Genomic DNA, 115,343 nt, shown 5'->3' on the forward strand with positions numbered 1-115,343 from the left:
AAGGATCTTAACTAGATTTATCTTAAAAATTACAAATTATAATAGAATGCTAATCATTTTTCAATAGAACTAAAATTTTCCTCTGGCACTATTAATGCCAACTTGTTATATCCTTATAAAATATACGTTTATCCCCATCAAATTAACGGGATAAAGGTAGTTTTCAATATGTTTTATCAATTTTTATCAACCTAAATTAATTGCATAAAAAAAGATGCTAAAATTTAGCACATCTTAATTTTTAATAAAATCTCATTATTGTTTAGCAATTTTTAAATATTAAGGTTAACACTCAAATTTAAGAAGTAAAATCGAATTTTTAAATGATAATTATCATTATTGTAAAATCAAAGGTTTGCAGGTAAGGTCTTTAGCCTTTGTGATTATTAGTAACTCCTCAACTAATTATTATCTAGATATTCTTTAGAGTAGGTTTTAATTAAATTTAGAAAAATTAAAACATTCCAATATTGTTAATTTTTTTTATTAAATAATATTATGTGTAGGATTGCTATAATTCGGATCTGAAAAATATACGATTGTATTTGTTGCCATATCGAAATAGGGTAGAGCTCCATCATATCTTCTTTCCATATTTTGGATTAAACAATATCTATTTTTTTTAAATAAGGTTTTAAGTTCTTGAAAATCTTTTTTAGTTACAGGTTTATTTTCTTCTGGTTGAAATGCTTTTACTATTTCTTTTAGTCCATCAGCTAATAGGGTTCCAGTTGCAGCATTCCCAACACCAGCAAAACTCATTTCATCTACTTTTAACTTTGAAGGTTTTGATATTGTTTCAGTTGCAACTGATTTATCACTTGATACTCTATTTTTATGATAGTTGTATTTTTTTCTGCATTTTGATGAACAAAATTTCTGACGACCTCTTTTAGTTGGTTCATATTCCTTTTCACACAAATGACATATATAATTTCCTGTTTCCATAGTTTTTATTTTAACGTCTAATTAGACGTTAATTAGACGTGTAAATTCAATTTTTAGCTATTTTTTAATAAATATTCGTTTGCTTTTCTTTCTAAATCATCTTTAGTAGTTCCTTTTCCTTTTTCCATCCACTCAATAATTTCTGATTTTTTGAATTGCAGTTTTGCTCCATTTTTATAGAAAGGTATCTTTCCTTTATGTTTTAAATCGTAAATAGTTGCAGCGGCGTAATTTGTCAATTCAGCTACTTCTTTAACATTTAAAAATAAATCTTCAATATTATTATTGTTACTAATTTTTATTTTTTCACCTTTTGAAGGTGGATAAATTTTCCTATGTAATTTTTCAAAAAGAGGTAAAGTTTCCAAATTTGTGTGATAATCTATCAGTTCAAATTTCGTAAAATTATTTAGCTGAAACATCAAATTATAAAGATCATAATTATTTTTTAAAATTCTGGACGTTTCTTTTATAGCATCAAGTTCGGCTATTTTAGATATAATTTCAATTAAATTATAAGTAGAATTATTTTCAAAACCAGCAATAAATGGTTTAATACTATATTCTATTATATTGTTAATTTGATCGTCCTCATAAATTGAATGTCTGTTGTTAAATAAAACCATTACTTCAAGATATGGATCATCCATAAAGTAGTTCAGTTTTGAAGTTAATAACTCATTAGAAATAGTTAATAAGGAATTGCTAGTATAATTGAATGTTTGGTTTAGTTGTTTTGCTAAAATCAACTGGTCTTTAAAAAACACTTCTCTTTCTTGGAAGATTTTATCGTATGTTTTGGTATAATTAATCTGATAATCCATGTAGATCTAAATTTATTCTATTTGCGGCTTCAATTTTAGTTTTGTCTATAACTTTTGCATAAATCTGAGTTGTAGCTACATTTTTATGGCCTAATAATTTGGAAACAGTATAAATGTCCGTACTATTAGCTAGTTGCAGCGTTGCATAGCTATGTCTAAAATTGTGAAAACTTATTTTTTTATGTATTCCGGCATCTTGCACCCATTTTTTAACGGTTTTTGCTACTTCATAATATTTTAGTGAAGTAAATATTTTTCCACTGGTTGTCAATTCTTTTTTTAAAATACTTATGGCAATATCGGAAATAGGTTGATTTTGAATATTTCCTGTCTTTTGTTCTTTTAGTTGAATATAATGTCCTTGATGTTTGTCTACAAAAATCATTTCCCAAGTCAAATTATAAATTTCTACAAATCTCAACCCTGTCAATGCCGAAAATAATGCAGCTCTTTTTATTTGTGGCTTTTTTATATCAGTATTCCATAATTTTTCCAACTCTTTCTCTGTTAAATACTCTCTAAATGTTTGTTCTTGTTTTATGTAGTCAGCATGTTGAGCAAGGTCAATTGAAATAATTTGTTCTTTATAAGCTCTCTTTAAAATATTTATGAAATGTTTGTAATAGGATGCAGCCGTATTTTGAGCTAATTTTCTTTTTGAAGATTTTATAGTATTTGTAGTTAGTAAAAATTCACGATATTTTTTAACCATTTCTATGGAAAGGTTTCTAGAGCTGATAGTTTTTCCAACAAATTTTTTAAAATATTGAAAGGAAGCATTCCAGTTTAGGTAATTATTGGTGCCTTTGTTAAAATACTCCAACACAATTTTTTCGTAGTACTCAACAAAATTAATATTGATGTCCACATTTTCTTTAAACCCAAATTCTCTATTTCTAATTTGAACCAGTCTTTTTGCTCTAATTAATTGTGCAAACTCTACGGTAGTTTTGTTATGTTCTTTATCTATTAGTGAAGTTGGTTTGTCAAAAACGGTTAATTTTAAAAATTCTCTTCTGGTTTCTTTTCCAGTTTTAGGACTAATAATAGGAGGAAAGTAGTCTAAATACAAACTTGATTTACCATTCGCTATTTTTTTATGTCGTAAGGTTACATTAGCCATATCGTTATTATAAATTTTCTGGGTTTCCTAGTAACTTTTTTATATCAGTTTTAAGAACATATGTATAACTTCCAATTTGGACTTTATCTACTAAATGATTGATTAAAAGTGAATAAAGACCTTTTTCACTAATGCCATATAAATTTATTATTTCACCAATATAATAATAATTATTTATATTAAAATTAGCTTTTATGTTTTCAACTTGATCCGGTATATAAGTTTTTGAATGGCTTTTAATCATATCTTCTATATCCGATCTATGAATAATAATTCTTGCACCTATTTTTAATACTTTTAACTTTTGATCTTTGATAAGTCTGTAAATTGTAGATCTACTTAAACCTAAAAGTTCACAAGTTTCTTTAATAGATAAGTGCGCTTTGTTATTTAATAAATATTGTTGTTTATATATGCTCTCTTTGATAGCTTTTTCGTTTTGTTGACTTTCTGATATTTCCCCTTTTTTTATGCGTATTTTATAATGTTTTTTATTGCAATCTGGACTACAATATTTTGTAGTAAGTCTATGAGCAACAAACTCCTTGCCACAGTAGATACAATTTTTAGAAATTTTCATAATTTTTTATTTTAGAGATTTTATGTTGTTTTTACTCATTAATTATGAAGAAATTGTGTTTCAGGATGTGTTCTGTATTCTGATTTTTAAGAAAGTCATCTTGTTTGCTCAAATGTCATAATGTTTCTGGATGTGTCATTACTTCATAACCCTATTTCTCCTTTGTTGAAAACCTCAAATGAGGTACAATAAAGGTACATTTTTAATCAAAACGGTACATAAATTTACAAAATTGAAAATTTCAAAACCGTAAAAAAAGTGTTGATAACTATGGGCTTTTGGGTAGTTTTTTATGTAAAATTATGGAAATTATTTGCCGATACAGAAATTAGCGAAAATATTACCTAATAAATCTTCAGTAGTAACTTCTCCGGTAATTTCACCTAAATAATGTAATGCTTGACGAATATCAATAGCAAAAAGATCGGTACTAATATTTAAATCAATACCTTTTTGAACTTCTTTTATGGAGTTATACGCATTATTTAAGGCTTCAAAATGGCGAGAATTACTAACAATAGTTTCGTTATTACTTAAAGCACCTTTATTGGCTAATTGAGTAAGGGTAGTGGTTAACTCATGAATACCAGTTTTTTCTTTGGCTGAAAGTATAATTAGGTTTTCAAATTGTGATTTTAATTTTTGAATTTCTTCATTTGAAAGCAAATCTGCCTTATTTACAATGGTCAGTATTTTTTTTGTAGGATATTTTTCTTCTAATTCGGAAATTTTTCCTTGAAGTAATTCAATTTTAGAAGCATCAATTAAATGCAATACTAATTGTGCCTTTTCAATATTTTCGTATGTTTTTTTAATTCCAATGCTTTCAACAAAATCTTTGGTATGCCTAATTCCGGCAGTATCAATAAAACGATATGCAACACCTTCAATATTTATTTCGTCTTCAATTGCATCTCTTGTTGTTCCTGCAATATGGCTTACAATAGCTTTCTCTTCATTTAAAAGTGCATTTAATAAGGTAGATTTTCCAACGTTTGGTTCTCCAACAATAGCAACCGGAATACCATTTTTTAATACATTTCCTAAAGCAAAAGAATCAATCAATCGTTTTAAAACGACACTTATTTTTTCAATCAAATTTTTAAATTCGGTTCTGTCTGCAAATTCAACATCTTCTTCAGCAAAATCTAATTCTAATTCAATTAAACTAGCAAAATTCAATAACTGCTGACGTAAATTTTCAATTTCTGTACTAAACCCACCTCGCATTTGTTGCAATGCAACTTGGTGCGATGCTGCAGAATTTGATGCAATTAAATCTGCGACAGCTTCAGCCTGACTTAAATCCATTCTTCCGTTTAAAAAAGCACGCAATGTAAATTCTCCAGCATTTGCATTTCTTACACCATTTTTAATAAAAAGTTGTAAAATTTCTTGTTGAATATACACGGAACCATGGCAGTTTATTTCAACAACATTTTCACCAGTATAGGAATGTGGATTTTTAAATATAGAAATTAAAACTTCATCTATAATTCGCTCATTTTCAACAATATTACCTAAATGAATTGTATGAGATTTTACTTTAGTTAAATCTTTATTTCCAAATTTAGACTTGAAATGTTTATTTACAATTTCAATAGCATTTTTCCCTGACAGTCGTATAACCGCAATTGCTCCAACACCTGCTGAAGTTGCCAATGCAATTATAGTATCGTTGTTTATCTTATTCATTGCTGCAAAAATAAGGATTTTTTTAATGTGAAATTAGATAGCTGAAAACAGAAGAAGTAGTTTTTAAATACAAAAAACCAATGTCAACTTTTAGGTGCAAACTTTTAACTTTCAACTTCTATTGATTATCTTTGCATTTCGTTTAAAAAATATAAACTAAGATGAAAATATCATACAATTGGTTAAAACAGTTTTTAAAGGTTGATTGGGAGGCTAAAAAAACAGGAGAATTGTTAACCGATTTAGGACTAGAAGTTGAAGGAATTGAAACGGTAGAATCTATAAAAGGAAGCTTGGAAGGAATTGTAATTGGGAAGGTTTTAACTTGTGTACAACATCCAAACGCTGATAGATTAAAAGTAACTACTGTTGATTTAGGAAATGGAGAACCAGTTCAAATTGTTTGTGGAGCTCCAAATGTAGCTGCTGGGCAAACAGTGCCTGTTGCAACTATTGGAACTACATTGTATGATGATAAAAGTGAAGGTTTTAAAATAAAAAAAGGTAAAATTAGAGGTGAAGAAAGTCATGGTATGATTTGCGCCGAAGATGAACTTGGATTGGGAAGCAGTCACGATGGTATTATGGTATTGGATGAAACTTTAAAAGCAGGAACTCCTGCAGCAAAAGTTTTTAATATTGAAAAAGATGAGGTTTTTGAAATTGGCTTAACACCCAACCGTGCCGATGCAATGAGTCATTATGGTACTGCTAGAGATCTACGTGCAGGACTTATTCAAAATGATATTTCTTTAGAATTAATTTCGCCTTCAGTAACCGATTTTCATGTGGATGATAGAAGCTTAAGGTTTGAAGTGGTAGTTGATGATGTTGAAAAAGCACCTAGATATGCTGGGGTTACCATATCGGATATTACTGTTAAAGATTCTCCAGAATGGATTCAAAACAGGTTAAAAGCAATAGGTTTAAAACCTATAAATAATATTGTTGATGTTACTAATTATGTGTTACATGAATTAGGTCAGCCTTTACATGCCTTTGACGCTTCAAAAGTAAAAGGAAATAAAGTTATTGTAAAAACATTACCAACCGGAACTAAGTTTACAACACTTGATGAAGTTGAACGTGAATTACATGAAGAGGATTTAATGATTTGTAATGGTAATGAGGAGCCAATGTGTATTGCCGGTGTTTTTGGCGGTTTAACTTCTGGTGTAACAGAAAATACAACTTCAATATTTTTAGAAAGTGCTTATTTTAATCCAGTTGCGGTTCGTAAAACGGCAAAAAGGCACGCTTTAAATACAGATGCTTCCTTTAGATTTGAAAGAGGAATTGATCCAAATATTACTGAATACGCGTTAAAAAGAGCTGTACTTTTAATATTAGAAGTAGCTGGAGGTAAAGTTTCTTCCGAAGTAATTGACAATTATCCAACAAAAATTGAAGCTAATCAGGTGTTTTTGAGTTTTGAAAAAATGGACCGATTAATTGGAGCTGAAATTCCTAGAGAAACTGTTAAAAACATTTTAGCATCGTTAGATATTAAGTTTAATAGTGTAACCGACGGCGGAATTGGATTAACAATTCCTGCTTATAGAGTTGATGTAACAAGAGAAGCTGATGTAATTGAAGAAATTTTACGAGTATATGGTTTTAATAATGTTGAGTTTTCTCATAAATTAAATACGTCTATTTCTTTTTCAGAATTTAATGATGTAAAAATTGAAAACATTCTTTCTAACCAATTGGTTTCACAAGGTTTTAATGAAACAATGGCAAATTCTTTAACAAAAGCTAGTTATGTTTCATTAACAGATATGTTGAGTGAAGAAAATAATGTAGCCATGTTAAACCCTTTAAGTAACGATTTGGGAGTAATGCGCCAGTCGTTGTTATTCAGTGGGTTAGAATCTGTTATTTATAATATTAACAGAAAGAATAATGCGTTAAAATTCTTTGAATTTGGAAAAACGTATCATAAGTTTGAAAGTGGATATTCAGAACAAAAACATTTAACTTTATTTGTATCAGGAAACAGAACAAAAGAGCGTTGGAATGTTACTCAAAAAAAATCAGATTTCTTTTATTTGAAAGGAGTAGCAGTTGCATTATTACAACGTTTAGGAATTAAAAAACTAAAAACAACTCCAACTAAAAACGATGTATTTTCGGAAGGAATTACATTGAGTTTAGGGAAAATTAAATTGGTTGATTTGGGTGTTATTAAACGCTCAATTAATAAAGAGTTTGGTATAAAACAAGAAGTTTTGTTTGCTGATTTTAATTGGGAAAATTTACTTAAAGTTGGTGGAAAGACTTCAATTAATGTTTCTAATTTACCAAAATTCCCAGCTGTTAAAAGAGATTTTGCATTGTTATTAGATAGTGAAGTAACATTTAATGAGATATATAATTTAGCTTTTCAGGCTGAGAAAAACTTATTAAAAGAAGTTGATTTATTTGATGTATATGAAGGTGAAAAATTAGAAGAAGGGAAAAAATCTTATGCAGTTAGTTTCTTGTTGCAAGATGAGAACAAAACTTTAGAAGAAAAGCAAATTGATAAAATAATGCAAAAATTGCAACAAACATTTGAAAAGAATGTAGGCGCTACATTGCGTTAATTTTAAAAAACAATTTAAAAGCCTTTAGATATTAATCTAAAGGCTTTTTTTTGGTACACTTGGTTTGTTGCAACGTAATTTTTTTTTTGCGGACTTGTAAAGTCTTCGAAAGGCTCAGACTGGTAAAAGAGTTGTGATTAATTATTCAAACACCCAAGTTACACTGAACTTGTTGAAGTGTTTTTAACTTCTTATATTTTATAATACATAAATCATAACTTTTTTATAATTTTGCACAAACATAATTCTATGTACAAAAGTGTTATCCGCCCATTATTTTTTCTTTTTGATCCAGAAAAAATTCATCATTTTACATTTTCATTAATTAAAATACTTTCAAAAATTCCTGGGATTCCATTTATTTTCAGAAGTTTATTTCAAATAAATGATAAAAAACTGGAGCGTAATTTATTTGGATTAACATTTAAAAATCCAGTTGGTTTAGCTGCAGGATTCGATAAAAATGCAGTTTTATACAATGAATTGGCCAATTTTGGTTTTGGTTTTATTGAAATTGGTACAGTAACTCCAAAAGCTCAGGAAGGAAATCCTAAAAAACGTATTTTTCGCTTAAAATCGGATAAGGGTTTAATAAATAGAATGGGGTTTAACAATGGAGGTTTAGAAGTTGCAATTGAAAAATTGAAAAAGAATAAAGGAAAAGTTATTATTGGCGGGAATATTGGTAAAAATACCGATACAATGCCTGAAAATTATACAAAGGATTATTTAGCGTGTTTTGTTGCATTGCATCCTTATGTAGATTATTTTGTGCTAAATGTAAGTTGTCCTAATGTTGGAAGTCACGCAAAATTAACAGATAAAGATTATTTGATTGAATTAATTACTGCAGTTCAAAATTCAAATAAAACATTTTCTAAACAAAAGCCAATTTTATTAAAAATTGCACCGGATTTAAACAATATTCAATTAGATGAAGTTATTGAAATAGTTGCTGAAACAAAAATTGATGGTGTAATTGCTTCAAATACTTCGGTTAACAGAGAAGGTTTAATTGCTTCAAAAGAGCAATTAGAGGCAATAGGAAACGGAGGTTTAAGCGGTAAACCTATTAGTGATAGAAGTACAAAGGTGATTAAATATTTGGCAGAAAAATCCAATAAATCTTTTCCAATAATTGGAGTTGGAGGAATACATACTGCAGCAGATGCACTGGAAAAAATGAAAGCTGGAGCAGATTTAGTGCAAATTTACACAGGCTTTATTTATGAAGGTCCTGCATTGGTTAAAAAAATAAATAAGGCTGTATTAAAACAATTAAGTTAATCAAGTTGTAATTCCATAACAAAATCGTCCATAACGTAACCATTTCCAATATCCATTATTTTTTCTTCAGTAATTTTAAAGTTTAATTTTTGATACCATTTTATAGAATTAGTATTGTATTTATTTACGGTTAGCCAAATAGTTTTAATATTTCTTTCATGCGCTAAATTTTTAGTAAAATCAATTAATTGTTTACCAAATCCAGCACCTCTAGCGTTTTGATCAATATAAATTTTACTTATCATCATTTTTTTTGTTGCATTATCTGAAAGTAAACATAAATATCCAATAGCTTTTTTGTTATCAGAAATTAAAAAATATTCGTAACCATTTTTTATTTGTGAACTTATAGCATTAAAATTTTGAAATTTTTCAAGCATAAAATCTACCTGATTTTGACCAATTATTGGGACATAGTGGGCATTCCAAATTTTATAAGCCAATTTTTCAACAGTTTTTATTTCAGTATTTTCAGATACTTTTTGAATCATGATTTAATTATAGATAATTGGTGTTTTTAGTAAAATTAATTTTTCTAAATTTAAATAAATATTACAAGAATTTTAGTATTAAATATTTTAATTCTTCAATTAAAATGAAGCTATTATATTCCTAATTCTATTTGTATATTTGAAGCTATATGAATAAGGTAAAACTCATAGAATGCCCGCGTGATGCAATGCAAGGAATAAAATCGCATTTTATTCCTACAAAAGCTAAGGCACAATATATAAATGCATTATTAAGAGTGGGTTTTGATACTATTGATTTTGGCAGTTTTGTATCTCCAAAAGCAATTCCTCAAATGAGAGATACTGCAGACGTACTTTCTAAATTAGATCTTACAAAAACTGAAAGTAAATTATTGGCAATTGTTGCTAATATTCGTGGTGCGGAAGATGCTTCAAAATTTGAAGAAATTGATTATTTAGGTTATCCTTTTTCTATTTCAGAAAACTTTCAAATGCGAAATACGGGTAAAACTATTTCCGAATCGATTAACATATTAAATGAAATTTTAAATATTTCAGCTAAAACGAATAAAGAAGTGGTTGCTTATTTATCAATGGGTTTCGGTAATCCTTATGGAGATCCTTGGAATGTAGAAATTGTTGCAGCATGGACAGAGAAATTGGCTAAAATGGGTGTTAAAATTTTATCATTATCTGATACTATTGGCAGTTCAACACCCGAAATTATTAAATACCTTTTTTCAAATTTAATTCCCATTTACTCTACTATTGAATTTGGTGCACATTTACATACCACACCAACAACTTGGTTCGAAAAAGTAGATGCAGCATACAAAGCTGGTTGTAATCGTTTTGATGGTGCAATTAAGGGTTATGGTGGTTGCCCTATGGCAAAGGATGAACTTACGGGAAATATGCCAACGGAAAAACTCATTACTTATTTTAATCAACAAAAAGCTTCAACAAATATTAATGCTATGAGTTTTGAAAGCGCATATAATGAAGCATTAAAAGTATTTGAGCAATTTTAATTATCACATTTTCAGCTTAATAATTTTGTACTTTTTTAAAAATTATGACATATGTCATACTATTTATAATTATTCTAAATAAGGCTTTGTTATGTAACGGTAGTTACATACATTTGCAGTGTTATTTAAAACAAGTCTAAATAAAAATAAGTTAAAAAATGAGAAATTTAAAATTACTATTTGTAGCAATATTAGTGAGTAGTATTGGATATTCACAGGGAAATTCAGGTGATACATATCAAAATTCAGCAAGCAGAATATTAAGTACTAACTTAGGAAAATCGATTACAATTGGTGGATATGGCCAAATTGATTATAACGAACCAGATGGTTCGAAAGCAGGGAATATTGATGTTCATAGATTAGTGATATTATTTGGTTATAATTTTAATGAAAAAGTAAGTTTTTTAACTGAAATAGAATACGAACATGTAAAAGAAGTGTATGTTGAACAGGCATTTGTAAAATATAAAGCAAACGAAAATTTAAATGTTTTAGCAGGATTAATGTTGGTACCAATGGGTATTATTAATGAATTTCACGAACCAACAACTTATTATGGTGTGGAACGTCCAAACGTAGATAAATATATAGTTCCAACTACTTGGAGAGAATTAGGAGTTGGTATTTCAGGTAATATTGATAATGCATCTTTAAAATATCAGGCTTATTTGTTTAATGGATTTAAATCTTTTGCTGGAGGAGAAGGAGTTTTAAGAGGTTCTGACGGATTAAGAAAAGGACGTCAAAAAGGTGCAGAATCTGTAGTTAATTCACCTAATTTCTCTGCAAAATTAGATTATTACGGAATATTAGGTCTTCGTTTGGGAGTTTCTGGTTATTTTGGTAAAACTCAAACAGATGATAGTTCTATTTCAGCTAGTACGGTTGGTGTTTCTATGATTGGTTTAGATGCACGTTATAAATTCAATAACCTGGAATTAAGAGGGCAATATATTACAACTAGTTTATCTGGTACGGAAGAGTATAATGCTTTAACAGGAAAGGACTTAGGTTCAAAAATGAATGGTTTATATGGTGAGATAGCCTATAATTTTGATTTAAAAGGAGTAGAAAAATTAACACCTTTTTTACGATATGAAAAACACAATACACAAGCAGAAACTCAGGGGAATTTAGAAGCAAATGATGCCTATGATCGTAACGAGTTGATTTTTGGATTTAACTATAAAGTAGCAGAAGGAGCGGCTTTTAAAATAGATTATCAATTAATGAATAATGCAGTTTCAGGAAGTGATACTTCTAAGCAATTTAATGCAGGTGTTGCAATTTGGTTTTAAAAATTAGTATTGAAAAGAGGCTCAAATTATTTAATAGCCATAAATTTTTACAGAGCCTCTTTAAATATTAAAAAATTAAGTAATATTACATTTTCAAAATATGAAGCAAGTAACATTTATTTTAATTATAGTTTTTATTTTTTCAAGTTTCACCGTTTCAAAAAGAGTAGAAGCATTGATAACTAAAGAAATTAAAACAGTTTTTGAAGTTGAAACTTTTCAAAAGGAAATAATTACAATTCCTTTTGAAATAAATGAATCACTTCCAATAAAAATTACTGATTCAAACTTTTTTAAAATTAATGATGAAAATAATTTGTTGGGATATTATTATTACGGACAAGCTTATGGAAAAGCAGATTATTTTGATTTTATTGTGATTTTTGACAAAAATCTTATCGTATCAAAAGTCAAAATCTTAGTATATAGGGAAGATCACGGAGGAGAAGTTGGAAGTAAACGATGGTTAAAACAGTTTAGAGGTAAAACAGCGAATCAAGAATTAACGTATCAAAAAGATATTGCAGCTATTTCAGGAGCAACAATTTCTGCAAAATCAATGACAAATGAAGTAAATAAATTGCTAAAAACAATTAATATTTTATATAACAAACAATTATTATAATGCAAATTCACGGCCTAATACATCATTTTCCAAAAGAAATAAAACTAATTATAGTTGCGTTTATTATTGTACTAAGTATTGGTTTTTATGGTGGATTGAGTTTTGTAAGAAATACAACTTCAATGAGTTCTTCAGGAATTGAAACTCATTATTTAGGAAATGAAGAAGATGAGAATGCCGAAATTATGAAATTTAAAAAAAGTGAAGGAGAGCTATTAACAGTTGTACACAACCATATACTTTCATTATCTGTAATATTTTTTTTAATCGCCATAATATTAGCAACAACTTCAATCAATAAAAAGCTAAAATATTTTTTAATGATTGAACCATTTTTTTCAATAATTTTAACCTTTGGAGGTATCTATTTGTTATGGAAAGGTGTTACTTGGTTTAAATATATTGTAATTCTGTCAGGGTTTTTTATGACTTTTAGTTTTGTAGCTGCTACAATTTCAATTCTTTACCAAATATTATTTTATCAAAAAGTTAAGAAATAAATAAATTCGGCTTATTAAATTAAAAAGTGTAAATTTGCTCGCAATTAATTTCTAAGTTGATTGCATTATGATTTCAGACTCATCAAAATTTGTAGGTGAAGGTTTAACCTACGACGACGTATTACTAATTCCCGCATTTTCAGAGATATTACCACGCGAAGTTAGTATTCAAACAAAATTTTCAAAAAACATTACTTTAAATGTTCCAATTGTTTCAGCTGCAATGGATACAGTTACTGAATCGGAAATGGCTATTGCTATGGCACGTGAAGGAGGAATAGGTGTGTTGCATAAAAATATGACTATTGAAAAACAAGCTATTGAAGTAAAGAAAGTGAAACGTTCAGAGTCTGGAATGATTTTAGAACCAGTTACTATTACTAAAGATGAAACAGTTTCTACAGCTAAAAGCATAATGCGAGAATATGGTATTGGTGGAATCCCTGTTATAAATGAAAAAGGAATTTTAATAGGAATTGTAACCAATAGAGATTTGCGTTTTGAAGGAAATAACGAGCGTAAAATTGAAGAAGTAATGACTTCAAAAGATTTAGTAACAGTATCAGAAGGAACATCTTTAAAACAGGCTGAATTAATATTACAAAGTAATAAAATTGAAAAATTACCCGTAGTTGATAAAAATTACAAGTTGGTTGGATTAATTACATTTAGAGATATAATTAAAGTAAGTGAAAATCCGAATGCTAATAAAGATACGTATGGACGGTTAAGAGTTGCAGCTGCAATTGGTGTAACTAGTGATGCAGTTGAAAGAGCTGAAGCACTTATTAATGCCGGAGTAGACGCTTTAATTATTGATACAGCTCATGGACATACAAAAGGAGTTGTTACTGTTTTAAAAGAAGTAAAAAGTAAATTTCCTGGTACCGATGTTATTGTTGGAAATATTGCAACTGGTGATGCTGCAAAATATTTAGTGGAAGCAGGCGCTGATGCTGTTAAAGTTGGAATTGGCCCAGGGTCAATTTGTACTACACGTGTTGTTGCAGGTGTTGGTTTTCCTCAATTAACTGCTATTATAGATGTGGCAAATGCAATAAAAGGAACTGGTGTACCAGTAATTGCAGATGGTGGTATTAGATATACTGGAGATATTCCAAAAGCAATTGCTGCCGGAGCAGATACTGTTATGTTAGGTTCACTATTGGCTGGAACAAAAGAATCTCCAGGAGAAACTATTATTTTTGAAGGTAGAAAATTTAAATCTTATAGAGGAATGGGCTCTGTTGAGGCAATGAAACATGGTTCGAAAGATCGTTATTTTCAAGATGTTGAAGATGATATTAAAAAATTAGTTCCTGAAGGAATTGTGGGTAGAGTTCCTTATAAAGGTGAATTAAACGAAACAATGGTTCAGTTTATTGGTGGTTTACGTGCCGGTATGGGGTATTGTGGTGCTAAAGATATTCCAACTCAAAAAGAAGCTAAATTTGTTAAAATAACATCAGCTGGAATGAGAGAAAGTCATCCGCATGATGTTACAATAACTAAAGAAGCCCCTAACTATTCAAGATAAATAAAGATTATAATTATTTTTAAAAAAAAACCGAAGTTAGCTTCGGTTTTTTTATACTTTGAGAATTTTGTTATATTCATTTTTCTGTAAGTTTAAGCCTGTCAAAGATATTTTATTTAGTTTATTAAAAGTTATAAATATACACTTCGACAAGCGTAGTATAACAATGATTAAATAAATGAAATTTTCTTCATTTTCTACTTCTTAAAAAAAGAGTCCAATACTATTCTTAAAAAAATAAAATAATTTTATTTTTTTCCTTTTTAATGTAAATTAGCAAAGGATTGTTAATTATTATGAAAATTATTTTAGAAACAAAGCGCTTATATTTAAGAGAATTTATTCCTTCAGATGGTTTTCATTTTTATCATTTAAATAATAATCCAGAGGTTATAAAATATACAGGGAATTCAGCATTTTGCTCATTAAAAGAAGCAACTGATTTTATTATTAATTATCCGGATTATAAAGCACATGGATTTGGTCGTTGGGCAGTTTGCTTAAAAGAAACTGACGCGTTTTTGGGTTGGTGTGGCCTAAAACTTGAAACTGCTATTAACGAAATTGATTTGGGATTTCGATTTTACCAAAATGAATGGGGTAAAGGGTATGCAACTGAAGCCGCTGAAGCTTCTGTAAAATATGGATTTTCTAAACTTAATATAAACGAAATTTTTGGCAGAGCCTATTTAGAAAATAAAGCATCAATAAAGGTGTTAAAAAAGTGTAATTTTAAGTTTGTAAAAAAAATTAATTATGATGCTAACCCAGCAGTATTATATTCAATAAAAAATGATAGAAGTTAAAAAAATAAAACCAACTGAAACCTATAATGTAAGGTTAGAAGTTTTAAGAAAAAATATCCCTTTACCTTATGAATTTAAAGGTGATTTTGATGAAAATACTTTTCATATTGGAGCATTTAAAAACAATAAATTAATTGCTGTTTCTAGTTATATGAAAGCTGAAAATGAAAATTTTAAAGGTACGCAATACCAATTAAGAGGTATGGCAACTTTAGAAAAATTTCAAGGTTTTGGTGCAGGAAAATTAATGATGCAGAAAGCATTTGAAATTTTAAATGAATTAAACATCGATTGTTTATGGTGCAATGCACGTGTAATTGCCGTAAATTTTTACGAAAAGCAAGGTTTACAAACTTTTGGAGAAAAATTTGATATTAAATTTGTTGGAGATCATTATGTAATGTTTAAATACTTAAAATAATTATGCCAAAAGTTTTACTATGTTGTTTCATTTTAATGTTGAGCATTGCTGGTTTTTCTCAAAACCAATACAGTTTAAACGCTTTAACCGGTAAAGGAGATTTGGCTTTAGTAGGAGAAAAATTTAAATTACAAAAAGAAGTTTTTGAAGCATTTAATAAAATGAAAGAAGCCGCCATAAAAGATGGTGTTAATATAAAAATTGTATCGGCTTATAGAAGTTTTAAACGCCAAAAAAATATATGGAATAGCAAGTATGATAAATATATTTCTCAAGGACTTCCCCCAAAATTAGCTCTAGAAAAAATAATTGAGTACTCTACATTACCGGGCTCATCTCGTCATCATTGGGGTACGGATATTGATATTATGGATGGTTTGGTTAAAACTCCAAAACAGGTTTTAATTGAAAGTAATTATATTAAAGGTGGAGTTTTTAGAAGATTAAAAATTTGGATGGATGCTAACTCCGAAAAATTTGGATTTTATTTGGTATATACTAATAATAAAAGCAGAAAAGGATTTAAATATGAACCTTGGCATTATAGCTATAAACCATTGTCTAAAAAGATGCTAAATGAATTTAAAACAATAAATTTTAATAAGTTATATGCTACTTTAAATTTAAAAGGAAAAAAATTTATTACTAAAGATTTTCTGGATAAATATTATAAACAAAATGTTTTAGATATTAACCCAAGCCTAGAATATTAAGGTTTCATTATATTTATTTCAAAAATAATAGTAAATTTGAATTTATAAATAATTAATAATCAGTTTTTAAAAGAATATTTTAGTACTTCATCTTATCCCAATTAATTTTTTTAATGAAAAAACAAGTTATTTTATTATTAATTATTTTGCTTGCATTTATAGGCAATTCACAAAATATTGAAAGCGGAAATAACTTAATTGAACCACCAATTGAAGTCTCAATTGATACTTTTAAAATATCCAAAACAATAAAAATTGCAAAAGATTATTACAAGAATAATAAATTAGATTCATCCTATTATCATTATAATACAGCTTTAGAAAAGGCAATCAGCATTAATTCTAAACCTCAAATTGCTGAGTGTTTATATTGGATTGCGGTATATTTTGAATTGACAAATAAATACCAACAAGCAATAAGTTATTATTTAAAAGCATCAGTTGCCTATGAAGAATTAAATAATATTGAAAAGCTGGCAATTATAGAAAATTATATTGGCTATAATTATTTTATATTAAACCTAGATGATAAAGCAATTGAATATTACTTTAAATCCTTAAAATCATATAATAGTATTTCTGATGATGATGGTGTTGCCTTAAATTACATTGATATTGGAAATTTATACTATAATCAGGAGAATTACACCTTTGCCAAAAGGTATTTTGAAGATGCCTTAGCAATTTATTTAGAATTAGACGATAAATCTGGAATTGCCGTGTGTTATACAAACCTTGCCAATGTAATTTCGGATTTAGGAAATATTCCTGAAGGAATTGAATATTTTTTTAAATCTATAGAGATTGAAGAAGAATTAAATGATGAAGCAGGAATTGCTGTTAATTATAATAATATTGGGGATAATTATTTAAAGCAAGGAGATTATGAAAAAGCAGATAATTATTTTACTAAATCTTTAAAAATTGCTAAAAAAGTAGAAGATAAAGGTCTAATGGCTATTTTATATTTAAATTATTCTGAACTAAATAATAAACTAAATGCATATAATAAAGCTGTTTTTTATGGAAAACAAAGCTTAAATATTTCAAGAAAAATTGGGGATTTAGATATTGAATTAGAGGCGCTAAAAAATATATCATTAGCATATGAAAAATTAGGGAGCACTGCAAAAGCTTTATCTTTTATAAAAAAGCACGAAACATTAAATGATAGCTTAATAAAAATAGACAGAAATAAAAAAGTACAATTATTTAATGCACTTAACGAATTAGAGAAATCTAACTTTACAATTGATGAGCTTTCAACAAAAAGTAAAATTGCCCAGTTAAAATACGAAAACGAAAAGAAAATATCATATGTTCTTATTATAGCAATGTTAGTTTTTGCTGTTTTAATAGTTATACTAATATACCAGCAGACGTCAATTAAAAAGGCATATAATTTATTAGAATTTAAAAATCATCAGATCAAGAGAATGAATGATGAAATTCGAATTCAAACAGATAATTTAAAAAAACTAAATAATACAAAAGATAAATTTTTTTCAATTATTGCACATGACTTAAAAAATCCATTTAATTCTATAAAAGGGTTTACCGAATTACTTATAGAAAATATGGGTAATTATGATGAAGAAAAGCGGTTAAAATTTCTTAAAATTATTAAGGGATCAACATCAAAGGCATCTAGTTTATTAAATAACTTATTAATTTGGGCAAATTCTCAATCAGGTAATTTAAATTTTAACCCAAAACGAATTGAAATTGTTAAACAAGTTTCTGATGTTATTTCTTTGTTGGAAATACAAGCTATAAATAAAGAAATCAAAATTTATAATAATGTGCATCATAATTTGTATGTAAATGCTGATGAAAACATGTTAAATACAATATTAAGAAACTTAATATCTAATGCTATAAAATTTTGTAATCAACAAGGTTCAATTAATATTATTTCAACGTTTGACGCTAATTTCATTGAAATTTCAATTAAAGATAATGGAGTTGGAATGTCTAAAGAAACTATAGATAATTTATTTGATATAGAAAATAAAACTTCTCGTATAGGAACTGCTAATGAACAAGGTTCTGGTTTAGGATTGTTTTTATGTAAAGAATTTGTTGAAAAACATGGAGGAAAAATATGGGTAGAATCAATTGTAAATGAAGGTAGTATATTTAAATTTACAATACCAATAATTAATGCAATTGAAGAATTTGAAAATGATTAATTTTTAATGAGATTATTTTAATTTTTTCTGTTCTTTTTTTTTCATTACTTTTTCTACAACTTCAAATATTTGCATTTTTAAATATTTGTATTTACTTATAAAAGTATTTATTTCCAAAGCTAAATTATTGTGAGTTGCTAAATAATTTTTATTACTAGTTACACAGTTTTGATCAATTAAATCGGAAAGTATTTTTTCATGTTCTAAAATAACTTCTTTAAGTTCAATGCCGTCTGCTTTTTTGCTAAAAAGTTGTTTTGTAAATTCCTCAATTCTATCATATAAACCTGCATCTAAATAATCTATATATTTTGAACTAAGTAAATGTTCTAAAAATCGAATTTCAAAATTTATAAAGTCAATTTCGGAAAGCCATATTTTAGAATCGTTATGCAATTCTTCAATACTTTTAACTCTTCCTCGCCAGTCTTTTTTTATTTTTGTTTTCATTCTTCTATATTTAAATTTGACTTATTTAACAAAATTAATGTGTTGAAAACAAGATTAAAATGATGCTAATCATTTTACAGTTAAAAACATGTGTTTGTTATTTTTATGAAATTAACAAGCCTCTTAAATATTCGTAAATATTATTTTTAAGATTTATATATGTTTGTTTATAATCTGAAATTTCTTCAGCTAAATCCTCAAATGCAGCTAAATTAAAATTAGTTTTAAGCTGTTTATTTTGAGATGTTATATTTTCAATAATTTTTATTCTATGATTTTCAAAAGTGTCTAAATCTTTAATAAACAGCTGAATATGTTCAAATAAATTGGGTATGTTAGTTTTAAAAGGATACTCTTTTAAAAGCTGTTTTAAAAAAGTAATTTCAACTTTAATAAAATTGAAATAATGTAGCCATAATATATTATTATACAAAAGTTCATCAACGCTTTTGTTTCTATTAAACCCCCTGTATTTTATTATAGATTTCATACTATTTAATTTATGTTAAACTAAAATAGTTAACATTTTGTATTTGTAAAATGATAACTATCAATTAGGTAATAGTTATAATTATTGATTTATTTTTTTTGGTAACAGATAAATTTTTTAAGACAATTAGTGTAGTTAATAAATTTCTGATTTATAAAGTCATTTTTTTTTAATTGTAATAAAATTGAGGAATATCATTTTATAAAAAGGGAACTAGTTTTAGCTTTATGTATAATAAATTAAAGCTATTATGAAAAATCTATTTATTTTAATTTTTTTTCTTCTAATTAATACTTTTTGCTTTGCTCAAATAATTACTGATATGGATGCTATTTCTCCTTTTCAAGATGAAATGGCTGCTGTTAAAAAAGGAAATCAGTGGGGTTTTGTAAATAAAAATGGTGAACTAGTAATTAATTACAGAGACGATTTAGTTGTTGAAAAAAATAGTAGTAAAAATAAAGTTAATACTATTGATTATCCAGTTTTTAAAGATGGAATGTGTTTGTTTAAAAAAATGATAAATGATATTTATTATTATGGGTATATAGATAAAACCGGTAAGGAAATTATACCTCCACAGTTTTTAAATGCTACAAATTTTGTAAACGGTTATGCACTAATTATTGCACCATCTAAAGATGTTATTGGGTTTAATGAAATTTTAAAAAAAGATATTGTTTCATCAAACATTGAAGAATATGTAATTAATACTTCAGGTGAAAGGATTAGGTATTTAGAAAACCCAATTAAATATGATTCTTCTAAGAGAAAATCTAAAAAGCCACCGGTTTTTCATTCTAAATTTGTAGGACCAAATTTAGTTGCGGTTCAAAAAAAAGATTTGAAATGGGATGTATATGAATTTTAAATAAAAAAATATTATGGCACTAAATTTTAATCAATTTGCGGCAGAGGCAAATGCATTTATGAAAGAATATTCCAAGCAGTTAAATTTAAGTACTGATAAAGATAAAGCAGGTAGGGTATTATCTTCAATTTTACACGGTTTACGTGAAATTATATCAATTGAAGAATCATTACAACTAATGGCTCAGTTTCCAATGTTTTTAAAAGCTGTATACGTAAACGGTTGGTCTAGCCATAAAAAATACCGCGTTAAAAATATGGAGGAATTTATAGATTTAATTAGGGAGTTTAATGGAGTTACCTCTTTACATGATTTTGAAAATGATGAAATAGCAGAAAATTATATAAATACAACCTTTATTGTATTACGTAAGTATGTTTCTTTAGGTGAATTAGAAGATATAAGAACTGAATTGCCGAAAGATTTAAAATCTATGGTTTATCATAATATGATGTTTTAAAACTCTTGAAATGAATGCTATAAAAGAAACATATGAAGAAATTGAAATTAAAGTAGATTCAATTAAATTAAAGGGAAATTTAAGATTAATTGAAAATAGTAAAGGAATTGTAATTTTTTCTCACGGAAGTGGAAGTAGCAGATTTAGTATAAGAAACAATTATGTTGCTGGTTTGCTACAAGGTATGGGTTTTTCCAGTTTACTTTTTGATCTTTTAACCATTGAAGAAGATGCTGTTTATGAAAATAGGTTTGATATTAATTTACTTACTGATAGATTAATAAAAGTTACTAAATGGGTTCAGAATTATGAAGAAACAAAATATTTGAAAATTGGTTATTTTGGAGCAAGTACTGGTGCTGCTTCAGCCTTAAAAGCTGCATCTATATTAGGAAAAAGTGTTAAAGCTGTTGTTTCAAGAGGAGGAAGACCAGATTTAGCAATGGATATTCTTGATAAAATAAAATCGCCCACGTTGTTAATTGTTGGTGGTTTTGATGATGTTGTAATTGAATTAAATAAAAAAGCAAAATCAAAAATAAACAGTATATGTGAACTTAAAATTGTGGAGAGAGCTTCTCATTTATTTCAGGAGCAGGGCAAACTAGAAATAGTTGCTAAACTTTCAGGTGAATGGTTTAATAAATACCTTAATTAACTAAGAAAATAATTATGTTTACAAACAGGGAAGAAGCAGGAATTTTACTTGCCGATAAATTAATTAATTACAGTAATGCCAAAAATACGGTAATTGCCTCCATTCCCAGAGGTGGTGTTCCTGTTGGTTTTGAAATTGCAAAAAAATTAAATCTTCCATTAGAAATTGTGCTGTCAAAAAAAATTGGGCATCCATTTAATAAAGAATATGCAATTGGTGCTGTAACTTTAAAAAGTAGAATTATAAACGATTCTGTACCTGGAATTTCAAAAGTGTATATTGAAGAAGAAACTAATAAAATTAGAAAATTATTAAATCAACGTTATCAGTTGTTTTATGGTGATAAAACACCTATTGAATTTAAAGATAAAACGGTAATTGTTGTTGATGATGGTATTGCAACCGGAAGTACATTAATTTCCAGTATTGAACTAATTAAAATGCAAAAACCTTCAAAAATTATTGTAGCATTACCAGTTGCACCATCTGGATCTTTAAATAAAGTAAAGACATTAGAGGGGGTTGATTTAACCATTTGTTTATTAATTCCAAGGAATTTTCAAGCTGTTGGGCAGTTTTATGAAGAATTTAACCAGGTTAGTGACCAAGAGGTAATGGAACTCTTAAAAAAGGCCAAGAATAGTTTAAATTTAAATTATTTAACACATTAAGCGTAAGGTTTCATTTCATTTTTTCGTTTTTCCAACTGTTTTTCTAAATCTCTAATGGTTTCATCTGTTGCAGCTTGAAAATTTTCTTCGTTTGAAAATGCAAATATTTTTGAACCCACGTGACTTAATTCTATTTTGCAAAATTTGCCTTTTCCTTTCGGATCTTTTTCGCTTTTATAAAACACTTGAGCAGCTATAATCCAATCATATTTTTTCCCAAGTTTATTTAGCTTTTTAGTTACAAATTCAGTCATATATTCACTGGTTTGCATTTTTTCAAATTGGACAGAAATTTTCATAATTTTAAAATTTGAATGTTATATAAATAGAAACAGGGAAGTTCTCACTTCCCTGTTTCCTTTAAAGAAATTAATCTTACCGTTAAAGTTTGCAAATCTCAAATATATTCTACTTCTAAAATTAACCCAAAAAATGCTACTTTTAACCATATTTTTAATTCCTTTAAATTGCCTTTACTAAAATTAGTAAAGCACTTTTTCTTTTGCATACCACTTTTTTTAGTGGAAAACAGGAGGCGTTAACCTCCTGTGATAAAGAGATTGAATTTTTTAATTTTCAAACAATTTAATACTAGTGTAACTTTTACATTACCCTAATAAAAAATCTACTCATTAAAAATATTGAAGCTCTTTATTTTTTAGAAGAAACAGGGAGGTTCTCACTTCCCTGTTTCCTTTAAAGAAATTAATCTTACCGTCAAAGTTTGCAAATCTCAAATATATTCTACTTCTAAAATTAACCCAAAAAATGCTACTTTTAACCATATTTTTAATTCCTTTAATAGCCTTTACTACAATTAGTAAAGAACTTTTTTTTATAAGAAACAGGAGTTAAAAACTCCTGTTTCCTTTTTAAAGAACTTAAGCTTGTTTTATATGTAATCATTCAATTTACCATACTGTTTTTCCTCAAAACACCATGTAAACCACCACTTTTACAAACACTCTTAAATCCTTTAAATATGCTACCTTACCAAAGCAACGCAGCACTATTTTATAAAGGTATTTTGTAATCTAAAATATCAATGAACTTTTAATTTATACTTCAAATTTAAGGTGGCATTTTTAAAAATCAAATGATTTGTATCAATTACACCAATGATTGTTATCATTTTAATTAAAAACAATTCCATAAGCCATACTTAACAAGTAAATTCCTGTTAAAAATAGTAGCATATACAAAACTTGAACAAATTTTATATTTATAAAATCTAACCATTTAACGGTTCGTTTTGGAAAAATAAATAACGCCAAACCTATAAGTAAAGCTATCCAGCCAATTAATGTAATTATTAACCTGAAATCACTTTCCCAAATATTATGAAATAAAATATTTAGCAATCCAATAATAATTGCTAAAAATGAAATTAGAATTACAAACTTTTGATCTTCTAAATCTTTAATTATTTGTACAATTCTTTTTGGGTTAAAGCTTAATATGAAAAAGAAGATAATTAAGTACCAACCCCAGAATTTTGCCAAAAAAAGTGATATATTTTCCATAATTATAATTTTATTCGTGTAATACTAAAAAAGGAATTTCAGTATGGTAACTTATTTCTTCAACAGTTGGTTTAAATAATATCCGTTGAAAAAGATTTAGGTTTTTTGCAATCATTATTATTAAATTAATATTTCTACTTTCTACAAAGCATTGTACTCCATTTTCAATTTTTTTTGAAGTAATTCTATGAAAACTATGATTTTCATCTAAAAAATAATCGTTTAAAAAATCTTTATTTTTTAGTTGAAATTCTGTTAGTGTTTCATTTTTCTTTGCTATATGCAATATTCTTATTGTAGCATCAAACATTTTAGTGTATTCGGAAATATATTTTAAAACATTTGTTTGGTAAAAAATATTATAATCTGTTGGAAAAGCAATTTCTTTAGGGACTTTAAAAACAGCATTTTCAGGAATTATTAATACAGGACATTGTACTTGTGTAATTAAATCTCCTGTATTACTACCAATTATAACTTCATTTAAACCTGAAGCTCCTTTGGTACCCATAACAATAAGCGTTATTTTTTTCTCTTTAATTTCGCTTCTAACAGCATCAATAAAAAAATCGTATTTAGAAACTGCGTAAAAATTATGGTTTGGATTTAATGCAGTTTTCTTTATTTTTTTAATAAGCTGGTTTAATGAATTTTTTGCTTGTTTTAAAAGCGTTTTTTCAATAACAGTATCTGTTGGAATTAGGGGAGAATCACCTGAAGCATAATTAGAAATAAAAGTAACGTGCAGCAGGTAAAAGTTGCATTGAGAATTTTTAAAAAATTCAAGTGCATACTTTGTTGCATTCCAAGAGTTTGCTGAAAAATCTGTAGGAATTAATATATTTTTCATTAGACTATTAAATTATATTTAATATAAATTTAATTATCTAAATTGGAGTGCTAAATGATATATATCAATTGTTTAACTTATAAAAATTAATTCATTTTTTTTAATTTATCAATATTTATAATTTTAATATTTCTTCCTTCAATATCAATAATTCCTTCTTTTTTAAAATCGGATAAAGTTCTAATAAAAGTTTCAGTTGCTATACCTGCAATACTTGCAAGATCACTTCTGGAAATTTTTGGATTGTCATCCTTTGTTTTTTTAATTTTATTTGAAAATAGTAAAATTGTACTTGCAGTTTTTTTTCTAACTGAGCTATATGCCATTTCTAACAAATGTTCTTTAATTTCGGTAACATTATCAGATAAATAGTCAATTAATTCCAAGGTAACATTATGGTTTTTTTCTAAAATTTTCTGCAATTCATTTTTTGTTAATCTAAAAGCTTTTGTTTCTTCAATTGCTGCTGCAGATTCTTGATAAGGTATGTTGTGAGAAAATGAAGTAAACCCAAAAAAGTCATCATCTTTATTTATTGAAGTTATTAATTCTTTACCTTGTTCATCAATTTTAAAGGTTTTTACAACACCTTTATAAATTAAATATACATAATTGGAGTTGTCTCCTTCATGATAAATTATTTCACCGGCACTAAATGAAAATTCTTCCACGTTATCTGTAAAATAATTTTTTAAATGATCTAATGTTTTAATATCGTTTTCAACCAAATTAATTTCTTCAGTACTAAAGGCATTAATATTTTCATTAAAAATGGCCACTTTTGCTAACCTACTTTCAATGGCACTAAAAATTTCAGATTCATCAAAGGGCTTTGTAATATAGTCATCAGCCCCTAAATCCATTCCTTTTCTAACATCTTTATGTTCGGTTTTTGCTGAAAGAAATATAAAAGGAATTTGTTTGGTAGATTTCTCTTTTGATAATATTTGTAATACGCCATAACCGTTTAATTCGGGCATCATAATATCGCAAATAATAATATCTGGTAGGTGTTTTTTTGCTTCAGCAACTCCTAATTTACCATTCTCAGCAGTAATAACTTTATAGTTGGCTAATTCTAAAAGTTCAGCAGTATTTTCTCTTACAACTATATCATCTTCAATTAATAAAACTTTTTTCATTATGCATGTTTTAAAGGTAATTTAACTGTAAAAACAGATCCTTTGTTTTCTTCACTTGTAAAACTAATGGATCCGCCTAAATTCTCTAAATGAGCTTGTACAATGTTTAATCCTATTCCTGTACCCTGCGTGTTCAATACATTTTCAGCTCTAAAATATCTATTAAAAATAAATTTTTGGTCGTTTATTGGTATTCCAATACCTTCATCAATAATTTTAAAAATTATACTTTCCCCATTTTTAATAATTTGTAATTCTATGGTGATGTTTTCTGGGGAATATTTAACTGCGTTATAAATTAAATTGGATAAAATAAGTTCTAAAATTTTTTCATCTTGCTTTAAAATAAAATCATCTGAATTTTCAGGAATTATAATTTTTTGCCCACTTTTTAAAAGCATATTAGCATTATAAACAACTTCATTTATAATTTTACTTAAATTAAATGTGGTGAATTTATAATTAACTTTGCTTGAATCAAGGCGCTCAATGGATAAAAAATCATTTAAAATATTATTTAAGTAGCGTACTTTACTTTCTATAGTTTTAATATGCTTATCCCTTTTTTCATGTTCTTCTGATAGTTGATATTTGTTTAAAAGCATTGTAGAAGTTAAAATACCGCTTAAAGGAGTTTTAAATTCATGAGAAACCATGGATAAAAATTTAGTTTTCAATCCATTTAATTCCTGTTCTTTTTTCAAAGCATTTTTAATATTTTTTTCAGCTTCTATTCTTTTTATAATTTCTTTTTTATAATTTAAATTTAACTCTTTTAATTGCTTAATTGTATTTTTTAATTCTGAGGTTCTTAGGGTTACCTTTTTTTCAAGCTGGGTATTTAACGATTCAATTTTATTTTTATATTCTTTACGTTCAGTAACGTCAATTATTAAGGCAAGAATAAAGTTTTCATCATTTACAGTAAATGGGTTTAAAGCAATTTCAACAGGAAACTCTTTTTTGTTTTTTTTTACTCCAACCAAATTTAAATCATGCTTGATTTTTCGGATATTTTTACTTTTAATAAATTTTGAAAAATGATTTTGATGGTTTGAATGGTATTTTGAAGGAATTAATATATTTAAATTTTTACCGTTTAGTTCTTCAGTACTATACTTAAATATTTGTTCGGCCGAATTGTTTGCAGCAATAATAACCTGATTTTCATTCACAATAATAACACCTTCAGGAATTGCCTCAAAAAGAATATTAAAAATATTTCGGTTTTGATAAAACATAAAGCGTTTTCATTTTCATTTAGCTCCTTAAATTTCGTAAAAAAAAAGTTAAAAAGTTAATTTTTAATGCTTTAATTTTAAAATAAATTGATATTTATCATTTAGTAGAATAATTGTACTCATTAATTTTAAATAAAGTTTAGCTTCTTTTTGTTGAAGTTATTAATACTGAATGAAATATTGATATTTTATAATGCTGACATTTAAAAATTATAATATTGCAGATTGGATTTCCTTTTACCGAATTGCGGCTGCACCCATATTATTATTGTTACTTTTTTTAAACGAAAGAAACATTTTTACGTGGTTTTTGTTAATTAGCTATTGCACTGATGCTATTGATGGTTTTGTGGCTCGTAAATTAAAAATAACTAGTGCCAGAGGTTCTCAACTGGATTCTTTTGGAGACCAAATTACATTTATACTTGGGTTAATAGCTATTTTAATATTTGAGTTCAATTTTATTAAAGAAAATTATATTTTAATTATTGTTTCTTTTTCTCCATATATAATTCAAATGATTATAGCATTTATAAAATATGGCAAGGCAACTGCATTTCATACATATTTAGCAAAATTATCAGCCATTGTACAAAGTATATTTATTCTTTGGTTATTATTTTTTGAACCCATTTATTGGCTATTTTATGTAATGATTGTTTTAGGAATTCTTGAAACAATAGAAGAAGTAACGCTTATTTTTATGTATGATAATTGGGTTTCGGGAGTAAAGGGGATTTATTGGGCTTTTAAAGATAAACGAAGAAAATAAATACAAATTAGGTTATGCGAAGTTATCCACTTCATACCATACTTTTATTGTGTTTTGTAATTCTTGTGGTTGATATTTTGGCGTTTTATTGGCTGCTTTCAATTACAAACCTTATTTCTATACAAAGTATTAAAATTATTATTTATAGTGCTTTTTGGTTATTTACAATTGGATTGATTGCTGCTATAATTATCCTAAAAATGAGGGTTGATAAAATTCACCTTTATAAAAAACAAGTTTATATTTCATCATTATATGGTTTGGTAGTATCTTCTTTAGTACCAAAATTAATATTTGTTGTTATTATTTCTATTCTCAACTTTACAAATTATGCATTTTCTGAAAAGGAATCTTTAATTGTTATTCCAATTTTAGGTTTGTTTTCAGGGTTTTTGCCATTTTTTATAATTATTTATGGAATTTTTAGAACCCTTTACAGATTTAAAGTACATAGAATTCATATTAAATTTAAAGACTTTCCCAAAAATATTAAAGACTTAAAAATTGTACATATCTCAGATTTGCATTTGGGTAGTTTTAGTTTTAGATATCATATTTTAGACAGGGCAATACGTAGAATTAATAGTTTAAAACCTGATTTTATTTTCTTTACAGGTGATTTGGTTAATAATTATGCTTGGGAATTAATGGGGTGGAGTAAAGTTTTACAAAAATTAAAAGCTGAAAAGGGAAAGTATGCAGTTTTAGGAAATCATGATTATGGAGATTATAGCAAGTGGAAATCACTTAAAGCAAAACAAGTCAATCACGAGTCTATTAAATATTTTTTTAAAAAAATAAATTTCAAATTATTATTAAATGAAGCTGAAATTATCTCAATTAATAACGATAAAATTGCAATTATAGGTGTTGAAAATTGGGGAATTCCACCTTTTAAACAATATGGAAACTTAGAAGAAGCAATAAAAAATGTTAAAAACATACCCTTTAAAATATTATTGTCTCACGATCCTACACATTGGAATCTTGAAGTTTTGAAACAAACAAATATAGCACTTACGCTTTCTGGACACACACACGGTATGCAGGCCGGTATAAGAATTAAAAATTTGGAATGGAGCCCAATTAAATTTAAATACAAGCATTGGGGAGGTTTATACAAACAGAATCAGCAGTATTTGTATGTAAATCGTGGTTTAGGTTGGTTGGGTTTTCCTGGTAGGTTGGGTATGCGACCAGAAATTACTTTTATAAAACTTGAAAACGAGTAAATAAATAGTTTAAAAGCCAACTTTACTTTTTAATGCTGGAACTTCCCAACTTATTATTTTTTCTAAAAATTCATCAACTTTTTCAATAATTAGGGCTTCATTTATATTTTTAGGAGCATAAGTGGATAAATCTGTCTCATTTGAATTCTCTACTAAATCATCAATAATTGGATGTAAAATAAAAATATTTACATCTCCATTGTATGATTGAGAAAATACCAAAGATGCCCCTTGTATAAACTGGTATGAAGGAATTTTATTTGTGCTTTCAATTAATTCGGGAGGAAATGAATGGAATGTTATATTTACAGCTTCATTTGTGTTAATCCAGCTTAATTCTTGAACTTTCCAGCCAATATTATAGGTACTAACAATTTTATTTAAGGTTGAAATTAGTAATTTTTTGGTTTTCTTTTCCCAAAGAATTTTTTTTTCAACTACAGTTTTAATTGAATTTTTATACTCACTTATGTGTTTTTTTAATTGAATTATTTTCATTTTGAAAACTTTGAATTAATGGTATCTTTTGCTTGATGGATTTCTTCTTTTAATTACATTATCATTATGATATCTTTTAATATTATCACCAAAATAATCCTTAATTCTTACCTGTCTACTTCGTCTTAAATTAATTCCGTTAAAACGTTTAGGGAGTATTTCAACACTTAGCCAAGCCCCATTATCAAAATAGATATAATTTCTTAGAGAAAAATCGTAATAAATTTCATAATCTGGAAAATATACGTAACGTACGGTTTCAACTCTATTTGGATAAAACCAATTTGGTGGAGGTGCTCCTAACCTTGAAGAAAATACTACAGGGCCACAACTTTCTAAAGATAAAATACTTGCGAAAAGTATTACAAATATTAATAAAACTGTTTTTTTCATAACTGTAAAATTTAGTAATTACAATTTACCATTAAGTTGAAATTATTGAAATGATAATAATCAATTTATGATTGTTTAATTACTCAATCGTTAATTTCACTTTTATACTTTTTATTTTTTTCCTCTTTTGCTTTTTTTCGTTCTAATTTTTTAAAATATCCTCTAAAAAAGAAATTATGTTTTAAGGCTTCTAAATTTTCATTTAAACGAATACTTCCTTCCTTAATATTTTTTACTGTTGAATCTATATTGTTAACTAAAGTTGTATCATTAACCACATAGTTTAAGGTTCCATTTCCATTTTTTATGGTGAGCACCAATTCATTTAAATTGGTAATAACCGAATCTATTCCAAAACTTGAAGTGTCTAAATTTGCAATAATGGATTTCATTTGGATTGCTGCAATGGAATCACTTAATAATACAGCCGATAAACTTTCATCATAATTAATAGATTTTATAATGCTGTTAAATTCGGTTAATGAATTTGAAGCACTTTTACTTGCAGTTTGTAAATTAAAAATTGTGTTTTTTAAACTGGTTGCTAAATCAGGATCGTTTAATAACATTGCTAAAGTTCCTTTTCCTTTTTGAATATTGGTGGTAATTTTTAACAAGTCTGATGTTAATAAAGAAATATTATCATTGGTTGTATTTAATGTCTCCAACATATCGTTTGTTGAAATTTTACTATAAGATTTTATGGTATCTCCAGGGTTTAATGGTGCTGCAAATGCTTTTTCTGGAGCAATATTTATTACCATACTACCAACCAAGCCATCTGAACTAATACCTGCTACAGCATTTTTTTTAATATGCTTTAAAAATTTTTCTTCAATGATCATATCTACACAAATGGTGGTGTCATTTATCATATTTATATTTTTTACAGTACCTACGTTTATTCCAGAATAGCGAACATTATTCCCTAATATTAAGCCATTTACATTATTAAAAACAGCACTAATTTTAAACGTTTTACCAAAAAGATTTTGTCGATTCCCAATAAAGTATAAAGCAATAATTAATATGATTGTACTAAGAATTACAAACAATCCTAAGCTAATTTTTTGTGAACTTGACTTTTTCATAATATTTCTATTTAAAAAATTCTTGTACTTTTTTATCTTTTGAATTTAAGAGTTCTTTAAAAGTACCTTCTATATAATTAATTCCGTCAATCAATAAAATCATTCTATCCGAAATTACTCTGGCACAATCAACATCGTGTGTAATAATAAGAGATGATGTTTTAAATTTAAGTTGAATCCCTTTCATTAACTGTATAATTTCTTTTGCTGTTATAGGATCTAAACCAGTTGTAGGTTCATCATATATTATTATTTTTGGTCTAAGAATTATGGCTCTTGCTAGTGCAACTCTTCTTTTCATTCCACCAGAAAGTTCCTCAGGCATTAAATCAATTGCACTCTTTAACCCAACACTTTCTAATGCTTCTATTACTAATGCTTCACTTTTACTAACATATTCAGGAAATTTTCGCAGGGGAAACTCCAAATTTTCACGCACAGTCATAGAATCGTATAAAGCACTACCCTGAAAAAGAAATCCAATTTCTGTACGTATGTTATTCATTTCTTTTTGCGTTAGTTTGGTAATATCTTTTCCCATTATTTCAATACTTCCGGAATCGGGTTGCATTAAGCCTACAAGGCATTTTATCATTACAGATTTACCAGAACCTGATTTTCCCATTAAAACCAAATTTTCAGCTTCGTATAAATTCATAGAAAAACCATTAAGTACATGGTTATCGCCAAAACTTTTTTTTAAGTTTTGAATTTTTAAAATGGGCACTATGTTGTTTTCATTTTTCATTTTTAAATTTCAAAAAAAATGTCAGAAATAAACACTGCAATAAAATCAATTATAAACAATAACATGGAAGCATAAACTACAGCAGTATTAGAGGCTTCACCAACACCAACAGTTCCTTTCTTACAATTATAACCTTTAAAACAACCCACCAATCCTATGGCAAAACCAAAGAAGAATGATTTTAAAGTAGCTGGAATTAAATCAGAGAATTTTAAGGCATTAAAAACTTTATTAAAATAGAGTTGAAAAGAAACATCTCCTTTTAAATTTTCAACAATTGCAGAGCCAAAGAGTGCTATAGCATCTCCAAAAATAATTAATAAGGGTAATATTAATGTTGCCGCTAAAATTCGCGTTACTACTAAGTATTTAAACGGATTTGTACCTGAAACTTCCATTGCATCAATTTGTTCTGTAACCCGCATTGAGCCAAGTTCTGCACCAATACCTGAACTAATTTTACCAGCACAAATAAGTGCAATTATTACAGGCCCAAGTTCTCTTACAATTGAAATGCTAACCATTGATGGCATCCAAGATTCTGCGCCAAATTCCATTAATGTTGGCCTGGATTGTAGGGTGAAAACCAACCCCAAAATAAAACCTGTAACTCCAACTAATAGCAACGATTTGTTGCCCATTTTATAACCTTGAATTAATAATTCCTTAAATTCAAAAGGTCTTGTAAAAACTTCTTTAAAAAAACGTTTTGCAAAAAGTGATAATTCGCCAATTTCCGTTAAAAAAATCTTAGTATTTTCTACTATTTTAAGTAAAATATCCATAAAAGAGGTTTTAGTCAAAAGGCACTAATCAAATTTAAGGTGCAAATCCTCTTTTGAAAATGATATTCATCAATTTTAAGGTCTTTAAAAATATTGAAAAATGATATCCATTATTTAATAACTATTTTTTTTAAAATAACTTTAATATGGGTTTAGGGTTAACTATTATTAAATAAAATTGAGATGATTTCCTTTAAAATGATATTAAAAAGTGTTGTTTTTATTTTGTTGTTTTCGACATTTATTTTGAAATCGGTCAATAAAAATTTAATACCTAATAATTTAGGTAGAAATTATACAAAATTAGATTCTTTTAAATCAGTTTTAGTAACAAGAAACATTCAAATTAAAAACTATTTTAATTATTTAGATTCGCTTATTAAAAGTATAAATAATAAAAGTAATTTACCGTTAACTGAACATATTTTGGTGCGTTATAATCCTTGGATAATTGATACTTTGTTAAATACAGATTACTACACAATGATGGAAAAAGACTCGTTTGTGTATAACCAAAAAGAGTTGATTGTGCTTAGGAAAGGAATTAAAATTTTAATACCTGATTCTTTAGAAATTGAAAAACTTATTAAAACGTTTAGCAGCACTTTTTTAGATATAAATATTCCAGAGTATAAGCTTCGAATATTTCAGGATTCATTACTGCTTTATGAATTTCCAATTAGAGTTGGGCGTAATGAAAGAAAATATTTAAAAATGGGGGATAGGGTTACTAATTTAAAAACAATAAACGGTATTGGTAAAATAGTTGACCATGTTAAAAACCCTGATTATTACAATCCAGCAAATGGACGCCAATATTTTGTAACACGAAGAGATGATGATAAAATAACAAAACTTCCTCAAATTCCTTGGTTGGTAACCGAAATAAATGGAGTTAGAAATGGTCAGTTAATACACCCAACCACAAATCCTAAAACTTTAAATAAAGCCTATTCTAATGGTTGTATTGGGACAAAAGAAGGCGATGCCTGGGTAATTTATTATTATGCACCCATTAATACAAAAGTGAATATTAGGTATGATTTATTGAATATAAATAAGCAAGGAGATACAATTAGTTTAAAAAATATTTATGGTATAAAACAACTAATTAATTAAAGGGATTATTCCTTCTTTTTCAAGGGATTTTAATATTTTACTAATGCATTTTTTAATGGTGTTTTTTATTTTTTTAGGATCAACAATATCATAAGTAGCTAACCAAACCAATTTTTTTTGGTTTTTATTCGAAATATTATATAAGGAAACTTCTAAGTGGAATACTTTATATTTTTTGAAATAATCCCTATCATTATAAATATCTTGATTTAGAAAATAATAATTCTCAAATCCGTAAAAGGAATCATTATTTTTAAAAATATTACCATCAAAAGGGATTCTTTCTTCAAAACCTTTTACTGTTGCTAAAAGTACAGTGTCAAAACCCAACTCGATTAGTTCTTCAACTTCATTTTCAATTTCTTGTTCAGCTTGATTTAAATTTAAAAAGTCTGGCTCTAATATATTAAAGCCTTCATAAGCCCGAATATTTCTTTTATTTAACTCAAATGTTAAATTTTTTTCATAAAAATCACGTGCCTCTTTATTTGGAGTAATGCCAAGAACCAATACTTTTTTTGGTTGATAGTTTTTGTATGAATCGTTTTTCCAACTATTTGTAATCTTGGTAGTATGACAACTAATAAATAATAATAAAAGTATTATATAACGATACTTAATCATTTTTAAATTTTAGAGAATAAGAAAGATTAGAGCTGCCTTTATTTGACAGCTCTATATTTGAGTTTACAAGAAGTTTCCTTCAGCGTCGGTTTTAATTCTAATACGTTTATCACCATTTTCTAAAGTAATTTTATATTTTTTAGTGATATTTCCTGTTTGATCGTGATAGTTTACCAAATAGCTGTCTTTTTTAAATACCCAGTTTGGATATTCTTTAGCTACTGATTCAATAACTTCACGAGGTAAAGCAACATCTTTAAATTTTTCAACAGTACGTAGTATGTTTCCGTCTTTGTCATACGCAGCTAAAATATGCCCGTCTGGTATATAAAAGTCTACAGAATAGGTATCATAATCATCTCGATAAAACTCTGCATTCTTTAAATCAAAACTAGCTACTTTTTGTTCTAGCATAGTAACATCAACATCAACATTTTCAAGTCCTACTTTATTTAAATACTTGTAATTTGTTGCTGAAATTACAACTTCAGATAATTTTTCAGTTTTTATCTGAGCAAAAGATTGGAAGGCAAATCCAAAAACTAATAAACCAATAATTATTTTTTTCATAATTCTATAATTTTTTAATTAATAATTAAGCATACAATTATGCCTTAGTTTTGTTAATTAAAATTATAACTGCAGTTAAATCTTCACAATGAGGATTATCAATTTAAATTATGATATTTATTAGGTTTTATAGTTAAGTATTTTTTTGAAATTTTCTTATAATTATTTATAAAATAAAAAAGGTGGCTATTTTAAAAGTGTTATTTATTATTGTTTGCCAGGTTGAGCTTGTCGAAACCGATTGTTAGTAATAACCAAGTTACTATATTTCGATAAGCTAATGTGACTTTAAAATTCACTTTTAAAACAACCTCTTTTTCTGTATTTTTTGAAATTATAGCAATTATTTATAAACCAAAAAACCAAGTATATACTTGGTTCTTTTAAGGTGTTTGCTCTTTAAATTATATTTAAAAGTGGTTTATTCGTCAACAACAACCCATTCCCCTTTTTGAATTAATGGAATAGCTTGTTTGTATTTTAACGATTTATTTTCACCACTCATCACATTTTTAATGGTAACTTTTTCGTTTCTACCAATTTTACGCTCAGTTCGAACAATAGTTTCAACAATTTGTTGTTGCTGAGTTTGGTTTGTTTGAGTACCTTCAGTAGGACTTTTATAATCTTCCTTACTTAATTGAACTTTTTCTCGTTTTTGTTCTCTTGCTTGCGAAACTTGATTGGCATCTTGTGAAGGTAATTCACCTTTAAATAAGAAAGATAGTACTTCCTTATTTACTTTATCAAGCATACCATTAAACAATTCAAAAGATTCAAATTTGTAAATTAATAACGGGTCTTTTTGCTCATAGGTAGCATTTTGAACCGATTGTTTTAATTCATCCATTTGTCTTAAATGATCTTTCCAAGTATCATCAATAATTGCTAATGTAATATTTTTCTCAAAATCTGTTACTAAGCCTTTTCCTTCACTTTCATAAGCTTCTTTTAAATTAGTAACTACTTTTAACTCTTTTGTTCCATCCGTAAAAGGCACTACAATACGTTCGTATTTATCACCTTGATTTTCATAAACATCTTTAATAACTGGATACGCAGCTTTTGCGCTTCTTTCTAATTTTTCTCTATAATGTTTATAAACGATATCAAAAAGTTGATCAGTAAGGTCTTGTTCTGAAAGGTTTTTAAATTCTTCTTCAGAAAAAGGTGAAGAAGTAGATGAAAAACGAATCAATTCAAATTCAAAATTTTGGTAATCATTTGTAAGTTTGTTTTCACGAACAAGAGAGCTGCAAGTATCATAAACCATATTTACAATATCTACTTGTAAACGATCTCCATATAATGCATGACGACGACGTTTATAAACAACTTCACGTTGAGAGTTCATAACATCATCATATTCTAACAATCGTTTACGAACACCAAAATTATTTTCTTCAACTTTGCGTTGTGCTCTTTCAATAGATTTGGTAATCATAGAATGTTGTATAACTTCGCCTTCTTGCAAGCCCATTCTATCCATCATTTTTGCAATTCGTTCTGATCCAAACAAACGCATTAAATTATCTTCAAGAGAAACATAAAATTGAGAAGAACCCGGATCTCCTTGACGACCAGCACGACCACGTAACTGACGGTCAACACGACGAGAATCATGACGTTCCGTACCAATAATAGCCAAACCTCCAGCAGCTTTTACTGCATCAGATAATTTAATATCCGTTCCACGCCCTGCCATATTAGTAGCAATTGTAACAACACCAGGATTACCAGCTTCGGCAACAATATCGGCTTCTTTTTTATGTAATTTTGCGTTTAATACGTTATGATTAATTTTTCTGATTGAAAGCATTCTTCCTAATAATTCAGAAATTTCAACAGAAGTAGTACCAACTAAAACAGGTTGACCATTATTAACTAATTTTTCAATTTCATTAATTACAGCATTGTATTTTTCTCTTTTAGTTTTAAAAATTAAATCTTCTCTATCATCACGCATTAATGGTACATTTGTTGGAATTTCAACAACATCTAATTTATAAATATCCCAAAATTCACCTGCTTCAGTAATAGCTGTACCTGTCATACCGCTTAATTTACGGTACATTCTAAAATAATTTTGAAGTGTAACAGTTGCGTATGTTTGTGTTGCTGCTTCAATTTTTACATTTTCTTTGGCTTCAATTGCTTGGTGTAATCCGTCTGAATAACGGCGCCCATCCATAATACGCCCGGTTTGCTCATCAACAATTTTAATTTTATCTTCCATTATTACATATTCCACATCTTTTTCAAAAAGTGTATATGCTTTTAATAGTTGATTCATTGTATGAATACGTTCACTTTTTATACTGAATTCTCTATATAATTCTTCTTTTTTTGCAGTACTTTCTTCCGGAGATAAGTTACTACTATCAATATGTCCAATTTCAGTACTTAAATCGGGTAAAATAAAGAAACTATCATCTCCATCATCACCTGATAAGAATGAAATTCCTTTATCGGTTAATTCAATTGAATTGTTTTTTTCATCAATCACAAAATATAATTCCTCATCAATTTTAGGCATTTCACGATTGTTATCTTGCATATAGAAGTTTTCAGTTTTTTGCAGCAATTGTTTAATACCTTCCTGACTTAAAAACTTAATTAATGCTTTACTTTTTGGTAAACCTCTGTAAACTCTTAGTAGTAAAAAACCTCCTTCTTTTGTATCTCCTTCAGCAATCAATTTTTTAACTTCAGCTAAAACACCTGTAAGGTAATTTCGTTGAATAGATACAATTTTATCAACACTAGGTTTTAATTCGTTGAACTCATGTCGATCTGCGTTTGCCGTTGCTCCTGAAATAATTAACGGTGTACGAGCATCATCAATTAAAACTGAATCCACCTCATCTACAATAGCGTAATTATGTGGTCTTTGTACCAAATCGTTTGGTGAATGCGCCATATTATCACGTAAGTAATCAAAACCAAATTCATTGTTTGTACCATAAGTAATATCAGAATTATAGGCTTTTCTACGCGCATCTGAATTTGGTTGATGATGATCAATACAATCAACACTTAAACCGTGAAATTCAAATATTGGTCCCATCCAGGCAGCATCACGTTTTGCTAAATAATCATTAACAGTTACAACGTGTACACCCTTGCCAGATAGTGCATTTAAATAAACAGGAAGCGTTGAAACCAAGGTTTTACCTTCACCTGTCATCATTTCAGCAATTTTTCCTTGGTGTAAAACTGTACCACCAATAAGCTGCACATCGTAATGAATCATATCCCAAGTAACTTGTTTTCCTTGAGCATCCCAGGTATTTAACCAAGTGGCTTTTTCATTTTCGAGAATTATATTGTCTCTTGTTGCAGAAAGTTCTCTATCAAATGGAGTAGCTGTTACACTAATGCTATCATTTTCAGTAAATCGTTTTGCAGTTTCTTTAACAACCGCAAATGCTTCGGGCATAATTTCGGTTAATATTTTTTCTGAAGCTTCATAAGAAGCGTCTTCTAACTCGTCAATTTCTGAATAAATTTCTTCTTTTCTATCAACATTAGCTTCGTGGGCTTCTTCTTGTAGTTGATTTATTTTAATAGTAAATTCACTGGTAGCTTCAGCTATTTTTTCTTTAAAATAGGGGGTTTTAGCTCTTAATTGATCATTTGTTAAATTAGAAATTTCGGATTCAAATAAAGCAACATTTTTTACAATAGGTTGCAACAATTTTAAATCACTTTTCTTTTTATCTCCAACAAATACTTTTAGAACTGAATTTATTATACTCATCTTTTAATGTATCAATTTATATTATTTACCTTTAGTTAAGGTATGTGTTATTTTCATAATTATTTAGTAAGCGAATTTAAAATATTTAAATTTTAAAAAGCTTAAAATATGTTTAAATTATAGTTAAAAACAAAAAAAAGCCTCAATAGATAGAGGCTTTTTTTGAATTTTGATTTTTTTAATATTCATCTTCATTCCAGAGATAATCATCTTCGGAAGGATAATCTGGCCAAATTTCAAGAATAGATTCAAAATTTTCATCTGCATCTTCAATTTCTTGAAGATTTTCAACAACTTCTAATGGAGCTCCTGTTCTAATTGCATAATCAATCAACTCGTCTTTTGTTGCTGGCCAAGGTGCATCTGATAAATAGGATGCTAATTCTAATGTCCAATACATAATCTTTTTGTATTAAATTTTTTGCAAAAATAATTTTTTTACTCAAAAATCCAAGCTATTTCTTGCTTTTTTTCACTAATAAAAAGAACTTATTTTATTTTCTCTGGAATCCAAGGGATTTCTTGAGCTTGATTATCAATAGTCAATTTTCGTGCCAGTACAAAAAGGTAGTCAGAAAGTCTATTTAAATAAACAATAATTTGTTCATTAATACTGCTTTCATCACTTAATTGCGTACAGATTCTTTCTGCTCTTCGGCAGATACAACGTGCAATATGACAAAATGACACAGTTGTATGTCCTCCAGGTAAAATAAAATTAGTCATTGGAGGTAAACTTTCATTCATTTTATCAATTTCAACTTCTAAAAGTGTAATTGAATTTGTATTAATTTTATTTATATTTAATCGTTCTTTACCACTTTTTAAAGTTTCTTTTTCTGGTGGAGTTGCTAACATAGCACCAAGTGTAAATAATTCATTCTGAATTGTAAGTAAAATTTTATGGGTGTGTGAATCAATTTTTTGATCTCTTATTAAACCTATATAGGAGTTTAGTTCATCTACCGTTCCGTATGCTTCAATGCGTAAATGATATTTAGGGACTCTTGTACCTCCAAAAAGGGAAGTTTTTCCTTTGTCTCCAGTTTTAGTATAAATTTTCATAATTTAAAAGTTTAAACTCTAATTGTAAAATGTTGTTTTGCCTGTTCGGTTCTAAAAAAAACAATTCCCCAAAAATAAGTATTTATAGTTACAGTTACCTTAGGATGGTTTTTAATTTTTTTCCAAGTTTCTTGCATTTCTTTAGACCAATTTATGTCATCAAAAATAAAAATAGAATTAGGATGAATTGATGATAAGCATTGGTTAAAATAAAATAAAGTAGCTTCTTTTTGATGATTTCCATCAAAATAAATTAAATCAAAAGTATTTTCTTTTAAAATTGAAGGTAAACAAATATTAAAATCGTTATTAACTAGTTTAATGTTTGAAATATTGAATTCCCTAAACATTTCCTGAGCCACTTTAGCCGTATTTTTACATCCTTCAATAGTTGTAATTTTAGAATTAGGATTCCCTAAACTTAACGCGGCTGTTCCTAAACCTATAGAAGTTCCTAATTCCAATATGGTGTTTGGATTAAAATATTCAACAATTCTTATTAAAAGAGCTGCACGTTTTTTATTAATACCAGCAATTTTTGCAATTTTTGCAATTTTTCTTGTTTCAGATTTAAATATTTTAGACCCTTTTCCAAAGTCATTTACTACAATGCTAGTTTTATTTTTATAAAAATAATTTCGAATGCTGTTTATTTGTTTTAATTTTTGAGAATTCGTTTTTGCATTGAAGCATTTGGTTACTAAATTGAATACAAATGGAGAATGAACTCCGTGTTTGTTTGTTGACTTTATTAAAAATAAAAAATAGGACTTTATTTGAAACCACATATACATTACAATTTAATGCGAAAATAGCCGAAAAATTATTTTAATACGCTATTAAAAATTATATTTGTCTTGTCCACAATATTATTTTTATGAAGAAACTTTTTTTGAGCTTATTATTTTTAGGTTTGCTTTCATCTTGTATATCAACTAAACAAACAACTTATTTTCAAGGTGAGCCAATTAGCAAAACAGAAATGTATAAATTAAATAATGAGCCTTATAGGTTACAAATAAATGATGTTTTATTTATAGATATTAAAGCAAATAACCCTGAAATTGTTTCAATGTTTAAAACAAGTGCTGGAAACTCATCAAGCTCTGCAAACCAAGGGCAAAATTTATATTTTACTGGGTATTCTGTTGATAGACACGGAAATATAAGAATTCCTTATTTGGGCGATGTTAATGTATTAGGTTATACTGAAAAAGAAGTTAGAGAAAAAATTGAAATTGAATTAGGAAAGTTTTTTAAAAACCCAGAACTAATTTTTGTAACTGTAAAATTAGCTGGAATTAATTTTGTTGTAACAGGTGAAGTTGGTTCGCCAGGCTCTATTAATTTAGCACAAAACCAAGTATCTATAATTGATGCTATCTCAAATGCAGGTGAAATAACTCCTTTTGGAAATAGAACAGCTGTTACAATTATTAGAAAAACAATTGATGGTGTAAAAAAATATAAATTAGATTATACTAAAATTGAAATATTTGATTCTGAAAATTTTTACTTACAACCTAATGATATTGTTTATGTAGCACCATTAAAACAAAAGTCTTGGGGAACAGGAACTACCGGATTTCAAACTTTTACAACTGCAGTTACAATTTTATCTTTTTTAGTAAGTTCTGTATTATTAGTTAAAAATTTATAATAATTAAAATGGATAATAAATTTAGTTTTAGCGAAAATACAAGTGAACATATTTCAGATATAAAAGATTATTTAATTCGTATAATTTCTAATTGGAAATGGTTTGTATTAGCAATATTAGTAGCATTATCTATAGCGTATTATTTTAATATTTCTTCTGAAAAAATTTACGGTTTATCAACAACTATTGAGGTAAAAGAAAAGCAAAATCCATTATTTTCAACAGGAACAAATATTGCATTTAACTGGGGTGGTGTTAGTGATAAAGTAGAATCTATTCGGAAATCGTTAACCTCCAGATTTCATAATGAAAATGTAATTAGAGAGTTGGATTTTTATATAGATTATTTAAAGGAAGGTCGCTTTAGAAATGAGGATGTTTATAAAGAAACACCATTTAAAATAAAACTGCAGCCAAATCAATACCAATTATTAAATAGTTTAATTAAAATTGAATTCACCAATGAAGATAGTTTTAATTTATCCGTTGAATTTGATTCAGAGGCAGACTATAATTTAATAAATTATAAAGATGAGACTGTAAAAAAGTTTTATCCCGATGCGTTTAATTTTTCAAAATCCTATTCCTTTGATGAATATATTAATTTACCATTTTTAAAAGCTCAAATTTTAAAAGATGAATTTATAAAAGTTGGAGATTCAAAAATATTTTATATTAAATTGAATTCATTAAATAATGTTACAAGTAAATATAAAAATATTCGTGCAAAAGGATTGTCCGGAACTTCATTAATTGAACTTTCATTAACAGGTTCAAATAAAAATAGAATTGTTGATTTTTTAAATAAGACGGTACAGGTGTTAGCTGAAGTTGAGCTGGAACAAAAAACAAACTATGCAAGAAGTACCAAAGAATTTATTGATGCACAATTTAAAAATACCTCTGATACCTTAAAATTTATTGAAAAAAATATTGAAAAATTTAAAAAGCAAAATTCAATTTACAATTTATCAGCTCAGGGAGGTGAAATTTTTTCACAAACTACAGGTTTGGATAAATTACAAAATCAGTTATTAGATAGAATAGAGTACTTTGAAAATCTTGAATCTTATATTAAAAACAATAATAATTACTCAAAAATTCCTGCTCCTGCAATTATAAATATTGAAGACGCTTCAATTTCAGGAATGGTTGGTGAGTTGACAAAACTCTCAATTCAAAATGAAAAACTCTCAAATGAAGTTACAGCAAATCATCCTTCATTAAAATTAAACAATGAAGAAATAGAAACAACTAGAAATGTGTTGCTTGAGAATTTAAATTCGTTAAAACAAGCAACCTTAATAAGTTTAAATAACAGTAAAGAAAGGCTAAATTCTTATAATTATCAGCTTACTAAACTTCCAAATAAAGAGCAAAAACTATTAAATTACCAGCGAAAATATAGTTTAACAGAATCAAATTATGTTTTTTTAATGCAAAAGCGTTACGAAGCTGATATTGCAATTGCAGCAAGTGTTTCAGACATTTCTGTATTAGATTCTGCAAAAGATACTGGTCAAGGTGCAATTTTGCCGAGAAAGCCTTTTAATTATATGATTGCACTGCTTTTAGGAATAATTTTACCTTTATTTGTTATAATTGCGAAAGAAATATTTGATAATAAAATTCATACAGCAGAAGATATAGAGCGATTAACTCCAATACCAGTTTTAGGTGTAATTGGAAAAAATACAGCAGTTAATAATTTAGCGGTATTTTTAAAACCAAAATCTACCGTTGCCGAATCTTTTAGAGCTTTGCGTTCTAATATTCAATTTTTGTTTGATAGAAGTATAAAAGATAAATCTAAAACAGTTGTGGTTACTTCTTCGGTTAGTGGTGAGGGTAAAACATTTATTTCCATAAATATGGCTACAGTTTTTGCCTTGGGTGGAAAAAAAACAATTTTAGTTGGATTGGATTTAAGGAAACCAAAAATATTTGGAGATTTTGAATTAACAAACGATAAAGGAGTTGTTAATTATTTAATTGCAGAAGAAAGTATTTCCAATATTATTCAGAAATCTAAGATTCCAAATTTAGATATTATTACATCGGGTCCAATACCTCCAAATCCATCTGAATTACTGATTAATTCAGCTACTGAAGAATTGATAAATACACTAAAAAAAGATTATGATTATATAATTTTAGATACTCCGCCAATTGGCTTGGTGAGTGATGCGCTTGAGCTTTTAAAATATGCAGACTCTACAATATATGTGTTAAGACAAAACTATTCGCAAAAAGGAATGCTTAAAATTATTAATGAAAAATATAAAAAAGCGGCAATTTCTAAGGTAAGCATTGTACTTAATGATTTTAAAATTAAAACAAAGTATGGTTATGGATACGGCTATGGATACGGGTACGGATATGGAGGTTACGGAAAGTATTCTAACGGTTATACAGAGGTTGAAAAACAATCTTTTTTTAATAAAATTTTCAAAAGGAAAAAAAGTAATTAAATTTCTAATCCTTCAATAAAAACTTTTTCTATTTGATGATTTCCAAAGGAATATGGAATAAAACCATAACTAGGTATTTCTTTTGTAATAATAAAATTGGCTTTTTTTCCAATAGAGATACTTCCATGTGTTTTATTTAAACCCATTGCATAAGCAGCATTTATAGTTGCAGCATTAATAGCTTCCTCAGGAGTCATTTTCATTTTAATACATGCAGTAGAAATTACAAAATTCATATTTCCTGATGGAGTAGAACCAGGATTATAATCAGATGCCAAGGCTAATGGTAAACCAGCGTCAATCATTTTTCTTGCAGGAGTATAAGGAATACCCAAAAAATAGGAACAGGAAGGCAGTGCAACAGGCATTGTTTTAGTGTTTTTTAAGGCTTCAATATCCTGTGGTCTCATTGCTTCTAAATGATCAACAGAAAGTGCATTGTATTTTATCCCAGCCTGAACTCCACCAATTGCAGTAAACTGATTTACATGAATTTTAGGAATTAACCCATATTTACTACCTGCTTTTAAAATGCGCTCCGTATCATCTACTGAAAAATAGTTTGTTTCACAAAAAACATCAATAAAATCAGCCAAATTTTCTTTTGCTATAATTGGAAGGATTTCATTAATAACCATATCTAAATAAGCACTTTTATTAGTTTTAAATGTTCTTGGTAAGGCATGTGCACCTAAAAAAGTAGCTTTTATTGTAATTGGATAATTAGCATCTAATTTTTTTATTACTCTTAGCATTTTTAGTTCAGCTTCTTTAGTTAAACCGTAACCGGATTTAATTTCAATTGCACCAGTTCCAAGCTTCATAACTTCTTCTAATCTTTTGGCAGATTGTTTATATAAATCTTCTTCAGAAGTGTTTTGTAATTGTTTTGCTGAATTTAAAATGCCTCCACCTTTAGCTGCAATTTCTTCGTATGAAAGCCCCTTAATTCTATCAACAAATTCTTGTTCTCTATTTCCTGAAAACACAATATGAGTATGGCTATCGCACCAGGTTGGAAGTATCATTTTACCCTTTACATCAACAGTTTTAGCTGCATTAAATTCTTTCAAAAACTGCATTTCCCCAAAATCTTTTATAATTGAATTTTCAATTAATAAATAGGCATTTTTTAAAGTAGGTAATGTACTCATTTCTTTTCCTGAAACAAATGCTTTGGGTTTGTTTTCAACCTGAATTAACTCTTTAATATTTATGAATAAAGTTTTCATTATTTAATATAAAATAAAATCAAATATACTCATATTTTTAAGAGCTTTTAAATAAGTGATTTTTTTTACAATTAGGTGACAAAAGTCACTAAAGTTTAAGGTGATTTACAAGGCAGAATTAGTTGTTATGGTTATCTTTGCAAAAAAAATACAAAAAATGAATAAAGCCATATATATAGCAACTAGTGAAGCTAACAGCGGTAAGTCGATTGTTGCTTTGGGGTTGATGAGAATGTTATTGGGTAAAACGGCTAAAGTAGGATATTTTAGACCAATTATTGATGATGTTAAAAAAGGGAAAAAGGATAACCATATCAACACAATTATTTCACATTTTAATTTAAATATAAATCCAAAAGAAGCATTTGCTTTTACCAGATCGGAATTTATAAATAAAAGAAATGAAGGAAAAGAAGGCGAAATTTTTGATAAAATTATTGAAAAATATAAAAATTTAGAAGAGAAAAACGATTTTATGCTAGTAGAAGGTACTGACTTTTCAGGAGAAGGTGCTGCAATTGAGCTAGATGCAAATATTTTAATAGCAAAAAATTTAGGAATCCCAGCAATAATTGTTTCTACCGGAGTTGGTAAAACATTGGATGAGTTTATAAATGGTGTTCATATAGCATATGACTCTTTTAAAGAAAAAGAAGTTGAAGTTTTAGCAATAATTGCAAATAAAGTTCAAGAAAAAAATATTGAGATTGCAAGAACAGGAATTGAGAAAAATTTACCAAAAGATATTTTTGTAAGTGTAATTCCTTTAATTACTTCTCTAAATAATCCAACTATAAAAGAGGTTGCAAAGGCAGTTGATGCAAAAATTTTATTTGGAAAAGAACATATAAATAATCAATCTTCAAACTTTATTGTTGGAGCAATGCAGTTAAGAAATTATTTGGGACATTTATGTGAAAATTGCTTAATTATTACCCCGGGAGATAGAGCCGATATAATATTAGGTGCTTTGCAAGCAAATATTTCTTCAAATTATCCAAAAATTGCTGGAATTGTACTTACGGGAGGAATTACTCCAGAAAAACCTATTGTTAAATTAATTGAAGGTTTGGCTCAAATTGTACCAATTTTATCAGTAAAAGAAGGAACTTTTGCTGTAGCAAATAAAATTGGAGCTATTCGTTCTCATATGTATGCTGAAAACAAAGAAAAAATTATAACGTCCTTAAATACCTTCGATAAGTACGTAGAAGTTGAGAAGTTAAATGAAAAATTAATTACATTTAAAAACGATAGTATTACACCAAGAATGTTTCAATACAATTTATTGAAACGTGCCAAACAACAACGAAAACATATAGTTTTACCTGAAGGAAACGATGATAGAATTATAAGTGCTGCTGCAAGATTAGTTGAAATGGATATTGTTGATTTGACAGTGTTAGGAGATTATGATAAAATTGCAAATAAAATAAATCGTTTGGGTTTAAAAGTAGATATTAATAAGTTTAATATTATTGATCCAGTTAAATCTGAGTATTATAAAGATTTTACAAATACTTTATTTGAATTAAGAAAAAATAAAGGTGTTACCATAGATATGGCTGAAGATTTAATGGGTGATGTTTCTTATTTTGGAACCATGATGGTTTATAAAGGTTTAGCAGACGGTATGGTTTCTGGAGCGGCACATACAACTCAACATACTATTAGACCAGCGTTACAGTTTATTAAAACAAAACCAGGTGTATCTGTAGTTTCTTCAATATTTTTTATGTGTTTAGATGATAGAGTTTCTGTTTTTGGTGATTGTGCAATAAATCCAAACCCAAACTCTGAACAGTTAGCTGAAATAGCAATTTCATCTGCTGATTCTAGTATTAACTTTGGAATGGATCCTAAAATTGCAATGCTTTCATATTCGTCTGGAGCTTCAGGTAAAGGAGCTGATGTAGATATTGTGAGAAGAGCAACGGAAATTATTAAAGAAAAACGTCCAGATTTAAAAGTTGAAGGACCAATTCAATATGATGCTGCAGTTGATGCATCAGTTGGGAAAAGTAAATTGCCGGATTCTGAAGTAGCTGGACAGGCAAATGTTTTAATTTTCCCTGATTTAAATACAGGTAATAATACTTACAAAGCGGTACAACGTGAAACAGGAGCATTAGCAATTGGTCCTATGTTACAAGGTTTAAATAAACCTGTAAATGATTTAAGTAGAGGTTGTACTATAGACGATATTTTTAACACTGTTATTTTAACAGCAATACAAGCACAAGGAATATAATGAAACTTGTATAATAGTAAGTTTCAATTAATATAAGAAAAGAAAGTTTAATAGCAAACAGCATATGTTGCTGCTATTAAAAATAAAGTTTAAGCATATGAAAGTTTTAGTTATAAATTCGGGAAGTTCATCAATTAAATATCAATTATTTAATATGCCTGAAGAAGAAGTAATTTGTTCAGGATTAGTAGAAAGGATTGGTTTGAATAATCCAGAAATACATTATAAATCTGGGAATGATAAAATTGATAGAGTTTGTGATATTCCAAATCATAAAATGGGTTTAGAAAAAGTTGTTAAATTTTTGTTGGACGAAGAATTTGGTGTAATTAAATCTACTTCTGAAATTGAGGCAGTAGGACATAGAGTAGTGCATGGCGGAAGCTCTTTTTCAAACACTACAATTATAAATGATGAAGTGAAAAGTAAAATAAAAGAGTTATTTTCATTGGCTCCGCAGCACAATCCCCCAAATTATGAAGGTATTGTAGTTGCAGAAAAAATGTTTCCAAAAGCAAAACAAATTGCTGTTTTTGATACTGCTTTTCATCAAACAATGCCTGTTGAAGCTTATAAATACTCAATTCCGAATAAATTTTTAGAGGAAAATAAGATTCGTAAATACGGTTTTCACGGAACAAGCCACAAATATGTTTCGGAAAAAGCCATTGAATATTTAGGAACAAAACATTCAAAAATTATTACAATTCACCTTGGAAACGGGTGTAGTATGACTGCTGTTAAAAATGGAAAAAGCATTGATACTACTTTAGGATTTGGCCCTGTTACGGGATTAATAATGGGAAGTAGGAGCGGAGATATTGATCATGCTATTATATTTCATCTAGTAAATAATTTAGGGTATAAATTAGATGAGGTTAACAGTATGCTTCAAAAAGAGAGTGGTATGTTAGGTTTAACAGGTTTTAGCGATTTAAGAGACATTGAGTCTGAAGCTGAAAATGGTAATAAAGAATGCCAATTAGCATTAGAAATGAATGCGTATAGAATTAAACAATACATTGGTTCTTATACCGCTGCAATGAATGGCTTAGACGCAATTGTTTTTACTGCAGGAATCGGTGAAAATTCAGATATTATTAGAAAATTAGTTTGCACTAATATGGAATATTTTGGTATTGATATTGATATTGAAAAGAATAAAGTACGTGCTAAAAAAATTACTGAAATAAATACGTTAAATTCAAAAACAAAAATTTTAATTGTTCCTACTAACGAAGAAGTTGAAATAGCAAAGCAATCTTTTGAATTGATAAATTTAGAAGTGAAAAAAAAATAAAAAAAAGCATTGAAGAAATTCAATGCTTTTTTAGTTTTATAGTGATAGCTTTTATTTTAAAAATCCAATCATATTTTCTGGTTTTACCCAAGCATCATATTCTTCAGGAGTAACATAACCTAAACGCACTGCCTCTTCTTTTAAAGTAGTACCATTTTTATGAGCAGTATTTGCAATTTCAGCAGCTTTATAATAGCCTATTTTTGTATTTAATGCAGTAACCAACATTAATGAATTATTTACTAATTCAGTTATTCTGGAATAATTAGGTTGAATACCAATAGCGCAGTTTTCATTAAAACTGGCACAGGCATCTCCAATTAAGCGGGCTGATTGTAAAAAGTTAGCAGCCATAACAGGTTTAAATACATTTAATTCGTAATGACCTTGTGTACCTCCAACAGTAATGGTAACATCGTTACCCATAACTTGCGCACAAACCATTGTTAAGGCTTCAGATTGCGTTGGATTAACTTTTCCAGGCATAATTGAACTTCCAGGCTCATTTGCCGGAATTATTAACTCTCCAATTCCTGAACGTGGACCTGAAGCCATCATTCTAATATCATTGGCAATTTTGTTTAATGAAACGGCAAGTTGTTTTAATGCTCCATGACTTTCAACTATAGCATCATGTGATGCTAAAGCTTCAAATTTATTTTCAGCGGTGATAAAAGGTAGTCCGGTAAATTCAGCAATCTTTTTTGCTACCAATACATCATACCCTTTTGGAGCATTTAATCCAGTACCAACCGCAGTTCCTCCAAGTGCTAATTCAGCTAAATGGTGTAACGTGTTTTTTAAAGCTTTTAATCCGTGATTTAATTGAGAAACATATCCAGAAAATTCTTGCCCGATAGTTAAAGGAGTTGCATCCATTAAATGTGTTCTTCCAATTTTAACAACATCTTTAAATTCAACCGATTTGGCTTGTAATGTATCTCTAAGTTTTTCAATTCCTGGAATTGTAGTATCTATAATCATTTTATAGCAAGCAATGTGCATTCCGGTAGGGAAGGTATCGTTGCTAGATTGTGATTTATTTACATCATCATTCGGCTGCACTATTTTTTCGCCTTCTCCAATTATTTTTCCAGCTAACTCTTGTGCGCGATTTGCAATTACTTCATTTACATTCATATTACTTTGTGTACCAGATCCGGTTTGCCAAATTACCAATGGAAACTGGTTGTCTAATTTTCCTTCCAATATTTCTTCACAAACTTGTGATATTAAATCTCTTTTTTCAGAAGAAAGAACTCCTAAATCACAATTAGAGTGTGCGGCAGCTTTTTTTAAGTAGGCAAACCCATAAATAATTTCAATAGGCATAGATGCTGATGAACCAATTTTAAAATTATTTCTAGAGCGTTCCGTTTGAGCTCCCCAATATTTATTAATAGGAACTTTTACTTTTCCCATGGTATCTTTTTCTATTCTATATTTCATAATGTATTTTGTTTGTGAATTAATTATGCAAAAATGTATTAAAACTTATTTATTAAAAGTAATATTTCTTTGTGTTTTTGGATAGAAAAGGGATAAATAAACCTATTTTCTACAAACTATTTTCTACTTCCATTGTATATTTGTAAGAATTAAAATGAAGTTACAATAAAATTATACAAAATGTCTGAATTTAAATACCAAAAACCTTTTCCAATTAAAAAGGACACTACTAAATACCGTTTGCTAACAAAAGACCATGTTTCTTTAATGGATTTTGATGGACGTAAAATATTAAAAGTTACACCTGAAGGTATTGAGTTACTTTCACAAGCTGCTTATCATGATGTGTCGTTCTACTTACGTGCTGCTCATTTAAAAAAGTTAGAGACCATTCTTAAAGATCCTGAAGCTACAGACAACGACCGTTTTGTAGCTTATACAATGTTGTTAAACCAAATGGTTGCCGCATCTGGTGAATTGCCAACTTGCCAAGATACAGGTACAGCAATTTGTGTTGCTAAAAAAGGTGAAGATGTGTATACTGGAGTTGATGATGCAGAATATATTTCAAAAGGAGTTTTTAATACTTACCAAAATGATAATCTTCGTTTTTCTCAAATTGTACCTCAAACTATGTTAGTAGAGAAAAACTCAGGAACCAACCTTCCTGCACAAATAGATATTTATGCAACAACAGGTAAAACGTATGAATTCTTATTTATGACAAAGGGTGGAGGTTCAGGAAATAAAACGTATTTGTATCAAATGACCAAGTCATTATTAACTGAAGAAAATTTAACCAATTTTGTTAAGAAACATATTATGGATTTAGGTACTTCTGCGTGTCCTCCATATCATTTAGCATTTGTAATTGGCGGTACTTCTGCCGAGGCTAACTTAGCAACCGTTAAAAAGGCTTCAGCAGGTTATTTAGATCATTTACCAACTGAAGGTAATGATGGCGGGCAAGCTTTCAGAGACCTTGAGTGGGAAGAGAAAATTACTAAAATTTGTCAGGAAAGTGGTGTAGGAGCACAATTTGGCGGTAAATATTTTGTACATGATGTAAAAGTAATTCGATTACCACGCCATGCGGCATCTTGTCCTGTAGGAATGGGTGTAAGTTGTAGTGCTGACCGTAATGTAAAAGCTAAAATTACTGAAGAAGGTATTTTTCTTGAAGAGTTAGAAAAGAACCCTAGTCAGTTTTTACCAAAAGAAGCGCCGCACTTAGCAAATGCTGTTGAATTAGACCTAGATCAACCTATGGATAAAATTCGTGAGGAGCTTTCTAAATATCCTGTAAAAACACGTTTCAGTTTAAGAGGGACATTAATTGTTGCTCGTGATATGGCACACGCTAGAATAAGTGAAATGATAGCAAATGGTGAAGAAATGCCCCAGTATTTTAAAGATCATCCTGTATACTATGCAGGACCTGCAAAAACACCAAAAGGAATGGCTTCAGGTAGTTTTGGACCAACTACAGCTGGCCGTATGGATCCGTATGTTGATGCTTTCCAAAAAGTAGGCGGTAGCATGGTTATGGTTGCAAAAGGAAATCGTTCACAACAAGTTACAGATGCCTGTAAAGCGAATGGAGGTTTTTACCTTGGTTCTATTGGAGGTCCTGCTGCAATTTTAGCAAAAAATAGTATTAAATCTGTTGAAGTAGTTGATTTTCCTGAATTAGGAATGGAGGCGGTGCGTAAGATTAGAATTGAAGACTTTCCAGCATTTTTACTGGTTGATGATAAGGGAAATGATTTCTTTGCTGAATTTAAATAAGGAATTAGAAACAAGTTTTAAAAAAATAAAAAAGTAGTTAGCATTTATTAAAAATAAATACTAATTTTGTAATTCATTATAAAACAACCTTCAAAAGTTATGGATTTATCACAATTTTCAGGATTTTTAGTATTCTTAACAATATTTACCATGGGATTTTGGTTAATGATTTTTTTAATTTCATTTATTATTCCATATTGGTTAATAGGTTATTTTAGAGAAGCTTGGAAATTTAGAAAAGAAGGAAGAGCAGTACCTAAGAAATAATTAATTTTTTATATATAAAAAAAGGGCAACTATTATTTAGTTGCCCTTTTTGTTTTTATGCTTTAAACATTTCTTCTTCACCACCACCATCATAATCTCCTTGTTGTCTTTCTCTTTTCTTTTTCTGGTTAAATCTATAGGTAAAATTCAACATTATTTGTCTTTGTCTCCATTGAAATTCACCTACTGATTCAGTGGTTGGTGAATAACTGGTCGATTTTCTTTTTCTAGAATTTAATAAATCACTAACATTTAAAGATAAAGTTCCTTTTTCATTCATAATATCTTTACTAAACGCAAGGTTTACACTAACCATACCTTCTCTTTTAGATTGTGCACCCTCAGATGGACCCATATAAAAACCAGTTGTTTGCCAGTCAATTTTACCAGGCAGTGTAACTCTTGATACCATTCTAGTAAACCAACTTACATTGTCAGCATCGTAACTTATGTTATCAAATTCTCCTTCGGTAACAGATTTAAAAAAGTTAAAACTATTGTTAAGTCTCCACCATTTAAAAGGGGTATAATTTGTTGTAAATTCAAAACCATACCTATCTTGAGAACTTAAATTTACAGGGTTTCTAATAATTATTAAAGTTGGTACATCGTTTATTAGTCTTATATCTTCAGTTTGTACCATTTCAATATTATTTATTGCGTGTTGGTAGTAGATTGAAGAATTTAATGTAAATTTTTCCCAGCGTTTTAAATAGCCTAAATCAAAAGAATTTGTATATGTAGGATCTAAATTTACATTTCCTTTTCTAACATAAGTTTCACTTGTTCTAGATTCAAAAGGGTTTAAAAACCAGTGACGAGGGCGTCTTAATCTTCTGCTATAACCTAAAGTTAAACTTTCAGAATCATTAAATTCTAGGCCTAAATTTACTGTTGGAAATAGTTCAGTAAATTTTTTATTATAATTTTCATTAGTTTGTGCTAAATTAATTTTTCTGTCTGTTGTTTCTGATCTTAAACCTAATAAATATGAAAATTTATTTATTTTTTTACCATATTGAGAATAGATAGAATATATGTTTTGCTCAAAATCTAATGTGTTCGAAAAATTAGTGTTATTATAAAATTGATTTGTGTTTTCGTCAAAGTCTTCAACTAAATAATCTGTATTTAGCTGATTTAAATCGGCTTTAAAACCAAACTCAAATTGAGAATTTTCACCAAGAGGTAATACATAATCACCTTTAATTAAAATGTCTTTAGATTCTTCATCGGTACTATTTTTTTCGGGTGCATTTTCAATATAACTTGGGTAAGTATCATAATCTGAGATAAAAGCTAAACTATTTTCTGTACTTTTTCCATATTGAAAATCTAAGATTAATTTATGACCATCCTTTTTAAAATCTTTCGTATAGTTAAGTGCATATTCTATGGTTTCATCATCATCGTCCTCAAATTCAACGCGCTCATAGGTTCTGTTTAAAATATTCCCTAAATCTAATTCGTTGCTCACATTTGTTGAGATATCATCACCTTTAGATTTTCTATAAAGTACAGTTCCTGTTAAAGAGCTATTATCCGATAAAAAATATTCTATTCCAAATCTTGTATTAAACCTGTTGTTTTCTCTTTCATATTTACTTTTTTCATTCCTATAATTTGAAACAGCACCAAGCTCGTCAAAAAATGTTACGTTATTTGATGAATTTCCTGGAGCATTTCTGTAATTATAACCTGTACTTGTAAAGAAGTTTGCCTTATTTGTTCTGTAGTTTAAATTTACTGAACCACCAAAGTTATCAGGATTTCCTGCAGAAGCTGTAATTGAGCCATTAAAACCTTGTGCTTTTCCTTTACGTAAAACAATATTTAAAATTCCAGCAGTACCTTCTGCATCATAACGTGCCGAAGGGCTTGTAATTACTTCTACTTTTTCAATAGCATCAGCTGGTAATTGACGTAAAGCATCTGTACCACTTAAACCAACTAAACCAGAAGGCTTTCCATTTACTAATATTCTAACATTTTCATTTCCGCGTAAACTCACATTTCCTTCAACATCAACAGTTACAGAAGGAACATTGTCTAAAACATCAGAAGCAGTACCACCTTTAACAGTCATATCTTTTCCAACATTGTATATTTTTTTATCTAAACGAATTTCAACAGTACTTTTTTCAGCAATAATTTCAATTTCTTCAAGAGATTCCGCATCAATATCTAGTGAAATGATACCTAAATCAGTATTTCCTGTTATTTCTTTGTTTTTAAATGTTATGGTTTTAAATGAAATAAATTCTATAGATATATTGTATGTACCTTTTGAAACTTGAATTTCAAATGTACCATTGACATCAGTAATTCCACCAGTAACAATGTCTCCATTTAAAGATTTAATTACAATTGTTGCATATTCTAAAGGTAGTTTTGTTTCATTATCTATTACTTTTCCAGTTATGGAAATTTTTTCAAAAGTTTCAGCACTTTTAGCATTTGGAATTGATACAAAAATGCTTACTAATATTAAAAATATAAAATCTTTCATGAATTATTTTTTGTTAATTATTATGCAAATATACTTTAGATGTGTGTAATTATGTGTTAACTAGTGTTAACGTTTGTTTAAGATATAAGTAATATCATTAAACAAAAATGTAACAATTTAAAATAAATTAAAATGCTGTTTATGAAGTAATTACAGCTTCAAAGATGCTGAGAATTATGAAGAGAATGCTTTTTGTAACAATTTTAACACTGTTAAAAAAAACTTAAATTTTATAAAATTGATTTTATAATTTCTGGCGGACGTCCAATTATGGCTTTTCCATTATTTATTACAATTGGTCTTTCAATAAGTTTTGGATTTTCTACCATTGCAGTAATTATTTCTGAATCGGTTAAAGATTTACCTTTGAAATTTTCTTTCCAAATAGCTTCATTTTTTCTAACCAAATCAATAGGAGCAATGCCTAATAATTTTATAATTTCTTGTAATTCTATTTTTGAAATAGGAGTTTCTAAGTATTTTATAATTTCAAATGAAAGTTTAGAATCTTCTAAAATGGCTAAACCTTGTCGGCTTTTACTGCAACGAGGATTGTGATATATTTTCATATTTAAATTTTAAACAAAAATAGGTAAATATTTAAGAAATAAGATGATTAGTAATTTGGTTTAATGTCTTTTTTACCAAAATCAATTACTCTGTCTTTTTTACTTTGATTAAAACGGTAGGTAAATGATAATAAAATAGTGCGGTATTTATTTTTTATTAAACTTTTTGAAAAATAATTAGTATCATATCTATTTCTATCTGTTTTATTAGATAAAAATAAATCATCTACTCTTAAACTTAATGAAGCATCATTATCAAACAAATCTTTTTTAATAGCGGTACTTGCATAGGTATATGCCTTTCTGGTTGAATAAGGTCCAACAGATTTTAAAGTGTGCTTTCCATTTATTTGAAAATCAAAAACATTAGGTATTTTTAATTGTGTAAATAAGCTAAATGAACCGTTTATACTATTATTATTATAGTCTAAAACAATAGTTTTATTAGCGTTATTTATAATTGAATAAGTACCAGTTTGGTCAAAATTATAAATGTTTAAGTTACTTGTAAAACTAAGTATATTACTTGCTTTATAGGTAGCGTTTATATTTATTCCGTAATAATTTACTTTTCCTAAATTAACGGGTGTTGTTATTATTTTATTTACACCGTTTAATTGTTCGCCAGTTTCATAGGTTATGTTTTGCCAGTAATCTTTAAAAATTTGATAATAGATACTTGGAAAAAAAGAAAATTTATTGCCAGAACTTGAAAAACTTAGGTTAAAACTATCAATATAAATAGGCTTTAAAGTTGGATTACCAATATAGGAAGATATTTCACTAAATTTTTCTTCAAAAGGTCTTAATTGCTCATATCCAGGTGTAAACATTTTTTGAGAAAAACTAAGAGACACATTTTTTGTATCACTTAAATTGTATTCCAATAAGGCTGATGGTAAAAGCTTATCAAAATTATTTTTTTGTGAGTTGTTTAAATTTAAATAATCAGCTTTCATTTCAATAAATTCAGCTCGTAGTCCTATACCAAAATAAAATTTTTCAGATTGATTTTCAAATTCTATATAAGCAGCACTTACTTTTTCATTATAATCAATGCTGTTTATGGTTGTTGTATTAGTGTATTTAAAAGGTAATTTAAAATAATCTCCTTTAAAACCAATATAATATGTTGAGTTTTCACTTACTGGATTTGAATATTCAAATCCTACAGAAGTATTTGTTGCTTTATTTTCTTCAATATAGTTTTCATCAGAAAAATTTGTGTTTGAGTTGGTAATAGTGTTATCAAATTTATCTTTATCTTTAGAGTAACTTACTGATGTTGAAAGTGTTTCTCCTTCCTTTTTGAAATTATGTGAAAAGTCTGCAATAAACTCTACCATTTCATTGTCAAAACCACCAATATGTTTTCTATCGTTTAACTCAATTGTATTCAATGAGGTATCAAATATTTCAGAAGTTGTTAATGTATTACTGTTACTATTGGCATTTATATAATTTATACTTGTATTTAAAGTACTTTTTTTAGATAGGTAAAATTCAGCACCTACAGTTCCATAAAACACATTTTTTTTGTTTTTGAATAAACTATTTTCATTTAAAAAAGCAGTAGTATTATTATTTTCAAAATATTCATTTTCAAGCATTGATTGCGTAACAGGTGTACTTTGATTGTAGGATGAATTAATGTAAAAATTCACATTTTTATCTTTATTATTAATTGTAAATAATCCACCTGAGTAATCTTTGTAACCACCACTTGCCGTTAATGAAGCGTTTAAACCTTCATCTTTACCCTTTTTCAAAATAATATTTATTACACTTAATGCAGCACTATTATACTTGGCTCCAGGATTTGCTAAAACAACAATATCTTCAATTGCACCAGCAGGAAGCGATTTTAGGGCTTCAGCCTTAGTTAATGAAGAAGTTTTTCCATTAATCATTACCTGTACATTTCCTTGACCTTGAACGGTAATTCCTCCATTAGGGTCTACTGAAACAGACGGAATGTTATTAAGTATATCAGTTGCAACTCCTCCAGCTGCAGCAATATCTTTATCAACGTGAAAAACAATTTTATTGGGTTTAAATTCTATTGCTTTTTTCTCACCAATAATTTCAACTTCATCCAAAAATTCAGTATCAACTTCTAATGCAATTGTACCAATATTTAGATTTCTATTTATTGTAGAAATGTTTATATTTTTTGTTTTATATGAAATAAACTCAGCAAATGCATTATAGTTACCTTCTTCAACATCAATACTAAAATTACCTCTTGCATTTGTAATTGTACCACATTTTATGGTGTTAGAATCTTTATTTTTAAAAATAATTGTTGCATCTTCCAATGGTTTTTTAGTAGATGCATCTATAATTTTTCCTGAAACAGTGAAAGTTTGTTTATTTTGGGTTTGGCTAAAATTTAATAGTGGGGTTAGTATGATTAGCAATAATGAAATTCTTCTCATATTAAAAAATGTTTATTTTTTCATAACAATTTTCGGATTTTTAAAAGCGATAATTTAATCTTTATTCAAAACAAAAATACTAATTATTCCCAATAAACTACTATTTGTTTTAAATAATTTACTGTTTGTTAGTTTATTCATTTTTTTATTCTCTAAAATTATACTAATTTATTAAAAAATATTTAACGCATTTTTTAGGTTCAAATTATTTTTATAATTAATTCCATTTATTTTTAATTCATTTGCGGCCATGACGTTTTCTTCATTATCGTCAATAAAAATTGCCTTTTCTGGAGTAATATTGTACCTGTTTAAAATGAGTTTGTAAATTTCAGGAAAAGGTTTCCTCATTTTTTCTTGCCCAGAAACTACCACACCGTCAAAATCCTTAAAAAAAGGAAATAATTCTAAGGCTTTATCCCATTTTTCAGCACTCCAATTAGTTAAAGCATAAATTTTATATTTTTTTGAAGCTTTTAGCTCTTTAAAGAACTCCATATTTTGTAGTATGGGTCCAGAAAACATTTCTTCCCATCGCTCATAAAATTGAATAATTTCTTTTTCATATTCTGGAAATTCTTCAATTTTTAACGCATTGGCTTCAGCAATAGTTCTACCAGCATCCTGTTGTGCATTCCATTCAGGTGTACAAATTGTGTTTAAAAACCATTGTACTTTTTGTTCATTGCCATTAAATACTTTTCTATATAAATATTCAGGTTTCCAATCAACTAACACACCTCCTAAATCAAAAATAATAGTATCAATTTTAGCTGCCATTACAATTCGTTTTTATCTTCAGTTTGTCCATGTTGCATTAAATATGCTTTTATAAAACCATCAATTTCCCCATTCATAACAGCATCAACATTTCCAGTTTCGTAAGAAGTTCTCACATCTTTAACTAATTTATAGGGATGCATTACATAATTTCTAATTTGAGAACCAAAATCAATTTTCATTTTTCCAGCTTCAATATCACTTCTGGCTTCCTGTTGTTTTCTTAATTCAATTTCATATAATTGAGATTTAAGCATTTGCATTGCTCTATCTCTATTTTCATGTTGTGAGCGAGTTTCTGAACAAGAAATTTGAATACCAGTAGGTTTATGTGTTAGTTGTACTTTTGTTTCAACTTTATTTACATTTTGTCCACCGGCGCCACTGGAACGTGAGGTTATTATTTCAATATCAGCAGGGTTAATCACAATTTCAATACTATCATCTACTAATGGATAAACATACACCGAAGCAAAACTTGTGTGGCGTTTAGCATTGCTATCAAAAGGTGAGATTCTAACTAAGCGATGTACTCCATTTTCTCCTTTTAAATAACCAAAAGCATATTCACCTTCAATTTCTAGTGTTACCGTTTTTATACCAGTAACATCACCTTCTTGATAATTTAGTTCGCGAATTTTAAATCCTTGTTTTTCTGCCCACATTAAATACATGCGCATTAACATAATTGCCCAATCACAACTTTCAGTTCCACCAGCTCCTGCAGTAATTTGTATTACAGCGCTTAAACTATCTCCTTCTTCAGAAAGCATATTTTTAAATTCAAGACTTTCTACTAAATCAATAGCTTTATTATATAATTTTTCTACTTCCAATTCAGTAGCTTCTCCTTCTGAATAAAATTCATAAAGTATAGAAGTTTCTTCAAAATACGTTTTTAAAGCATTAAAATCTTCAACCCATTTTTTTTTGGATCTCAGTTCTTTCATTACAATTTCAGCCTCTTTTGGGTTGTTCCAAAAATCAGGATTTGCAGCTTTTTCCTCTTCATTGGATACTTCAATTATTTTCTTGTCAATATCAAGGTAAGTTTTTAACTTGCTAATTCGTTCTTGTAATTTATTTAGTTGCTCGTTTGAGATCATATCAATATTTAAGATATACAAAAATAACTTTTCATTTTTAAACAATGAAAATTAATTTTAAGGCTTAAATTATAAATTTAAATTAATAAACTTTTAAACCGTAAAAATGAGAAAAATATTATTAGTTGCTATATTATTTGTTTCACAACAATTAATTTCCCAAACATTTCAAAAAACTAAAGATTTACAACAATTTAAAGGTTATTTTAATTTTTATTATGAGGAGTCTAACGATAAAATATTTATTGAAATTAATAATTTAAATGAAGAATTTTTATATGTAAATTCCTTGGCAGCAGGTATAGGTTCTAATGATATTGGATTAGATAGAGGTCAATTAGGGAATACAGCAGTTGTTAAATTTATAAAAGCGGGGAATAAATTATTATTAATTCAACCTAACCAAAATTACAGGGCAATTACGGATAATATTGAAGAAAAAAAATCTGTTGAAGAGGCTTTTGCTCAATCTGTTTTATTTGGATTTCCTATTGAAGAACAAACCAAAAATACGTATTTAATTGATGTTTCAAAGTTTTTTTTACGAGATGCTCATAATGTATCTACAAGACTTCAAAGTGCTAAACAAGGAAATTATAAATTAGATTTAAGTAAAAGTGCATTTTTTATGGAACGTACAAAAGCATTTCCTAAAAATGTTGAATTTGAAGCAATTTTAACTTTTGAAGGAGATGCTAAAGACGGGTTTATTAGAAGTGTAACTCCAAATTCTTCTTTGGTAACTGTTAGGCAACACCATTCTTTTATAGAATTACCGGACAACAATTATAAAATGCGAAAGTTTGATCCACGATCAGGAGCCATTGGTTTTTCATATTTAGATTATGCAACTCCAATTGAAGAGTCAATTAAAAAACGTTTTATAATTCGGCATAGATTAGAGAAAAAAGACCCAAACGCTGCCATAAGTGAAGCAAAAGAACCAATTATTTATTATCTAGATAGAGGTGCGCCGGAGCCAGTAAAATCTGCATTGTTAGAAGGTGGAAGTTGGTGGAATGAAGCTTTTGAAGCTGCAGGTTATAAAAATGCATTTCAGTTTAAAGTGTTGCCAGAAGATGCAGATCCATTGGATATTAGGTATAATGTAGTGCAATGGGTTCATAGAAGTACAAGAGGTTGGTCTTATGGTGCAAGTGTTGTGGATCCTAGAACTGGTGAAATTTTAAAAGGACATGTAAGTTTGGGGTCATTAAGAATTCGTCAGGATTATTTAATAGCACAGGCATTATTAGGAGCTTCTGAAAAAACAGGTGATGAAAATCCTTTGTTACAATTGGCTTTAGCAAGAATTAGACAACTTTCTGCACATGAAATTGGACATACTTTAGGATTTACCCATAATTTTGCTGCAAGTTATAATAACAGATCTTCAGTAATGGATTATCCACATCCTTTTGTAAAACTAACCAATAATAAAATAGATATATCTGAAGCTTATGACACCGGAATTGGTGATTGGGATAAAATTACTGTAGCATATTCTTATCAAGATTTTCCTGAAAATGTAAACGAGGAAACTGCTTTAAACAATATTATTGAAAATGCTATTGAAAAAGGAATGAAATTTATAGCAGATTCTGATGCGCGTGCTAAAGGTGGTGCTCATATATATGCGCATTTATGGGATAATGGTACAAACCCTGCAAAAGAATTAGATAGAGTTTTAAAAGTAAGAGCAACAGCTATTAATAATTTTTCAGAAAAAAATATCAATAAAAATGAACCTTATTCTGTTTTAGAAGATGTATTTGTTCCGTTGTACTTTTTTCATAGATATCAGGTTGAAGCAACTTCAAAAATGATTGGAGGTTTGGATTATTCATATGCTGTAAAAGGTGATAATCAAACTATTATAAAACCTATAGATGCTACAATTGAAAAGGAAGCATTGCATAGTTTATTGAATACTATTAGTGTTGAAACATTAAAAATTCCAACAAATTTATTAGAATTATTTCCACCCAGGGCATATAATTTTAATAGAAGTAGAGAATCTTTTAGCTCAAAAAACGGTGTTGCTTTTGATGCTTTAAATGCCGCTTCAACAGCTTCAGAATTAGTGGTGGACTTATTGTTTAATGCAGAAAGAGCTTCAAGAATGGTACAACAAAAGGCATTATTTAATAAACAATTAGGTTTAGACGAAATGATAAATGCAGTTTTTGAGTCAACTTTTAAAAAGAAACATGAAAACACTTATGAAAACGAAATTCAGCAAAGTATAAATGCTGTAGTACTTCAAAATTTATTGGAATTATGTAGCAATAGTAACGCTTCTTTTCAAGTAAAATCAATTACTTTAGCCAAGGTAAAGGAGTTGAAAAATTGGTTTTATCAAAAAAGAGATAAAAAAACGAAGAAAGACAGTTTAATCATAATGTACGAAGAAGGATATATTAACTTGATAAACAATTTTTTAACGCACCCAGAACAATTTAAAAAAGTAAGTTCACCTAAAATTCCAGATGGCTCACCTATTGGAAGTTTCAGTTGTGCTTCTGGACATTTATAAAATAATTTAATTTAGACTATGCAAATAAATTTAATTAGTGATACAGTTACAAAGCCTACAAAAGGCATGTTAAAAGCAATGATGAATGCTGAAGTTGGAGATGATGTATTTAAATCTGACCCAACAGTTAACAAATTACAGCATAAAATTGCGGAAATGTTTGGTGTGGAAGACGCACTGTTTTTTCCGTCTGGAACAATGGCTAATCAAACAGGTATCAAAATTCACACACATCCAGGGGATAAAATGTTTTGTGATAAATGGGCCCATGTGTATAATTTTGAAGGTGGTGGAGCTGCATTTAACTCAGGTGTTACTTCACATTTAATAGATGGAGAAAGGGGAACATTTACTGCAACTCAATTACAGGAAGCAGTTTCAGGTGGAAGATCAGATATTCATGTACCATATTCCAGGCTAGTAGCTGTTGAAAATACAACAAATAAGGGAGGAGGAGCTTGTTGGGATTATGAAGAATTATTAAAAATCAGGAAAATTTGTTCAACTAATAACTTAGCATTGCATTTGGATGGCGCACGCTTATTTAATGCATTGGTAGCCAAAAAAGAAAGTCCGGAACAATACGGTAAAATATTTGACACTATTTCAATTTGCTTATCAAAAGGTTTAGGAGCACCTGTAGGTTCATTATTATTAGGTTCAAAAAGCCATATTGAACAAGCATTAAGAGTGCGAAAACTTTTTGGCGGTGCCATGCGTCAAGCAGGTTATTTAGCTGCAGCAGGTATTTACGCGTTAGATCATCATGTTGAACGATTAGCTATTGACCATACTAGGGCAAAAATAATTGGTGCTACCCTTCAAAATTGTCCATTAATTAAAAGTGTAGAGCCAATAGAAACTAATATTATTATTTTTAATGTAATTGATAGTATAAACGAACAAGATTTTATTAGTCGTTTAAACGATGCAAGTATTTTATTAATTTCAATGGGGCAAGGAAAATTACGTATGGTTACACATTTAGATTTCACAGAAGAAATGTTAGAATCTGTTGTACATACTTTAGAACATATATAAACTAAATACAGATGAATTTTTTTAAAACAAGTATTTCCGTAATTTTTATAATTATAAGTTACACTTCTTTTTCACAATCGAACATTGACAAAACACTATCTGAAATTTCAACAGCTACTTCTGCTGAACGTATAAAAGCAGATATTAAAAAGTTGGTAGATTTTGGAACACGTCATACTTTATCGGATACAGTATCAACAACACAAGGTATTGGAGCAGCCAGAAGATGGATTAAAACTGCTTTTGAAGAAGTTTCGAAAGATTGTAACAATTGTTTGGAAGTCAGTTTTTTAGGAGATTTGGTAAAAGCTGATGGAAGACGCATTATAACGGATACCAAAGTTGTTAATGTTTTGGCAATTCAACGAGGTACAAAATATCCAAATAATTATGTAATAATGTCTGGAGATATAGATTCGAGAGTTTCTGATCCGAATGATTTCACTTCAGTATCACCCGGAGCGAACGATAATGCAACTGGAATGGCAGGTGCTCTTGAAGCTTCAAGAGTTTTAAGTAAATATAAATTTCCGGTTTCAATAATTTATGTTGGACTTTCTGGTGAGGAACAAGGCTTGTTTGGAGGTAAAATTTTGGCAAATCACGCAAAAGAAAATAACTGGAATATTATTGGAGTGTTAAACAATGATATGATAGGTAATATAGAAGGGATAGATGGAGTGATTGATAATAGTACTTTTAGGGTTTTTTCTGAAGCCATTTCAATGGAAACTACAGATAAAGAAAGAGCAAGTATGCGTTATTATGGAGGTGAAGTAGATGGTCCATCTCGACAATTAGCCAGAAGGGTTGATAAAATTACAGATGATTATATGACAAATTTAGATGCTATTATGATTTATAGATTAGATAGGTTTGGAAGAGGAGGACATCATAGACCATTTAATGATGCAGGTTTTGCCAGTGTTAGAATTATGGAAACGCACGAAAATTATAATCGTCAACATCAAGATATAAGAGAAGAAAATGGAATTAAATATGGTGATGTTTTAGAAGGTGTTAATTTTGAATATGCGGCTAAATTAACAGCTGTAAATTGCTTAACATTAGCTTCTATTGCTGCTGCGCCTTTGGCTCCTGAAAATGTTATGATTGCAGGGGCTGTAAAACCATCAACTCGCTTAAAATGGGATGCTGTAAATGATGAGAATATTATTGGATATAAAATTTATTGGAGAGATACTACCTCGCCACAATGGCAATACAGTAGATTTGTTGGTAATATAAATGATTATACACTTGAAAACATTGTAATAGATAATTACTTTTTTGGAGTTGCAAGTGTTGGTGAAAATGGAGCAGAAAGTCTAATCCAATTTCCAAGAAAATTAATTCCAAATGGTATGTAATTTAAGGAAGTGTTTTTCGACTTATTTAAGAAATAACAAATTAAATGAAGAAATTTACACTTATTATATTTGCTTTTACCTTAATTAATAGCTTTGGACAAGCTGCAATAACTAAAAATAATGATATGGCATATACTACTTTTGAAACTGCAACTTTTGCAAATGGTTGTTTTTGGTGTACTGAAGCCGTATTTCAATTATTAAATGGAGTAGAAAGTGTTACATCAGGTTATACAGGAGGTACTTTAAAAAATCCTACCTACAGAGAAATAACTACAGGAAGAACAGGACATGCAGAAGCCATTCAAATAAAATTTGATGCTTCAAAAATTAGTTTTCAGGAAATATTAGAAGTATTTTTTAGTACGCATGACCCTACAACCTTAAACAGACAAGGCTATGATGTTGGTACACAGTACAGGTCTGCAATTTTTTACCATAATTTAGAACAAAAAGAAATTGCTGAAAATTTAATTTCAGCTCTTACAAATGCAAATATTTTTAATAAACCTATAGTTACGGAAGTTACTGAGTTTGATGTTTTTTATAAAGCTGAAGAATATCATCAAAATTATTATAATAACAATAAAACTCAAGGGTATTGTATGGCTGTAATAAATCCAAAATTGGAGAAATTTATTAAAAAATACAAAACTAAATTAAAACAATAAAAATACTCTTACTTGTTAAATTGTTTCAGTTAGGCTTTTTTTGAATTAAAAAATGGATAAAAATATTAGTATTTTAGGTTGTGGCTGGTTAGGCGAACCTTTGGCAATTAAATTAATTGAACAAGGATGTTGTATTAAAGGATCAACTACTTCATCATTTAAATTAGATGAATTTAAAAAATTAAGAATTACACCTTTTTTAATTTCTTTAGAAGATTTAAAGGAAACATTATTTGAATTTTTAAGATCAGATATTCTCATTGTGGCTTTGCCTTCAAAAAATATTAATGGGTTTAAGAATTTAATTAAATATATTGAACAATCTTCTATAAAAAAAGTACTTTTTATAAGTGCTACTTCAGTCTATAAGTCAAATAATCTTATAGTTACAGAAGAATCGGATTTATATAATAATGCAGCTTTAGTAGAAATTGAAAAGCTATTTAAAACAAATAAAAAATTTAAAACTACTGTTATACGTTTTGCAGGATTGTTTGGTTATAATAGAAAACCAGGGAATTTTTTTAAAAATGGACGTATAATACCAAATCCTGAAGGTTTTGTAAACATGATTCATCAAGATGATTGTGTAGCTATTTTAACAAAAATAATAGAAAATAATATTTGGAATGAAGTATTTAATGCTTGTGCAGATTCGCATCCAAAAAGAAGAGATTATTATATAAAGACAAAAGCTGATATTGGAAAAGATGCTCCAGTTTTTGAAGAAACAGAAAAAAACGTTTTTAAAATTATTTCAAATAAAAAAATAAAATCAGCATTAAATTACAATTTCAAATATGCCGATTTAATGGCAATAAATTATGGTGATTTAGATATTTAAAATAAATGGCATTTTAATTGCAATATAATTGAAAAAGAATTTATTTATGCAAAAAAAATATAAGTTATTATTATTAGGATTGTTATTTGATGGGGTAGGAATGCTCTCTTTTGTGATACCTTTTGTTGGAGAATTTTCCGATGTTATTTGGGCGCCAGCTTCAGCTTTTTTAATTTATAAAATGTACAAAGGCTCGGAAGGAAAAATAGGTGGATTAGTTGCTTTTGTTGAAGAAGCAGGTTTTTTTGGAACTGACTTTTTACCAACATTTACATTAACCTGGGTTTACAAATATTTAATAAAAAAGAATAGGAAAGATTAAGTTTTCTTAAATAATTTCTCAAGCCCCATTCTTTTAAGCATTTTTTTTGTGAAAAAATTCCAAAAGAATTTAAATTGCCCAAAACAAAAACCAACCAAAGGCAAGGTTATTTGATAAATTATAAAAATTAACAGTATTCTTACTGGCCAGAAAATCCAAGGATTTGTAGTTTCATAATTTAAACTAATAAATTTAGTTAAAGGTTTTGCAATGTAAGCCGCAAAAGATCCGTTAATAGAAAATACCAATATAATTAATACTACTTGAAAGTTAGAGGTTAATCCCCAGCGTTGTTTTAATTTTTCCATTTATAAAAAGTTCAGTGCAAAAATACATTTATATTTTATATTCAAAATTATAACACAAAAAAAGGTCAAACTTTTTAATTTGACCTTTTTTTGTTGTTTTTATAAGAAGAATTTATTTTCCAAATAAACCACCTAGTAAACTACCAAGTCCACCTTTCTTTTTTCCACCACTATTTAATAATATTCCAGCAACATCATCAATAATACTTCCATCACCATCAGCATCTAATAATCTAGTAACTATACTTTGTTGTTCATTTGAAGCACCGCCAAGCATTCCACTTAGTAAATCTCCAATTCCACTTTGATCAGCAACATTTTTTTGACGAGTTTCTTTACCTAATGCTCCCATAACTAAAGGGCCAGCTACTTTTAAAATATTCATTGCCGTATCTAAATCTATTCCACTTGATGTACTTACAGCCTTAGCAACGTTTTGTTCTTTACCTCCAAAAACGTGACCTAAAATTCCAGCACCATCATCAAGTACATCTTTATCAACTCCACTACCACCAAGTATACTTCCTAAGTTATCTAAAATTCCACCACTATGTTTTTCATTACTTAATGCATTTAACAGTCCTGAAGCTCCTTCTGGTGTAGAAGCATTATTTTTCATCGCTCCTAAAATTAAAGGTAAAGCAGCGTTTAAAGCGCTAGTTGTTTTTCCTTTATCTTGTCCAAATTGTTGGCTTGTTCCACTAATAAGAGTTTTTCCAAGGTCACTATTTAATAAATCTAAAATTCCTGCCATTTTTTGTATTTGTTTTTAATTTTTTTTAAATGTAATAATTTATTTTAAAATATATGACACGAAATTATTAAACGAGTCACATTAAAATAAAATATTACTATTTACGTTGTGGTTTTAATGGCATAAAATTTGTAATTTTTATAAAGTATAATTTTAAAATTAATGTAATATGAAGAAAATAATTTTAGTGTTAGTGGTATTTATAAGTATTTCAACTACATTGTCAGCTCAGGAAATTTCTAATAACGCAATTGGAATACGATTTGGCGATAATGATGGATTTGGAGGAGAAATATCTTACCAAAAGAAAATAGAGGATGGCAGAAGAATAGAAATAGATTTAGGCTATAGAGATCATAAAGATTACGATGCCTTTAAATTATCTGGAATTTACCAGTGGGTTTGGAATATTGATGAAGGTTTTAACTGGTATGCTGGTTTTGGAGCAGGATTAGGCTCTTGGAGTTATAGTAATGGAATAAATAGTGATAACGATGATGGTTTATTTATAAATGCAGATGGAAATGTTGGGATAGAATATAATTTTGATGGACCAATTTTAATTTCATTAGATTTTAGACCAGAAATTGGTATTATAGGAGATTACGGTAAGGATACCGATTTAGATTTAGCACTCTCACTTAGGTATCAATTTTAAAAAATAAATCATGTTTAAATTTAAAAAGCACTTTTAGTGCTTTTTTTTATGTAGAAAATTCAGGTTAGTTTTCAAGTAATTTTTTATCTTTCGAAGAATTTTAAAATGTTTAAATGAAAAAATTAGCATTACACTGGCAAATTATTATTGGAATGGTTGTTGGAGTTGGAGTTGGAATTTTAATGACTCAATTTGAAGGTGGTAAAGAAATTGTACAAGATTGGATAAAACCATTTGGTAAAATATTTATAAACTCATTAAAATTAATTGCTGTACCGTTAATTTTAGCTTCATTAATTAAGGGAGTTTCCGATTTAAAAGATATTTCAAAATTATCTAAAATGGGAGGTAGAACAATTGGTTTATATTTAATAACTACTGTTGTTGCAGTTTCAATAGGTTTGTTATTAGTAAATATAATAAAGCCAGGAAATTCTATATCAGAAGAAACAAGACAAGAACTTGTTGACAATTATTCAACGGATGCTGAAAAATATAAAGAAGAAGCACATAAACAAAAGGAAAGCGGGCCACTTCAAGCATTAGTAGATATTGTTCCAGAAAATATTTTTGGAGCTGCAACTGAAAATAAGAATATGTTGCAAGTTATATTTTTTGCAATATTTTTTGGAATTGGTTTAATTTTAATTTCTGAAAAAAAATCAAAAACAGTAAAGAATTTCTTCGATGGTTTTAATGAAGTAATTTTAAAAATGATTGATTTAATAATGCTAGCTGCACCTTATGGTGTATTCGCATTATTAGCAGCTTTGGTTGTTGAATCTCCAAGTATAGATTTATTTAAAGCATTAGTTTGGTATGCATTTACTGTTATTTTGGGATTGTTATTAATGATTACTTTTTATAATTTAATTGTTTGGTTGGTTACTAAAAAGAATCCTTCAACATTTTTAAAAGGAATATCACCTGCTCAGTTATTAGCTTTTTCAACAAGCAGTAGTGCGGCAACTTTGCCAGTTACAATGGAAAGAGTTACCGAACATTTAGGAGTTGATGAAGAGGTTAGTAGTTTTGTTTTGCCAATTGGTGCTACTATTAATATGGATGGTACAAGTTTGTACCAGGCTGTAGCAGCAGTTTTTATTGCACAAGCATTTGGAATGGATTTGTCGTTGGGTGTACAATTAGGAATTATTGTTACTGCAACCTTGGCAAGTATTGGTTCGGCAGCAGTTCCTGGTGCCGGAATGGTAATGTTGGTAATTGTGTTAGGACAAGCGGGTATTCCAGAAGCAGGTTTGGCATTAATTTTTGCAATCGACAGACCGTTAGATATGATGCGCACTACAGTTAATGTTACTGGAGATGCCTCTGTATCAATGTTGGTTGCAAAATCAATTGGCAAACTTCATAAACCAAAAGTTAAGGAATGGGATGATAACTACCCGAAAAAATAATTATAAAAATTATAAAAATGAATATTTGTTTTTTAATGTACCCTTGGAATGAAATTGATGCTGAAAACGATACAAGTTTAGCTTTAATTCATGAATGTGTTAAAAGAGGCCATGGAGTTGCAATGTGTACACCTTCAAATTTAACAATTAGAAATAGCGTTACAAGTGCATTTTGTCAGGTTATTAATCGTGTTGAAAATAAAATTTCAAGTTCATTAAAAACTTTTTATAAGAATACTACTTTAAGATCAGAGATGCTACCTTTGGCTGGTTTTGATGTTATTTTTATGAGGACAAATCCACCTTTAGACCCACTTATGTTAAATTTTTTAGATTCAGTAAGTGATGATGTTTTTATTATGAATTCATTAAACGGTATGCGTGAAGCAAATAATAAATTATATACAGCCGTATTTGATGATCCTAACAATGAAATTATTCCTGTTACACATGTTTCTAAAAATAAGGATTATATAATTCAAATGATTAAGGAATCTTCATCGGATAAAATGATTTTAAAACCCTTAAACGGATATGGAGGTTCTGGTGTTATCTTGATTGAAAAAAACGCAATGATGAGTATTAATTCATTATTAGATTTTTATATTAACAAAACTGATGGCACAACAGATTATGTAATTTTGCAAGAATACATTGAAGGTGCAGACCAGGGAGATGTTCGTATCTTAATGTTAAATGGAAAAGCAGTTGGTGCTATGAAACGTGTTCCAGGTGATGGAGATCATAGATCAAATGTAAGTGCAGGTGGTTCAATAGAAAAGCATACTTTAACACCACAAGAAAAAAAATTATGCAGAAAAATTGGCCCCAAACTGGTAAAGGATGGTTTGTATTTTGTTGGAATTGATGTAATTAATGGAATGTTAGTTGAAGTAAATGTCATGAGTCCAGGTGGAATTACATATATAAATAAAGTTTATAAAACAAAAGTACAAGAAAAGGTAATAGACTTTATTGAAGATGAAGTTCAAGAAAAATCCAATGCATTTATTAGAAAAGCACAGTTAAGAAAAAAGGTACAAGATGCTTAAACTTTCGGTTAACGAAATAATTGATAAAATTAAATCAGAAGAAGTTTTTGAAGCTGTTGCTAGCGATTATTCATTTACTTTAAAAATAGATGAATATGTTCCATTTGTATGTGCAGCTATTCATGATGGGCATCAATTTAGAAAAGAACTTTGGGATAATTGTTTGCATTCTGAATACGAAAGATGGTTTGAAGAAGATCCTTCAACAAAACAAATGATTCAAAGTCACCCGATTGTTTTAGCTGGTTGCGATTCACGTTTTGAATATGATTTAAATCGAGATTTAGAAAATGCCGTTTTTGAAACTGCTTGGGGTAAAAAATTATGGAGAAACCCTTTGTCAGGTAAAATTAAAGGGGAAAGTTTACAAAAACACTCAAATTTTTATAAAATAGTTGAAGTTCTAATAAATAAAATTGAAACTAAATTTAAAAAATGTATTGTGTATGATATGCATTCGTATAACTGGAAACGTTGGGATAGAGAAGTACCTACATTTAATTTAGGAACCTTAAATATTGATAATAAACGTTTTGGAAATATAGTTGAAGATTGGAGAAAAAGTTTAGAAGAAATTAAGCTTCCATATGGCATAAAATCCACTTCAAAGATTAATGATACTTTTCAAGGGAATGGATATTTTTTAAAATTTATTACCTCAAAATTTCAAAACACATTAGTTTTAGCAACAGAAGTTAAAAAAATATACTGCGATGAATTACGCCAAATAATTTATCCAGAAATTGTAGCAGAAATTGAATTTGCTTTAAAAACGAAACTTGTTGAACACGCAAATAGTTTCATAAAATAGTTACTTAATGAACACAAATGCAGTTGTAAGTAAAGAATTATTCGAGATTGATAATACCATTGATGAACTTGTAAAAAAGATAGAATTGTTGGATTATGTTAACCCAACGAATATTGAATTGGAAAAAAAGAAATTTTTCGATTCAAAATTTACAATAACCCCAAGTTTTAAATATCCAAAAATTAATTTTGATGGGTTTTATCTTCATAGAACTTTTTTTAACCAAAAATTAGAAAATATTGAAGATGATGTAATTAGAAATTTATATACAGATATTATTTATTCGTACATGAGTTTAATTGAGTGTATAGATAATATTGGTAATGGTAAAAAATTCTATTACAACTGTTTAGGTGCATTTGGAACACCAACTGAAACCGATGTTGAAAATGCGAAATTTATACTTCATTTTGAAGATGAAAAGGAAACACCTGAAATGTTGCCTAAATATTCATCAAAAGAGGCTGAAGATTATTTTAGAGATTTTTCACAACAATATAAGTTTTCATATAGTATAAAACATTCAGATAAAATTTCTGCAATTGCCATGGTTTTAAATAATATTCAAACCTTAGTAATTAACGATAATCATACGTTTTCTGAAAATGAATTAAAGGTTCTTACAAACCACGAAATTGGTGTACATATGGTTACAACAATGAATGGTATTTTACATCCTTTAAAAATATTTTCACATGGTTTTCCTAACAATATTGAAACACAGGAAGGGCTAGCAGTTTTTAGCGAATATATGTCTAATAGTTTAACATTAAAACGTTTAAAAGAACTAGCTTTTAGAGTAATTGCTATTGATTCACTATCTAATGGTCATAATTTTGTAAAAACGTTTAGATTATTAAATAATACTTATAATTTAAATGAGAATGAAGCATTTTATGTAACACTTCGGGCGCATAGAGGAGGTGGTTTTACTAAAGATTACCTATATTTATCTGGATTAAAAAAAATATTTGATTATCATAATTCAGGAAAAGATTTAACACCATTATTATCTGGAAAAGTATCTTTAGAATATATTGATACAATAAATTATTTGCATGAAAAAGGGTATGCTATTCCATTAAAACACACAAATAATGCATTTAGAAAAAACTTAAATAAAAATAAATTAGTTGAATTTATATTAAATAATTTAAAGTAAATCTAAAAATCTATCCTTCATTTCTAGTGAAGGAATCATACAACTTTCCTTTTTTCCAAACCATTTATAACGGTTTTTTGCAATGTAATTATAAACCCAATCTCTAATAAATTTAGGTATAATTATAAAGATATAAAGCAATTTAAAACCACCTGTTAACTTTCTAGAAATTTTAAGTGCAGCAGTAGATTTTTCATAAATAGCCTCTTCTTCAATAAGGATAATAGAATCTAATTTAATTTTTTTTGAATTGTATTGTAACAATATTTCTTTTGCTGCGTCTGATTGAAGTGAAGCAAATTTAAAATGTGCTTTTTTATCATGTTTTATAATAAAGTTAACCGATGCATTGCAAAGGTTACAAACACCGTCAAAAAGTATAATTGATTCGTTTTTAATATTGTTCACAGAGCAAATTTACATATTTAAACAATAATAGTGTTTTAACATAAATTTAATACCAATTCTAAGTAGCAATTTATATTTTCGTTATTAAAACAACAACCAAAAAATGATAAAAATTGAAAAACTTCATAAATCTTATCCAATAGGAAAAGATTCTCTACACGTTTTAAAAGGTTTAGACTTACACATTAAAGAAGGTGAATTTGTTTCGATTATGGGATCTTCGGGTTCTGGAAAATCAACCTTGTTAAATATTGTAGGTTTATTAGATGGTCATGATGAAGGAAATTATTACTTAAATGGGCAAAAAATTGAAAATTTAGATGAAAAGAAAGCTGCAATTTTAAGAAATAAATTTTTAGGTTTTGTTTTCCAGTCTTTTAATTTAATAACCTATAAAACCGCAGTTGAAAATATTGCACTTCCTTTATACTATCAAGGTATGGGAAGAAAAGAGCGTCAAAAAATAGCAATGCAATATTTAGATAAAGTTGGTTTAAAAGATAGGGCAAATCATTTACCTAGTGAACTTTCCGGTGGTGAAAAACAGCGTGTTGCTGTTGCAAGAGCACTTGCAACAAAACCTAAAGTTATTTTAGCAGATGAGCCAACAGGTGCATTAGATTCTAAAACATCACATGCAGTAATGGAACTTTTAAAAGAAATTAATCGTGAAGGAATGACTGTTTTTGTAATTACTCACGAAGAAGATATTGCTGAGCAAACAGATAGAATTGTTCGCTTAAAAGATGGTGTAATTATTAGTGATGAAAAAGTTAATAAATCAGTAAACGTATAAATTATGTTTGATTTAGATCGTTGGCAAGAAATATTCCAAACTTTAAGTAAAAACAAACTTAGAACAGCACTTTCAGGTTTTACCATAGCATTTGCAATTTTATTGTTTACTTTATTATTTGGTGTTGGTAATGGCTTAAAACACACGTTTGAAAAGCAATTTGCAAGCGATGCTGTAAATTCAGTATATATTTATGGGGGAAGAACTACAAAACCCTATAAAGGAATGCAAAGTGGAAGAACTATTCAATATAGAAATGACGATGAAAAATTTATAAATGAAAAATTTGAAAAAGAGATTCAATTTTTTAGCCCCAACATACAGCGTAGTATGCAGGTTATTTATAAAGGAGAACAAAATCGTTACACGGTAAGAGGTGTTTACCCAGATTATCAACCATTAGAGTCAGCAGTAATACAAGATGGTAGGTTTTTAACCTATTTAGATATTGAAAGAAGAGCTAAAGTAGTTGCTATTGGTAGATTAGTTGAAAAAGATTTATTTGGCAATTTAGGTGGGCTTGGAAAAAATTTAAATATTGAAGGAATTTCATATAAAGTTGTAGGGGTTTTTAACGACCCAGGAGGTGATAATGATGAACGCTATATTTACGCTCCTTTTTCAACTATTCAAGGTATGTATAAACCAAATGATGAATTAGATTATTTTGGTTTAACATTTAATCCAGAGATGAATGTTGATCAAGCTTTAGCATTTAGTAATTTACTTACTACATTATTAAAGGAGAAACACAATGTAGATCCAAGAGATCAAGGAGCTATTAGAGTTAGAAATTATGCCGAAGGAACTAGAGATGTTCAAAGTTTTATGTTGGTTTTAAATGTTATTATTCTATTTATTGGTATTGGAACTTTAGTAGCAGGTATTATTGGTATTAGTAATATTATGGTATATATAGTAAAAGAACGCACAAAAGAATTAGGTATTAGAAAAGCCTTAGGAGCTACTCCAAAGTCTATTGTGGGAATGATAATGTTAGAGTCAATTTTTGTGACAGCATTAGCGGGTTATTCTGGTTTAATGATTGGTGTTTTTACGTTAAGAGCTTTAGGTGATACCCTTGAAAAATATTTTATTTTAAATCCAAGTGTGGAAACATATGTTGTGGTTGGAGCTACGGTAGTATTAATAATTGCAGGTACAATAGCAGGTTATATTCCAGCAAAAAGAGCTTCCAGAATTAAACCAATTGTAGCTTTAAATGACGAATAATATTTAATAAGCAGGAAGAAAATGAATTTCTTATTTGACAAAGATACTTGGCAAGAAATATACAGTAGTATTCGTAAAAATAAAACGCGTACGGGTATTACCATTATTGGAGTAATGTGGGGTATTTTTTTGTTAGTTGTTTTGTTGGGTGCTGCAAAAGGAGTAGAGAATAATTTTAATAAACTTTTTGGTGATTTTGCAACTAATAGTGTATTTATTTGGGGACAAGAAACAAGTAAACCATTTAAAGGATTTCAAGAGGGAAAACAAGTTGCTTTGAAAATTGATGATATAGATAAAATTAAGAATGAAGTAAAAGGGATTGACCTAATTGCTCCAAGAAGTCAGGCAGGTGGTTTAGTTGTTAGAAAATTTCAATCTGGAAATTTTAATATTTCAGGCGATTTCCCTGTTTTGGACAAAATTCAAAATAAAGACTTAATTTATGGAAGGTTTATAAATGATAACGATATTAATGAAAAGAAAAAAGTTTGTGTTATTGAAGAAGAGGTTTATAAACAGCTTTTTGAAAAAGATGAATATCCTATTGGCGAATTAATAAGTATTAATGGTATTAATTATAGTGTTGTAGGGCTTTTTAAAGAGAGCCAGACAATTAGATTAGGAGATAATATTCACATTCCTTTTACAACTTTTCAGCAAGTATATAATAGAGGGAATAATATTAGTTGGATGATTATTACTGGAAGTCCGGAAAGCAGTATTGTTCAAATTGAAAAAGATGCAAAGTTAATATTAAAGAATTTACATAAAGTTCATCCTGAAGATAAAAGAGCCTTAGGAGGCATAAATTTAGGTGATATGTTTAAAAAAGTTACTGGTTTTTTAACCGGAATGCAGTTTTTAACTTGGTTTGTAGGTATTGCGACACTAATTGCCGGAGTTTTTGCAATTGGTAATATTTTATTAATTACTGTAAAAGAAAGAACTAAAGAAATTGGAATAAGACGTGCTTTGGGAGCAAAACCTTGGGAAGTAAAACGACAAATTATTTTAGAATCCGTTTTTTTAACAAGTATTGCTGGTGCTTTAGGAATTATTTTTGGTGGGCTCGTTCTTATGCTAATTGATGCTACATTAGGAAAAGGGCCTCAAGCAGCGTTAACAAATCCAACAGTTGATATTCCAGTTGTTTTAATTGCAGCTGTAACACTCGTTTTTTTAGGCACATTAATTGGATTAATTCCTGCACAAACTGCAGTTAGTATAAGACCTATAGAAGCATTAAGAGAAGAATAAATGAAACTAAAATTTAATTCATAAAAAAAAGAATGAATTTTTTATTTGATAAAGATACCTGGCAAGAAATTTATAGCAGTATTCGAAAGAATAAAATGCGTACTGGTATAACAATAATTGGTGTAATGTGGGGTATTTTTTTATTGGTAGTTTTATTAGGTGCAGCAAAAGGAGTGGAAAATAATTTTAATAAGTTATTTGGAAATTTTGCAACTAATAGTGTATTTGTTTGGGCTCAGCAAACAAGTAAGCCGTTTAAAGGATTTCAGGAAGGGAAAAGTTTGACTTTAAAAGTGTCTGATTTAGAGAGTATTAAGAGTGAAATTAAAGGCTTGGAATTTGTGGTGCCACGTCATCAAACCCAAGCAATGGCAATAAATGATTTTAAATCAGGAACTTTTGGAATATTTGGAGATTATCCAGAACTGGATAAAGTTCAAAAGAAAGATATGGTTTATGGAAGGTTTATAAACGATAATGATATTAATCAAAAGAAAAAGGTTTGTGTTATTGAAGAAGAAATTTATAAACAACTATTTGATAAGGATGTTTATCCAATAGGTGCCTATATTAAAATTAATGATATAAATTATAAAGTAGTTGGGATGTATAAAGAGGGCCAAATTGGAAGTGGTGGTCCCCAAGGAAATATTCATATTCCTTTTACAACATTCCAGCAAGTTTACAATAGAGGTGATAGTGTTGGTTGGATGATGATTACTGGAAAAATGGAATATGATATATCTCAAATTGAGGCAGATGTAAAATTATTACTTAGAAATTTACACAAAGTGCATCCAAATGATGAAAGAGCTTTTGGTAGTTTTAATTTAGGAGAAAGAATAGCCCAAGTAACTGGGTTTTTAACAGGAATGCAGTTTTTAACTTGGTTTGTAGGTATTGCAACATTAATAGCTGGGGTTTTTGCCATTGGAAATATATTATTAATTACAGTTAAAGAAAGAACAAAAGAAATTGGAATAAGACGTGCATTAGGAGCAAAACCTTGGGAAATAAAACGTCAAATAATTCTTGAATCTGTTTTTTTAACAAGTATTGCAGGAGCTTTAGGAATTATTTTTGGAGGGTTAGTATTAATGCTTATTGATGCAACTATAGGGAGTGGTCCCGATGCAGCATTAACAAACCCAACTGTAGATATTCCAGTAGTAATAATTGCAGCAGTAACCTTAGTTGTATTAGGTACATTAATAGGTTTAATACCTGCACATACTGCAGTAAGTATACGACCAATAGAAGCATTAAGAGAAGAATAATAAAATTTAAAAGAAAATTTAAACTGAAAATCAATAACTAATGAAAAAAACAATAATTTTTGGATCGATAGCAGTAGCACTTATAGCTGTTTTAATTTGGTTTGGAGCTAAAAACAGCAAATCTCCTGTTCAATATGAAACTGAAAAGCCTTTTAAAACAAACATTGTTAAAAAAACTGTAGCAACTGGAAAAGTGATTCCTTTGGAAGAGGCAGAAATAAAACCTAAAGTGTCAGGGATTATTGAAGAGATTTTTGTGGAAGAAGGGGCTGAAGTAGCAGTTGGTGATTTAATAGCAACTATAAGAGTTGTGCCGAATGTACAAAGTTTAAATAGCGCTCAGGGAAGTGTTAAAACTGCGCAACTCCGATTTGATAATGCAAAAACGAATTACGACAGAACTAAAGGTTTATTTGAAAAAGGTGTAAAATCACGTTCAGAATTTGAAACTACTGAGTTAAGCTATAATAGTGCCTCACAAGATTTAAAAAATGCACAAGATAATTTACAAATTATTAAAAAAGGATCTGCAGCTGGAATGGGAAAAACTGCAAATACCTATGTAAAAGCAGAAATTTCAGGAACTATTTTAGAAATTCCTGTACGTAAAGGAAATCAAGTAATTGAAAGTAACACATTTAATGCAGGTACAACAATTGCTACTATAGCAGATATGACCAAAATGATTTTTGAAGGAAAGGTTGACGAAGCTGAAGTTGGTAAAATTAAAAACGGAACAGTTTTAGAAGTTTCTTTAGGAGCCATTGAAAAGAAAAAATACCCAGCAAAATTAAATTTTATTGCACCAAAAGGAACTGAGGAGAATGGTGCTGTTCAGTTTAAAATTAAAGGTGATGTTACACTTGATGATGAGTTTTTTGTAAGAGCAGGTTATAGTGCAAATGCTGATATAGTTTTAGAGAAAAAAGATAGTGTATTATCAATAAAAGAAGCCTTACTACAGTTTGATAAAAAAACAGAAACACCTTATGTTGAAGTTAAAACTGGAGAACAAGAATTTGAAAAGCGTGATGTTGAATTAGGCATTTCTGATGGAATAAATGTAGAAATATTATCGGGTGTTACTGCTGAGGATGAAATTAAAATTTGGAACAAAACTTCCAAAAAAGAAGAAGACGGAAATAACAATAACTAGTACTTAAATATTAATAGATATAAAAAAAGCGTTTTAATTTAAATTAAAACGCTTTTTTTATATCTTTATAGAAATACTTTTAACCAAATAAAATTTTCTCATTTTAATTATTATTTATGATTTTTATCAGAGAAAAAATAAAATAAAAGTTAGAAATTTATAATATAAAATTTAAAAGCCAATAGCATATGGAGAGTCAGTTATTATTCTTAAGTGATCTAAACTTCAACTTAGAAGTATGGAAAAGAGAATTAAAATTTCAAGAAAGTGAAATGGATTATTTTGAAGAAAAATTAGAGCACGTAGCAATGCGAAATCTTGGAAATGATGTAATGATACAACTTGAAGGTTTTCAAAACAAAATAATTCGTGAAAGAGAAGTAATGGGTCATTTAAGGCATCGCATTAGAATGAAAAAAAGAGAAATAGCACAAGCAAAATATGAAAATAACACGGAAATTAAATTTCACGAAAAGCAAGTGTTGTTAAAAGATGAAATGAAAACATTTGTTAAAATGCATTACGAGTTAAAAGAAGATATGATGGATTTCTTTCTTAAATATTTATAATTATAAAAAAGCCGCTTTTGCGGCTTTTTTCTTTTAAATAAATTAATATTATTAAGTTTAATTATAGTGGTTAAATAAATTAAATAATATATTTTATTCTGATTGTTTTTTTCCTCCTCGCATAAATAGCATAAGTGCAATAACCAAACCTAAAAATACTAAAAACATAAAAATTGCACCAATAATTCCCCAATTCCAATTAAATAAAGGTAAGTAGTTAAAAATCATAATAATATATTTTTATACAAACTTACAATTTTATAAAAATCATAATTCAACTTTTGTTACAATAAACCAAATAAAACAATTACTTTTGCAGCTTCTAAAAAAAATCGGAATATGCAATCTATCAGAAACATAGCAATTATAGCACACGTAGATCACGGTAAAACTACTTTGGTTGATAAAATTATTGATCAAGCTCATATTTTAGATGAGCGAAAAGTAAGAACCGAATTATTATTAGATAATAATGATTTAGAACGTGAACGTGGTATTACAATTCTATCAAAAAATGTATCTATTATTTATAAAGGTGTAAAAATTAATATTATAGATACTCCTGGTCATGCCGATTTTGGTGGAGAAGTTGAACGTGTATTAAAAATGGCAGATGGTGTTTTATTATTAGTAGATGCTTTTGAAGGACCAATGCCCCAAACTCGTTTTGTATTAGGAAAAGCTTTGGAATTAGGATTAACGCCAATTGTTGTAGTAAATAAAGTTGATAAACCAAACTGTACTCCAGATTTAGTGCACGAAAAAGTATTCGATTTAATGTTTGCTTTAGATGCAACGGAAGAGCAATTGGAGTTTGATACTATTTATGGTTCAGCTAAAAATGGTTGGATGAATACAGATTGGCAGGAAGAAACAAATAATATTATTCCTCTTTTAGACTCAATTATAAAAAATATCCCTGAAGCACCCTATAAAGAAGGAACTGCTCAAATGCAAATTACATCATTAGATTTTACATCTTTTGTTGGGAGAATTGCTATTGGACGTGTTTTTAGAGGTGATTTAGAAGAAGGAAAAGACTATATGCTTTGTAAGGCAGATGGAAGTACAAAAAAAGTGCGTATTAAAGAATTACATACGTTTGAAGGCTTAGGAAAAGATAGAACAGATAAAGTTAGAAGTGGTGATATTTGTGCCATTACAGGAATAGAAGGTTTTGATATTGGAGATACTATTGCAGATATCGAAAACCCTGAACCGTTACCAAGATTAAAAGTAGATGAACCTACAATGAGTATGTTGTTTACAATTAATAATTCTCCTTTTTATGGAAAAGAAGGTAAATATGTTACCTCTCGACACTTAAGAGATAGATTGTACAAAGAAACAGAAAAGAACTTAGCACTTAGAGTTGAAGATACTGATACTGAGGATAAGTTTAATGTTTTTGGTCGTGGAATTTTACATTTATCCGTGTTAATTGAAACAATGCGTAGAGAAGGTTATGAATTACAGGTTGGAAGACCACAAGTGATTATAAAAGAAATTGATGGAGTTAAATGTGAACCTTACGAAACTTTAGTTATTAATGTTCCTGAAGAATCTGCAAGTAAAGCTATTAATTTAGTGAGTCTTAGAAAAGGAGATTTACTAGTAATGGAACCAAAAGGAGATTTACAACATTTAGAATTTGATATTCCTTCTCGTGGATTAATAGGATTACGTAATAAAATATTAACAGCTACAGCTGGTGAAGCAATTATTAATCATAGGTTACGTGGTTTTGATGCTTATAAAGGAGAAATCTCAACTTCAAATAACGGTGCAATTGTTTCAGCGGAAACAGGTAAAGCAACTGCTTATTCAATTGATAAATTACAAGATAGAGGTAAATTCTTTATTGAACCAAACCAGGAAATCTATAAAGGACAGGTTGTTGGAGAAAACAATAAGCAAGAAGATATGGCTGTTAACTTAGTAAAAGGTAAAAAATTAACAAACGTACGTAAATCTGGTACTGATGATAGTGTTAAAATAGCTCCAAAAATTGATTATTCTTTAGAAGAATGTATGGAATACATAAAGGATGACGAATATTTAGAAGTAACACCATTGAGTTTACGTATGCGTAAAATATCATTTAGATAAATAATTTTTCAAACTTATTTAAGAGCGCTTTCATTTAATTTAAATGAAAGCGCTTTTTTTTTCAAACTTATTTACAATTTACTCGTCTAATAATAGTATGTAAGAATAATTACCAAAGCTAGTAACATTGGTTACTAATTTATTTATAACTAGGTATGAAATTTGAACAAATATTTTAAACAAATAATTTAAACAAATAAATATGAAGAAATTAATTTTTATAAACGTTTTAGTAACAATATTTTTATTCAGCTGTTCTAATAATTCCTCAGAAGATATTGAAGGAATTGAAGAAATTAACTTAGAAACTCAAACTTTACTTTCAAATGATGAAATAGCGGATTTACTTTTTTTAAGGGAAGAAGAAAAATTAGCAAGAGATGTATATTTAAACTCGTATGATTTGTATGGTTTGCAAATCTTTAAAAATATTTCTAATAGTGAACAACAGCATATGGATAGTGTACTTGAATTATTAAACACTTATAATTTAGAAGATCCTGCTTCTGAAATTAGAGGGGAATTTAACAATTCAGATTTACAATCAATTTATGATAGTTTAGTGGAGAAATCTAACATTTCATTACTGGAAGCATTAAAGGTTGGTAATACTATTGAAGATTTAGATATAAATGATATTGCCGAAAATGAAGAAAGAACCTCAAAATCTGATTTACTAACTGTTTACGCTTTATTAAAATGTGGATCAAGAAATCATTTAAGAAGCTTTAACAATCAAGTTGAACAAAATAATGGTACCTATGAGCCAGTTTATATATCAATTGATGAATTTGAGGACATTGTTTCAACTTCTAATGAACAATGTGGGAGATAACTAATATTAAAAAAATGAAAGCATTAAAAATATTACTAGTTATTACTTTAATAACGCTAACTGCTTGTTCTAATTCTAATAGCAAACAAAATAAAAATATTTTAGCAGATGTGAAGGAAATATCGAAAGATAACGATGGACTTAAATTACTTCAACAAAATTGTTATGCCTGCCATTCAGTAACTTCAAAATCTCATGATGAAATTATTGCACCGCCAATGGTTGCAGTTAAAAGAAGATATAAAATGACTTATATGTCTGAGAATGAGTTTGTAAAAGCTTTAACCGATTGGGTGCTAGATCCAAAAGAGGAAAATGCGCTAATGTTTGGAGCTGTTCAAAATTTTAAAGTTATGCCAAAGCAACCTTTTAATAAGGAAGAAGTAGTTAAAATAGCTACTTATATTTTTAATAATGAATTAGAAAAACCTAGTTGGTTTGAAAGCCATTTTAATGATGAACACCCTAATGGAATGGGAAAAGGTAACGGAAAGGGTAGGGGAATGTTTAAAAATAATTGATATATATCTTGAATAAAAAAAGGATTTAATTTAAATCCTTTTTTTATTTTAAATTTATTAGAACTAATTATAATGGAAATGTTTTTCACCACAATTACAATTACATCCTGATCTTTTATGTGAAACTGGAGAAAGAGCTTCAAGTGTTCCGTTAATTAATTTGTTAATAGCTATATCTGGGTCACTTTCTTCAATTTTATAACAAATAACACCATATCTGGCTAATTTATCAATTGCACCGTTTCCAATTCCTTTTGTTAAAATGATATCAACTTCAAGTAAAATATTATTTTTTAAATTATTTTCGTCGTGAAAAAATGAGTGTAGTGTTTCTTCTTTAGTTAGTTCTAATAACTTTTTGCTTTCAATTACAGCATCTTTTATAGTGTAAATTAAATAATTCCTACATTTTCCTGCATGTTCAAAAATTGTTTTTTTATTTTGAAAAGTAACTGCTACAATAGTTTTCATAATAATTGGAATTTTTAGATTCAATCAAATTTAAGGTTAAATACAATACATTATTGCTACTTTGGTTACCTATTTAAATTGTAAATATTGCATAAAATAAGTTCTAATTTTTAACAATTTATATGAGTTATTAACAATTTTTAGATTAAATATATAATTTATTTGATATTTTTTATTCTCGCTTAAACTTTTGTCAAAAATTTATGTAAAATTCTTAATCATCAAATGAAAATAATGTAAAGTATTGAAAAACAAGGTTATAACATAAATATAAAATTACGTGATGATATGTGTTTACATATAATATCAAGTTAATTTTTAGTGTAATTTAAATTTATTTAGTACTAATAATCAAAGTTTTTAACAAAAATGTTTGTTTAATTTAATAATTGTATATACATTTGTTGTCTATACAATAGTAGTATAGATAATTGTTGTCCCCCCGAAGTTGAATAAAGATGATAAAAAGGAAGAATTAAACTTACCTGATTATACAATTGCAAACATTTTGCAAACAGGTAACTGGATGAATGAAACATTTTCAGATCATTTAAAACAATTTGCCTTATCAATTCAACAATTTCAAGTTTTACGTTCTTTAAAAAAGTTGAATAATGAACCAGCTGACCTTCAAACTTTACAGGCGGAAATGGTAAGTAAAAATAGTAATACAACTAGATTGGTTGAAAAATTACGATTAAAAGGCTTAATTACCAGGTTTCAAAATGAAGAAAATAGAAGGAAGGTTGAAATTAGAATTACTGAGCAAGGATTAGAATTGTTAAATGAAATTGAAGTAATCCAAAAAGATTTTGAAAATGAAGTTGTAAGTAATTTGTCGGAAAAAGAAATTTTAACTTTAAATAAATTGTTAATTAAAATTAGGAATAAATAATAAGTACCCCAGAACATGATTATTTATTAAAAACATTTATCACCCCATAAATGTTTTTATTGAATAGTTTTAAAAAAAAGAATATGAAATAATAAATCAACCCATAGAGGTAGTCTCACTGTAGTCACATACTTCATAAAGCAATCCGAAAATGCTTTAAATAAGTTAGATGGTTAGTAAGAACTTTGATTCTACCTCTTCTTTTAAAAAATTAACGTATAGGAATAATAAATTAACCCCAAACTAGTCAAAACCCCGAAAACATGTATTCTAAATTAATATTTTTAATTAGTTCCACATCTACTGTACCCAACTGTAGTTTTCTTGAAAAAGTTTACAGTATTAAACTTGAATTTAAGACCCATTTAGCTAAAATATTTTTTCAATTATCTAAAGCTTTTTTTGATAATAAAAGAATTTTATTGAGCACATCCTAAAGCAGTCGCAATAAATTTATCTCCACATCAAATGTTCCCACAACGGTAGATGATACGATAAATTTGCGACTGTCTTTTAACAATAATTAAATTAACCCTTAGTAGAAAAAACCCCTCTATTATGAAAACAACAATTCATAAACTATCATTGCTTATTATTACAATTCTTCTTTTAAGTGCATGTTCACAAGAAGATGATGGAATTTATTTTGAACCAATTACCGAATCAAAAATATCCTATACATCAATTGAAACTGAAATTTTAATTCTTGTAAATGACTACAGATTGGAAAATGGACTAAATGCATTAGAAAAACTAAATATTATATCAACGGTAGCCGAAACCCATACACATTACATGGTTGAGGTAGGAAAAGTTAACCACGATAATTTTCCTGATAGGCATGAGAAGTTAGTTAAAAATGCAGATGCAAAATCAGTTGGTGAAAATGTTGCATACGGATATAGTTCTGCGGAGAGTGTTGTAAATGCATGGATACAAAGTGAAGGACATAGAGAAATAATTGAAGATCCTGAATACACTCATTTTGGAATTTCAACTGAAACAGATGAAAATGGTAGAAATTATTTCACCCATATTTTTATTAACAAATAAGTATTTAAATTATGTTAGTTTTAGAAAAATCAAAGGTTAAAATAGTAAAATCAGCAACCAAAAAAATATATATTAACACTTTAATACCAAACTTTAATTATAGAAGTAAAAGCGGAAGCTTGATATATACAAATAATTGTTGTGTAAACTTATAAATTGTGGATTTTGTCGTCCCTATAAAAAAACAGTTGTAGAATTTGCATGTGTCGTCCCCACAACGGTAGTATCGTAAGATATTTAAATTTACAACTGTTTTTATAAATGTTTTAAAATCAAATTCAAAACAGTCGCAAAAAACCTGAAAAAACTGTCGTCCCCACGAAAATTTTTTATGAACAAGTAATTACGACTGTAAATTTTTAACCATATTTAAGTAAATAATGTTAAAATATTTGAATATTCTTGAACTTTTTTAGGTAATGTAAATGTAGAATTTATCGTTAATAATTCCAATAATATTTTATTTTTATTTTAAATCAGTGTTTTTAGCTTAGTAATCTACGTTATATTTGTTATCAATTATAACTAAAAATAAGTGGAAAATCATTTTAATTTTTCTTTTACGGTAGATAAAACTTCAATAGACAATTTAAATCATGTTAATAATGTTACTTATTTAAATTGGGCACAAACTGTTGCTGAAAAACATTGGAAAAAGATTAGTACTTCTTCAATTAACAATAAATATGTTTGGGTTGTAATTAGACATGAAGTAGACTATTTCTCATCAGCTTATTTAAATGATGAAATTGTGTTAAAAACTTGGATAGGAGAATCTTATGGAGTTAAATCAGATAGGTTTGTGGATATTTTGAAAGATGATAAGGTTATATGTTCGGTGAAAACTATTTGGTGTTTGTTAGATAAAAACTCTATGAAACCTGTTAGGATTCCTGAAGAAATTATGAATGTTCTAAATTCAAATAAAATAGGCTAATTTTTGTTCTTTTCTTCAATCCATTTAGACATATATTTTGTGCTTTTTAATGTGTGATGCAATAACATAGATCCAATAAAATTTTGTTTTCTATGCAATTCTAGTGTAGCTTGTATTTTTTCAATTTCACCAATTAATGTGCAGTAAAATTTTGTTTTTGAATAAATTTCATCAATTATTTTAAAGCCATTTGTTTGAAACTCTTCCCAAATACCTTTATTCAAATACAATTCAACTGATTTTAATGAAAACGCTTTCGGATTATCACAAATAAAACCATTCCAAGGTAATTTATCATGCATAGCTTCGGCTCCAATAGTTGTTGTAACGCTTGGTGTACCAAATTCCATAGCATTAATCAATTTTCCTTTTAAACCTGCACCAAATTGAATGGGAGCTAAACAAATTTTAGCGTTTTTAAATACATCTTCAATATTTTCTACCCAACCTTTAACTATAAAACCTTCTTTTATGTTGTTTAATTGAAATACTTTTTCAGTACAATATGCCCCATAAATATGTAATTCAGAATTTGGTAATTTTTCTCTGATTTTTGGCCAAATCTCTTTTTTTAAATATACTACAGCATTCCAGTTTGGTTCATGCTTAAAATTACCGACTGAAATAAAATTTGATCTTTCTTCAAAAGTTGGAAATGCATTAATTGTATTGAAATTACTTTTATCTAATAAAAATGGAATATAAAATAATAATGATTTATCAATTTTAAATGTATTTCGTAGCAATTCAAATTCATATTTTGATATAATTAACGATAAATCACATCTATAAATACTTGCAATTTCACGTTTGGCAATTTCATTAAATAACAAATTTTCAGTAAGTTTTTCATTATTTTTAATTGCGGTTTGCCTTGCATTTCTTAAGAAATGTAAATCTTCAGTATCTAAAATTCGAATGGCTTTTGGGCATATTTCTGAAACTCTCCATCCAAATTGCTCCTCAGTTATAAACCTATCAAATAATACAATTGATGGGTTCATTATTTTCAAAAGTTCGTCAAAACTAGCATCGTTTAGTTTAATTTCTTTCGTTTCAATATTGTATTCTTTTAAATCAATTGATTTTTCTGTTTTTGAAGCCGAACTTATAAAAGTAATAGTGTAATTATTTTTTTGAAACAAATCTATAAGTTGCATCATTCTAGTTCCTGCTGCTGTAGCGTTCGGTTCTGGAAAAATAAAACCAATGATTAAAAGATTTTTCATATAACTTCAAAAGTATAAAAGTTCTTTTATCAAATTGATAAAAATGAGCAAAAAAAAACCTGAAGTAAATTCAGGTTTTTTTTCAGTTTATTAAATTAGTTTAGTAACCCTTTTTTTTCAGAATCTTTAGAATACCAAACTAAGAAAACTGCTATTATTATCACAACAATAGGCATTGCCATTTTTGAAGCGTTTAGTTCCATAAATTCTTGAATAAAGAAATTATAAATAAATTGAATTATTACTGTTATAAATGATAATATAAAGAGTGAAGTTGCAAATTTCTTTTTCATTAAAAGTAAAATACACCCAAGTAAACCTGAAAAAACAGCTATTGCAAAAGCTGCAGTTACCCAGGCAGGAACCCCATTGTAATATGCTTGTTCGGCTTCAGGCAATAATGCGATAGCTTCATCTGTAATATATGCCTGATCGAGATAGGCAACAACTCCCATAATGTTCCATAATAATGCAATAACCCCAATTACCCAAAATAAGGTTGTTGGTTTGTTTGATGAATTTGTCATAATTAAAGATTTTATTATTTATAAAATTAGCATCTAAAAAATTACTATTGATTAAATAAATATATATATCATCAATTTATAAAATATAAAAAGATGAAAATATAATTTATATTTTGATACAATAAAATGGGTAAACCAAAAATTTACTTAGGTTTAATAATTACACCTGGTTTTGGCTTAATAATTACGCCTGGTTTTGGTTTAATAATTACGCCTGGTTTTGAAGCTACTGAGTTTTTTTCTTGTTTAGACATGTCTTGATTTTTTAATTAATATTTTTACTATATTAGTCAAAATATTCAACTAATCCAAATATTTATTGTCTGAAATTATTAGCTTTCAGTCGGTTAACTCCTATACTAAATGAATTTAAAACAGTTTTTTAAAGAATGTAATCAAAAAGAAGTTTTCAAGAAACTTTCCATTTATATTGTATCTAGTTGGATCTTAATTCAAGTACTTGCAATAACTTGGGAGCCTTTAGGGCTTCCAAAAAAATCAGTTACTATTCTTTTAATTATTTTACTAATAGGTTTTCCAATAAATGTTTATTTGGTTTGGAAATATCATTTGTTACCTTTAGAATTAAAAGAAAAAAAGTTTGATGAAAATGGAACTGAAATTACCAAAAAGAAAGGTTCATTTAAAAAAATGTATTTCTACGCTTTATCAGTTATTGGATTTTTTTCAATAATTTCTACAATTTTAATTATAGAAAATAATTTTTCCACTCAAGTTAATTTAAGTGCAACAGAAGAAAGTGGTAAAATTGCAGTTTTAAAGTTTGGAAATAATACTGGAGATGAAAAATATGACATAATTAGTAAAATGGCTGCAGATTGGATAATTCATGGAATAACCGAAAATCAGGTAGGGCAAGTAGTTTCTCCTAAAATTGTAGAAAATTATGCTGAAATTTTAAAATCTTCCTTAGTACAAACTCCGGATTTTAATGAAAAAATAATAAAAGATTATTTTAATCCAGGTAAAATAATTATAGGTAATTTTTATTTAAAAGAAGATAAACTGCTTTTTCAAAGTACAATAAAAAATGGGAAATTAAATACAACTTTAATATCATTTAAACTTATTGAATGTGATTCTGATAATCCAATTGAATGTATAGAAAAATTAAAACAAATTATTCTAGGTTATTTAATTACAGAAAATAAACAGCAATTAAATTTGCAGCAATCACCTCCAGAGTTTGAAGCGTACCAGTATGTTTTAGATGCAAAGGCCAATTTTTCAGAGGAGGATATTTACTTAGATTATTTAAATAAAGCTATTGCATTAGATACCAATTATTTTGAGCCAAAGTTACTTAGAGTTGGGCATTTTTATAACAATGGGGAATTTGAAAAAGCAGATTCATTACGAAACTCAATTCCATTAACTTCAAACCGAAATGAAAGACAGCGAAACTTATTAAATCTTTATGAAGCTTTGTTGCTTGGAAATAACACAAAAATTTATAATTTAATTTTAAAGGAGTACAATCTTGCACCTTTTGATATTGAATCAAATTCAAGTACTATGACTATTGCTTTGCAATATGTAAACAAGCCAGAAGATATAGAAGGAATTTATAAGGAGATTTCAATGAAAGAAATGGATATTGAAAATTGTATGTCTTGTAAATACAGAATATATATTAAAGGATTGGCAGGCATTGAACTAAAAAAGTATAAAGAAGTAATTAAGTTTTTAGAAGAATTTGCTAGTACTTTTGATGATTTAAATATTAAAAGAACATTAGCAACAGCCTATGTTAGAGCGGGTAAGGATAATGAAATGCAAAATTTATTAACTAAAATTGAATTAATATCTTCAACTAAAGATTGGGAGGATATTAGTTTATTTATTGGAAAGGAATATTTGCTTCTCAGTGATAAAATAAAATCCAATACTATTTTTGATAAGTTAATTAGTTCATATGATACAAAAGAGAAAGATAAAAATTACGCCTATGCTTTGTATTACAAAGGGGAATTTAAAAAGGCAATTCCAGTATTAGAAAATCTAAATTCAAAAAATAAAAGTGATAAAGAAACTCTCACAAAATTAGCAATAGCTTATTATAAAAATAGTGAATTTACTAAGGCTCAAGATGCTATTAATAAATTAAATATTCAATTTAAAAAATATCAATTTGGAGAGATTGATTATTATTTGGCTCAATATTATGCAGCTATTGAAGATAAGAATAATTCTTTAGAACACTTGTTAAAATCTGTTGCCCAAGGTTATAATTATACCCCTAATACATTTCAAAACGACGTTCATTTTTTAAAATATAAAGATTTAGAAGAATTTAAAAAAATTCTAAAATTCTGGCAATAGACTAAATTACATACTAACTAAATTAACTTAATTATGATTATTCAGGAAGGGGGTAATAAAACAAATGAATTATGGTTTACGTTTGAGCATATTAACCAATTAATTGAACATATAATTTGGCCTTTAACGGTTTTAATTATTCTTTTGATGTACAGAAAACATGTATCTGGAGTTATCAAAAGATTGGGGTCATTTGAGGCTGGAGCTACAGGTATATCAATGACGTTTGATCATAAACTGGAAGAAACATTTACTAATTTTTTACCTGCAGAATCAAGTGATATAAAATCGAAGTCTGGTGTTAAAATTAAATCAAATGATAAAATACCTAATACTCCATACCACGAATTATTAAATATAAGAGAAGGACTCCACAATTTAATAATTAATAAAGCACAGGAATTTAATATTTCAACTGTAGACAAATCAAGTATAGAACTTTGTGAAATATTAAAAGAACAAGAAAATATTTCAATAAAAAATGCAAACTATTTTAAGGCATTAATTGATTTGACAAATTCAGGTGATACTTCCATTAATCAATTGCAAGTGAGTAAGTTAAAAGAATTATACAATAATCTTAAACTTCAAATATTATAAATTATGAGTGAATTAACAAATGCTTATGCACTAATAATTGGTGTTGGAGATGAAGAATTGGACACTGTAAATGATGCTATTGATATTAATGAAATTCTTATAGATGAACAATTTGCAGGGTATTCTAAAGAAAATGTAATACTTGTTACTGGTGAAAATGCCACCAGAAAAGGCATTTTAGATGCGTTTAAATTACTTCAAGATAAAACAGATGAAAACTCTTCAGTTTTTTTATATTATTCTGGACATGGTGGCTTCCAAGCTGGAGAATTTTTTATTCAGCCTTATGGTATGACTAATGAAATGACCGAAGAGGAGTTTAAAAGTGCTTGGGTAAGTGCACAAGATTTAAAAGATAATATAAGTGTTTTGAGTTCTAAAAGATTAATTTTCTTTTTAGATTGCTGTCAGGCTGAAGGTATGACCAAAGGTGGAATTAGTTTAAATCAAAAGGAAAATACTACAGATTTAAGCAGTCATGCAATTGCAAAATCAGCTGTTAATAAGTTTAGTAAAGCTAATGGTTTAGCGCAAAAGATTGATAATGAAAGAGGGATGTCTATTATTTCGTCTTGTAGGGAGGATCAGCAATCATTTCAAATTGGTGGACCAAATAGTTTGTTCACTGAATGTTTGCTAGAAGTTTTAAAGGGAAAGCATAAAAATAGTTTTGAGGATCCGTATATTACAATTTATGAAGTAACTCGTTATCTGCAAAAAGAGGTGCCTAAAAGAGCAAAAGTTCATAATTTGGAGCAAAACCCATATGCTAATTTACAAATGTATGATGATTTTACAATTTGTTATGTTCCTCAAAAAATTAGAGAAGAACTTGCTTTAAATGAATCTAACCAAGATTCAGTTACGTTAGGAAAAGGACAAAAAGAAGTTGTAACTGTATATAGAGAAACTGAAGAAGCAACAAATTTATTGTTGTTTGTACATGGTTTTTCTGGTGAAGCTACTGATACTTTTGGAATAATTCCATCATTACTTTCAGAAGAACCTAAAATGGATGGATGGGATATAAAACCTTTAGGTTATACTCAAAATGTAAATCCTGAATTAGGAAAAGATATTTCGGCAGGATTGAATGATATTATTAAAATCGCTGATTATTTAACCACATCCATCAAATATAAGTTTGATAAATATGATAGAATTGCAATAGTAGCTCATAGTTTGGGTGGCTTAGTAGCCCAAAAAAGTATCATTGATTTACAAGATGAATTTAGAAATAAAATTTCTCACCTAATTCTTTTAGGGTCTCCTAATAATGGTTTTAATACGTCATTCTTAAACGAAGTCAGTAATCAAAAATTTGCCGATTTAAGTAGTGATGGCAACTTTATAACCAATTTAAGGCGAGATTGGCAAAATAAATTTAATAATAATTACCCATTTAAATTAAAAGTCGCTTCAGCTACAGAAGATGAAATAGTAAGCCATATTTCTTGTTTTGAATCTTTTAATGAAGAATATTGCGAAACTGTTCAAGGAAACCACTTATCAATGGTTAAACCAGAAGATAAAAATAACGATTGTTATAATTTAATTTTAAGTACGTTAACAAACACAGAATTTTACAATGAATTTACTAACAACGAGGAAATTAATTTAGCTTTAGGTAAGTACGATGTTATTGTTAAAAAATTATTACCAAAAGTAGATGCATTAGATACTAATGGTTTAAAACAACTTATTTTTAGTTTAGAAGGTTTAGATAGAAAAGATGAAGCTTTGGAAATTTTAAATGAGCACCCCTTGGCAACTAACAATACAGATTTAATGGGATTGTTAGCGGGTAGATTTAAACGATCTTATTTAAAGTCTTTTGATGCAAAACATGCGGAATCTGCATTAAATTATTATAGTAAAGCACTAGAAATTGCAATAAAAGAAGAAAATCAAAATCAAATTTATTACCATGCAATTAATATTGCCTTTTTAAGTATTGTGTTTAAGAATAACGAATCTAATATGATGAAATATGCAAAATTAGCATTAGAAACAGCTTTAAATTGTAGAGACAATTTATGGAAATATGCCACAATTGCTGAAGCCAATATGTATATTGGCGATATGAAAAAAGCTGAAGAATTCTATTCTAAAGCTGCCCAATCAGCAGGAATTAGAGAAAAAATATCAATTCATACAAATGCTTATACAGGATATACTCATTTAATAAGTTCAAATAATCCAAATGATGAATTTATAAAGTTTTTGAAATCAAACTTTTTGTCATAATTAACTAAAAAAATGAATTATGCTAATTATTAAACAACATGAAATACCAAATTTAATTTTTAAAGAAGCAATTAAAAAACCTATTGCAATAAAGTGCATTCAAATAAATGAGCCTTTTGAAGTTGAAACATTAGAAGGGAAAATGATGGGAAAAAAAGGAGATTGGCTTATGGTAGGTGTAAATGATGAGATGTATCCTTGTGATAATAGTATTTTTAAAAAATCATATAATTTGATTAAATAATTTTTAGTATATTCATTTTCAATATTCTACAACTAACTAAAATTTAAACCTATGGCTTCAAACACTATTTTTATAAGCTATTCCAGAAAAGATTCTGAATATATGGCTGAATTTTCAAAAAATTTAAGAAATGCGGGTGCAAATTTGTGGTCAGATAAACAAATTTTACCTGGTGGCCTTTGGGATAATTCTATTGAAACAGCTTTAGAGTCTTGCGATGTAATTATTGTATTAATTTCAAAAGCATCTATAAATTCAAACAATGTTATGGATGAAGTTTCTTTTGCATTGGAAGAAAATAAGAAGGTTATTCCAATATTGTTAGAGGAATGTGATTTACCCTTTAGGTTAAGAAGAATTCAGTTTATAGATTTTACTAAAAATCAGGAAAATGGAATGAATTTATTGAAATCAACTCTAAATTTAAATACTACTCCTGTTTCAAATCTATCTTATAAAGTTGATGAAGTAAAAGAAAAATCAGGCTCTAAAATTGTAGAAAAATCAAGCTCAAACAAAATAGTTGAAGAAATACCAAAAAAAGAAAGTCCACCTCCTAAAACACCTGAAGTAAAATCAAAAATTAAGGTTATTTATTTTATTATACCAATAATATTATTAGTTGGAGCTTATTTTATTTATACAAATTTTATTGACAATAAAAAGCCTATTAATCCAGTTGATCCGCCAATTATTAAAGATACTATAGTTAATAATAAATTAGATGAAACTATTGAAACGGATGATTCTGAATGGGAAATCATAAAAAACAGCAATTTAATTTCAGATTATGAAACTCATTTAAGTACTTATGAAAATTGTATTCATGTTCAAGAAGCAAATAATATTATTAATGACTTAAAAATAATTTTAGAAGAAGATAACAAATACAATACTGCTAATACTTCATTAGAACTATTAAATTATATTATGGAATATGGCAAAAGCGGTACTTATTATAAAGAAGCTTTAAATAACTTAGATAATTATTTTACTTCAAATGGATTTGTGCAATTTTCTGCATCAAATGGAGAATTATATTTTGATATTTTCGAGAAAGAAACTCGTAAAATACCTGAAATAGGAGATTTAATTTTTGCGAAGGGACAAAGAAACCTTCACAAAGGCCCTTTAAATTCTTCTAACTATAGTATTATAACACATACCACAAGTAAAGATGAAGTTTTTAAAGTTAAAGAAGTGAATAGAACTGGTGATGCTTATTGGGTTAAAGTAGCACATTAAAATATTTTATATCAATATATTAAAGTACTTTATTAATAATTAAATTTGAAATCTTATATTTGCAAAAGTTTATAAATCATTTTATTTGATTTTATAACAAAGTCATTGAAATAACTTCAGTAATAATTTGGTAATTCAATTTAACAAATTGTGTTAACTTAAATAAACTATTTAATTTAAATGGCGAAATTTAATTATTTAATAACCAGTAACTTAAACGTAAAATTTAATATAAAAAATTAATGGCAGGATCACAAGAAACATTTGGTAAAAAAGAAAGAGAAAAGAAAAGACTAAAGAAAAAGAAAGATAAACTTCTTAGAAAAGAAGAACGAAAAGCTAGCGGACAAGATAGCATGTTTGTTTATGTTGATGAATTTGGTCAATTAACTGATACACCACCAGATCCAGCCAAAAAAATTAAAGTTGATGCTGAAAGCATAGAAATTGGTATTCCAAAAAAAGAAGACAGAGAAGAAGAAGCTGCTGTTGACAGACAAGGAAAAGTTTCGTTTTTTGATACTTCAAAAGGTTTTGGTTTTATAATTGATACAGTTTCTCAAGAAAAGTTTTTTGTTCATGTTAGTGGATTGCTGGAAGAAATAAAAGAAAATGATAAAGTTACTTTTGAACTTGAGAAAGGTTTAAAAGGTATGAATGCCGTAAGAGTTAAAAAGATATAACTTTAGAAAAATATAAATTTTAAAAAAGCTACTTATCTAGTAGCTTTTTTTATTGCCAAAATTTAACCGATTATACTCATTTAATAAAAGTATATTTGCAAAATTATAATTAATATTTATGTCAACATTTTTAGAGTTAGGTATACAAAAAGAATTTGTAAAAGGATTAAACGAGCTTGGAATTAAAAAACCAACAGAAATACAAAATGCAACGATCCCAATTTTATTGAATTCAAAAATAGATTTTGTTGGGTTGGCTCAAACAGGAACAGGTAAAACTGCAGCTTTTGGTTTGCCTATTCTACAAGCTATAAATACAGATTCTCAATACATTCAGGCTTTAATTTTAGCTCCAACAAGAGAATTAGCGCAACAAATAAAAAAACAACTTTTTAAATACACAAAATACGTTGAAAATAAAATTTTTGTTGAAACCGTTTATGGTGGTGAAAAAATTGAACGTCAAATTCAAAATTTAAAAAGAACTACGCATATTGTGGTTGCTACTCCTGGCAGATTAATTGATTTAATTGAAAAAGGAGAAATTAATTTAAGTAAAATATCCACTTTAGTACTTGATGAAGCTGATGAAATGTTGAGTATGGGGTTTAAACAAGATTTAAATAGAATTTTAAAATATACCGGAAAAAATAAAAATACCTGGTTGTTTTCGGCTACAATGCCTGAAGAAATAAAACAAATTATTAAAACGTATATGGCAGCTGATGCTGCAAGAATTGAAGTTAACAAAAATGCGTTAGTTAACGCAAATATTACACATCATTTTATAAAAACTTCAATTAAAGAGAAACCAGATTTATTAATTAGAATTTTAGAGCGAAGATCTAATGATAGGGGAATAATTTTTTGTAGAACAAAAGCAGGTACTCAGAATTTAACAACATTGTTAAAAGAAGAAGGTTTTTCAGTTGATGCTTTAGAAGGAGATATGCAACAAAAAGAGCGAGAAAAAGTAATGCGTGCTTTTAAAAATGGTTGTCTTCAGGTATTAATTTCTACCGATGTTTCTGCACGTGGTATTGATGTTAATAATTTAGGGTTTGTAATTCATCATCAATTACCTGAGCAATTAGAATATTACACACACAGAAGTGGAAGAACTGCACGTGCCGGTAAAGCTGGCTTTTCAATTGCACTTATTTTGCCTAATGAATTAGATAGAATTAAAGAAATTCAAAAAGCTCTTGGAATTAAATTTGTTGAAATTTCAATATAAATTGGTTAAATATTTTTACAAATAATTGAACAACCAAAAGATGTATACTTTTTATTAAAGTATTTTAAGTATTTTTATTAAAAACAAACTACTTAGTTTCAATACATGTTTAAATGGTTTAAAAATATTGGTCCTGGTGCGTTGGTTGCTGCTGCATTTATAGGTCCTGGAACAGTAACATTATGCACTTTAGCCGGTGTTAATTACGGATACTCACTTTTATGGGCAATGACATTGTCAATAATTGCTACCATTGTTTTACAAGGAATGGCAGCACGAGTTGGTATTGTTACTCAAAAAGGATTGGCAACCGTAATTAAAGAGCAAATTTCTTCACCAATATTAAGAAAATTAGCAATCTTATTAATATTGGCAGCAATTGTTATTGGTAACACAGCCTATGAAGCTGGTAATATAAGTGGAGCAGCTTTAGGTATTGAGGCAATATTTGGAAATTCCTCATTCAATTTTTATCCATTTTTAATTGGGCTTATTGCATTTATACTTTTATATGTTGGAAATTATAAGTTTTTAGAACGTAGTTTAATTGCCTTAGTGCTTTTAATGAGCTCTTCTTTTTTAATAACTGCAATAATAACCAAACCTTCATTAAACACGTTATTTAAAGGAATGTTTATACCTTCATTTCCAGAAAATAGTATGTTAACCATTATTGGGTTAATAGGTACAACAGTAGTTCCATATAACTTATTTTTACACGCTTCATTAGTAAAAGAACGATGGAAATCAAAATCTGACTTAAAGTTTGCAAAAAAAGACACACTAATTTCAATTATACTTGGAGGAATAGTTTCAATGGCAATAATTGTTGCAGCATCATCAATAAACAATTCATCAATTACAAATGGTGCTGATCTTGCTCAAGGATTGGCTCCTTTATATGGAGATTTTGCAAAATATTTTTTGGGTATTGGTTTGTTTGCTGCAGGTATTACTTCTGCAATTACAGCTCCTTTGGCTGCTGCTTATGTTGCGAATAGTTGTTTTGATTGGAATGCTGGATTAAAATCTTTAAAATTTAGAATTGTTTGGAGTATCATACTTATTGTAGGTGTATTATTTTCTTCATTAAAAATTAATCCTATTGAAATAATAAAATTTGCCCAAGTTTCAAATGGTATTTTATTGCCAATTATTGCTTTATTTTTACTGTGGGTTGTTAATAAAACTTCGGTATTGGGTGAGTTTAAAAATAAAGTTTCTCAAAATATTATTTCAGTAATTATAATTTTAATAACCATTATTTTAGGTTTTAAAAGTATTTTAAAAGTGTTTGAAATTTTTTAGAGGGGTATTGTTATAATTCGGAAGTTGAAAAAAGTTAAATTATAATGCATATAGTATGTTTTTGCAATAATTAGTTTATTATATGTAACATTTTTGTAATTTAATCGCCCTATAGAAAAATAAAAAAATCATGAAAACATTTAAATTATTATTTATTGCATTTACAATTTGTTTTACATCACAAATAAATGCTCAAACGGCTGATGAAATAATTGACACCTACTTTGAAAATACTGGAGGGGTTGAAAATTGGCAAAAAATTGAAGGAATTAAAATGTCTGCAAAAGTAAATCAAGGTGGAATGGAAATTCCAATTGAAATAACTCAATTAAAAAACGGAAACCAAATGACTGTTATAAACTTTCAAGGAAAAGTTATAAAGCAGGGAGTTTTTAATGGAGAATCTTTATGGAGTACAAATTTTATGACTCAAAAAGCTGAAAAAAGTAGTCAGGAAGCTACTGATAATATGAAATTAGCAATAAACGATTTTCCTGATCCTTTTCTAAATTATAAGGATAATGGATATACAGTTGAATTGTTAGGTAATGAAACTATTGATGGAACTGAAACATTTAAAATTAAATTGGTGAAAAAACCAGTTACAATTGATGGTAAGCAAGAGGAAAATGTGTCGTACTATTTTTTCGATACAGAAAACTTTGTACCAATTGCTGTTCATAGTGAAATAAAATCGGGTCAATTTAAGGGACAGATGAGTGAATCAAAATTTAGTGATTACCAAGAGGTTGGTGATATTTATTTCCCATTTTCGCTAACTCAAGGACTTAAAGATCAACCAGGGCAAGGTATTACAATGGATAAAATTGAGTTAAATCCTACTGTTGATGCTAAGGAATTTGAATTTCCAGAAGAACAACCTGAAACTTCACAAGAAAACAAAAACTAATAATTTTTAAACCCCAGTTAAGTGATTAATTGGGTTTTTTATTTTTACTAACCAAAAATATTTCAAAATGAAAAAAGTAATTTTTTTATTGGCATTAGGTATTGGTTTACTTCCTTTATTTTCAAATGCACAAGCAACGGATATTATTAGTGCCAAAGATTTATTTGGTGATTTAACAGCACGTCATATTGGGCCAGCACTAATGAGTGGGCGAATTAACGATTTGGAAGTGCATCCAACTAATTCACGAATAATTTATGCCGGTACTGCTGGTGGTGGTGTATGGAAATCAAACGATGCAGGGACAACATTTAATCCAATTTTTGATGATTATTGTCAATCTATTGGTGCCGTAGCTATTGATCCTAGTAATCCAGACAAAATTATATATGTTGGTACAGGAGAAACTTGGACACGTAATAGCGTTTCTGTTGGTGATGGCCTATATAAATCTGTTGATGGAGGTGTAAACTGGGAAAAAATAGGTTTTGAAAATTCAGAACGTATTGCAAATATTTTAATTAATCCAAAAAATGCTAACGAAATTTATGTTGGTGTTTTAGGAGCACTCTGGTCAGATAGTGAAGATAGAGGTGTATATAAATCCACAGATGCAGGAATTACCTGGGAAAAAATACTGTATGAAAATGAAAAAACAGGATGTGCAGATTTGATAATGGATCCTGAGAATCCTGAAATTTTGTATGCTTCAATGTGGGAATTTAGAAGAACAGCTTGGTCTTTTGAATCAGGTGGAGAGCATAGTGCACTCTATAAATCAACAGATGCTGGTAAAACTTGGAACAAAATTCACAATGGTTTTCCAAAAGGAAATTTAGGACGTTTAGGTATTGCTGTTGCAGCTTCTAACCCAAGTATACTTTATACGGTTATTGAAGCTGAAGAGGATGCTAGAAAAGGATTGTATAGAAGTGATGATGCAGGAAATAACTGGACTCAGCTTAATAATGATTTTGGGATAACAGTTAGACCATTTTATTTTTCAAGAATTGTGGTAGATCCTAAAAATCCGGATGTAGTTGTAAAAGGAGGTTTAGACGGTTCAATATCACGAGATGGAGGTAAAACCTTTGTAAGTTTAGGAAGTATGCATAGTGATATTCATGACATAGCTTTTGACATAAATGATTCAGATAGAATGTTTGTAGGTACTGATGGTGGTATTTATAGATCTTGGAATGGAGGTACAACAATGGAAATCGTGGAAAATTTGCCTTTATCTCAATTTTATCAAGTTAGTGTTGATGATGCAGAACCATATAATATTTATGGCGGTTTACAAGATAACGGTTCTTGGTATGGTCCTTCTTCATCAACTGGAGGAATAAATGCAAGAGATTGGAATTCAATTGGTGGAGGGGATGGTTTTAGAGTTTTAAAACATCCTACAAAAAATATTATTTACTCAGAAATGCAAGGAGCAGAAAATGTATGGAGGTATGATGTAGATAATAAACTAGTAAAAACCATTCAACCATTACCTAAAAAAGGGCATGCAAAATTGCGTTTTAACTGGAATGCTCCAATGGCTATAAGTAAACACCAACCTGATAGATTTTATATGGGGAGTCAGTTTGTTCATAAATCTGAAGATATGGGTGAATCTTGGACAATTATTTCGCCAGATTTAACTACCAATGATATAAGTAAACAAGAACAAGAAAATTCTGGTGGTTTATCTATGGATAATTCTGGAGCAGAAAATCACACAACCATTTTTACAATTACAGAATCTCCATTAGATGAAAATATTATTTGGGTTGGTACAGATGATGGAAATGTTCAACTTACAAAAGATGGTGGAAAAAACTGGGAAAATACATTAATTGGAATTGATGGTTTACCAGCTAATACTTGGGTGTATCATATTGAAGCAAGTGTACATGATAAAGCTACTGCATATGCTGTTTTTGAAGGTCATACAACAGGCGACATGAAACCTTATGCCTATAAAACAACAGATTTTGGAAAAACTTGGAAAAATATAATTACAAAAGAAGTTGTAGGTTTTGCCAGAAATATACAAGAGGATTATATAAACCCTGATTTATTGTTTTTAGGAACTGAGTTTGGATTGTATATAACCTTAGATGGAGGAAATAGCTGGACTAAATTTACGAATAATATGCCTTCGGTTGCTGTACATTTTATTGAATTACATGCAAAAACAAATGATTTAATAATGGGAACTCACGGTCGTGGAATTATAATTATTGATGATATTTCTCCACTTCGTGAAATTACGAAAGTTGTATTAGCAAAAAAAGTCCACTTTTTTAATACAAAACCAACTGTAATGGTTGATCAAAGTGGTTTTTCAGGTAATTTTGGGAATGAAACACAATTTGTTGGTAACAACCCAACAAGAGCGGCTCAAATAAAATATTTACTTCCAAAACGTCATACTTTTGGTAAAATGGCACTTGAAATTCAAGATATTGAAGGTAATAAAATTACAACTTTAAGTCCCGGTAAATCTAAAGGAATTAATATTGTTGATTGGTCATACTCAATAAAACAACCAAAAGTAGCCAAAGGAAAAACTTTTAGTTTTGGAGGTTTTACATCGCCAAGAGTTACTGCTGGGAAATATAAAGCTGTGCTTACAAAAGGTAAAGATACTTTTGAGCAAATTTTTGAAGTGATTTATGATGAAAATGCCAATTTAACTTCTAAAGATAGAGAAATTAAGCACAATACAACAATGAAATTGTATAATATGAGTGAAAATCTTGCTTATATGGTTTATGAATTGGATGCTATTTTGGAGTCTAATAAATTAAAGAATAAGAAATTAATTTCCAGTTTAAATGACCTTAAAAAATCTTTAGTTATTACAACAGGAGATAATTATGTAGGTTCCGCAGAGCCTCAGTTAAGAGAAAAATTAGCTGATTTATTCAGCAAACTTGCAAATAGTTATGATAGACCTTCGAGCAATGAATTAGGTAATTTAGCAATTTTAGAAGAGAGATTCGAAAAAGCAAATAAAGATTTTGATAAACTTAAAAAGAAGGTAAAACTACCCGATTTAAATTTAAAATCTTTTGATGATTTTATAAATGAATAATTATTATTAAAAGGCTGTTTAAATATTAGGCAGCCTTTTTTAATAAATATCTTACTATGAAAAAAATAGCCATTAATTGTGATGTTGGAGAAGGTTTAGATAATGAAAATGATTTAATGCCTTTTATACAATCTTGTAATATTGCTTGTGGATCACACGCTGGTAATGAGCAAATTATGGATAAAATTGTTAAGTTAGCAATAAAACACAAAGTTAAAATTGGTGCGCATCCTTCATATCCTGATCCAGCTAATTTTGGAAGAAAATCTATTGAGATAACTTCAGAAAAATTACAAAAATCTATTCAAAATCAAGTAAATACTTTAAACGAAATAATTAAATCTAATAATGGAATTTTAAACCATATAAAACCACACGGAGCGTTGTATAATGATATTGCTAAAAATAATAAGTTGTCATTGACTTTTTTAGAGGGAATTAGTGCATTTAAAGATGAAGTAAAATTGTATGTGCCTTTTAACTCTGTAATCGCTAAAAATGCATTAAAAAATGGATTTAAAATTGAGTATGAAGCTTTTGCTGATAGAAATTACAATATTGATTTAAGTTTGGTTTCAAGAAATAAAAGAAATGCAATTATTCATTCTTCCAAAGAAGTTTTAAAACATATTTCAGAAATATTTAACAATGAGGTTGTTACTACAGTTACAGGAACTAAAGTACCAATAAAAGCAACTACTTTTTGTGTGCATTCTGATAATGAAAATGCTTTAGAAATTGTAGAAGCTATTCATAAATTTTACCATTCATGAATTTAAAATTAAGTTCATATAATCTAGAATTTAAGCAATTTGGTAAAGACGCAATTTTAATTGAATGGCCAAAAGAAATTTCAGAAGAAATTCTTTTAGATATTCGAAATTTTGTTTTTGAAATTGAAAAACAAAAACTTCAATATATAATTGATATAAACTTCGTATATTACTCTTTATTAATTACTTATGATTCAGATGAGGTGGGGTATTTAGATTTTAAAAATGTATTAAATCTATTATATTTTAAAAGAAATTCAATAAGTAATGTAACAAAATTTGTTTGGCATATTCCTGTTTGTTATGATGAAATATTTGGGTTCGATTTGCATTTTTTAGCTTTTGAAAAAAAGTGTACAGTAAAAGATATTGTTACATTACATTGCAGTACTAATTACGTGGTTTATGGAATCGGTTTTTTACCTGGATTTTTATATTTAGGCGGTTTATCAGAAAAATTGCATTACCCAAGAAGAATACAACCAAGGTTAAAAGTTCCGATGGGTTCTATTGGCATTGGAGGCACACAAACCGGTATTTATCCTAAAAATTCACCAGGTGGTTGGCAAATTATTGGTAAAACACCTATCACTATTTTTAACAGTAATAATAAAATTCCTATTGAGATTGAACCTGGAGATGAAATTAGGTTTTTAAATATTTCATTAAATGAGTTTGAGGTAATTGAAAAAAAATGTAAGGCAGGTAATTATGAATTGTATAAAGAGATTTTAAATGATTAAAGTATTAAAATCTGGACTATATACGAGTATTCAAGATACTGGAAGAGTAGGTTTTAGAAACCTTGGGGTACCTTTAAGCGGTGCTATGGACAGTATTTCAGCTGGTTTTGCAAATGCATTATTGAATAACAAGAAAAATGATGCAGTACTGGAAATAACAATGTTAGGCCCAAAGTTAGAATTTTTTAAAACTACTCAAATAGCAATTTCAGGAGCTGAGATTTCTCCCAAAATAAATAATATTTCAATTTTAAATAATAAAGTGTACACTATTAATAGTGGCGATGTACTTTCTTTTGGAAAACTAATAAAAGGTGTACGTGCCTATTTGGCTGTTAAAGGTGGTTTTAAAACCGAAATAGTACTTAAAAGTAGGTCTTTTTATGATGGAATTACTTCAAAAGATATTTTTAAAGAAAATGATTTTATTAACATTGATAAATGGAATCCAAATAAAATAAATACAACTGGAGGACTCCTAAAAAATAAAATACAATTTTTTGAAACCTCAATTATAGAAGTTTACAAAGGTCCTGAGTTAGAATTATTTGATAAAAAGCAGCAGGAATTGTTATTAGTTAGTAATTTTACTATAGGAAATACATCAAATAGAATGGGGTATAGGCTTGAAGAAATTGTTTTGAAGCATTCAAAATCAATGATTACGAGTCCAGTTTTACCGGGAACAGTACAATTAACACCAGAAGGCAAATTAATTGTTTTAATGAAAGATGCTCAAACAACTGGAGGTTATCCAAGAGTTTTTCAGTTAACAGAAAAATCAATAGCAATTTTAGCTCAAAAAGCCACGGGATCAATTTTTAATTTTAAACTAATTTCAATTTAAAAGCTGTGTAAATAAATCTATTAAAGATTGGTTTACATTACTGGGATCTGGAAGCGTTTCTGAACCCTTATAAAGTCCAAACGAATCTTCATGATAGGCGTGATATGTAAAATGAATATTTGCTACTTTTGCAATAGAAACCATATCTTCAACATATTTTAATCCTCCTTTGTTGTTTTCAAAACAAGGAGCTCCAGCTCCAAATTCACCCATGTACAACGGAACATTTTTTGTTTCAGCAAAATCAATATATTTTTGTAGTATAGATTCTAAATATTGTTTATTTCTTCTTAAAACTGGGAAATCAGTTGTCATAAAATCTAATCTAATTTTACAAGCAGCATCATTTGCAACATTTTCACCTTTCATCCATCCATTTACCTGATAAAAATAATTTTTTATTGGAATAAAACTTAATGCGGTATTACTTAAATTACAATCTGCTGATGTGTTTTTTATAAATAAACTTGAGTTATCGTTATGTCCAATATTAGTAGATAAACCATGCTCCCCGGTATTATTTGCACTCCAAAAATACCAATTGTTTTCACTTTCTATGTTTAGATCAACAATTGTTCGTGTGTAAATTCCATTTTCATTGTATTCATTTACTGTTATATCATCAAAATAAACAGTTCCTCCAACTTTTGCTCCAATTATTGCAGGATAAGCCACTTTAATTTTATCATCAATAATTTGATATTTATCAGCTTCAAAATAGCGCCAGTCATTGCTTCCACTATTTAAGGAAGGATTATTAAACGTTGCTGAGTACCAATTGCCATCAACAAATTCTATAGTATTTTCATCAGGATATTTTCCTCCATCACCTAATTGAGTCCAATCAAATAATTGATGTGTATATCTGTGTGGATCGTAGCCATGGAATTCATAAATAATGTTTTCACCAATAACTGTTGGAAAATTAGGAGTATCGTAATTATTTTCATTTTTAACATAAATAGCGCGTTCAATAAATATAAAATGATGTTTATTAACAGTTCTAATTCCATTAATTAATTTTTGTGCTAGTTCAGACCATTGACTTAATGATTTGTTGGGTACAGGTTCATTTACAAGTCCAAAACCGGCAATTTGAACTTCATCTTTGTAATGTTCAGCAATTGCTGTCCAAAGTGCAGCCAATCTATTTTGGTTTTCAGGATTATCCCATAAATCATCGCCAGTACCCTGAGATTGATAACCGCCTTGAGGAGCGTGCATATTTAAAATTAAATAGATATCATTTTTTTTAGCCCATTCAATGTTTTTATCTATCCAATTCCAGCCAGATTGTTTGTAAACATATGGATTTGAGTCATCTTCAAAAATTTTATAATTTAAATAAAACCGAACGGTATTCATTCCCATGGCTTTAACACGTTGGTAATCTAGCTCATTATGATGTGTTTCTGGTGGTAATGGCGAGTTTGCCCAAATCTCATTTCCAAAAGCAACTCCTTGTAAATAAATAGGGTTTTGGTTCGCATCTACTATTTGATTATCATTTAATTGTAATAAAAGATTTGGTGTTTCAGTTACAATTTCCGATTCATTTTCTTGACTAATAGTATCACTATTATTGCAAGAAATAAAAAAGGAAATACTAAAATATAGAAGAAAATTAGTTATGGTTTTCATTGTGAATTTTTCATCAAATTTACATACTTTTAAAATTAATTGTTCAATATCAACTTAATATTTAGTTTAAAACGCTTATTATTTTCTTTGTAATTATCCAATTTTAATTATCAACTATTATTATATTTATGCCTTCAATCTAAATTCTTATTATGAAAACATTTTTTACGTGTCTTTTAGTTTTAATTTCATTTACAATAGTTGCTCAAAAAAAAATATTAGATCATAAAGATTTTGATACTTGGAACAGAATAAATAATCAAAAAATCTCACCTGATGGAAATTATATTATGTATGCACTTGAAAAGGGTGAAAAAGATAGTTATATAAAAATAAAAAATAAAAAAGGACAATCTATTTATGAACACGAAAGAGCAGAAAAAGGGGAATTTACTTACAACTCTAATTTTGCTTTATTTACTATAAAGCCTTGGAAAGATAGTGTTAAAGAATTAAAGCGTGAAAAGGTGAAAAAGAATAAATTACCTAAAGATTCCTTAGCAATTTATAATATTAACAAAAGTTTGCTTTCAAAAATAGGGAATGTAAAATCGTATAAAAGTCCAGAAAAATGGGAAGGTTTTATAGCGTATTTACTTGATGAAGTTAAAGCTGTAAAAAAAGAAGACGATTCTACCAAAACAGCAACTAAAAAGAAAAATAAAAAGAAATCTAAAAAAGTTAGTAAAGATAATGGCTATCATCTGGTTTTAAGAGATTTAAATACTTCAAAACAAGATACTTTTAAATTTGTGTTAGATTATATTTTTGCAAAAGAAGGTAAACGTTTGGCTTTTACAACAACGGGGTTAGATTCTACTGTAAAAGCTGGTGTGTATGTGTTAAACCTAGAAAATAATAAATTAATACCAGTTTTTGAAGCTGAAAAGGCAAAATATTTTCAATTGAACTTTAGTGATTCAGGTAAAAATTTAGGTTTTGTTGCCGATTTAGATTCTACAAAAGTGCAGGTAAGACCAAATGGATTGTACTACTGGAATGAAGCTAACGGAAAAGCACAAAAACTTTTAGATCAAACAACAGCTCCAAATGGTTATAGAGTTTCTTCAGATGGAAGTATTAACTTTTCAAAAGATGAAACTAAACTGTATTTTGGATTAGCAAAACCTCCAATTGTAAAGGATACAACTTTGTTAGATGAAGAAATTGTAAACGTTGAAGTTTGGACTTATGATGAGCCAAGGCTTTATACCGTTCAAGAGTTGCAAGTAAAAAATGACACTAAAAAGTCGTATTTAACTGCTATTCAGATTAACAATAATAATAAATTGGAACAACTAGGTTCAACAGAATATCCGTATGCTACTATTGGCGATGAAGGAAATTCGGATATTGTTTTGGTAAGTAATTCATTACCGTACCAATTAGAAAGTCAGTGGACAGGAAATACTGCAAGAGATTATGCTATTGTAAATGCAAAAACAGGTGAATTATCTAAAATTTTAACAAAAGTAAGCGGTCGCGTAAGTTTAAGTCCAAAAGGAAATTATGCGTATGGTTATAATACCGTTGATAGTACTTGGTTTACCTATAATTTAGTTAATAAAAAACTAACAAATCTTACAAAAGGAAAGGTTTTTTATAACGAATTAAATGATTCTCCTGTGAACCCGAGATCTTACGGTTCAGCTGGATGGACTGAAAACGATACTTCAATTTTGTTGTATGATAGATTTGATATTTGGGAATTTAATCCAGAAAATGGTTCTGGCAAAAAATTAACAAACGGAAGGGAAGCTAAAACGCGTTACAGGTATTTAAAACTAGATAGTGAAGAACGCTTTTTAAATAGTAATGAAAATTGGTTGTTACAAACTTTTAATGAAACAACTAAAAATTCAGGATATTTTGAGTTCAATCCTAAAAATAATAAGGGAAAACTTTTAATTTCAGACTCTTATAGGTTTTCTACACCTATTAAAGCCAGAGAAAATAAGCAAGTTATTTTTACAAAACAAAGTTTTGAGAAATTTCCAGATATTATTTATTCAGATTTAAGTTTTAAAAAACAAACTAAAATAAGTAATGCAAACCCACAGCAAATTGAATATAATTGGGGTACTGCAGAATTGGTTAAATGGACTAGCTTAGATGGGGAAGAATTAACAGGAATGTTAATAAAACCAGAAAATTTTAATCCGAATAAAAAATATCCAATGATTGTTAATTTTTATGAAAAAAGTTCTGATGGAATTTTTAGCCATAAAGCTCCATCACCGGGAAGATCAACCATAAATTATAGTTTTTATGCAAGTAGGGGTTACTTAATTTTTAATCCAGATGTTAATTATAAAATTGGATACCCTGGTGAAAGTGCATATAGTTGTGTAATTCCGGGTATTACTTCTCTTATTGAAAAAGGTTTTGTAGATAAAGATAATATTGGTGTACAAGGACATAGCTGGGGAGGTTACCAAATAGCTTATTTAGTTACAAAAACTAATATTTTTAAAGCAGCAGAATCTGGTGCACCTGTACCAAATATGATTAGTGCTTATGGTGGAATAAGATGGTGGACTGGTTTAAGCAGACAGTTTCAGTACGAGCATACACAAAGTAGAATAGGAGGTACGCCATGGGAATATCCTGCACGTTATGTTGAAAATTCACCTATTTTTAATATTGATAAAATAAATACACCACTATTAATTATGCATAATGATGCTGATGGTCATGTACCTTGGTATCAAGGGATTGAATTTTTTGTTTCGCTTAGAAGATTAGGAAAACCTTCTTGGTTTTTAAATTATAATGGAGAACCGCATTGGCCGTTAAAAATGCAAAACAGGAAAGATTTTAATATTAGGATGCAACAATTTTTTGATTACTATTTAAAAGGTGCTCCAAAGCCAGTTTGGATGAAAAGAGGTGTGCCTGCGATAGAAAAAGGTATCAATCAAGGGTTGGAGTTACTTCCAAAGGTTGAATAGTATAGTTTAATGAAAACAGCCACTGTTAAAGAAATAAAGACCGAATTAAAGCATTGTTCATCATCGGAATTAATAGCGCTTATTTTAAGGTTATCTAAGTTTAAAAAAGAAAATAAAGAGCTGTTAACATATTTGCTATATGAATCATCAAACGAAGATGCATATATTTCAGGCATAAAGACTGAAGTAGATAAATTATTTAGTGAAATAAATACATCCAGTTATTATTTTATAAAAAAAAGTGTCCGTAAAATCTTAAGAATTGTTAAAACCTATATTCGCTATTCTAAAAAGAAAGAAACTGAAGTAGCATTATTGATTTATTTTTGCGTACAATTAAATAAGGTTAAACCTTCAATAAAGTATAATACAACGCTTCAAAATTTATATTTGAGACAGGTTCAATTAATAAAAAAAAACATAGCTACTTTACACGAAGATTTACAGTACGATTACTCAATTGAATTAGAAAAATTAAATATTTAATAAGGGGGTGTTTTTAACTAATTAAAATAATTTATGTCAAAAAGTTTTCTAAAACTCAATAAAGACTGTATTTTTGTGAGTTTTTAAATTATAAATGTGACTTTAAGTACTACTGAATTAGAAGAAAAAAAAACTGGTAAGGAATTATATCACTATCAGAAAGAAGCTATTACTAAAATTTTCAAAAGATTTGAAGAAGCTCCAGATGATTATCATTTGCTTTTTCAACTTCCCACTGGTGGAGGAAAAACCGTAATCTTTTCAGAATTAGTACGCCAATACCTAAAACATCATAAAAGTAAAGTTTTAATATTAACCCATAGAATTGAATTGTGTAAGCAAACGTGCTCTATGCTTTCAGATTTTGGAGTAGTAAATAAAGTAATAGATAGTAAAGCTAATTTGGATAATCATAAAGATTATTCTTGTTATGTGGCTATGGTTGAAACCTTAAATAATAGGCTGAATGATAATAAATTAGATATTTCAGATATTGGTTTGGTTATTATTGACGAAGCACATTATAACTCCTTTACAAAACTATTTAAATTTTTTGAAAAATCTTTTATTTTAGGTGTAACAGCAACTCCTTTAAGTTCAAATATTCAGTTACCTATGACTGATAATTATGAAGAACTTATTATTGGTGAATCTATAGAAACACTTATAAAAAACAATTTTTTAGCCCAAGCTAAAACCTACTCATACAATGTTGGTTTAACATCTTTAGTAGTAGGAATGAACGGTGATTATACTGTAAAATCTTCAGATGATTTGTACACCAATAGCGAAATGTTAGGAAAATTGATACAAGCTTATGAAGAACGTTCTTTAGGTAAAAAAACATTAATTTTCAATAATGGAATTAATACTTCTATAAATGTTTTTGAAGCCTTTAAGTCAGCAGGTTATTCAATTATGCATTTAGATAATACTGCCACTAAAAAAGAACGTGAATTTATTTTAAGATGGTTTAAAAAAACACCCAATGCAATTTTAACTTCAGTAAGTATTTTAACAACCGGTTTTGATGAGCCTACTGTAGATACTATTATACTAAATAGGGCAACAAGATCGTTAACCTTGTATTATCAAATGATTGGTAGAGGATCTCGAATATTAAAAGACAAAACAACTTTTAACGTAATAGATTTAGGGAATAATTTTCATCGTTTTGGTATGTGGGGTGCACAAGTAAATTGGCAAAAAATATTTAAGTATCCAAGTTATTATTTAGATAATTTGTTGTCTGATGAAGATTTAGAAGATAATTTCAGGTATGAAATGCCTGATGAATTAAAAGCTAAATTTTCAAAAACAGAAGAAGTATTTTTTAATATTAAGAAGGTATATACTGAGGCCATAAAAATTGGAGAATCTTCAAAAGTAGTTTTATCTAGGTCAATTGAGCAACACGCAAAAATTTGTGCAGAAAACAGTGAAGATGTTTATGATGCTTTAATATTAGCCAATTTATTAGGCGATGATATAGATTATAGAGTGCAACAATATTTAAAATGTATTTGTAAAAGCACCAATAGTTTTACAGATTGGCTGAAAACAGATTATAGACAAAAATTAAGAGCCTTTTTATTAGCTAATTTTGATAGCTTATTTGAAGAAATTAATGGATTTCCACCAGAAGATTAAATTATTTACAGTTTAATAATAAACTTTTTTATAAATTTAATGTCAAAGTACATAGAAACGAATCGTTTTTATTAATTGTAACTTAAAACTGCAATTATATTTCTTAATTTAAAGAAATGTTATTTTGACAAACGAAGCAGAATTTATTAATGCCTTAAAAGATAATAAACAAAAAGATAAGGCTTTTAAAATGTTGTTGGATACTTACCAAGAACGTTTGTATTGGCATATCCGTAAATTTGTAATTTCACACGAAGATGCTGATGATGTGCTTCAAAATACATTTATTAAAGTATATAAAAACCTTCATAACTTTAAACAAAACAGCTCATTACATACCTGGATGTTTAGAATTGCATATAACGAATCTATGAATCAGTTATATAAAAATGGTAAAATTAAATTTTTGGATATTGAAGATCAAAATGAGAACTCAATAAATAAGTTACAAGCAGATTCTTATTTTGAAGGGGAAGAAATACAAATTCGTTTACAAGAGGCTATTTTAAAGCTTCCAAAAAAACAGCAAGAAGTTTTTAAGATGAAATACTTTGATGATTTAAAATTTCGTGAAATTTCTGAAATTTCAGGGGTAAATGAAGCCACATTAAAATCAGCATATTATGCTGCAGTAAAAAGTATTGAAGAATTTATGACCCGTTTACAAACTATTTAATAAAAATAGAGTCTAATAATAAAATGAGTACTAATAAAAAAAATAATATGAAATTTAAAGATGATTTTATTAAATCTAGTTTATTAGATAAAATAAAGGATAATACTTTAGGTGAAAATCATAAGGAAGAGTTAGGTTTTGAAATTCCTGAAAATTATTTTTCAAAATCTAAATTAGAAATTCAACAAAAAGTATTCACCAAAAAAACAGGAATTTTTAATTTAACTTCTAAACAGCTGAAATTTAGGATTCCAATGGCAGCAGCAATTGCATTATTATTTACATTGGCAGTTTTTAAATTTAATTCAACTTCTGAACTTAAAAATTTACCAAATATAGTTTTAGATAGTATTAAAGATATTCAACCTAATGAATTTAAGAATCATAATAATTTGGTGTATGAAGATATCGCAATTGAATCTCTTTTTATTAATGATGAAGACGTTGATAAATACTTAGAAGACTATGTTTTTGAAAGTTTAGTGATTGAAAATTAAAGTAAAAATAATTAGAAATGAACTTTTGCTCAATTTTACAGTCTAAGTAGTGAACGTTCAATAAAAAAAGTAGAATTTTAAAAAACAAAACAAAATGAAATCAATAAAATTTTTCACAGTATTAGTAGTTACATTAATTATGAGTTTACCTAATTCTTTTGCTCAAAATAATAACGGTAATGGAAACGGTGTTAAAGGTAACAGTGAAGTTATGCAAAACCTTACCCAAGAGCAAAAAGAAATGTTACAAGCACAAAAACAGTTGCTTAAAGAAAATAGGGAAGCATTTAAAGCCAGTTTAAATGAAGCTCAATTAGCAATTTTAAACGATGCAAATCTTACTAGAGAAGAAAGGCAAGCAGCTTTAATGCAATCTCTTTCAGAAGAGCAAATGAGTTTATTAGCTCAAAACAAAGAAATTGCACAGCAAAACAAGCAAATGTTCAGGGCATCTATTTCAACAGAACAACGTCAACAAATTAGATCCAAACTTAGAGAAAACAGATCAACTCAAGATGGAAATGAATTGCGCGAAACTGTTAGGGAGCAAAGAAAACAAAGAAGAAATAAAAGCAATTAATTGAATAAATTTACTATCAAATAATAAGCAGCTAAAAATTTAGCTGCTTATTTACATTTTAACTATGAAAAACTATTTACTATTTATTTTTAGCTTTTTATTTTCATTAATAGTATCTGCACAAGAACCTAAAAAAGATAACATTGATGAATTTCTTGATGATATTTTACTCCAAGAAGATAAAGTAATTGATCAACTTTTGGAATCATTAAACAATTTTGAATTTATTTATTTAAATTTAAATTATAATTCAAATACTTATTTTTCAGGTAGAGATATTGATTATGATCAATACAATATAACTCCACAAATAACCTATGTAAATTCGAAAGGATTTTATGCTGGTGTTGCAGGTAATTATTACAGTGAATTTTATCCAAAATGGGATGCAACAATAGTATTATTAGGGTATAGTAAACATATTGGTAAATCTAAAATATTCAAATATAATATTAGCTATTCAAAATATTTTTATGCGAACGAACTGGATAATATTTATAGTAACACTGCTAATTTAGGATTTAATGCAATTAATAAAAATAAAAATATAGGTACATATATAACAGGTTCCTATTTTTTTGGAGATAAACAATCTTACCAAATTTCTTCTAGAACTTTTGTTTCATTAGACTTATTAAAATCTAATAATCTAAAAATTAAATTTAGACCACAACTTAATATTATTGCTGGTAAACAAACTATTGAACTTGCACGAACAACATCAATTGACGGTATAGAAAACACAGAATATATTGAAAACAATGTTTTTGATTTAATTAATACGCAAGTAAATTTACCATTACAATTAACATACAAATCTTTTGATATTGAACTTGGTTATAACCATAATTTTCCAAACCCTATTGGTACAGAAACAAGTTTAAAAACAACAGGTTTTTTTAATATTTCTTTAGGTTATTTATTTGATTTATAGTTATTTATATTCTCTATTAAAATATTTTTTATTAAGTTGTCAAAATTAGATAACTAAAAATTATAACTTCAATTTGTTTTGCTTAATATTGAGCTTTCAAATAAGGCTCAACATTAATATAATTTTACTCGATGAAGTGCAACAATAAAGTGCTTATAATTTTATCGTTTTTCTCAATTTATTTTATCTGGGGTTCAACATATTTACTAAATAAAATTGCTGTTACGGAATTGCCTCCTTTTATGCTGGTATCATTTAGATTTATATTAGCAGGTATCTTAATTTTTATAATTTCAAAGTTTTTAAAATTTAAATTGTCAATTACTTTAAAACAATTTTTAAACGCTTCCATAGCAGGGTTTTTGTTTTTGGCTTTTGGTAATGGGGTAATTGTTTGGGCTTTAAAATATGTTGACAGTGGTTTTGCAGCACTTGAAATATCGGCTCAACCTCTTATTGTAATATTGCTTATGCGTTTTATTGAAGGTAAAAGAATTCAGTCAATGTCAGTTATTGGTGTTGTTTTAGGTATTATTGGAATCTATTTATTAATAAGTCAAAAACAATTAATAAGCCAGGAAGGTATGCTAACGGGAATGGTTATGATATTTGTTTGTATGATAAGTTGGGCTTATGGAAGTTTATTTGTTTCAAAAGCAGATTTACCTCCAAATTTCTTTGTAAATACTGGTTATCAAATGATTTCAGGGGGAGTAATGTTGCTATTTGCAAGTCTTTTATTTAAGGAGCAATGGATTCCAATAACAGATTGGAGTAATAAAGTGCAATTTTCTATGATAGCTTTAATAATTGGTGGTATTGTAGCTTTTACATCATTTAATTATTTACTTAGAACAGTTTCTCCAGAGAAAGTAGCAACTTCTACTTATGTAAATCCTGTAATTGCATTATTACTTGGTTGGTATTTTTTGAATGAACAAATTACATTTCAATCAATAATTGCAGCAATTGTGCTTTTAACGGGAGTCTATTTTATAAATACTAAGAAAAAACTTGTAGTATACTCAAGATTTAAAAAATAAATTATTTCTAATAATATTTATTATATAAAAAATAAAAAAGCCTTACATTTCTGTAAGACTTTTTATTAATAATTATTTCAAATTATTATCCTCTTCTTTTTCTTGTATTATTAGTACTAGATTGTTCTTTTTTAACAGGTTTTCTAGTTACTTGTTTTGTTGTATTTCTTTTTTCCTGAACTCTAGCAGATTTGCGAACTTGTGTATTTTTGGTTCTATTTTGAGCAATACCCTTATTTCTATTTACCGAACTATTACTTGTATTCCTTTGTTGCGCTTTTCTAACAGGTGTTCTATTTGTTACTTTAGCTTTGTTTTCAATATTCCTATTTTGAGATCGGTTATTTACTGAGTTATTTCTGTTTGTAACTGAACGATTTTGCCTATTTGTTCTATTGTTTACAGCACTGTTTGGAGTTCTCTTTTGAATAGTATTAGAGCGATTTGTAATTGCTCGTGAATCTCTACTGGTTCTATTAGTACTAGTATTTCTATTCTCAGTTCTATTTCTGTTTACGTGTGTATTTGAATTTACACGATTTTCATTTCTGTAGGTAACATTATCATTTCTTCTTTTAGGAATATTAGTCGCAACACGTTGTCTGTTATTATTTTTAGAGTAGGTATTGTTTCTACTATAATACTTATTGTTATTATAATATTTGTTTCTAGAATGATCTCTATAATATGTATACCTGTTTGCTTTATAATGATTCCTATAAGGTTTATAACTTACAATTCTAAAATCAAATAAAGGTCTAACAAAATAATTATGATATGGGTGGTATGCATAATTTCTGTTGTACATATTTATATAACCTGAATAGTGAGAGTAAGAACCATAACTATCATAATAAACTCTTAACCCACCTAATCTAACTAACCTGCCATTATTGTAATTAATGTTTATATTT

Annotated in this window: 108 protein-coding genes (1 of these 108 running past the window's edge); 68 read left to right on the plus strand and 40 right to left on the minus strand. The window is 28.1% G+C overall.

Going from position 1 to position 115,343, the window contains the following annotated elements:
• Window positions 1–486: 486 nt before the first annotated feature.
• The 5 genes from BX611_RS05500 to mnmE form a co-directional block, all read right to left on the minus strand.
• Window positions 487–948, minus strand: a complete 462-nt coding sequence (locus tag BX611_RS05500) for a hypothetical protein (RefSeq protein WP_115879012.1) — start codon at window positions 946–948, stop codon at window positions 487–489.
• A gap of 53 nt (window positions 949–1,001) precedes the next feature.
• On the minus strand, window positions 1,002–1,772 hold the full coding sequence (locus tag BX611_RS05505) for a helix-turn-helix domain-containing protein (RefSeq protein ID WP_115879014.1): 771 nt from the start codon (window positions 1,770–1,772) through the stop codon (window positions 1,002–1,004).
• Window positions 1,756–2,895 carry a tyrosine-type recombinase/integrase gene (locus tag BX611_RS05510; protein WP_115879016.1) on the minus strand — a complete coding sequence of 380 codons (1,140 nt, stop codon included), beginning with the start codon at window positions 2,893–2,895 and terminating at the stop codon, window positions 1,756–1,758. The genes BX611_RS05505 and BX611_RS05510 overlap by 17 nt, the downstream gene beginning before the upstream one ends.
• A gap of 7 nt (window positions 2,896–2,902) precedes the next feature.
• A complete protein-coding gene (locus BX611_RS05515; RefSeq protein WP_115879018.1) occupies window positions 2,903–3,475 on the minus strand; it encodes a helix-turn-helix domain-containing protein in 573 nt (190 codons plus the stop codon).
• 309 nt (window positions 3,476–3,784) lie between these two features.
• Window positions 3,785–5,170 (minus strand): tRNA uridine-5-carboxymethylaminomethyl(34) synthesis GTPase MnmE, encoded by a 1,386-nt coding sequence (gene mnmE / locus BX611_RS05520; RefSeq protein WP_115879020.1) that lies wholly within the window; start codon window positions 5,168–5,170, stop codon window positions 3,785–3,787.
• A 161-nt stretch (window positions 5,171–5,331) separates the two neighbouring features.
• Between mnmE and pheT the strand changes: the two genes are divergently transcribed.
• Together pheT and BX611_RS05530 are read left to right on the plus strand one after the other, a co-directional pair.
• Window positions 5,332–7,758: a phenylalanine--tRNA ligase subunit beta gene (gene pheT / locus BX611_RS05525; RefSeq protein ID WP_115879022.1), complete on the plus strand. Its 2,427-nt coding sequence runs from the start codon at window positions 5,332–5,334 to the stop codon at window positions 7,756–7,758.
• 249 nt (window positions 7,759–8,007) lie between these two features.
• Window positions 8,008–9,045, plus strand: a complete 1,038-nt coding sequence (locus tag BX611_RS05530) for a quinone-dependent dihydroorotate dehydrogenase (RefSeq protein ID WP_115879024.1) — start codon at window positions 8,008–8,010, stop codon at window positions 9,043–9,045.
• Here the strand turns inward: BX611_RS05530 and BX611_RS05535 are convergent.
• Window positions 9,042–9,536 carry a GNAT family N-acetyltransferase gene (locus tag BX611_RS05535; protein ID WP_115879027.1) on the minus strand — a complete coding sequence of 165 codons (495 nt, stop codon included), beginning with the start codon at window positions 9,534–9,536 and terminating at the stop codon, window positions 9,042–9,044. The two genes, BX611_RS05530 and BX611_RS05535, sit on opposite strands and share 4 nt — an antisense overlap.
• A 149-nt stretch (window positions 9,537–9,685) precedes the next feature.
• On the opposite strand from BX611_RS05535, the gene BX611_RS05540 reads away from it, so the two are divergent.
• From BX611_RS05540 to BX611_RS05580, 9 genes are all read left to right on the plus strand, one after another.
• Entirely contained in the window at window positions 9,686–10,549 is an 864-nt protein-coding gene (locus BX611_RS05540) for a hydroxymethylglutaryl-CoA lyase (RefSeq protein ID WP_115879029.1), read from the plus strand.
• 158 nt (window positions 10,550–10,707) lie between these two features.
• Window positions 10,708–11,850 (plus strand): hypothetical protein, encoded by a 1,143-nt coding sequence (locus BX611_RS05545; protein ID WP_115879031.1) that lies wholly within the window; start codon window positions 10,708–10,710, stop codon window positions 11,848–11,850.
• A 100-nt stretch (window positions 11,851–11,950) separates the two neighbouring features.
• The gene (locus BX611_RS05550; RefSeq protein WP_115879033.1) at window positions 11,951–12,475 is read left to right on the plus strand and encodes an FMN-binding protein; all 525 of its coding nucleotides are present in this window, start codon (window positions 11,951–11,953) and stop codon (window positions 12,473–12,475) included.
• Window positions 12,475–12,975 carry a hypothetical protein gene (locus BX611_RS05555; RefSeq protein ID WP_115879035.1) on the plus strand — a complete coding sequence of 167 codons (501 nt, stop codon included), beginning with the start codon at window positions 12,475–12,477 and terminating at the stop codon, window positions 12,973–12,975. The genes BX611_RS05550 and BX611_RS05555 overlap by 1 nt, the downstream gene beginning before the upstream one ends.
• A 67-nt stretch (window positions 12,976–13,042) precedes the next feature.
• Complete coding sequence (gene guaB, locus BX611_RS05560; protein ID WP_115879037.1) at window positions 13,043–14,512, plus strand: IMP dehydrogenase; 1,470 nt, start codon at window positions 13,043–13,045, stop codon at window positions 14,510–14,512.
• Window positions 14,513–14,808: 296 nt separating this feature from the next.
• Window positions 14,809–15,318 carry a GNAT family N-acetyltransferase gene (locus tag BX611_RS05565; RefSeq protein ID WP_115879039.1) on the plus strand — a complete coding sequence of 170 codons (510 nt, stop codon included), beginning with the start codon at window positions 14,809–14,811 and terminating at the stop codon, window positions 15,316–15,318.
• On the plus strand, window positions 15,305–15,739 hold the full coding sequence (locus BX611_RS05570) for a GNAT family N-acetyltransferase (RefSeq protein WP_115879041.1): 435 nt from the start codon (window positions 15,305–15,307) through the stop codon (window positions 15,737–15,739). Before BX611_RS05565 ends, BX611_RS05570 begins: the two co-directional genes overlap by 14 nt.
• A 2-nt stretch (window positions 15,740–15,741) precedes the next feature.
• A complete protein-coding gene (locus BX611_RS05575) occupies window positions 15,742–16,452 on the plus strand; it encodes a M15 family metallopeptidase (RefSeq protein WP_240324916.1) in 711 nt (236 codons plus the stop codon).
• A gap of 113 nt (window positions 16,453–16,565) precedes the next feature.
• Window positions 16,566–18,644: a tetratricopeptide repeat-containing sensor histidine kinase gene (locus tag BX611_RS05580; protein ID WP_115879043.1), complete on the plus strand. Its 2,079-nt coding sequence runs from the start codon at window positions 16,566–16,568 to the stop codon at window positions 18,642–18,644.
• Between the two features lie 12 nt (window positions 18,645–18,656).
• Here BX611_RS05580 and BX611_RS05585 read toward each other — a convergent pair whose 3' ends face one another.
• Together BX611_RS05585 and BX611_RS05590 are read right to left on the minus strand one after the other, a co-directional pair.
• Complete coding sequence (locus tag BX611_RS05585; RefSeq protein WP_115879045.1) at window positions 18,657–19,094, minus strand: hypothetical protein; 438 nt, start codon at window positions 19,092–19,094, stop codon at window positions 18,657–18,659.
• Window positions 19,095–19,197: 103 nt separating this feature from the next.
• A complete protein-coding gene (locus BX611_RS05590) occupies window positions 19,198–19,584 on the minus strand; it encodes a hypothetical protein (protein ID WP_115879047.1) in 387 nt (128 codons plus the stop codon).
• 250 nt (window positions 19,585–19,834) lie between these two features.
• On the opposite strand from BX611_RS05590, the gene BX611_RS05595 reads away from it, so the two are divergent.
• Genes BX611_RS05595 through BX611_RS05610 form a run of 4 tightly spaced genes read left to right on the plus strand, consistent with a single transcriptional unit; the run spans window position 19,835 to window position 22,244 of the window.
• Window positions 19,835–20,455 (plus strand): WG repeat-containing protein, encoded by a 621-nt coding sequence (locus BX611_RS05595; protein WP_115879049.1) that lies wholly within the window; start codon window positions 19,835–19,837, stop codon window positions 20,453–20,455.
• A gap of 13 nt (window positions 20,456–20,468) precedes the next feature.
• On the plus strand, window positions 20,469–20,915 hold the full coding sequence (locus BX611_RS05600) for a DUF2267 domain-containing protein (protein ID WP_115879051.1): 447 nt from the start codon (window positions 20,469–20,471) through the stop codon (window positions 20,913–20,915).
• Between the two features lie 10 nt (window positions 20,916–20,925).
• Complete coding sequence (locus BX611_RS05605) at window positions 20,926–21,573, plus strand: dienelactone hydrolase family protein (protein ID WP_115879053.1); 648 nt, start codon at window positions 20,926–20,928, stop codon at window positions 21,571–21,573.
• 14 nt (window positions 21,574–21,587) lie between these two features.
• Window positions 21,588–22,244, plus strand: a complete 657-nt coding sequence (locus BX611_RS05610) for a phosphoribosyltransferase (RefSeq protein WP_115879055.1) — start codon at window positions 21,588–21,590, stop codon at window positions 22,242–22,244.
• Here BX611_RS05610 and hpf read toward each other — a convergent pair.
• From hpf to BX611_RS05635, 5 genes are all read right to left on the minus strand, one after another.
• Window positions 22,241–22,543, minus strand: coding sequence for a ribosome hibernation-promoting factor, HPF/YfiA family (gene hpf / locus BX611_RS05615; protein ID WP_115879057.1), 303 nt, complete (start codon window positions 22,541–22,543; stop codon window positions 22,241–22,243). The two genes, BX611_RS05610 and hpf, sit on opposite strands and share 4 nt — an antisense overlap.
• Window positions 22,544–23,377: 834 nt before the next feature.
• Window positions 23,378–23,767: a hypothetical protein gene (locus BX611_RS05620; RefSeq protein WP_115879059.1), complete on the minus strand. Its 390-nt coding sequence runs from the start codon at window positions 23,765–23,767 to the stop codon at window positions 23,378–23,380.
• A 10-nt stretch (window positions 23,768–23,777) separates the two neighbouring features.
• Window positions 23,778–24,617 carry a universal stress protein gene (locus tag BX611_RS05625; RefSeq protein ID WP_115879061.1) on the minus strand — a complete coding sequence of 280 codons (840 nt, stop codon included), beginning with the start codon at window positions 24,615–24,617 and terminating at the stop codon, window positions 23,778–23,780.
• 86 nt (window positions 24,618–24,703) lie between these two features.
• Window positions 24,704–25,759, minus strand: a complete 1,056-nt coding sequence (locus tag BX611_RS05630; protein ID WP_115879063.1) for a response regulator — start codon at window positions 25,757–25,759, stop codon at window positions 24,704–24,706.
• Window positions 25,759–27,000 carry a PAS domain-containing sensor histidine kinase gene (locus tag BX611_RS05635; protein WP_115879065.1) on the minus strand — a complete coding sequence of 414 codons (1,242 nt, stop codon included), beginning with the start codon at window positions 26,998–27,000 and terminating at the stop codon, window positions 25,759–25,761. The genes BX611_RS05630 and BX611_RS05635 overlap by 1 nt, the downstream gene beginning before the upstream one ends.
• A gap of 193 nt (window positions 27,001–27,193) precedes the next feature.
• Here BX611_RS05635 and BX611_RS05640 point away from each other — a divergent pair, with 193 nt between their 5' ends.
• On the plus strand, window positions 27,194–27,772 hold the full coding sequence (locus BX611_RS05640) for a CDP-alcohol phosphatidyltransferase family protein (RefSeq protein WP_115879067.1): 579 nt from the start codon (window positions 27,194–27,196) through the stop codon (window positions 27,770–27,772).
• A 14-nt stretch (window positions 27,773–27,786) separates the two neighbouring features.
• Entirely contained in the window at window positions 27,787–29,004 is a 1,218-nt protein-coding gene (locus BX611_RS05645; protein WP_115879069.1) for a metallophosphoesterase, read from the plus strand.
• A gap of 9 nt (window positions 29,005–29,013) precedes the next feature.
• Here the strand turns inward: BX611_RS05645 and BX611_RS05650 are convergent, their stop codons facing one another.
• The 5 genes from BX611_RS05650 to BX611_RS05670 form a co-directional block, all read right to left on the minus strand.
• Window positions 29,014–29,502: a hypothetical protein gene (locus BX611_RS05650; protein WP_115879071.1), complete on the minus strand. Its 489-nt coding sequence runs from the start codon at window positions 29,500–29,502 to the stop codon at window positions 29,014–29,016.
• A gap of 15 nt (window positions 29,503–29,517) precedes the next feature.
• A complete protein-coding gene (locus BX611_RS05655; RefSeq protein WP_115879073.1) occupies window positions 29,518–29,895 on the minus strand; it encodes a hypothetical protein in 378 nt (125 codons plus the stop codon).
• Window positions 29,896–29,978: 83 nt separating this feature from the next.
• Window positions 29,979–30,986, minus strand: a complete 1,008-nt coding sequence (locus tag BX611_RS05660) for an MlaD family protein (RefSeq protein ID WP_115879075.1) — start codon at window positions 30,984–30,986, stop codon at window positions 29,979–29,981.
• A gap of 7 nt (window positions 30,987–30,993) precedes the next feature.
• Window positions 30,994–31,734 carry an ABC transporter ATP-binding protein gene (locus BX611_RS05665; RefSeq protein WP_115879077.1) on the minus strand — a complete coding sequence of 247 codons (741 nt, stop codon included), beginning with the start codon at window positions 31,732–31,734 and terminating at the stop codon, window positions 30,994–30,996.
• Between the two features lie 2 nt (window positions 31,735–31,736).
• Window positions 31,737–32,519: an MlaE family ABC transporter permease gene (locus BX611_RS05670; protein ID WP_115880437.1), complete on the minus strand. Its 783-nt coding sequence runs from the start codon at window positions 32,517–32,519 to the stop codon at window positions 31,737–31,739.
• Between the two features lie 198 nt (window positions 32,520–32,717).
• Here BX611_RS05670 and BX611_RS05675 point away from each other — a divergent pair, with 198 nt between their 5' ends.
• Entirely contained in the window at window positions 32,718–33,638 is a 921-nt protein-coding gene (locus BX611_RS05675) for a L,D-transpeptidase (protein WP_162879977.1), read from the plus strand.
• Here BX611_RS05675 and BX611_RS05680 read toward each other — a convergent pair.
• From BX611_RS05680 to BX611_RS05705, 6 genes are all read right to left on the minus strand, one after another.
• The gene (locus tag BX611_RS05680; RefSeq protein WP_115879081.1) at window positions 33,627–34,262 is read right to left on the minus strand and encodes a hypothetical protein; all 636 of its coding nucleotides are present in this window, start codon (window positions 34,260–34,262) and stop codon (window positions 33,627–33,629) included. The two genes, BX611_RS05675 and BX611_RS05680, sit on opposite strands and share 12 nt — an antisense overlap.
• 63 nt (window positions 34,263–34,325) lie before the next feature.
• The gene (locus BX611_RS05685) at window positions 34,326–34,832 is read right to left on the minus strand and encodes a nicotinate-nucleotide adenylyltransferase (RefSeq protein ID WP_115879083.1); all 507 of its coding nucleotides are present in this window, start codon (window positions 34,830–34,832) and stop codon (window positions 34,326–34,328) included.
• Window positions 34,833–35,253: 421 nt separating this feature from the next.
• Window positions 35,254–38,592 carry a preprotein translocase subunit SecA gene (secA, locus tag BX611_RS05690; protein WP_115879085.1) on the minus strand — a complete coding sequence of 1,113 codons (3,339 nt, stop codon included), beginning with the start codon at window positions 38,590–38,592 and terminating at the stop codon, window positions 35,254–35,256.
• Between the two features lie 178 nt (window positions 38,593–38,770).
• Window positions 38,771–38,992, minus strand: coding sequence for a DUF2795 domain-containing protein (locus BX611_RS05695; RefSeq protein ID WP_089376785.1), 222 nt, complete (start codon window positions 38,990–38,992; stop codon window positions 38,771–38,773).
• Between the two features lie 89 nt (window positions 38,993–39,081).
• The gene (locus BX611_RS05700) at window positions 39,082–39,657 is read right to left on the minus strand and encodes a cob(I)yrinic acid a,c-diamide adenosyltransferase (RefSeq protein WP_115879087.1); all 576 of its coding nucleotides are present in this window, start codon (window positions 39,655–39,657) and stop codon (window positions 39,082–39,084) included.
• A gap of 11 nt (window positions 39,658–39,668) precedes the next feature.
• Complete coding sequence (locus BX611_RS05705; RefSeq protein WP_115879089.1) at window positions 39,669–40,445, minus strand: O-methyltransferase; 777 nt, start codon at window positions 40,443–40,445, stop codon at window positions 39,669–39,671.
• A gap of 89 nt (window positions 40,446–40,534) precedes the next feature.
• Here BX611_RS05705 and BX611_RS05710 point away from each other — a divergent pair, with 89 nt between their 5' ends.
• Window positions 40,535–41,317, plus strand: coding sequence for a polysaccharide biosynthesis/export family protein (locus BX611_RS05710; protein ID WP_115879091.1), 783 nt, complete (start codon window positions 40,535–40,537; stop codon window positions 41,315–41,317).
• 8 nt (window positions 41,318–41,325) lie between these two features.
• Window positions 41,326–43,788, plus strand: a complete 2,463-nt coding sequence (locus BX611_RS05715; RefSeq protein WP_115879093.1) for a GumC family protein — start codon at window positions 41,326–41,328, stop codon at window positions 43,786–43,788.
• Here BX611_RS05715 and hutI read toward each other — a convergent pair.
• Window positions 43,785–45,020: an imidazolonepropionase gene (gene hutI / locus BX611_RS05720; protein ID WP_115879095.1), complete on the minus strand. Its 1,236-nt coding sequence runs from the start codon at window positions 45,018–45,020 to the stop codon at window positions 43,785–43,787. The genes BX611_RS05715 and hutI overlap by 4 nt on opposite strands.
• A 157-nt stretch (window positions 45,021–45,177) precedes the next feature.
• Between hutI and pta the strand changes: the two genes are divergently transcribed.
• Together pta and BX611_RS05730 are read left to right on the plus strand one after the other, a co-directional pair.
• Window positions 45,178–47,271 (plus strand): phosphate acetyltransferase, encoded by a 2,094-nt coding sequence (gene pta / locus BX611_RS05725; RefSeq protein ID WP_115880439.1) that lies wholly within the window; start codon window positions 45,178–45,180, stop codon window positions 47,269–47,271.
• A 97-nt stretch (window positions 47,272–47,368) separates the two neighbouring features.
• Entirely contained in the window at window positions 47,369–48,571 is a 1,203-nt protein-coding gene (locus tag BX611_RS05730) for an acetate/propionate family kinase (RefSeq protein ID WP_115879097.1), read from the plus strand.
• A 51-nt stretch (window positions 48,572–48,622) separates the two neighbouring features.
• On the opposite strand, the gene fumC is transcribed toward BX611_RS05730, so the two are convergent.
• Window positions 48,623–50,020 (minus strand): class II fumarate hydratase, encoded by a 1,398-nt coding sequence (fumC, locus tag BX611_RS05735; RefSeq protein WP_115879099.1) that lies wholly within the window; start codon window positions 50,018–50,020, stop codon window positions 48,623–48,625.
• A gap of 180 nt (window positions 50,021–50,200) precedes the next feature.
• On the opposite strand from fumC, the gene BX611_RS05740 reads away from it, so the two are divergent.
• Both BX611_RS05740 and BX611_RS15030 read left to right on the plus strand, forming a co-directional pair.
• Complete coding sequence (locus BX611_RS05740; protein WP_115879101.1) at window positions 50,201–51,808, plus strand: fumarate hydratase; 1,608 nt, start codon at window positions 50,201–50,203, stop codon at window positions 51,806–51,808.
• Window positions 51,809–51,907: 99 nt separating this feature from the next.
• Window positions 51,908–52,075: a hypothetical protein gene (locus BX611_RS15030; protein WP_162879978.1), complete on the plus strand. Its 168-nt coding sequence runs from the start codon at window positions 51,908–51,910 to the stop codon at window positions 52,073–52,075.
• Between the two features lie 55 nt (window positions 52,076–52,130).
• Here BX611_RS15030 and BX611_RS05745 read toward each other — a convergent pair whose 3' ends face one another.
• From BX611_RS05745 to prfB, 5 genes are all read right to left on the minus strand, one after another.
• Window positions 52,131–54,584, minus strand: a complete 2,454-nt coding sequence (locus BX611_RS05745) for an outer membrane beta-barrel family protein (protein WP_115879103.1) — start codon at window positions 54,582–54,584, stop codon at window positions 52,131–52,133.
• Window positions 54,585–54,814: 230 nt separating this feature from the next.
• The gene (gene arsC, locus BX611_RS05750; RefSeq protein ID WP_115879105.1) at window positions 54,815–55,153 is read right to left on the minus strand and encodes an arsenate reductase (glutaredoxin); all 339 of its coding nucleotides are present in this window, start codon (window positions 55,151–55,153) and stop codon (window positions 54,815–54,817) included.
• Between the two features lie 47 nt (window positions 55,154–55,200).
• On the minus strand, window positions 55,201–57,591 hold the full coding sequence (locus BX611_RS05755; protein WP_115879107.1) for an outer membrane beta-barrel protein: 2,391 nt from the start codon (window positions 57,589–57,591) through the stop codon (window positions 55,201–55,203).
• 171 nt (window positions 57,592–57,762) lie between these two features.
• Window positions 57,763–58,371: an HAD family hydrolase gene (locus BX611_RS05760; protein ID WP_115879109.1), complete on the minus strand. Its 609-nt coding sequence runs from the start codon at window positions 58,369–58,371 to the stop codon at window positions 57,763–57,765.
• Window positions 58,371–59,477: a peptide chain release factor 2 gene (prfB, locus tag BX611_RS05765; RefSeq protein WP_115879111.1), complete on the minus strand. Its 1,107-nt coding sequence runs from the start codon at window positions 59,475–59,477 to the stop codon at window positions 58,371–58,373. The genes BX611_RS05760 and prfB overlap by 1 nt, the downstream gene beginning before the upstream one ends.
• Before the next feature lie 106 nt (window positions 59,478–59,583).
• Here prfB and BX611_RS05770 point away from each other — a divergent pair, with 106 nt between their 5' ends.
• From BX611_RS05770 to BX611_RS05795, 6 genes are all read left to right on the plus strand, one after another.
• Window positions 59,584–62,013 (plus strand): zinc-dependent metalloprotease, encoded by a 2,430-nt coding sequence (locus tag BX611_RS05770; RefSeq protein ID WP_115879113.1) that lies wholly within the window; start codon window positions 59,584–59,586, stop codon window positions 62,011–62,013.
• Window positions 62,014–62,031: 18 nt separating this feature from the next.
• The gene (locus BX611_RS05775; protein ID WP_115879115.1) at window positions 62,032–63,054 is read left to right on the plus strand and encodes a threonine aldolase family protein; all 1,023 of its coding nucleotides are present in this window, start codon (window positions 62,032–62,034) and stop codon (window positions 63,052–63,054) included.
• 11 nt (window positions 63,055–63,065) lie between these two features.
• On the plus strand, window positions 63,066–64,424 hold the full coding sequence (locus tag BX611_RS05780; protein ID WP_115879117.1) for a M28 family metallopeptidase: 1,359 nt from the start codon (window positions 63,066–63,068) through the stop codon (window positions 64,422–64,424).
• 125 nt (window positions 64,425–64,549) lie between these two features.
• The gene (gene msrA, locus BX611_RS05785) at window positions 64,550–65,095 is read left to right on the plus strand and encodes a peptide-methionine (S)-S-oxide reductase MsrA (RefSeq protein WP_240324934.1); all 546 of its coding nucleotides are present in this window, start codon (window positions 64,550–64,552) and stop codon (window positions 65,093–65,095) included.
• Between the two features lie 52 nt (window positions 65,096–65,147).
• Window positions 65,148–65,939 (plus strand): Rossmann-fold NAD(P)-binding domain-containing protein, encoded by a 792-nt coding sequence (locus BX611_RS05790; RefSeq protein ID WP_115879121.1) that lies wholly within the window; start codon window positions 65,148–65,150, stop codon window positions 65,937–65,939.
• A 46-nt stretch (window positions 65,940–65,985) separates the two neighbouring features.
• Complete coding sequence (locus BX611_RS05795; RefSeq protein WP_115879123.1) at window positions 65,986–66,261, plus strand: hypothetical protein; 276 nt, start codon at window positions 65,986–65,988, stop codon at window positions 66,259–66,261.
• Here BX611_RS05795 and BX611_RS05800 read toward each other — a convergent pair.
• Both BX611_RS05800 and BX611_RS05805 read right to left on the minus strand, forming a co-directional pair.
• Window positions 66,258–66,569, minus strand: coding sequence for a DUF6787 family protein (locus BX611_RS05800; protein ID WP_115879125.1), 312 nt, complete (start codon window positions 66,567–66,569; stop codon window positions 66,258–66,260). The genes BX611_RS05795 and BX611_RS05800 overlap by 4 nt on opposite strands.
• Window positions 66,570–66,681: 112 nt before the next feature.
• Window positions 66,682–67,323, minus strand: coding sequence for a DUF937 domain-containing protein (locus BX611_RS05805; protein ID WP_115879127.1), 642 nt, complete (start codon window positions 67,321–67,323; stop codon window positions 66,682–66,684).
• Window positions 67,324–67,492: 169 nt separating this feature from the next.
• Here BX611_RS05805 and BX611_RS05810 point away from each other — a divergent pair, with 169 nt between their 5' ends.
• The 5 genes from BX611_RS05810 to BX611_RS05830 all read left to right on the plus strand — a co-directional run bounded on the left by BX611_RS05810 (window position 67,493) and on the right by BX611_RS05830 (window position 72,424).
• Window positions 67,493–67,981, plus strand: coding sequence for a hypothetical protein (locus BX611_RS05810; RefSeq protein ID WP_115879129.1), 489 nt, complete (start codon window positions 67,493–67,495; stop codon window positions 67,979–67,981).
• 113 nt (window positions 67,982–68,094) lie between these two features.
• Window positions 68,095–69,399 carry a dicarboxylate/amino acid:cation symporter gene (locus BX611_RS05815; protein WP_115879131.1) on the plus strand — a complete coding sequence of 435 codons (1,305 nt, stop codon included), beginning with the start codon at window positions 68,095–68,097 and terminating at the stop codon, window positions 69,397–69,399.
• 17 nt (window positions 69,400–69,416) lie between these two features.
• A complete protein-coding gene (gshB, locus tag BX611_RS05820; protein WP_115879133.1) occupies window positions 69,417–70,451 on the plus strand; it encodes a glutathione synthase in 1,035 nt (344 codons plus the stop codon).
• Complete coding sequence (locus BX611_RS05825; RefSeq protein ID WP_115879135.1) at window positions 70,444–71,262, plus strand: N-formylglutamate amidohydrolase; 819 nt, start codon at window positions 70,444–70,446, stop codon at window positions 71,260–71,262. Before gshB ends, BX611_RS05825 begins: the two co-directional genes overlap by 8 nt.
• 7 nt (window positions 71,263–71,269) lie before the next feature.
• Complete coding sequence (locus tag BX611_RS05830) at window positions 71,270–72,424, plus strand: flavohemoglobin expression-modulating QEGLA motif protein (RefSeq protein ID WP_115879137.1); 1,155 nt, start codon at window positions 71,270–71,272, stop codon at window positions 72,422–72,424.
• Here the strand turns inward: BX611_RS05830 and BX611_RS05835 are convergent.
• A complete protein-coding gene (locus BX611_RS05835) occupies window positions 72,416–72,832 on the minus strand; it encodes a thiol-disulfide oxidoreductase DCC family protein (RefSeq protein WP_205417103.1) in 417 nt (138 codons plus the stop codon). The genes BX611_RS05830 and BX611_RS05835 overlap by 9 nt on opposite strands.
• A gap of 103 nt (window positions 72,833–72,935) precedes the next feature.
• Between BX611_RS05835 and BX611_RS05840 the strand changes: the two genes are divergently transcribed.
• The 6 genes from BX611_RS05840 (at window position 72,936) to BX611_RS05865 (ending at window position 79,123) form a co-directional block, all read left to right on the plus strand.
• Complete coding sequence (locus tag BX611_RS05840; RefSeq protein WP_115879139.1) at window positions 72,936–73,628, plus strand: ABC transporter ATP-binding protein; 693 nt, start codon at window positions 72,936–72,938, stop codon at window positions 73,626–73,628.
• A 3-nt stretch (window positions 73,629–73,631) separates the two neighbouring features.
• A complete protein-coding gene (locus BX611_RS05845) occupies window positions 73,632–74,861 on the plus strand; it encodes an ABC transporter permease (protein WP_115879141.1) in 1,230 nt (409 codons plus the stop codon).
• Between the two features lie 21 nt (window positions 74,862–74,882).
• The gene (locus tag BX611_RS05850; RefSeq protein WP_115879143.1) at window positions 74,883–76,121 is read left to right on the plus strand and encodes an ABC transporter permease; all 1,239 of its coding nucleotides are present in this window, start codon (window positions 74,883–74,885) and stop codon (window positions 76,119–76,121) included.
• 32 nt (window positions 76,122–76,153) lie between these two features.
• Window positions 76,154–77,398, plus strand: coding sequence for an ABC transporter permease (locus BX611_RS05855; RefSeq protein WP_115879145.1), 1,245 nt, complete (start codon window positions 76,154–76,156; stop codon window positions 77,396–77,398).
• A 40-nt stretch (window positions 77,399–77,438) separates the two neighbouring features.
• Window positions 77,439–78,554 (plus strand): efflux RND transporter periplasmic adaptor subunit, encoded by a 1,116-nt coding sequence (locus BX611_RS05860; protein ID WP_115879147.1) that lies wholly within the window; start codon window positions 77,439–77,441, stop codon window positions 78,552–78,554.
• Window positions 78,555–78,742: 188 nt separating this feature from the next.
• On the plus strand, window positions 78,743–79,123 hold the full coding sequence (locus BX611_RS05865) for a hypothetical protein (RefSeq protein WP_115879149.1): 381 nt from the start codon (window positions 78,743–78,745) through the stop codon (window positions 79,121–79,123).
• Between the two features lie 93 nt (window positions 79,124–79,216).
• On the opposite strand, the gene BX611_RS15245 is transcribed toward BX611_RS05865, so the two are convergent.
• Window positions 79,217–79,351, minus strand: coding sequence for a hypothetical protein (locus BX611_RS15245; protein WP_262510548.1), 135 nt, complete (start codon window positions 79,349–79,351; stop codon window positions 79,217–79,219).
• A gap of 111 nt (window positions 79,352–79,462) precedes the next feature.
• On the opposite strand from BX611_RS15245, the gene typA reads away from it, so the two are divergent.
• The 3 genes from typA (at window position 79,463) to BX611_RS05880 (ending at window position 82,588) form a co-directional block, all read left to right on the plus strand.
• On the plus strand, window positions 79,463–81,232 hold the full coding sequence (gene typA / locus BX611_RS05870; RefSeq protein ID WP_115879151.1) for a translational GTPase TypA: 1,770 nt from the start codon (window positions 79,463–79,465) through the stop codon (window positions 81,230–81,232).
• 202 nt (window positions 81,233–81,434) lie between these two features.
• A complete protein-coding gene (locus tag BX611_RS05875; protein ID WP_115879153.1) occupies window positions 81,435–82,067 on the plus strand; it encodes a DUF2202 domain-containing protein in 633 nt (210 codons plus the stop codon).
• A 14-nt stretch (window positions 82,068–82,081) separates the two neighbouring features.
• The gene (locus BX611_RS05880; RefSeq protein ID WP_162879979.1) at window positions 82,082–82,588 is read left to right on the plus strand and encodes a c-type cytochrome; all 507 of its coding nucleotides are present in this window, start codon (window positions 82,082–82,084) and stop codon (window positions 82,586–82,588) included.
• 63 nt (window positions 82,589–82,651) lie between these two features.
• On the opposite strand, the gene BX611_RS05885 is transcribed toward BX611_RS05880, so the two are convergent.
• On the minus strand, window positions 82,652–83,059 hold the full coding sequence (locus tag BX611_RS05885) for a NifB/NifX family molybdenum-iron cluster-binding protein (RefSeq protein WP_115879157.1): 408 nt from the start codon (window positions 83,057–83,059) through the stop codon (window positions 82,652–82,654).
• Between the two features lie 448 nt (window positions 83,060–83,507).
• Here BX611_RS05885 and BX611_RS05890 point away from each other — a divergent pair, with 448 nt between their 5' ends.
• The 3 genes from BX611_RS05890 to BX611_RS05900 all read left to right on the plus strand — a co-directional run bounded on the left by BX611_RS05890 (window position 83,508) and on the right by BX611_RS05900 (window position 85,944).
• Window positions 83,508–83,954, plus strand: coding sequence for a MarR family winged helix-turn-helix transcriptional regulator (locus tag BX611_RS05890; protein ID WP_240324917.1), 447 nt, complete (start codon window positions 83,508–83,510; stop codon window positions 83,952–83,954).
• Window positions 83,955–84,512: 558 nt separating this feature from the next.
• Window positions 84,513–85,007 (plus strand): CAP domain-containing protein, encoded by a 495-nt coding sequence (locus tag BX611_RS05895; protein ID WP_115879159.1) that lies wholly within the window; start codon window positions 84,513–84,515, stop codon window positions 85,005–85,007.
• Window positions 85,008–85,542: 535 nt separating this feature from the next.
• Window positions 85,543–85,944: an acyl-CoA thioesterase gene (locus BX611_RS05900; protein ID WP_115879161.1), complete on the plus strand. Its 402-nt coding sequence runs from the start codon at window positions 85,543–85,545 to the stop codon at window positions 85,942–85,944.
• Here BX611_RS05900 and BX611_RS05905 read toward each other — a convergent pair.
• Both BX611_RS05905 and BX611_RS05910 read right to left on the minus strand, forming a co-directional pair.
• Entirely contained in the window at window positions 85,941–87,173 is a 1,233-nt protein-coding gene (locus BX611_RS05905) for a glycosyltransferase family 4 protein (RefSeq protein ID WP_115879163.1), read from the minus strand. The genes BX611_RS05900 and BX611_RS05905 overlap by 4 nt on opposite strands.
• A 95-nt stretch (window positions 87,174–87,268) precedes the next feature.
• A complete protein-coding gene (locus tag BX611_RS05910; RefSeq protein ID WP_115879165.1) occupies window positions 87,269–87,700 on the minus strand; it encodes a hypothetical protein in 432 nt (143 codons plus the stop codon).
• A gap of 363 nt (window positions 87,701–88,063) precedes the next feature.
• Here BX611_RS05910 and BX611_RS05915 point away from each other — a divergent pair, with 363 nt between their 5' ends.
• From BX611_RS05915 to BX611_RS05975, 13 genes are all read left to right on the plus strand, one after another.
• The gene (locus tag BX611_RS05915; RefSeq protein ID WP_115879167.1) at window positions 88,064–90,043 is read left to right on the plus strand and encodes a tetratricopeptide repeat protein; all 1,980 of its coding nucleotides are present in this window, start codon (window positions 88,064–88,066) and stop codon (window positions 90,041–90,043) included.
• 33 nt (window positions 90,044–90,076) lie between these two features.
• Window positions 90,077–90,643 (plus strand): hypothetical protein, encoded by a 567-nt coding sequence (locus BX611_RS05920; protein ID WP_115879169.1) that lies wholly within the window; start codon window positions 90,077–90,079, stop codon window positions 90,641–90,643.
• A 3-nt stretch (window positions 90,644–90,646) separates the two neighbouring features.
• A complete protein-coding gene (locus BX611_RS05925; protein WP_115879171.1) occupies window positions 90,647–92,890 on the plus strand; it encodes a caspase family protein in 2,244 nt (747 codons plus the stop codon).
• Window positions 92,891–92,909: 19 nt separating this feature from the next.
• Window positions 92,910–93,134: a hypothetical protein gene (locus BX611_RS05930; RefSeq protein WP_115879173.1), complete on the plus strand. Its 225-nt coding sequence runs from the start codon at window positions 92,910–92,912 to the stop codon at window positions 93,132–93,134.
• Window positions 93,135–93,185: 51 nt separating this feature from the next.
• Entirely contained in the window at window positions 93,186–94,379 is a 1,194-nt protein-coding gene (locus tag BX611_RS05935; protein ID WP_115879175.1) for a toll/interleukin-1 receptor domain-containing protein, read from the plus strand.
• Between the two features lie 242 nt (window positions 94,380–94,621).
• Window positions 94,622–95,062 carry a cold-shock protein gene (locus BX611_RS05940; RefSeq protein WP_115879177.1) on the plus strand — a complete coding sequence of 147 codons (441 nt, stop codon included), beginning with the start codon at window positions 94,622–94,624 and terminating at the stop codon, window positions 95,060–95,062.
• 118 nt (window positions 95,063–95,180) lie between these two features.
• On the plus strand, window positions 95,181–96,299 hold the full coding sequence (locus BX611_RS05945) for a DEAD/DEAH box helicase (RefSeq protein WP_115879179.1): 1,119 nt from the start codon (window positions 95,181–95,183) through the stop codon (window positions 96,297–96,299).
• Window positions 96,300–96,404: 105 nt separating this feature from the next.
• Window positions 96,405–97,607 (plus strand): Nramp family divalent metal transporter, encoded by a 1,203-nt coding sequence (locus BX611_RS05950; protein WP_115879181.1) that lies wholly within the window; start codon window positions 96,405–96,407, stop codon window positions 97,605–97,607.
• A 130-nt stretch (window positions 97,608–97,737) separates the two neighbouring features.
• Window positions 97,738–98,517, plus strand: a complete 780-nt coding sequence (locus BX611_RS05955; RefSeq protein WP_115879183.1) for an outer membrane lipoprotein-sorting protein — start codon at window positions 97,738–97,740, stop codon at window positions 98,515–98,517.
• 67 nt (window positions 98,518–98,584) lie between these two features.
• The gene (locus BX611_RS05960) at window positions 98,585–101,608 is read left to right on the plus strand and encodes a VPS10 domain-containing protein (RefSeq protein WP_115879185.1); all 3,024 of its coding nucleotides are present in this window, start codon (window positions 98,585–98,587) and stop codon (window positions 101,606–101,608) included.
• 56 nt (window positions 101,609–101,664) lie between these two features.
• Window positions 101,665–102,381: a 5-oxoprolinase subunit PxpA gene (gene pxpA, locus BX611_RS05965; protein ID WP_115879187.1), complete on the plus strand. Its 717-nt coding sequence runs from the start codon at window positions 101,665–101,667 to the stop codon at window positions 102,379–102,381.
• Window positions 102,378–103,124, plus strand: a complete 747-nt coding sequence (pxpB, locus tag BX611_RS05970) for a 5-oxoprolinase subunit PxpB (protein WP_115879189.1) — start codon at window positions 102,378–102,380, stop codon at window positions 103,122–103,124. Before pxpA ends, pxpB begins: the two co-directional genes overlap by 4 nt.
• Entirely contained in the window at window positions 103,117–103,971 is an 855-nt protein-coding gene (locus tag BX611_RS05975) for a 5-oxoprolinase subunit C family protein (RefSeq protein ID WP_115879191.1), read from the plus strand. Before pxpB ends, BX611_RS05975 begins: the two co-directional genes overlap by 8 nt.
• Here BX611_RS05975 and BX611_RS05980 read toward each other — a convergent pair.
• Window positions 103,963–105,612, minus strand: coding sequence for a glycoside hydrolase family 5 protein (locus BX611_RS05980; RefSeq protein WP_115879193.1), 1,650 nt, complete (start codon window positions 105,610–105,612; stop codon window positions 103,963–103,965). The two genes, BX611_RS05975 and BX611_RS05980, sit on opposite strands and share 9 nt — an antisense overlap.
• 152 nt (window positions 105,613–105,764) lie before the next feature.
• Between BX611_RS05980 and BX611_RS05985 the strand changes: the two genes are divergently transcribed.
• The 8 genes from BX611_RS05985 (at window position 105,765) to BX611_RS06020 (ending at window position 114,429) form a co-directional block, all read left to right on the plus strand.
• On the plus strand, window positions 105,765–108,563 hold the full coding sequence (locus BX611_RS05985; protein ID WP_115879195.1) for a prolyl oligopeptidase family serine peptidase: 2,799 nt from the start codon (window positions 105,765–105,767) through the stop codon (window positions 108,561–108,563).
• A gap of 9 nt (window positions 108,564–108,572) precedes the next feature.
• Window positions 108,573–109,049, plus strand: coding sequence for a hypothetical protein (locus tag BX611_RS05990; protein ID WP_115879197.1), 477 nt, complete (start codon window positions 108,573–108,575; stop codon window positions 109,047–109,049).
• A 96-nt stretch (window positions 109,050–109,145) separates the two neighbouring features.
• Window positions 109,146–110,699, plus strand: a complete 1,554-nt coding sequence (locus BX611_RS05995) for a DEAD/DEAH box helicase (RefSeq protein WP_240324918.1) — start codon at window positions 109,146–109,148, stop codon at window positions 110,697–110,699.
• 124 nt (window positions 110,700–110,823) lie between these two features.
• Window positions 110,824–111,375, plus strand: a complete 552-nt coding sequence (locus tag BX611_RS06000; RefSeq protein ID WP_162879980.1) for an RNA polymerase sigma factor — start codon at window positions 110,824–110,826, stop codon at window positions 111,373–111,375.
• A gap of 47 nt (window positions 111,376–111,422) precedes the next feature.
• Window positions 111,423–111,872 (plus strand): hypothetical protein, encoded by a 450-nt coding sequence (locus tag BX611_RS06005; RefSeq protein ID WP_147296401.1) that lies wholly within the window; start codon window positions 111,423–111,425, stop codon window positions 111,870–111,872.
• 94 nt (window positions 111,873–111,966) lie between these two features.
• Window positions 111,967–112,452: a hypothetical protein gene (locus tag BX611_RS06010; protein WP_115879203.1), complete on the plus strand. Its 486-nt coding sequence runs from the start codon at window positions 111,967–111,969 to the stop codon at window positions 112,450–112,452.
• 64 nt (window positions 112,453–112,516) lie between these two features.
• Window positions 112,517–113,386: a hypothetical protein gene (locus BX611_RS06015; protein WP_115879205.1), complete on the plus strand. Its 870-nt coding sequence runs from the start codon at window positions 112,517–112,519 to the stop codon at window positions 113,384–113,386.
• 131 nt (window positions 113,387–113,517) lie between these two features.
• Window positions 113,518–114,429, plus strand: a complete 912-nt coding sequence (locus BX611_RS06020) for an EamA family transporter (RefSeq protein WP_115879207.1) — start codon at window positions 113,518–113,520, stop codon at window positions 114,427–114,429.
• Between the two features lie 85 nt (window positions 114,430–114,514).
• Here BX611_RS06020 and BX611_RS06025 read toward each other — a convergent pair whose 3' ends face one another.
• Window positions 114,515–115,343, minus strand: the 3' portion of a protein-coding gene (locus tag BX611_RS06025; RefSeq protein WP_115879209.1) for a hypothetical protein. It continues 359 nt past the right edge of the window; only the last 829 of its 1,188 coding nucleotides appear in the window; the start codon falls outside the window, past its right edge — the gene reads right to left on this strand; it ends in the stop codon at window positions 114,515–114,517.

Origin of the sequence: Lutibacter oceani, from assembly GCF_003384935.1 — a bacterium.
Classification (GTDB): Bacteria; Bacteroidota; Bacteroidia; order Flavobacteriales; family Flavobacteriaceae; genus Lutibacter; species Lutibacter oceani.

Bases quoted from the DNA above. Each gene is read 5' to 3' on its own strand.
- BX611_RS05500 (WP_115879012.1), bottom strand. From the start codon at position 948: ATGGAAACAGGAAATTATATATGTCATTTGTGTGAAAAGGAATATGAA.
- BX611_RS05505 (WP_115879014.1), bottom strand. From the start codon at position 1,772: ATGGATTATCAGATTAATTATACCAAAACATACGATAAAATCTTCCAA.
- BX611_RS05510 (WP_115879016.1), bottom strand. From the start codon at position 2,895: ATGGCTAATGTAACCTTACGACATAAAAAAATAGCGAATGGTAAATCA.
- BX611_RS05515 (WP_115879018.1), bottom strand. From the start codon at position 3,475: ATGAAAATTTCTAAAAATTGTATCTACTGTGGCAAGGAGTTTGTTGCT.
- mnmE (WP_115879020.1), bottom strand. From the start codon at position 5,170: ATGAATAAGATAAACAACGATACTATAATTGCATTGGCAACTTCAGCA.
- pheT (WP_115879022.1), top strand. From the start codon at position 5,332: ATGAAAATATCATACAATTGGTTAAAACAGTTTTTAAAGGTTGATTGG.
- BX611_RS05530 (WP_115879024.1), top strand. From the start codon at position 8,008: ATGTACAAAAGTGTTATCCGCCCATTATTTTTTCTTTTTGATCCAGAA.
- BX611_RS05535 (WP_115879027.1), bottom strand. From the start codon at position 9,536: ATGATTCAAAAAGTATCTGAAAATACTGAAATAAAAACTGTTGAAAAA.
- BX611_RS05540 (WP_115879029.1), top strand. From the start codon at position 9,686: ATGAATAAGGTAAAACTCATAGAATGCCCGCGTGATGCAATGCAAGGA.
- BX611_RS05545 (WP_115879031.1), top strand. From the start codon at position 10,708: ATGAGAAATTTAAAATTACTATTTGTAGCAATATTAGTGAGTAGTATT.
- BX611_RS05550 (WP_115879033.1), top strand. From the start codon at position 11,951: ATGAAGCAAGTAACATTTATTTTAATTATAGTTTTTATTTTTTCAAGT.
- BX611_RS05555 (WP_115879035.1), top strand. From the start codon at position 12,475: ATGCAAATTCACGGCCTAATACATCATTTTCCAAAAGAAATAAAACTA.
- guaB (WP_115879037.1), top strand. From the start codon at position 13,043: ATGATTTCAGACTCATCAAAATTTGTAGGTGAAGGTTTAACCTACGAC.
- BX611_RS05565 (WP_115879039.1), top strand. From the start codon at position 14,809: ATGAAAATTATTTTAGAAACAAAGCGCTTATATTTAAGAGAATTTATT.
- BX611_RS05570 (WP_115879041.1), top strand. From the start codon at position 15,305: ATGATAGAAGTTAAAAAAATAAAACCAACTGAAACCTATAATGTAAGG.
- BX611_RS05575 (WP_240324916.1), top strand. From the start codon at position 15,742: ATGCCAAAAGTTTTACTATGTTGTTTCATTTTAATGTTGAGCATTGCT.
- BX611_RS05580 (WP_115879043.1), top strand. From the start codon at position 16,566: ATGAAAAAACAAGTTATTTTATTATTAATTATTTTGCTTGCATTTATA.
- BX611_RS05585 (WP_115879045.1), bottom strand. From the start codon at position 19,094: ATGAAAACAAAAATAAAAAAAGACTGGCGAGGAAGAGTTAAAAGTATT.
- BX611_RS05590 (WP_115879047.1), bottom strand. From the start codon at position 19,584: ATGAAATCTATAATAAAATACAGGGGGTTTAATAGAAACAAAAGCGTT.
- BX611_RS05595 (WP_115879049.1), top strand. From the start codon at position 19,835: ATGAAAAATCTATTTATTTTAATTTTTTTTCTTCTAATTAATACTTTT.
- BX611_RS05600 (WP_115879051.1), top strand. From the start codon at position 20,469: ATGGCACTAAATTTTAATCAATTTGCGGCAGAGGCAAATGCATTTATG.
- BX611_RS05605 (WP_115879053.1), top strand. From the start codon at position 20,926: ATGAATGCTATAAAAGAAACATATGAAGAAATTGAAATTAAAGTAGAT.
- BX611_RS05610 (WP_115879055.1), top strand. From the start codon at position 21,588: ATGTTTACAAACAGGGAAGAAGCAGGAATTTTACTTGCCGATAAATTA.
- hpf (WP_115879057.1), bottom strand. From the start codon at position 22,543: ATGAAAATTTCTGTCCAATTTGAAAAAATGCAAACCAGTGAATATATG.
- BX611_RS05620 (WP_115879059.1), bottom strand. From the start codon at position 23,767: ATGGAAAATATATCACTTTTTTTGGCAAAATTCTGGGGTTGGTACTTA.
- BX611_RS05625 (WP_115879061.1), bottom strand. From the start codon at position 24,617: ATGAAAAATATATTAATTCCTACAGATTTTTCAGCAAACTCTTGGAAT.
- BX611_RS05630 (WP_115879063.1), bottom strand. From the start codon at position 25,759: ATGAAAAAAGTTTTATTAATTGAAGATGATATAGTTGTAAGAGAAAAT.
- BX611_RS05635 (WP_115879065.1), bottom strand. From the start codon at position 27,000: ATGTTTTATCAAAACCGAAATATTTTTAATATTCTTTTTGAGGCAATT.
- BX611_RS05640 (WP_115879067.1), top strand. From the start codon at position 27,194: ATGCTGACATTTAAAAATTATAATATTGCAGATTGGATTTCCTTTTAC.
- BX611_RS05645 (WP_115879069.1), top strand. From the start codon at position 27,787: ATGCGAAGTTATCCACTTCATACCATACTTTTATTGTGTTTTGTAATT.
- BX611_RS05650 (WP_115879071.1), bottom strand. From the start codon at position 29,502: ATGAAAATAATTCAATTAAAAAAACACATAAGTGAGTATAAAAATTCA.
- BX611_RS05655 (WP_115879073.1), bottom strand. From the start codon at position 29,895: ATGAAAAAAACAGTTTTATTAATATTTGTAATACTTTTCGCAAGTATT.
- BX611_RS05660 (WP_115879075.1), bottom strand. From the start codon at position 30,986: ATGAAAAAGTCAAGTTCACAAAAAATTAGCTTAGGATTGTTTGTAATT.
- BX611_RS05665 (WP_115879077.1), bottom strand. From the start codon at position 31,734: ATGAAAAATGAAAACAACATAGTGCCCATTTTAAAAATTCAAAACTTA.
- BX611_RS05670 (WP_115880437.1), bottom strand. From the start codon at position 32,519: ATGGATATTTTACTTAAAATAGTAGAAAATACTAAGATTTTTTTAACG.
- BX611_RS05675 (WP_162879977.1), top strand. From the start codon at position 32,718: ATGATATTAAAAAGTGTTGTTTTTATTTTGTTGTTTTCGACATTTATT.
- BX611_RS05680 (WP_115879081.1), bottom strand. From the start codon at position 34,262: ATGATTAAGTATCGTTATATAATACTTTTATTATTATTTATTAGTTGT.
- BX611_RS05685 (WP_115879083.1), bottom strand. From the start codon at position 34,832: ATGAAAAAAATAATTATTGGTTTATTAGTTTTTGGATTTGCCTTCCAA.
- secA (WP_115879085.1), bottom strand. From the start codon at position 38,592: ATGAGTATAATAAATTCAGTTCTAAAAGTATTTGTTGGAGATAAAAAG.
- BX611_RS05695 (WP_089376785.1), bottom strand. From the start codon at position 38,992: ATGTATTGGACATTAGAATTAGCATCCTATTTATCAGATGCACCTTGG.
- BX611_RS05700 (WP_115879087.1), bottom strand. From the start codon at position 39,657: ATGAAAATTTATACTAAAACTGGAGACAAAGGAAAAACTTCCCTTTTT.
- BX611_RS05705 (WP_115879089.1), bottom strand. From the start codon at position 40,445: ATGTGGTTTCAAATAAAGTCCTATTTTTTATTTTTAATAAAGTCAACA.
- BX611_RS05710 (WP_115879091.1), top strand. From the start codon at position 40,535: ATGAAGAAACTTTTTTTGAGCTTATTATTTTTAGGTTTGCTTTCATCT.
- BX611_RS05715 (WP_115879093.1), top strand. From the start codon at position 41,326: ATGGATAATAAATTTAGTTTTAGCGAAAATACAAGTGAACATATTTCA.
- hutI (WP_115879095.1), bottom strand. From the start codon at position 45,020: ATGAAAACTTTATTCATAAATATTAAAGAGTTAATTCAGGTTGAAAAC.
- pta (WP_115880439.1), top strand. From the start codon at position 45,178: ATGAATAAAGCCATATATATAGCAACTAGTGAAGCTAACAGCGGTAAG.
- BX611_RS05730 (WP_115879097.1), top strand. From the start codon at position 47,369: ATGAAAGTTTTAGTTATAAATTCGGGAAGTTCATCAATTAAATATCAA.
- fumC (WP_115879099.1), bottom strand. From the start codon at position 50,020: ATGAAATATAGAATAGAAAAAGATACCATGGGAAAAGTAAAAGTTCCT.
- BX611_RS05740 (WP_115879101.1), top strand. From the start codon at position 50,201: ATGTCTGAATTTAAATACCAAAAACCTTTTCCAATTAAAAAGGACACT.
- BX611_RS15030 (WP_162879978.1), top strand. From the start codon at position 51,908: ATGGATTTATCACAATTTTCAGGATTTTTAGTATTCTTAACAATATTT.
- BX611_RS05745 (WP_115879103.1), bottom strand. From the start codon at position 54,584: ATGAAAGATTTTATATTTTTAATATTAGTAAGCATTTTTGTATCAATT.
- arsC (WP_115879105.1), bottom strand. From the start codon at position 55,153: ATGAAAATATATCACAATCCTCGTTGCAGTAAAAGCCGACAAGGTTTA.
- BX611_RS05755 (WP_115879107.1), bottom strand. From the start codon at position 57,591: ATGAGAAGAATTTCATTATTGCTAATCATACTAACCCCACTATTAAAT.
- BX611_RS05760 (WP_115879109.1), bottom strand. From the start codon at position 58,371: ATGGCAGCTAAAATTGATACTATTATTTTTGATTTAGGAGGTGTGTTA.
- prfB (WP_115879111.1), bottom strand. From the start codon at position 59,477: ATGATCTCAAACGAGCAACTAAATAAATTACAAGAACGAATTAGCAAG.
- BX611_RS05770 (WP_115879113.1), top strand. From the start codon at position 59,584: ATGAGAAAAATATTATTAGTTGCTATATTATTTGTTTCACAACAATTA.
- BX611_RS05775 (WP_115879115.1), top strand. From the start codon at position 62,032: ATGCAAATAAATTTAATTAGTGATACAGTTACAAAGCCTACAAAAGGC.
- BX611_RS05780 (WP_115879117.1), top strand. From the start codon at position 63,066: ATGAATTTTTTTAAAACAAGTATTTCCGTAATTTTTATAATTATAAGT.
- msrA (WP_240324934.1), top strand. From the start codon at position 64,550: ATGGCATATACTACTTTTGAAACTGCAACTTTTGCAAATGGTTGTTTT.
- BX611_RS05790 (WP_115879121.1), top strand. From the start codon at position 65,148: ATGGATAAAAATATTAGTATTTTAGGTTGTGGCTGGTTAGGCGAACCT.
- BX611_RS05795 (WP_115879123.1), top strand. From the start codon at position 65,986: ATGCAAAAAAAATATAAGTTATTATTATTAGGATTGTTATTTGATGGG.
- BX611_RS05800 (WP_115879125.1), bottom strand. From the start codon at position 66,569: ATGGAAAAATTAAAACAACGCTGGGGATTAACCTCTAACTTTCAAGTA.
- BX611_RS05805 (WP_115879127.1), bottom strand. From the start codon at position 67,323: ATGGCAGGAATTTTAGATTTATTAAATAGTGACCTTGGAAAAACTCTT.
- BX611_RS05810 (WP_115879129.1), top strand. From the start codon at position 67,493: ATGAAGAAAATAATTTTAGTGTTAGTGGTATTTATAAGTATTTCAACT.
- BX611_RS05815 (WP_115879131.1), top strand. From the start codon at position 68,095: ATGAAAAAATTAGCATTACACTGGCAAATTATTATTGGAATGGTTGTT.
- gshB (WP_115879133.1), top strand. From the start codon at position 69,417: ATGAATATTTGTTTTTTAATGTACCCTTGGAATGAAATTGATGCTGAA.
- BX611_RS05825 (WP_115879135.1), top strand. From the start codon at position 70,444: ATGCTTAAACTTTCGGTTAACGAAATAATTGATAAAATTAAATCAGAA.
- BX611_RS05830 (WP_115879137.1), top strand. From the start codon at position 71,270: ATGAACACAAATGCAGTTGTAAGTAAAGAATTATTCGAGATTGATAAT.
- BX611_RS05840 (WP_115879139.1), top strand. From the start codon at position 72,936: ATGATAAAAATTGAAAAACTTCATAAATCTTATCCAATAGGAAAAGAT.
- BX611_RS05845 (WP_115879141.1), top strand. From the start codon at position 73,632: ATGTTTGATTTAGATCGTTGGCAAGAAATATTCCAAACTTTAAGTAAA.
- BX611_RS05850 (WP_115879143.1), top strand. From the start codon at position 74,883: ATGAATTTCTTATTTGACAAAGATACTTGGCAAGAAATATACAGTAGT.
- BX611_RS05855 (WP_115879145.1), top strand. From the start codon at position 76,154: ATGAATTTTTTATTTGATAAAGATACCTGGCAAGAAATTTATAGCAGT.
- BX611_RS05860 (WP_115879147.1), top strand. From the start codon at position 77,439: ATGAAAAAAACAATAATTTTTGGATCGATAGCAGTAGCACTTATAGCT.
- BX611_RS05865 (WP_115879149.1), top strand. From the start codon at position 78,743: ATGGAGAGTCAGTTATTATTCTTAAGTGATCTAAACTTCAACTTAGAA.
- BX611_RS15245 (WP_262510548.1), bottom strand. From the start codon at position 79,351: ATGATTTTTAACTACTTACCTTTATTTAATTGGAATTGGGGAATTATT.
- typA (WP_115879151.1), top strand. From the start codon at position 79,463: ATGCAATCTATCAGAAACATAGCAATTATAGCACACGTAGATCACGGT.
- BX611_RS05875 (WP_115879153.1), top strand. From the start codon at position 81,435: ATGAAGAAATTAATTTTTATAAACGTTTTAGTAACAATATTTTTATTC.
- BX611_RS05880 (WP_162879979.1), top strand. From the start codon at position 82,082: ATGAAAGCATTAAAAATATTACTAGTTATTACTTTAATAACGCTAACT.
- BX611_RS05885 (WP_115879157.1), bottom strand. From the start codon at position 83,059: ATGAAAACTATTGTAGCAGTTACTTTTCAAAATAAAAAAACAATTTTT.
- BX611_RS05895 (WP_115879159.1), top strand. From the start codon at position 84,513: ATGAAAACAACAATTCATAAACTATCATTGCTTATTATTACAATTCTT.
- BX611_RS05905 (WP_115879163.1), bottom strand. From the start codon at position 87,173: ATGAAAAATCTTTTAATCATTGGTTTTATTTTTCCAGAACCGAACGCT.
- BX611_RS05910 (WP_115879165.1), bottom strand. From the start codon at position 87,700: ATGACAAATTCATCAAACAAACCAACAACCTTATTTTGGGTAATTGGG.
- BX611_RS05915 (WP_115879167.1), top strand. From the start codon at position 88,064: ATGAATTTAAAACAGTTTTTTAAAGAATGTAATCAAAAAGAAGTTTTC.
- BX611_RS05920 (WP_115879169.1), top strand. From the start codon at position 90,077: ATGATTATTCAGGAAGGGGGTAATAAAACAAATGAATTATGGTTTACG.
- BX611_RS05925 (WP_115879171.1), top strand. From the start codon at position 90,647: ATGAGTGAATTAACAAATGCTTATGCACTAATAATTGGTGTTGGAGAT.
- BX611_RS05930 (WP_115879173.1), top strand. From the start codon at position 92,910: ATGCTAATTATTAAACAACATGAAATACCAAATTTAATTTTTAAAGAA.
- BX611_RS05935 (WP_115879175.1), top strand. From the start codon at position 93,186: ATGGCTTCAAACACTATTTTTATAAGCTATTCCAGAAAAGATTCTGAA.
- BX611_RS05940 (WP_115879177.1), top strand. From the start codon at position 94,622: ATGGCAGGATCACAAGAAACATTTGGTAAAAAAGAAAGAGAAAAGAAA.
- BX611_RS05945 (WP_115879179.1), top strand. From the start codon at position 95,181: ATGTCAACATTTTTAGAGTTAGGTATACAAAAAGAATTTGTAAAAGGA.
- BX611_RS05950 (WP_115879181.1), top strand. From the start codon at position 96,405: ATGTTTAAATGGTTTAAAAATATTGGTCCTGGTGCGTTGGTTGCTGCT.
- BX611_RS05955 (WP_115879183.1), top strand. From the start codon at position 97,738: ATGAAAACATTTAAATTATTATTTATTGCATTTACAATTTGTTTTACA.
- BX611_RS05960 (WP_115879185.1), top strand. From the start codon at position 98,585: ATGAAAAAAGTAATTTTTTTATTGGCATTAGGTATTGGTTTACTTCCT.
- pxpA (WP_115879187.1), top strand. From the start codon at position 101,665: ATGAAAAAAATAGCCATTAATTGTGATGTTGGAGAAGGTTTAGATAAT.
- pxpB (WP_115879189.1), top strand. From the start codon at position 102,378: ATGAATTTAAAATTAAGTTCATATAATCTAGAATTTAAGCAATTTGGT.
- BX611_RS05975 (WP_115879191.1), top strand. From the start codon at position 103,117: ATGATTAAAGTATTAAAATCTGGACTATATACGAGTATTCAAGATACT.
- BX611_RS05980 (WP_115879193.1), bottom strand. From the start codon at position 105,612: ATGAAAACCATAACTAATTTTCTTCTATATTTTAGTATTTCCTTTTTT.
- BX611_RS05985 (WP_115879195.1), top strand. From the start codon at position 105,765: ATGAAAACATTTTTTACGTGTCTTTTAGTTTTAATTTCATTTACAATA.
- BX611_RS05990 (WP_115879197.1), top strand. From the start codon at position 108,573: ATGAAAACAGCCACTGTTAAAGAAATAAAGACCGAATTAAAGCATTGT.
- BX611_RS06005 (WP_147296401.1), top strand. From the start codon at position 111,423: ATGAAATTTAAAGATGATTTTATTAAATCTAGTTTATTAGATAAAATA.
- BX611_RS06010 (WP_115879203.1), top strand. From the start codon at position 111,967: ATGAAATCAATAAAATTTTTCACAGTATTAGTAGTTACATTAATTATG.
- BX611_RS06015 (WP_115879205.1), top strand. From the start codon at position 112,517: ATGAAAAACTATTTACTATTTATTTTTAGCTTTTTATTTTCATTAATA.
- BX611_RS06020 (WP_115879207.1), top strand. From the start codon at position 113,518: ATGAAGTGCAACAATAAAGTGCTTATAATTTTATCGTTTTTCTCAATT.